83 protein-coding genes (2 of these 83 cut by a window edge) are annotated in these 115,343 nt (G+C 72.2%); 50 read left to right on the top strand and 33 right to left on the bottom strand.

Annotation, left to right across the window (positions count from 1 at the left end; genetic code table 11):
* A protein-coding gene (locus ABZ915_RS24945) for an aldo/keto reductase (protein WP_361807128.1) crosses the window boundary here: on the bottom strand, positions 1–945 show its 5' portion. Its footprint begins 45 nt before the window's first position; only the first 945 of its 990 coding nucleotides appear in the window; it begins with the start codon at positions 943–945; its stop codon lies beyond the left edge, outside the window.
* A 74-nt stretch (positions 946–1,019) separates the two neighbouring features.
* Positions 1,020–1,931 carry a LysR substrate-binding domain-containing protein gene (locus ABZ915_RS24940; RefSeq protein ID WP_361807125.1) on the bottom strand — a complete coding sequence of 304 codons (912 nt, stop codon included), beginning with the start codon at positions 1,929–1,931 and terminating at the stop codon, positions 1,020–1,022.
* Positions 1,932–2,054: 123 nt separating this feature from the next.
* On the opposite strand from ABZ915_RS24940, the gene ABZ915_RS24935 reads away from it, so the two are divergent.
* From ABZ915_RS24935 to ABZ915_RS24920, 4 genes are all read left to right on the top strand, one after another.
* Complete coding sequence (locus tag ABZ915_RS24935; protein WP_361807122.1) at positions 2,055–2,969, top strand: MBL fold metallo-hydrolase; 915 nt, start codon at positions 2,055–2,057, stop codon at positions 2,967–2,969.
* 40 nt (positions 2,970–3,009) lie between these two features.
* A complete protein-coding gene (locus ABZ915_RS24930; RefSeq protein ID WP_361807119.1) occupies positions 3,010–3,630 on the top strand; it encodes an HD domain-containing protein in 621 nt (206 codons plus the stop codon).
* A 122-nt stretch (positions 3,631–3,752) separates the two neighbouring features.
* Positions 3,753–4,694 carry an MBL fold metallo-hydrolase gene (locus tag ABZ915_RS24925; RefSeq protein WP_361807116.1) on the top strand — a complete coding sequence of 314 codons (942 nt, stop codon included), beginning with the start codon at positions 3,753–3,755 and terminating at the stop codon, positions 4,692–4,694.
* Positions 4,695–4,878: 184 nt separating this feature from the next.
* Entirely contained in the window at positions 4,879–6,417 is a 1,539-nt protein-coding gene (locus tag ABZ915_RS24920) for an MFS transporter (RefSeq protein ID WP_361807113.1), read from the top strand.
* Between the two features lie 24 nt (positions 6,418–6,441).
* Here ABZ915_RS24920 and ABZ915_RS24915 read toward each other — a convergent pair whose 3' ends face one another.
* The gene (locus tag ABZ915_RS24915) at positions 6,442–6,918 is read right to left on the bottom strand and encodes a hypothetical protein (protein ID WP_361807110.1); all 477 of its coding nucleotides are present in this window, start codon (positions 6,916–6,918) and stop codon (positions 6,442–6,444) included.
* A 208-nt stretch (positions 6,919–7,126) separates the two neighbouring features.
* Between ABZ915_RS24915 and ABZ915_RS24910 the strand changes: the two genes are divergently transcribed.
* From ABZ915_RS24910 to ABZ915_RS24900, 3 genes are all read left to right on the top strand, one after another.
* Positions 7,127–7,963 (top strand): chitosanase, encoded by an 837-nt coding sequence (locus ABZ915_RS24910; RefSeq protein WP_361807107.1) that lies wholly within the window; start codon positions 7,127–7,129, stop codon positions 7,961–7,963.
* Positions 7,964–8,095: 132 nt separating this feature from the next.
* Positions 8,096–9,097, top strand: coding sequence for an alpha/beta hydrolase (locus ABZ915_RS24905; RefSeq protein ID WP_361807104.1), 1,002 nt, complete (start codon positions 8,096–8,098; stop codon positions 9,095–9,097).
* Positions 9,098–9,207: 110 nt separating this feature from the next.
* A complete protein-coding gene (locus ABZ915_RS24900) occupies positions 9,208–12,582 on the top strand; it encodes a pyruvate carboxylase (RefSeq protein WP_361807419.1) in 3,375 nt (1,124 codons plus the stop codon).
* 89 nt (positions 12,583–12,671) lie between these two features.
* Here ABZ915_RS24900 and ABZ915_RS24895 read toward each other — a convergent pair whose 3' ends face one another.
* The 7 genes from ABZ915_RS24895 to ABZ915_RS24865 form a co-directional block, all read right to left on the bottom strand.
* Positions 12,672–13,514, bottom strand: a complete 843-nt coding sequence (locus ABZ915_RS24895; RefSeq protein WP_361807101.1) for a patatin-like phospholipase family protein — start codon at positions 13,512–13,514, stop codon at positions 12,672–12,674.
* A 133-nt stretch (positions 13,515–13,647) separates the two neighbouring features.
* On the bottom strand, positions 13,648–13,842 hold the full coding sequence (locus ABZ915_RS24890; RefSeq protein ID WP_361807098.1) for an antitoxin: 195 nt from the start codon (positions 13,840–13,842) through the stop codon (positions 13,648–13,650).
* 93 nt (positions 13,843–13,935) lie between these two features.
* Positions 13,936–15,954 (bottom strand): SpoIIE family protein phosphatase, encoded by a 2,019-nt coding sequence (locus ABZ915_RS24885; RefSeq protein WP_361807416.1) that lies wholly within the window; start codon positions 15,952–15,954, stop codon positions 13,936–13,938.
* Between the two features lie 311 nt (positions 15,955–16,265).
* Positions 16,266–17,387 carry a serine/threonine-protein kinase gene (locus tag ABZ915_RS24880; protein ID WP_361807413.1) on the bottom strand — a complete coding sequence of 374 codons (1,122 nt, stop codon included), beginning with the start codon at positions 17,385–17,387 and terminating at the stop codon, positions 16,266–16,268.
* Positions 17,388–17,605: 218 nt separating this feature from the next.
* Positions 17,606–18,277, bottom strand: coding sequence for a DUF305 domain-containing protein (locus ABZ915_RS24875; RefSeq protein ID WP_361807095.1), 672 nt, complete (start codon positions 18,275–18,277; stop codon positions 17,606–17,608).
* A gap of 93 nt (positions 18,278–18,370) precedes the next feature.
* Positions 18,371–18,763 (bottom strand): DUF6153 family protein, encoded by a 393-nt coding sequence (locus ABZ915_RS24870; protein ID WP_361807092.1) that lies wholly within the window; start codon positions 18,761–18,763, stop codon positions 18,371–18,373.
* A gap of 5 nt (positions 18,764–18,768) precedes the next feature.
* Positions 18,769–19,302 (bottom strand): hypothetical protein, encoded by a 534-nt coding sequence (locus tag ABZ915_RS24865; protein WP_361807089.1) that lies wholly within the window; start codon positions 19,300–19,302, stop codon positions 18,769–18,771.
* A 176-nt stretch (positions 19,303–19,478) separates the two neighbouring features.
* Here ABZ915_RS24865 and ABZ915_RS24860 point away from each other — a divergent pair, with 176 nt between their 5' ends.
* The 3 genes from ABZ915_RS24860 to ABZ915_RS24850 all read left to right on the top strand — a co-directional run bounded on the left by ABZ915_RS24860 (position 19,479) and on the right by ABZ915_RS24850 (position 22,166).
* A complete protein-coding gene (locus ABZ915_RS24860; protein WP_361807086.1) occupies positions 19,479–20,144 on the top strand; it encodes an SDR family NAD(P)-dependent oxidoreductase in 666 nt (221 codons plus the stop codon).
* Positions 20,145–20,238: 94 nt separating this feature from the next.
* Entirely contained in the window at positions 20,239–20,943 is a 705-nt protein-coding gene (locus tag ABZ915_RS24855) for a restriction endonuclease (RefSeq protein WP_361807083.1), read from the top strand.
* A gap of 68 nt (positions 20,944–21,011) precedes the next feature.
* Entirely contained in the window at positions 21,012–22,166 is a 1,155-nt protein-coding gene (locus ABZ915_RS24850) for an NAD(P)/FAD-dependent oxidoreductase (protein WP_361807080.1), read from the top strand.
* Between the two features lie 124 nt (positions 22,167–22,290).
* On the opposite strand, the gene ABZ915_RS24845 is transcribed toward ABZ915_RS24850, so the two are convergent.
* Positions 22,291–22,464, bottom strand: coding sequence for a CsbD family protein (locus ABZ915_RS24845; protein WP_361807077.1), 174 nt, complete (start codon positions 22,462–22,464; stop codon positions 22,291–22,293).
* A gap of 208 nt (positions 22,465–22,672) precedes the next feature.
* Here ABZ915_RS24845 and ABZ915_RS24840 point away from each other — a divergent pair, with 208 nt between their 5' ends.
* Complete coding sequence (locus tag ABZ915_RS24840; RefSeq protein ID WP_361807074.1) at positions 22,673–27,193, top strand: cation-translocating P-type ATPase; 4,521 nt, start codon at positions 22,673–22,675, stop codon at positions 27,191–27,193.
* A gap of 52 nt (positions 27,194–27,245) precedes the next feature.
* Positions 27,246–27,512 (top strand): hypothetical protein, encoded by a 267-nt coding sequence (locus tag ABZ915_RS24835; protein ID WP_361807071.1) that lies wholly within the window; start codon positions 27,246–27,248, stop codon positions 27,510–27,512.
* A 63-nt stretch (positions 27,513–27,575) separates the two neighbouring features.
* Here the strand turns inward: ABZ915_RS24835 and ABZ915_RS24830 are convergent, their stop codons facing one another.
* On the bottom strand, positions 27,576–28,229 hold the full coding sequence (locus ABZ915_RS24830; RefSeq protein ID WP_361807068.1) for an NAD(P)H-dependent oxidoreductase: 654 nt from the start codon (positions 28,227–28,229) through the stop codon (positions 27,576–27,578).
* A gap of 125 nt (positions 28,230–28,354) precedes the next feature.
* On the opposite strand from ABZ915_RS24830, the gene ABZ915_RS24825 reads away from it, so the two are divergent.
* Positions 28,355–28,714: a helix-turn-helix domain-containing protein gene (locus ABZ915_RS24825; RefSeq protein WP_361807065.1), complete on the top strand. Its 360-nt coding sequence runs from the start codon at positions 28,355–28,357 to the stop codon at positions 28,712–28,714.
* 107 nt (positions 28,715–28,821) lie between these two features.
* On the top strand, positions 28,822–29,739 hold the full coding sequence (locus ABZ915_RS24820; RefSeq protein WP_361807062.1) for an SGNH/GDSL hydrolase family protein: 918 nt from the start codon (positions 28,822–28,824) through the stop codon (positions 29,737–29,739).
* Between the two features lie 6 nt (positions 29,740–29,745).
* Here ABZ915_RS24820 and ABZ915_RS24815 read toward each other — a convergent pair whose 3' ends face one another.
* On the bottom strand, positions 29,746–30,954 hold the full coding sequence (locus tag ABZ915_RS24815) for an acyltransferase (protein WP_361807059.1): 1,209 nt from the start codon (positions 30,952–30,954) through the stop codon (positions 29,746–29,748).
* Positions 30,955–31,154: 200 nt separating this feature from the next.
* Between ABZ915_RS24815 and rpmG the strand changes: the two genes are divergently transcribed.
* Both rpmG and ABZ915_RS24805 read left to right on the top strand, forming a co-directional pair.
* On the top strand, positions 31,155–31,319 hold the full coding sequence (rpmG, locus tag ABZ915_RS24810; protein ID WP_361807056.1) for a 50S ribosomal protein L33: 165 nt from the start codon (positions 31,155–31,157) through the stop codon (positions 31,317–31,319).
* Between the two features lie 53 nt (positions 31,320–31,372).
* Entirely contained in the window at positions 31,373–32,578 is a 1,206-nt protein-coding gene (locus ABZ915_RS24805) for an MFS transporter (protein WP_361807053.1), read from the top strand.
* Positions 32,579–32,663: 85 nt separating this feature from the next.
* On the opposite strand, the gene ABZ915_RS24800 is transcribed toward ABZ915_RS24805, so the two are convergent.
* The 4 genes from ABZ915_RS24800 to ABZ915_RS24785 all read right to left on the bottom strand — a co-directional run bounded on the left by ABZ915_RS24800 (position 32,664) and on the right by ABZ915_RS24785 (position 37,397).
* Complete coding sequence (locus ABZ915_RS24800) at positions 32,664–34,547, bottom strand: hypothetical protein (RefSeq protein ID WP_361807051.1); 1,884 nt, start codon at positions 34,545–34,547, stop codon at positions 32,664–32,666.
* Between the two features lie 65 nt (positions 34,548–34,612).
* Complete coding sequence (locus ABZ915_RS24795) at positions 34,613–35,446, bottom strand: transferase (protein ID WP_361807048.1); 834 nt, start codon at positions 35,444–35,446, stop codon at positions 34,613–34,615.
* Complete coding sequence (locus ABZ915_RS24790) at positions 35,443–36,708, bottom strand: glycosyltransferase family 4 protein (protein WP_361807045.1); 1,266 nt, start codon at positions 36,706–36,708, stop codon at positions 35,443–35,445. The genes ABZ915_RS24795 and ABZ915_RS24790 overlap by 4 nt, the downstream gene beginning before the upstream one ends.
* A 113-nt stretch (positions 36,709–36,821) precedes the next feature.
* A complete protein-coding gene (locus tag ABZ915_RS24785; RefSeq protein WP_361807042.1) occupies positions 36,822–37,397 on the bottom strand; it encodes a DUF3455 domain-containing protein in 576 nt (191 codons plus the stop codon).
* A gap of 206 nt (positions 37,398–37,603) precedes the next feature.
* Here ABZ915_RS24785 and ABZ915_RS24780 point away from each other — a divergent pair, with 206 nt between their 5' ends.
* Positions 37,604–38,077, top strand: coding sequence for a carboxymuconolactone decarboxylase family protein (locus ABZ915_RS24780; protein ID WP_361807040.1), 474 nt, complete (start codon positions 37,604–37,606; stop codon positions 38,075–38,077).
* Positions 38,078–38,100: 23 nt separating this feature from the next.
* Here the strand turns inward: ABZ915_RS24780 and ABZ915_RS24775 are convergent, their stop codons facing one another.
* The 3 genes from ABZ915_RS24775 to ABZ915_RS24765 form a co-directional block, all read right to left on the bottom strand.
* On the bottom strand, positions 38,101–39,648 hold the full coding sequence (locus tag ABZ915_RS24775) for an alpha/beta hydrolase (protein ID WP_361807037.1): 1,548 nt from the start codon (positions 39,646–39,648) through the stop codon (positions 38,101–38,103).
* The gene (locus ABZ915_RS24770) at positions 39,645–40,853 is read right to left on the bottom strand and encodes a serine hydrolase domain-containing protein (protein ID WP_361807034.1); all 1,209 of its coding nucleotides are present in this window, start codon (positions 40,851–40,853) and stop codon (positions 39,645–39,647) included. The genes ABZ915_RS24775 and ABZ915_RS24770 overlap by 4 nt, the downstream gene beginning before the upstream one ends.
* 106 nt (positions 40,854–40,959) lie before the next feature.
* On the bottom strand, positions 40,960–41,268 hold the full coding sequence (locus ABZ915_RS24765; RefSeq protein WP_361807031.1) for a hypothetical protein: 309 nt from the start codon (positions 41,266–41,268) through the stop codon (positions 40,960–40,962).
* A 275-nt stretch (positions 41,269–41,543) separates the two neighbouring features.
* Between ABZ915_RS24765 and ABZ915_RS24760 the strand changes: the two genes are divergently transcribed.
* From ABZ915_RS24760 to ABZ915_RS24725, 8 genes are all read left to right on the top strand, one after another.
* Positions 41,544–42,389, top strand: a complete 846-nt coding sequence (locus ABZ915_RS24760; protein WP_361807410.1) for a GNAT family N-acetyltransferase — start codon at positions 41,544–41,546, stop codon at positions 42,387–42,389.
* Between the two features lie 109 nt (positions 42,390–42,498).
* Positions 42,499–45,507 (top strand): glycosyl hydrolase, encoded by a 3,009-nt coding sequence (locus tag ABZ915_RS24755; RefSeq protein WP_361807028.1) that lies wholly within the window; start codon positions 42,499–42,501, stop codon positions 45,505–45,507.
* Positions 45,508–45,560: 53 nt separating this feature from the next.
* A complete protein-coding gene (locus ABZ915_RS24750; protein WP_361807025.1) occupies positions 45,561–48,131 on the top strand; it encodes a beta-L-arabinofuranosidase domain-containing protein in 2,571 nt (856 codons plus the stop codon).
* Positions 48,124–51,489 (top strand): glycosylhydrolase-like jelly roll fold domain-containing protein, encoded by a 3,366-nt coding sequence (locus ABZ915_RS24745; RefSeq protein WP_361807022.1) that lies wholly within the window; start codon positions 48,124–48,126, stop codon positions 51,487–51,489. Before ABZ915_RS24750 ends, ABZ915_RS24745 begins: the two co-directional genes overlap by 8 nt.
* A gap of 26 nt (positions 51,490–51,515) precedes the next feature.
* Positions 51,516–54,779: a family 78 glycoside hydrolase catalytic domain gene (locus ABZ915_RS24740; RefSeq protein WP_361807019.1), complete on the top strand. Its 3,264-nt coding sequence runs from the start codon at positions 51,516–51,518 to the stop codon at positions 54,777–54,779.
* 118 nt (positions 54,780–54,897) lie between these two features.
* Positions 54,898–55,098, top strand: coding sequence for a DUF6229 family protein (locus ABZ915_RS24735; protein WP_361451186.1), 201 nt, complete (start codon positions 54,898–54,900; stop codon positions 55,096–55,098).
* Positions 55,099–55,198: 100 nt separating this feature from the next.
* Positions 55,199–58,045 (top strand): type 2 lanthipeptide synthetase LanM family protein, encoded by a 2,847-nt coding sequence (locus tag ABZ915_RS24730; protein ID WP_361807016.1) that lies wholly within the window; start codon positions 55,199–55,201, stop codon positions 58,043–58,045.
* 145 nt (positions 58,046–58,190) lie between these two features.
* On the top strand, positions 58,191–59,588 hold the full coding sequence (locus tag ABZ915_RS24725; protein ID WP_361807013.1) for an alpha/beta hydrolase: 1,398 nt from the start codon (positions 58,191–58,193) through the stop codon (positions 59,586–59,588).
* On the opposite strand, the gene ABZ915_RS24720 is transcribed toward ABZ915_RS24725, so the two are convergent.
* Complete coding sequence (locus ABZ915_RS24720; RefSeq protein ID WP_361807010.1) at positions 59,555–60,355, bottom strand: CAP domain-containing protein; 801 nt, start codon at positions 60,353–60,355, stop codon at positions 59,555–59,557. The two genes, ABZ915_RS24725 and ABZ915_RS24720, sit on opposite strands and share 34 nt — an antisense overlap.
* 470 nt (positions 60,356–60,825) lie before the next feature.
* Here ABZ915_RS24720 and ABZ915_RS24715 point away from each other — a divergent pair, with 470 nt between their 5' ends.
* From ABZ915_RS24715 to ABZ915_RS24705, 3 genes are all read left to right on the top strand, one after another.
* Entirely contained in the window at positions 60,826–61,284 is a 459-nt protein-coding gene (locus ABZ915_RS24715; protein WP_361807007.1) for an ATP-binding protein, read from the top strand.
* A complete protein-coding gene (locus tag ABZ915_RS24710; protein WP_361807004.1) occupies positions 61,281–61,739 on the top strand; it encodes a Fur family transcriptional regulator in 459 nt (152 codons plus the stop codon). The genes ABZ915_RS24715 and ABZ915_RS24710 overlap by 4 nt, the downstream gene beginning before the upstream one ends.
* 189 nt (positions 61,740–61,928) lie before the next feature.
* Positions 61,929–62,786: a serine hydrolase gene (locus tag ABZ915_RS24705; protein WP_361807407.1), complete on the top strand. Its 858-nt coding sequence runs from the start codon at positions 61,929–61,931 to the stop codon at positions 62,784–62,786.
* Between the two features lie 14 nt (positions 62,787–62,800).
* Here ABZ915_RS24705 and ABZ915_RS24700 read toward each other — a convergent pair whose 3' ends face one another.
* Together ABZ915_RS24700 and ABZ915_RS24695 are read right to left on the bottom strand one after the other, a co-directional pair.
* Complete coding sequence (locus ABZ915_RS24700) at positions 62,801–63,574, bottom strand: zf-HC2 domain-containing protein (protein ID WP_361807002.1); 774 nt, start codon at positions 63,572–63,574, stop codon at positions 62,801–62,803.
* Positions 63,564–64,151 carry a sigma-70 family RNA polymerase sigma factor gene (locus tag ABZ915_RS24695; protein ID WP_361806999.1) on the bottom strand — a complete coding sequence of 196 codons (588 nt, stop codon included), beginning with the start codon at positions 64,149–64,151 and terminating at the stop codon, positions 63,564–63,566. The genes ABZ915_RS24700 and ABZ915_RS24695 overlap by 11 nt, the downstream gene beginning before the upstream one ends.
* 180 nt (positions 64,152–64,331) lie before the next feature.
* Between ABZ915_RS24695 and ABZ915_RS24690 the strand changes: the two genes are divergently transcribed.
* From ABZ915_RS24690 to pstB, 5 genes are all read left to right on the top strand, one after another.
* Complete coding sequence (locus ABZ915_RS24690) at positions 64,332–65,144, top strand: maleylpyruvate isomerase family mycothiol-dependent enzyme (protein WP_361806996.1); 813 nt, start codon at positions 64,332–64,334, stop codon at positions 65,142–65,144.
* 123 nt (positions 65,145–65,267) lie between these two features.
* Complete coding sequence (locus tag ABZ915_RS24685) at positions 65,268–67,985, top strand: SpoIIE family protein phosphatase (RefSeq protein ID WP_361806993.1); 2,718 nt, start codon at positions 65,268–65,270, stop codon at positions 67,983–67,985.
* A gap of 200 nt (positions 67,986–68,185) precedes the next feature.
* Complete coding sequence (gene pstC, locus ABZ915_RS24680; RefSeq protein WP_361806990.1) at positions 68,186–69,163, top strand: phosphate ABC transporter permease subunit PstC; 978 nt, start codon at positions 68,186–68,188, stop codon at positions 69,161–69,163.
* Between the two features lies 1 nt (position 69,164).
* Positions 69,165–71,114 (top strand): phosphate ABC transporter permease PstA, encoded by a 1,950-nt coding sequence (gene pstA, locus ABZ915_RS24675; protein WP_361806987.1) that lies wholly within the window; start codon positions 69,165–69,167, stop codon positions 71,112–71,114.
* 80 nt (positions 71,115–71,194) lie between these two features.
* Entirely contained in the window at positions 71,195–71,962 is a 768-nt protein-coding gene (gene pstB, locus ABZ915_RS24670) for a phosphate ABC transporter ATP-binding protein PstB (protein WP_361807404.1), read from the top strand.
* Positions 71,963–72,028: 66 nt separating this feature from the next.
* Here pstB and ABZ915_RS24665 read toward each other — a convergent pair whose 3' ends face one another.
* Positions 72,029–72,829, bottom strand: coding sequence for a maleylpyruvate isomerase family mycothiol-dependent enzyme (locus tag ABZ915_RS24665; protein WP_361806984.1), 801 nt, complete (start codon positions 72,827–72,829; stop codon positions 72,029–72,031).
* Between the two features lie 315 nt (positions 72,830–73,144).
* Here ABZ915_RS24665 and ABZ915_RS24660 point away from each other — a divergent pair, with 315 nt between their 5' ends.
* The 10 genes from ABZ915_RS24660 to ABZ915_RS24615 all read left to right on the top strand — a co-directional run bounded on the left by ABZ915_RS24660 (position 73,145) and on the right by ABZ915_RS24615 (position 89,936).
* A complete protein-coding gene (locus ABZ915_RS24660) occupies positions 73,145–75,682 on the top strand; it encodes a Pls/PosA family non-ribosomal peptide synthetase (protein WP_361806981.1) in 2,538 nt (845 codons plus the stop codon).
* A 13-nt stretch (positions 75,683–75,695) separates the two neighbouring features.
* A complete protein-coding gene (locus ABZ915_RS24655; protein ID WP_361806978.1) occupies positions 75,696–78,965 on the top strand; it encodes an amino acid adenylation domain-containing protein in 3,270 nt (1,089 codons plus the stop codon).
* 42 nt (positions 78,966–79,007) lie between these two features.
* Entirely contained in the window at positions 79,008–80,015 is a 1,008-nt protein-coding gene (locus ABZ915_RS24650; RefSeq protein WP_361806975.1) for a TauD/TfdA family dioxygenase, read from the top strand.
* Positions 80,012–81,082, top strand: coding sequence for a 2,3-diaminopropionate biosynthesis protein SbnB (sbnB, locus tag ABZ915_RS24645; RefSeq protein ID WP_361806972.1), 1,071 nt, complete (start codon positions 80,012–80,014; stop codon positions 81,080–81,082). The genes ABZ915_RS24650 and sbnB overlap by 4 nt, the downstream gene beginning before the upstream one ends.
* Positions 81,083–81,119: 37 nt before the next feature.
* A complete protein-coding gene (gene sbnA / locus ABZ915_RS24640) occupies positions 81,120–82,157 on the top strand; it encodes a 2,3-diaminopropionate biosynthesis protein SbnA (protein ID WP_361806969.1) in 1,038 nt (345 codons plus the stop codon).
* Positions 82,158–82,301: 144 nt separating this feature from the next.
* Positions 82,302–85,160, top strand: a complete 2,859-nt coding sequence (locus ABZ915_RS24635) for a SpoIIE family protein phosphatase (RefSeq protein ID WP_361806966.1) — start codon at positions 82,302–82,304, stop codon at positions 85,158–85,160.
* Positions 85,161–85,223: 63 nt separating this feature from the next.
* Positions 85,224–86,768, top strand: coding sequence for a sugar ABC transporter ATP-binding protein (locus ABZ915_RS24630; protein ID WP_361806963.1), 1,545 nt, complete (start codon positions 85,224–85,226; stop codon positions 86,766–86,768).
* Entirely contained in the window at positions 86,765–87,856 is a 1,092-nt protein-coding gene (locus tag ABZ915_RS24625) for an ABC transporter permease (RefSeq protein ID WP_361806960.1), read from the top strand. The genes ABZ915_RS24630 and ABZ915_RS24625 overlap by 4 nt, the downstream gene beginning before the upstream one ends.
* Positions 87,857–87,923: 67 nt before the next feature.
* Positions 87,924–89,087, top strand: a complete 1,164-nt coding sequence (locus tag ABZ915_RS24620; protein WP_361806957.1) for a substrate-binding domain-containing protein — start codon at positions 87,924–87,926, stop codon at positions 89,085–89,087.
* A gap of 150 nt (positions 89,088–89,237) precedes the next feature.
* A complete protein-coding gene (locus ABZ915_RS24615; protein ID WP_361806954.1) occupies positions 89,238–89,936 on the top strand; it encodes a GAF and ANTAR domain-containing protein in 699 nt (232 codons plus the stop codon).
* Between the two features lie 70 nt (positions 89,937–90,006).
* Here ABZ915_RS24615 and ABZ915_RS24610 read toward each other — a convergent pair whose 3' ends face one another.
* From ABZ915_RS24610 to ABZ915_RS24600, 3 genes are all read right to left on the bottom strand, one after another.
* Positions 90,007–91,899, bottom strand: a complete 1,893-nt coding sequence (locus ABZ915_RS24610; protein WP_361806951.1) for an alkaline phosphatase family protein — start codon at positions 91,897–91,899, stop codon at positions 90,007–90,009.
* A gap of 142 nt (positions 91,900–92,041) precedes the next feature.
* Positions 92,042–93,262, bottom strand: a complete 1,221-nt coding sequence (gene efeB / locus ABZ915_RS24605) for an iron uptake transporter deferrochelatase/peroxidase subunit (protein ID WP_361806948.1) — start codon at positions 93,260–93,262, stop codon at positions 92,042–92,044.
* Positions 93,259–94,473, bottom strand: a complete 1,215-nt coding sequence (locus tag ABZ915_RS24600) for an EfeM/EfeO family lipoprotein (RefSeq protein WP_361806945.1) — start codon at positions 94,471–94,473, stop codon at positions 93,259–93,261. Before ABZ915_RS24600 ends, efeB begins: the two co-directional genes overlap by 4 nt.
* Positions 94,474–95,128: 655 nt before the next feature.
* On the opposite strand from ABZ915_RS24600, the gene ABZ915_RS24595 reads away from it, so the two are divergent.
* Positions 95,129–96,916: an ABC transporter ATP-binding protein gene (locus ABZ915_RS24595; RefSeq protein ID WP_361807401.1), complete on the top strand. Its 1,788-nt coding sequence runs from the start codon at positions 95,129–95,131 to the stop codon at positions 96,914–96,916.
* Between the two features lie 19 nt (positions 96,917–96,935).
* Here ABZ915_RS24595 and ABZ915_RS24590 read toward each other — a convergent pair whose 3' ends face one another.
* Positions 96,936–99,056, bottom strand: a complete 2,121-nt coding sequence (locus ABZ915_RS24590; protein WP_361806942.1) for an acyltransferase family protein — start codon at positions 99,054–99,056, stop codon at positions 96,936–96,938.
* Positions 99,057–99,284: 228 nt separating this feature from the next.
* Here ABZ915_RS24590 and ABZ915_RS24585 point away from each other — a divergent pair, with 228 nt between their 5' ends.
* The 4 genes from ABZ915_RS24585 to ABZ915_RS24570 are packed head-to-tail and all read left to right on the top strand — an operon-like array spanning position 99,285 to position 108,306.
* Positions 99,285–100,457 (top strand): hypothetical protein, encoded by a 1,173-nt coding sequence (locus ABZ915_RS24585; RefSeq protein ID WP_361806939.1) that lies wholly within the window; start codon positions 99,285–99,287, stop codon positions 100,455–100,457.
* Positions 100,445–102,760, top strand: coding sequence for a hypothetical protein (locus ABZ915_RS24580; protein WP_361806936.1), 2,316 nt, complete (start codon positions 100,445–100,447; stop codon positions 102,758–102,760). Before ABZ915_RS24585 ends, ABZ915_RS24580 begins: the two co-directional genes overlap by 13 nt.
* Positions 102,757–103,752 carry a MoxR family ATPase gene (locus tag ABZ915_RS24575; protein ID WP_361806934.1) on the top strand — a complete coding sequence of 332 codons (996 nt, stop codon included), beginning with the start codon at positions 102,757–102,759 and terminating at the stop codon, positions 103,750–103,752. The genes ABZ915_RS24580 and ABZ915_RS24575 overlap by 4 nt, the downstream gene beginning before the upstream one ends.
* Before the next feature lie 3 nt (positions 103,753–103,755).
* The gene (locus ABZ915_RS24570) at positions 103,756–108,306 is read left to right on the top strand and encodes an SAV_2336 N-terminal domain-related protein (RefSeq protein WP_361806931.1); all 4,551 of its coding nucleotides are present in this window, start codon (positions 103,756–103,758) and stop codon (positions 108,304–108,306) included.
* 8 nt (positions 108,307–108,314) lie between these two features.
* On the opposite strand, the gene ABZ915_RS24565 is transcribed toward ABZ915_RS24570, so the two are convergent.
* Positions 108,315–109,547: a SpoIIE family protein phosphatase gene (locus ABZ915_RS24565; protein ID WP_361806928.1), complete on the bottom strand. Its 1,233-nt coding sequence runs from the start codon at positions 109,545–109,547 to the stop codon at positions 108,315–108,317.
* A 229-nt stretch (positions 109,548–109,776) separates the two neighbouring features.
* Between ABZ915_RS24565 and ABZ915_RS24560 the strand changes: the two genes are divergently transcribed.
* On the top strand, positions 109,777–110,589 hold the full coding sequence (locus tag ABZ915_RS24560; RefSeq protein ID WP_361806925.1) for an SAM-dependent methyltransferase: 813 nt from the start codon (positions 109,777–109,779) through the stop codon (positions 110,587–110,589).
* Positions 110,590–110,613: 24 nt separating this feature from the next.
* Here ABZ915_RS24560 and ABZ915_RS24555 read toward each other — a convergent pair whose 3' ends face one another.
* Together ABZ915_RS24555 and ABZ915_RS24550 are read right to left on the bottom strand one after the other, a co-directional pair.
* A complete protein-coding gene (locus ABZ915_RS24555; RefSeq protein ID WP_361806922.1) occupies positions 110,614–112,356 on the bottom strand; it encodes a CATRA conflict system CASPASE/TPR repeat-associated protein in 1,743 nt (580 codons plus the stop codon).
* Positions 112,328–112,699 (bottom strand): CATRA system-associated protein, encoded by a 372-nt coding sequence (locus tag ABZ915_RS24550; protein WP_361806919.1) that lies wholly within the window; start codon positions 112,697–112,699, stop codon positions 112,328–112,330. The genes ABZ915_RS24555 and ABZ915_RS24550 overlap by 29 nt, the downstream gene beginning before the upstream one ends.
* A 236-nt stretch (positions 112,700–112,935) precedes the next feature.
* On the opposite strand from ABZ915_RS24550, the gene ABZ915_RS24545 reads away from it, so the two are divergent.
* The gene (locus ABZ915_RS24545; protein WP_361806916.1) at positions 112,936–114,444 is read left to right on the top strand and encodes a lysyl oxidase family protein; all 1,509 of its coding nucleotides are present in this window, start codon (positions 112,936–112,938) and stop codon (positions 114,442–114,444) included.
* Between the two features lie 60 nt (positions 114,445–114,504).
* On the opposite strand, the gene folE is transcribed toward ABZ915_RS24545, so the two are convergent.
* Positions 114,505–115,155 carry a GTP cyclohydrolase I FolE gene (folE, locus tag ABZ915_RS24540; RefSeq protein ID WP_361806913.1) on the bottom strand — a complete coding sequence of 217 codons (651 nt, stop codon included), beginning with the start codon at positions 115,153–115,155 and terminating at the stop codon, positions 114,505–114,507.
* Position 115,156: 1 nt separating this feature from the next.
* Positions 115,157–115,343, bottom strand: the final stretch of a protein-coding gene (locus ABZ915_RS24535; protein ID WP_361806910.1) for a hypothetical protein. Its footprint extends 272 nt past the window's final position; 187 of the gene's 459 nt are visible here — the last part of the coding sequence; the start codon falls outside the window, past its right edge — the gene reads right to left on this strand; the stop codon is at positions 115,157–115,159.

Here is a 115,343-nt window from a genome sequence, read left to right as displayed (position 1 = left end):
GGCGGCCTTGGGCAGTTCGGCGTCGATCCGGGCCAGGTCCTCCTTGGTCAGCTCGACGTCGATCGCGCCGGCGTTCTGCTCCAGGTAGCCGCGGCGCTTGGTGCCCGGGATCGGGACCAGGTCCTCGCCCTGCGCCAGCACCCAGGCGATCGCCAGCTGGGCCGGTGTCACGTCCTTCTCGGCGGCGATCTCCTTCACCTTCTCGGCGAGCCGCTGGTTCACCTCCAGGTTGCCGCCGGTGAAGCGGGGGCCGCCGCGGCGCCAGTCGTCCTTGTCGAGTTCGTCGGGCGAGGAGAACCGGCCCGCGAGGAAGCCGCGTCCCAGGGGCGAGTAGGGGACGAAGCCGATGCCGAGCTCCCGGCACGTCGGCAGGACCTCGGCCTCCGGGTCGCGCGTCCACAGCGAGTACTCGGTCTGCACGGCCGTGATCGGGTGGACGGCGTTCGCGCGGCGCAGGGTCTCCGGCCCCGCCTCGCTCAGGCCGATGTGCCGCACCTTGCCCTCGGCGACCAGCTCCGCCAGGGCGCCGACGGTCTCCTCGATGGGGACGTTCGGGTCGACGCGGTGCTGGTAGTAGAGGTCGATGTAGTCGGTGCCGAGCCGTTGCAGCGAGCCGTGCACCGAGCTGCGGACGTGCTCGGCCGAGCCGTCCTGCCGGCCCACCGTGCTCATGTCGCCGGGGACGGTGTCGTCCATGCGGTAGTTGAACTTGGTGGCGATCACGTACTCGTCGCGATGGCCCCTGACCGCCTGGCCCACGAGCGTCTCGTTCGTGAGCGGGCCGTACATCTGCGCGGTGTCGAGGAAGTCGATGCCCAGCTCGAGGGCGCGCCGGATGGTCTGGACGCCCTCGTCCTGATCGGTGGAGCCGTAGAAGGCGGACATGCCCATGCAGCCGAGGCCGATGGCTGACACCTCGAGGTCCCGCAGACTGCGCCGCTTCATATGAGTTCCAGCCTTTCCTGCGAAGTGGATCGTCTTTCTGTTCAAGGACGCTAGAACTTGAAGCGCACTCCAAGTCAAGCGCGGTGCTGACCGGCCGCTGTCACCCGTGAACGGCCGAGGAGCGCCGTGGCGATGCGTACGAAGGACCGGATGAGCGGAGTGCTCCGGTCGCTGTTCCAGGCGATGACGAGGTCGCTGGACGGCACCCCGGTCAGGGGCACCGCGGTGAGCCCCGCGGGCAGGTGAAGGGGGAGTGGCGCGAGCCCCACGGCGCCCTCCCACAGCACGGACTGCAGACACTCGTGGGCGGTGCGCACGACGGGACCGTCGCGGTCGTCCGGCTGGTCGGCCCCCGCCGTCCGGGCCCCGCACGGGTCGGTCCAGAAGGCCCGCCACACGGGATCCGTCCCCTCGGGGAACCGGAACCACCGGCGGCCGGCCAGCTCCGCCACGCCCAGCCGCTCGTTTCCGGCCAGGGGATCGTCGACGCGCAGGATCACACCGACCGGGTCCGAGCGCAGTACGCGCACGGCGATGCCGTGGTCGTCGAAGGGCGCCCGGGTGAGGGCCACGTCCACGAGGCCGGCCCGCAGCCCGGTGGTCGGGTCGGTCAGGTCGGCCTCACGGACCCGGACCCGCACGGTGGGGTGGCGCTCCCGGAAGACGGCCGACAGACGGGCGCCCGCCTGCTGCGCGCTGTCGGCGAGGGTACCGAGGGTCAGGGTGGGCGCGGCTGCGGCGACCCGGTCGCGCGCCTGGTCGGCCCGGGCCAGCAGGATGCGCGCCTCGTCGTGGAGCCGGACCCCGGCGGGAGTGAGGGTCACTCCGGCCGGTGACCTCAGCAGCAGCTCGCAGCCGAGGTCGGTCTCCAGCTGCCTGATGGCCCGGCTGAGCGGCGGCTGGGTCATGTTCAGCCGCGCGGCGGCCCGGCCGAAGTGCAGTTCCTCGGCGACGGCCACGAAGTACCGCAGGGTGCGTAGCTCCATCAACGGCCACGATACCCGCGCGGTATCGGGGGTGCCGGATCGGTCTTGGACGCCTCCGGGCGCCGCGCGGTGCACTGGGACGAGCGGCAGTTCGCCGCACGTTGCCCGTACCGAGGAGTCGCAGTGACCCAGCCCGTGACGCAGGACCCCGTCGTCGACGTGACCGGCGCCCAGGAGTTCGCCCGGGACCTCCTGGTCGTTCCCGACCGGGGTGTCGACCTGGTGCCGAACATAGGCGTCATCGGCGGACGGCACTCCGTCCTGGTCGTCGACACCGGCATGGGTCCCGAGAACGCGGAGGCGGTGCTGGACCTCGCGACCGAGTACGCCCGGGGCCGGAGGCTCTTCCTGACGACCACTCACTTCCATCCCGAGCACGCGTTCGGCGCGCAGGTCTTCAAGGAGCGTGCGACGTACGTGGTCAACGCGGCCCAGGCCGAGGACCTGAAGGTGAAGGGGCCGGGCTACCTGGGGATGTTCCGGGGGCTGGGCGAGTGCGTCGCCCAGCGGCTGCGGGGCGTGGAACTCGTGGAGCCCGACGTCGTCTACGACCGGACCTACGAACTCGACCTCGGCGAACGGGTCGTCCGGCTGGAGGCCACCGGCCGCGCACACAGCAGGGGCGACCAGGTGGTGCGGGTGCCGGACGCGGACGTCCTGTTCACCGGGGACCTCGTGGAGGCGGGGCAGTTCGCGATCTTCCCCTGGTTCCCGCCGCACGACACCGACGTGTCCGGCCTGCGCTGGCTCACGGTGATGGAGCGGCTGGCCGCCCGGCCCTCCCGTGTGGTGGTGCCCGGGCACGGGGCGACCGGCGGACCGCGCCTGCTGGCCGACGTACGCGACTACCTGCGGCTGCTGCGGGACGAGACCTGGGCGCGCCGCGACACCGCGGTGAGCGAGAGCACCATCGTCGAGGAGGTCTCGGCCCTGATGGTCGAGCGGCACCCCGAGTGGGCCGGGCGGGAGTGGATCGAGAAGGGCGTGGGGTGCCTGTGCGCGGAACATCCGCACGAGGAGCGGCCGCCCATGAGATGATCATCTCTCTGTTGCCGGACCGGCGGGCGGGGGAGCACGCATGCGCAAGGACATAGCCGGGGTCCGGGCGCCATCCGGGCCGGCCGTGGACGCGGCGCGGCTGGTGTGCGCGGAGTACGCGGACGAGGCTCTGTACCACCACTCGTCGCGGGCGTACTTCTTCGGCGCGGCCTGGGCCGAGGCCCGCGGCCTCGACTTCGACCGTGAGCTGCTGTTCGTCTCGGCGATGCTGCACGACCTGGCCCTCACCCCGCCCTTCGACAGCCATGCGCTGCCGTTCGAGGAGGCCGGCGGCCATCTGGCCCGGGTCTTCACGGCCGGCCTCGGCTGGCCGGCCGAGCGGCGCGACCGGGCGGCGGAGCTGATCGTGCTCCACATGCGGGACGACGTGGCGCCCGAAGTGGACGTGGAGAGCCGCCTGTTGCAGGTCGGCACGAGCGCCGACGTCTCCGGCACGGGATTCGACATGTTCGGCCCCGGCTTCTGCGAGGCCCTGGTCGCCGCCTACCCCCGCCGGGGCTTCGCCGCCTCCTTCGTACACCTCTTCCGCGACCAGGCCCGGCGCAAGCCCGGCTGTGTGGCGGCGGAACTGGTCGCGGGGGACTGGCCGGAGCGCACGCTGGCCCATCCGCTGGAAGCCCGTCCGCTGGAACGGGACTGACGGGGCGGCGGGTTACGGACCCGGGCGGCCGGTGAGCGGGGTACCGGCGGGCTCGGCGCGGATGCGATGATCACGGGGATGCCCGACGAACCCCCGCTCACCCACCGCGACAGGAGCCCGCAGTGAGCAGTGTCCACCACGACGTCACCCCGCTTCCCCCGGCCCGGGTCGAGGAGGTCGGCGACGGAGTCTTCGCCTACATCCAGCCGGACGGGACCTGGTGGATCAACAACACCGGCTTCCTCGTCGGCCGGCGCGGGGTGATCAGCGTCGACGCCTGCTCCACGGTACGCCGCACCCGGGCCTACCTGGACGCCATCGCCAAGGTCACGCCGCAGCCGGTACGCACGGTCGTCAACACCCACCACCACGGCGACCACACCTTCGGCAACCACCTCTTCGACGGCGCCACGATCGTCGGACACGAGGCCACCCGGGCGGGCGTCCTCGAATGGGGCGAGCCGAAGGACGCGCCGTTCTGGACGGAGGTCGACTGGGGGGAGTTCGTCCTGGAGCCGCCGTTCCTCACCTACACCGACTCGGTGACCGTGTGGGCCGACGACCTGCGCGCCGAGGTACGTCACGTGGGGGTACCTGCGCACACGACGAACGACTCGATCGTCTGGCTGCCGGAGCGCAAACTGCTGTTCAGCGGCGACCTGCTGTTCAACGGAGGCACCCCGTTCCTGCTCCAGGGGTCGGTGGCCGGTGCGATCCAGGTCCTCGAGGAGGTCGTCGGACCGCTCGGCGCGACGACCATAGTCCCCGGGCACGGCGCCATCGCGGGGCCCGAGGTCATCGATGACGTCCTCGGGTATCTGCGGTTCGTGCAGAAGACCGCCCGCGACGGCCGCGACGCCGGGCTGACCCCGCTTCAGACCGCCCGCGAACTGGATCTGGGGGAGTACGGCGAACTGCTCGACCGGGAGCGGATCGTCGGCAACCTGCACCGGGCCTACGCGGAGCTGGAGGACGGACCGCTGGGCCGGCCCATCGACGCCGTGGCCGCGCTCCGCGACATGGTCACCTACAACGGTGGCCGCCCCCTGACCTGCCTGGCCTGACCCCGCCCGGCCCGTCGGCGGAACCCATTCGTCCCCCGAGGCGCCACAGCCGGTGACCGCCGCCGGACGTTGCCGGTGTGCCTGGAGCAAAGTCGGGCAGTAGCTGTGACATGCGACGGTATGCGGCCGAGGGGTGAATCGGTCGCGTGTGCGAATTGAGGTAAGAGGAAAGAAGGGTGGCGGCATGGTCGACACCGGCACTGACGCCCAGCAGGAATTCCCGGGCGGGCCGAAGGGCACGAATCGCGTGGCGAAACTGCCGCGACAGGTGCGTGACGACCTCACCCGCAGGCTCCGCCGGAACCGGCGGGCCTTCCGCAAGGAGGACGTCCAGGTCATCGAGCCGCCACTGCTCCGGCGCGCGGTCGGGGCCTCGGCCCTCGGCAACTGCATGGAGTGGTTCGACTTCGGCGTCTACAGCTACCTGGCCGCGACCATCGGCAAGGTCTTCTTCCCGGGCGCCTCGCCCGCCGCCCAGGTGATCTCCTCCTTCGCGACCTTTGCCGCCGCGTTCGTCGTGCGCCCGCTCGGCGGTCTCGTCTTCGGCCCCCTCGGCGACCGCCTCGGCCGGCAGAAGGTGCTCGCCACCACCATGATCATGATGGCGGTCGGCACCTTCGCCATCGGACTGATCCCCGCCTACGGCACGATCGGCATCGCCGCTCCCGTGCTGCTGCTCCTCGCCCGCATGGTGCAGGGCTTCTCCACGGGCGGCGAGTACGGCGGTGCCACCACCTTCGTCGCCGAGTACTCACCGGACCGCCGGCGCGGATTCCTCTCCAGCTGGCTCGACTTCGGCACCTTTGTCGGCTACGCCCTCGGCTCCGCGCTGGTCACCCTGCTGAACCTGATGCTGACCGACGCCCAGATGCTCTCCTGGGGCTGGCGGATCCCGTTCCTGATCGCCGGGCCGCTCGGTGTGATCGGTCTCTACATGCGGCTCAAGCTGGAGGAATCGCCCGCCTTCCAGCAGCAGTTGGACGAACACGAGAAGAGCCTCGCCCAGGAGTCGGCGGGCGGCGAGCTCAAGGCGATCGTCAGGAACCACTGGCAGGCGCTGCTGATCTGCGTCGGTCTGGTGCTGCTCTACAACGTCACCAACTACATGGTCACCGGCTTCCTGCCGACGTACCAGACGGAGACGCTGAACCGCTCCAGCAGCTTCGCCGACGTCCTCGTGCTGGCCGGCATGGTGTGGATCGTCGTACTGATCACCTTCATCGGCCGGCTGAGCGACCGGGTGGGCAGGCGCCCGGTCTACGGGGTCGCCGCGGCCGCGATGGTCGTCCTGGCGGTCCCGGCCTTCCTGCTGATCAAGATGCACGGCACCTGGGGTCCGGTCCTCGGGGTGCTCCTGCTCTCCACCCTGCTGGCCTGCTTCGCCGCGCCGAGCGCGGCCACCCTGCCCGCGCTCTTCCCGACGGCCGTGCGCTACGCGGCCATGGGCATCGGCTTCAACTTCGCCGTCGCGGCCTTCGGCGGCACCACTCCGCTGGTCACGGAGGCCCTGGTGAACCTCACCGGGAACGACATGATGCCCGCCTTCTACCTCATGCTGGCCGGGGCCATCGGCCTGGTGACGGTGTGGTTCCTGCCGGAGAGTGCCCAGGTGCCGCTCAACGGCTCCCAGCCGATGGTCGGTTCGAAGGAGGAGCGGCGCGAGCTGATCACCACGTCGGAGGAACTGTACGTGGTCTCGCGGGCGCACGCCGGGCGGCGCTGACCCGCGCCGGACGCGGGGCCGGTCCTAGAGGGGGTACGTCACCACGCGGGGGAACCCCTCCGGCCTGCTGTTGCCGGTGTACGTCAGGGTCATCCGGGTGAACTGCTGAAGCTGCGGGTGCTTCTTCCAGGGCTTCGGGCGGTCGAGCCGCACGGTCACCGCGTACGCGTGGAATCTGCCCGCCGCGCAGAACGGCTTGCAGTCGTTCACCAGGTTCACGCCCGTGGCCGTCGCCGACATCGGATCCCACTGCGACCAGCGCATCTTGGCGAGGCGGCTGTTGCCGTCGCCGCAGGCCAGGATGAAGGCGGACGGGTGTACGTCCGGATTCCCGAAGCAGTCGACGAGGACGGGCCTGGAATGCCGTGCCGCCGTGCTGCTCGACGCCGTCGCCGATGCCGTCGCCGCGGCCGGCGCGGTGGCGGCGGCCGGGGGCACGGTCGCCGCGAGCAGTGCGCCCGCCCAGAGGGTGATCGCTGTCCATACAACCGGTCCGCGCATCTCGACACCGCCCGTTCGCGATCGACTCTCTATCGACGCTACGACCGTCCCGGGCGATGCACCACTCGCACGGAGGAACCACCCTCGTTGTGTGTTCCTACGAATTTGCGCGGGAAGGGTTACCGCTTGGACAGCTGATTGATAGGAAACTTTCCTATCAAGCCCTCGCGGGCCAACTCGCCACCCCCCACCCCCACTTGGAGCCTCCGTGTCGCATCCCGACCGCGAATCAGTCCCCACTCCCCTCTCCCGCAGGACGGTCGTCGCCGTGATCGGTGCCGTGGCGTCCGGGGCCCTGCTCAGTGTCCCGCGAGCCGTCGCGAAGCCGGCGGCCGCCTCCGGGCTCGACGACCCGGCGAAGAAGGAGATCGCCATGAAGCTGGTGTCGAGCGCGGAGAACTCCTCGCTCGACTGGAAGGCCCAGTACAAGTACATCGAGGACATCGGTGACGGCCGCGGCTACACCGCCGGCATCATCGGCTTCTGCTCGGGCACCGGCGACATGCTCGACCTCGTACAGCTCTACACCGACCGCAAACCCGGCAACGTCCTCGCCAAGTACCTCCCGGCCCTGCGCAGGGTCAACGGCAGCGACTCGCACGACGGCCTCGACCCGGACTTCCCCAAGGACTGGCGCAAGGCCGCCCAGGACACGGCGTTCCAGCAGGCGCAGAACGACGAGCGCGACCGCGTGTACTTCAACCCCGCCGTCAAGCAGGGCAAGGCGGACGGCCTGCGCGCGCTCGGCCAGTTCACCTACTACGACGCCATCGTCATGCACGGCGACGGCGACGACCCCACCAGCTTCCGCAACATCCGCAAGCGGGCCCTGCGCAGCGCCAAGCCGCCGGCCCAGGGCGGCGACGAGACCACGTACCTGGGCGCCTTCCTCGACGCCCGGGTGTGGGCCATGAAGCAGGAGGAGGCCCACAGCGACACCACCCGGGTCGACACCGAGCAGCGCGTCTTCCTGCGCAAGGGCAACCTCGACCTGAACCCGCCCCTGGACTGGAAGGTGTACGGCGACAGTTACCACATCGGCTGACGCGCGGCCGTACGGCTCCCGGCCGGCGCCGAACCGCACTCCCTGGACCGCTTTTGCCGAACCGGCAACAAGCCTCGCGCGGCGCGCCCGGCTCGCCGGATGATCCACGTACGAAGCGTCCAGGGAGGGCTCATGCCGCAGATGTCCACTTCGCAGACCCCCGTCGCCGATCCCATCCACAAACTGGTGTCCACCCCGGCCGGCCGAACCCACCTGGTGGAGCAGGGGAGCGGTCCGCTGGTGCTGCTCGTGCACGGCTTCCCGGAGTCCTGGTACTCGTGGCGGCACCAGCTGCCGGCGCTGGCCGCCGCCGGGTACCGCGCGGTGGCGATCGACGTGCGCGGCTACGGCCGCTCCTCCAGGCCCGCGGCCGTGGACGCGTACCGCATGCTCGAGCTGGTCGAGGACAACGTCGCCGTCGTCGAGGCCCTGGGCGAGCGGTCGGCGGCGATCGTCGGGCACGACTGGGGCGCGAACATCGCCGCCACCTCCGCCCTCGTCCGGCCCGAGGTGTTCCGCGCGGTCGGGCTGCTGAGCGTGCCGTACACCCCGCCCGGCGGCCCCCGGCCCAGTGAGGTCTTCGCCGCGATGGGCGGCCCCGACGAGTTCTACGTCTCGTACTTCCAGGAGCCCGGCCGGGCCGAGGCGGAGATCGAACCCGATGTGCGCGGCTGGCTCGCGGGCTTCTACACGGCCCTGTCCGCCGACACCATGCCCGCCCCCGGCGCCCCGGACCCGCACTTCGTCACCCGGGGCAAAACCCTGCGCGAACGCTTCCCCACCGGCCCCCTGCCGGGCTGGCTCGGCGCGCGCGACCTCGACGCCTACGCCGGGGAGTTCGAACGGACCGGACTCACCGGCGCGCTGAACCGCTACCGGAACATGGACCGGGACTGGGCCGACCTGGCCGAATTCGCGGGCGCGCCCGTCACCCAGCCCTCCCTGTTCCTCGGCGGCGGCGAGGACGCCTCCACCACATGGCTGGCCGACGCGATCGACGCCTTCCCCGCCACCCTGCCCGGCCTGCGCGCCTCGCACCTCCTCGACGGCTGCGGTCACTGGATCCAGCAGGAACGACCCGAGGAGACCACCCGGTTCCTGACCACTTGGCTGGATTCGGTCATGTCAATGTGACGTATCCCGCCTTCCAGCAGGCCCAATACCCCCTAACGTTCATCGCGTGGCACGGCAGGGGAGTGGCCGACACCATGGTGTTCGTCACCGGCAGGCTGGAGGGATCGACAATGTTCCGCAAGGTGCTGGTCGCCAACCGTGGAGAGATCGCGATTCGCGCGTTCCGCGCCGGCTACGAGCTGGGCGCGCGCACGGTCGCCGTCTTCCCGTACGAGGACCGCAATTCGCTGCACCGGCTGAAGGCCGACGAGGCCTACGAGATCGGTGAACCCGGGCACCCCGTGCGGGCGTACCTGTCGGTCGAGGAGATCGTCGCCGCCGCGACCCGCGCGGGCGCGGACGCGGTCTACCCCGGCTACGGCTTCCTGTCCGAGAACCCGGAGCTGGCCCGCGCCTGCGAAGAGGCGGGCATCACCTTCATCGGTCCGAGCGCCCACGTCCTGGAACTGACCGGCAACAAGGCGCGCGCGGTCGCCGCCGCCCGCGAGGCGGGCGTACCGGTACTCGGCTCCTCCGCCCCGTCGACCGACGTCGACGAACTGGTCCGGGCCGCCGACGAGATCGGTTTCCCCGTGTTCGTGAAGGCGGTCGCGGGCGGCGGCGGGCGCGGCATGCGGCGCGTCGAGGACCCCGTCCAGCTGCGCGAGTCCATCGAGGCGGCGGCCCGCGAGGCGGCGTCCGCTTTCGGCGACCCCACCGTGTTCCTGGAGAAGGCCGTCGTCGAGCCCCGCCACATCGAGGTGCAGATCCTCGCCGACGGCCAGGGCGACGTCATTCACCTCTTCGAGCGCGACTGCTCGCTCCAGCGCCGCCACCAGAAGGTGATCGAGCTGGCGCCCGCCCCGAACCTGGACCCGGAGCTGCGGGACCGGATCTGCGCCGACGCGGTGCGCTTCGCCCGGCAGATCGGCTACCGCAACGCCGGCACCGTGGAATTCCTGCTCGACCGGGACGGCAACCACGTCTTCATCGAGATGAACCCGCGCATCCAGGTCGAGCACACCGTGACCGAGGAGGTCACCGACGTCGACCTGGTCCAGTCCCAGATGCGTATCGCGGCCGGTGAGACGCTGGCCGACCTCGGTCTGTCCCAGGAGACGGTCACCCTGCGGGGCGCCGCCCTCCAGTGCCGTATCACCACCGAGGACCCGGCCAACGGCTTCCGCCCCGACACCGGCCGCATCAGCGCCTACCGCTCGCCGGGCGGCTCCGGCATCCGCCTGGACGGCGGCACCACCCACGCGGGCACCGAGATCAGCGCCCACTTCGACTCGATGCTGGTCAAACTGACCTGCCGGGGCCGGGACTTCAAGGCCGCGATCGGCCGGGCCCGGCGTGCCGTGGCCGAGTTCCGCATCCGCGGCGTGGCCACGAACATCCCGTTCCTCCAGGCCGTCCTGGACGACCCGGACTTCCAGGCCGGGCGGATCACCACCTCGTTCATCGAGCAGCGCCCGTACCTGCTCACCGCGCGCTCCTCTGCGGACCGCGGCACCAAGCTGCTCACCTTCCTCGCCGACGTCACCGTCAACAAGCCGCACGGCGAGCGGCCCGCGCTGATCGAGCCGACCACCAAGCTGCCCCCGCTGCCCACCAGTGAGCCGCCCGCGGGCTCCCGGCAGCGGCTCGTCCAGCTCGGCCCGGAGGGCTTCGCCCGCTGGCTGCGCGAGTCGCCGACCATCGGCGTCACCGACACCACGTTCCGCGACGCCCACCAGTCGCTGCTCGCCACCCGCGTGCGCACCAAGGACCTCCTCGCCGTGGCCCCGGCGGTCGCCCGGACCCTGCCCGAGCTGCTGTCCCTGGAATGCTGGGGCGGCGCCACCTACGACGTCGCCCTGCGCTTCCTCGCCGAGGACCCCTGGGAGCGCCTCGCGGCCCTGCGCGAGGCCGTGCCCAACATCTGCCTCCAGATGCTGCTGCGCGGCCGCAACACCGTGGGCTACACGCCGTACCCGACCGAGGTGACCGACGCCTTCGTGCAGGAGGCCGCCGCCACCGGCATCGACATCTTCCGGATCTTCGACGCGCTCAACGACGTCGGCCAGATGCGGCCCGCCATCGACGCCGTACGGGAGACCGGTACGGCGATCGCCGAGGTCGCCCTGTGCTACACCGCCGACCTGTCCGACCCCGGCGAGCGCCTGTACACCCTCGACTACTACCTCGGCCTTGCCGAGCAGATCGTCGAGGCGGGCGCGCACGTCCTGGCCATCAAGGACATGGCGGGCCTGCTGCGCGCCCCGGCCGCCGCGAAGCTCGTCTCGGCCCTGCGCCGGGAGTTCGACCTGCCGGTGCACCTGCACACGCACGACACCGCGGGCGGCCAGCTGGCCACCTACCTCGCCGCGATCCAGGCCGGCGCGGACGCGGTGGACGGCGCGGTGGCCTCCATGGCGGGTACGACCTCCCAGCCGTCGCTGTCGGCGATCGTGGCCGCGACCGACCACTCGGACCGGCCCACCGGCCTCGACCTCCAGGCCGTCGGCGACCTGGAGCCGTACTGGGAGAGCGTCCGCCGCATCTACGCGCCCTTCGAGGCGGGCCTGGCCTCACCCACCGGACGCGTCTACCACCACGAGATCCCCGGCGGCCAGCTGTCCAACCTGCGCACCCAGGCGGTGGCGCTCGGCCTCGGCGACCGCTTCGAGGACATCGAGGCGATGTACGCCGCCGCCGACCGCATGCTGGGCCACCTGGTCAAGGTCACCCCGTCCTCCAAGGTGGTCGGCGACCTCGCCCTGCACCTGGTCGGCGCCGGGGTGGACCCGGCGGACTTCGAGGCGGAGCCGAACCGCTACGACATCCCCGACTCCGTCATCGGCTTCCTGCACGGCGAACTGGGCACCCCGCCCGGCGGCTGGCCCGAGCCGTTCCGCAGCAAGGCCCTGCGGGGCCGCGCCGAGGCCAAGCCGGTGCGGCAGCTGACCGCCGAGGACCGCGAGGGCCTGGAGAAGTCCCGGCGCGCGACCCTGAACCGGCTGCTGTTCCCCGGCCCCACGCGCGAGTTCGACACCCACCGCCAGGCCTTCGGCGACACCAGCGTCCTGGACAGCAAGGCCTTCTTCTACGGGCTGCGGCCTGCCAAGGAGTACGCCGTCGACCTGGAGCCCGGCGTGCGGCTCCTGATCGAGCTCCAGGCCGTCGGTGACGCCGACGAACGCGGCATGCGCGCCGTGATGGCCACGCTGAACGGTCAGCTCCGGCCGATCCAGGTACGGGACAAGGCGGCCGCCTCCGACGTCCCGGCCACCGAGAAGGCCGACCGGACCAACCCCGGCCACGTCGCCGCGCCGTTCGCCGGAGTGGTGACGCTCGCGGTCACGGAGGGCACCGAGGTGGAGGCCGGGGCGACGGTGGCGACCATCGAGGCGATGAAGATGGAGGCCACCATCACCGCGCCCAAGGCGGGCCGCGTGTCCCGGCTGGCCATCAACCGGATCCAGCAGGTCGAGGGCGGCGACCTGCTCGTCGAGCTCGCCTGAACCGGCCGGACCCCCTCAGGCGTTCCCGGCCCGCCGACGGCACCGCACCGAGCCGTCGGCGGGCCGCTGGGCCCTGTAGGAGGCCCGGCTCAGACGCGGCTCCACTCGAGTCGCAGCGCGCGTCCCTGCGCGCGGCCCGCCTCGGCGGCCGGGCCGCGGGTCGCCGGGTCGAGGGGGTTGGGGCCGATCCCGGCCAGGGAGGCCTCGTCGGGCTCCACCAGCAGCACCTGGGCGCCCTGGGCGCGCAGCTCCGCCACCGCCTGTTCCAGCGGCGCGTCACTCGGGAACGGCTCGGTGACCCCCATCGGCACCACCACCAGCACCCGCGAAGCGCCCGAGGCGTAGTCGGCGTTGGCGATGGAACGCACACCGCCGTCGACGTACCGGCGCCCGTCGATCGTCACGGGCGGCCACACACCCGGCACCGCGCAGCTCGCCGCGACCGCGTCCACCAGGTTCACCCCGGAGGCGCTGTCGAACACCCGCGGTTCCCCGGTCTCGGCGTCCACCGCGACGATCCTGAGCGCCCGCGCGGGCCACAGGTGCACCGGCAGCCGCGACTCGATCACCGCCCGGCGCTCGGGCTCCGGCACGGTCGTCGCGCCCAGCGCCACCCTGCCGACCGCGCGCCGCATGTCCGCCACGGTCGCGGCATCGCCCATCGCGGCGGCGATGTCCGCGGCGAACCCCTCCAGATCCATCTCCGCCATGATCTCGGCGGCCTGTGACGCGGGGTCGACCTGCCGGGCGTACAGCTCCGCCAACGCGAGCCCACTGCCCAGCTGCGCCGCGACGGCCGACCCGGCCGAGGTCCCGACGATCACGTCGGCCCCCGTCACGTCCTGCCCGCTGTCGGCCAGCCCCGTCAGCAGTCCGGTGATCCAGGCGATACCGCCGACCCCGCCGCCGCCCAGCACCAACGCCTCAGTCATGCCCACCCTCTTGCTCGTCGTGTCCATGCAAGGACAAGTATGAGTGAGGGAGGCCGTACGGATGGGGTGTGCCGTCGCCCCCGGGCGTGCGGCGCGGCGCGCCCGGGGGCGACGGATCGCGGAGGGTGGCGGATCAGGTCCGGGGCGGGTTGTCCCGGCCCTGCTCGCGGCCCAGCTGGTCCTTCATCTGCTCCTGGGCCGTGTCGACCTGGCGGCTGTACTTGCCCTGGGTCTTGTCGTCGACGTAGTCACCGGCCTTGTCGACGCCCTTGGACGCCTGGCTCTCATGGCCCTTCAGCATGCTCTTGAGCTTGTCCATCATGGACATGATGTGTGCCTCCTCGGCGGAACGGGCCCCGGCGGAACGGGCCCCGTTACCAGGGTCGGCACAGGCCCGGTGATCCGCATCTCGGGCGGCCGGTCAGGCCTCCGTCGTGAAGGGGCGGACCCGGGCGATGAGCAGGGCGACGTCGTCGTGGTTCGCGGGATGCCTCAAGTCGTGCAGAAGCCGGTCGCAGGTCTCCTCCAAGGAGGAGTCCGGCTTGTCGAGGAGGTGCAGCAGGATCTCGAGGCGCTCGTCGATGGAGTCCTCGCGCGTCTCCACCAGTCCGTCGGTGTACAGGACCAGCTGGTCGCCGGGGGCGAGCGTGACCGTGGCGGTCTCGAAGGGCACACCGCCGACGCCGAGCGGTGCGCCGGTCGGCAGGTCCAGCAGTCGGGGGTGCTCGCCGCGGCGGACCAGGGCGGGCGGGAGATGGCCGGCGGTGGCGAGGTGGCACTCGGCGCTCCGGGCGTCGTAGACGGCGTACACGCAGGTGGCGATGTACTGCTCCAGCCGTGAGGTGAGCGCGTCGAGGTGGTGGAGCACCTGGGCGGGGTCGAGATCGAGGTCGGCGTAGGCGGTGGTGGCGGTGCGCAGCCGGCCCATGGTGGCGGCGGCGTCGATGCCGCTGCCCATGACGTCGCCCACGACGAGGGCCGTGCGGGCGCCGTCGAGCGGGACGACGTCGTACCAGTCGCCGCCGACCTCGTAGGCGGCCTGCGCGGGCTGGTACCGGGAGGCCACCCGCAGCCCGGGCAGGCGCGGCGGGTGATCGGGCAGCAGACTGCGCTGGAGGGCCTCGGCCGCGTTGCGCACGCTCTGGTGGGCGCGGGCGTTGTCGATGCACACCGCGGCCCGGGAGGCCAGCTCGACCGCGATGGCCATGTCGTCCTCGTCGAAGGGCCGCGGATCGCGGGCGCGGGACAGCCCGAGGAAGCCGATCGTGGTGCCGCGGGCGGCGAGGGGCACGGCGAGGTAGGAGTGCACTCCGGCACGGGCCAGCAGGGTGGCCGAGTGTTCGTCCCGGGCGATGCGCGACAGGTCGTTGCCGTCGGCGTGCCGGACGAGGAAGGGGCGGCCGGTGCGCACGCACCGGGCGGCCAGGCGGTCGGCGGGGTAGCTGGTGATCCCGCCGGGCGGGTCGGCGGCCCGGAGGGCGTCGGTGGGGTAGGCGGCCTTCACCGCGAGGGCGCGGAAGAACGCGGGAGAGCCTTCGGGGGAGGCGGGCCGGTGCTCGTCGAGGATGGAGTCGAGCACGTCGACGGCGGCGATGTCGGCGAAGGCGGGGACGGTGACCTCGGTCAGTTCCCTGGCCGTCTCCTCGACCTCCAGGCTGGTGCCGATGCGGGCCGAGCCGTCGGCGATCAGGGTCAGGCGCCGCCGCGTCTCGCTGGCCTCCTTGGCCGCCTCGTACCGCTCGGTGACGTCCACCACGAGCTCGGCCAGGCCGAGGATCCGGCCCTGGGTGTCCTCCAGCCGGAAGAGCGAGATCGTCCAGGCGTGCTGGTGCCCGGGGTCGGCCTTGGTGTGGCCCACCAGCGGCGCCTGCTCGACCATCGGCTTCCCGGTGCGCAGGACCTCCCGCATCGCGGCCTCGGCCGTGTCGAACTCCGCGTCGCGCGCGATCTCCCGGTAATGGCGGCCGAGGTGGTCCTTCGCGGAGACGGCGTGGATGCGTTCCAGGGCGGGGTTGACGGCCACGTACCGCAGATCGCTGTCGAAGATCGCGATCCCGATGGGGGACTGGGAGATCAGCCGGGTGGACAGGGCGACGTCGCGCTCCAGCTCGTGCAGCGTCGGTGAGTCGGTGCCCAGGCCGAGGGCGTAGAAATCGCCGTGGTCGTCCAGCAGCCGCATGTTGCGCAGCTCCACCTGCCGTGTGCTGCCGTCCTTGCGGCGGATGGGAAAGGTGCCGGCCCAGCTCTGGCCGGTCTCCATGACGTCGATGAAGGTCTTGACCACCCAGTCCCAGTGCTCCGCGTGGACCAGCAGCCGCGCCGCGTACTCGCCCAGCGCCTCCTCGGAGGTGTAACCGTACAATTGTTCGGCTTCTGGGCTCCACAGAGCGACCCGCCCGTCCGAGTCCAGCAGCACCGCTGCGACGGCGAGCACGTCCATCAGCCCGCTGGGCTGTGACGAGTGGTCCTCCGGTCGCCCGGTTCCGGTCCGGCCGAGGATCGCCGGAGCCCAATCGGCCTGGCTCATCGCAGGCACTCCTTCCGCCGGCGGAGCGGACCGTCCGTCGGTCCGGAGAGTGGCCCGCCTGCGCCGGAAGACGCCTTGCCTTCCATGGTCCCCCCGATGCGCCGGTCGACACACCCCGTCTTCCGAGCGGCTCTGTGCCGGACGCCCAGGCCGCGCGAGCACAGCCGAGCGTGGGGGAGTGCGTGCCAGGCCTCGCGACGCCGGGATGATCCGGACGACAGGGCCTAGGACCAGGTCATGCCGGCGAGCAGGGCCGCGACGAACAGGGCGGCGCAGCCCAGCAGGACGAGCACACGGGAGCGGCTCAGGAAGGACGGGCGGGAGCGCTGCGCGGCGGCCCGGTGCACCGACGTACGCCACTCCGTGTCCGGCGCCGGGACGGGACGGTCCGCGCCGGAGGCGGCGGGCATACGCGTGCCGGCACCCCGCGCGGCCGGTGCGGCGGCCCGCCCGGTGGGGACCCGCGGCCCGTACGGGCTCCCGGCGGTCGCCCCGAGGTGCTGGCCGGGCAGTTCCTGCGGCAGGGGCTGCGCCGTCCCGCGCCAGGCGCCGCGCCCGAACCAGTCCGCCACCTGCTCGGCCGAGGGCCGGTCCTCGGGCCGCTTGGCGAGAAGCCCGAGCAGGTAGTTCTCGAAGGCGGGCGGCAGTTCGACGCCGAGCCCGCGGGGCGGCACCGGAGCGGCGTCCAGGTGCTGGTGCAGGATCATCAGGGGGCTGTCCCCCTGGAAGGGCGGACGGCCGGTGAGGAGCTGGTAGAGCACACAGCCCAGGGAGTACACGTCGGAGGCCGGGCCGGCGGGTTTGCCCAGCGCACGCTCCGGTGCGAGGTAGAGGCTGGTGCCGACGATCTGCCCGGTGGCGGTGAGGGCGGCACCGGGGTCGTCGAAGAAGCGGGCGATGCCGAAGTCGCCGATCTTCAGCGTGCCGTCGGCGTCCAGCAGGAGGTTGGCGGGCTTGATGTCGCGGTGCACGATGCCCTGCCGGTGGGCGGCGGCGAGCCCGGCGGCCGCCTCGGCGGCCATCCGGGCGACGCGCGCCGCGGGCAGGGGGCCGGAGCCGGCGAGCAGCCGGGCGAGGCTGTCGCCCTCGACCAGTTCCATCACCAGGAACAGACCGCGCTCGTGCTCACCGAAGTCGAGTACGCCGACCACGTTCGGGTGGTTGAGGGAGCCGGCGGTCTGTGCCTCGAGATGGAACCGGGAGGTGGCGGTGGGGTCGGAGCTCTGGGGCAGCAGCAGCTTCACCGCCACGGGTCTGCCGAGTATCTCGTCGAAGGCCCGCCAGACCTCCCCCATGGCGCCCCGCCCGATCGCGTCCTGCAACCGGTATCGGCCCGCTGCCAGCACCTGTGGTCCCACCCTCTTGCCGTATGACATCTCGACCGCCGCTCGCGTCGACTCACCACGTGAACAGTCAACTCACCCGTGAACAAAGGGTGTAGGCGCTGCGGCGACCCAAGCGTAGCGGCTCCGGGAGGACCGGTTCCCCGATCCGCCCAGGTGGGGGCACGGGAGCCGTGACGGAGGGGAGCGGCGCGGCCGCCGGTCCCCTCCGCCGGGGAGCGTCAGCCCTTGCCGAGGAGCTTGTTCATCTCGGTGATCTCGGCGGTCTGCCCGGTGACGATGTCGTCGGCCATGGCCGTGGCGGGACCGTAACGGCCCTTGGTCTTCTCGGCCGTGGCCATCTCGACGGCGCCTCGGTGGTGCTCGACCATCATGGTCAGGAACATGGTGTCGAAGCCGTTGCCGGACGCCTTCGCCAGCTTCTTCATCTCCTCGTCGTCCATCATCCCGGACATGCCGGAACCGGTGGAGTGGGCGGAGTGGTCCATGCCCGGCATCGAGTCCATCGAGTTCATCGAGCCGCCGGACGCCGGCACCTTCTCGTTCCAGGCCTTCAGCCAGCCGCTCATGGTGCTGATCTCCGGGTCCTGGGCCTTCTCGATGCGCGCGGCGAGGTCCTTCACCTTGGCGGAGGACGCCCGGTCGGCGGCGAGCCGGGCCATCTCCAGGGCCTGCCGGTGGTGGGGGATCATGCCCTGGGCGAAGGAGACGTCCTGGGCGTTGTGGGCGCCCGACGCGGCGGTGGCGCTCGACGACGTCGGGGTGGAGCCGTGGCCCTGGTGGCCGCTGCCGGTGGTGCCGTCGTCGTTGCCGCAGGCGGCGAGGACGAGGGCGGCGGTGACGGCGGTGGCCGCCAGGGCGGCGCGCCGGGTGCGGGTACGGGTGTTGCGCATGGGGGAACTCCTGTGGTGCGTAAGGGATCTGGGCATGCCGGGGCGCGCCGCGCCCGGTGCCTCGTCGGGCGGTCGGCGCGGTGCGGGCGGTGTCTAGATCCGCAGGAGTTGCAGTTCGGCCAGGGAGGGTGGCGCGCGGGCGCCGTCGGGAGTCCGGGCCGCGTGCGAGCGCATGGCTTCGGCGCGGCCGGGGACGGTCACCGGGTCGGGTACGAGGGCGGGCAGCGCCGGTCCGCCGCTCACCGTCGCCGCCTTGCAGACGGAGTCGGCGTGCTGGAGGTGGCCCCCGCCGCAGTCGTCGCCGGCACAGCCGTCGTGCGGTGTCACCGCGACCGACGTGGGCCGCATCCGGGCGTGGTCGTCGTGGAGGCCGCCGCCGGGGGCCAGGGCGTGCATCGCCATGAGGCCGGCCAGCACCGCGAGTACGAGCAGCGCCCAGGACCGCCGCACGGGCGGTCGCTCGGAAGGCTGCTCCGGACTCGTCATCGGGATCATCCTAGGTGATCGTGCTCGCCCTGATCGGACACACCGCGCCGTCGGCCGATGCCCCGGCCCCACAGCCACGCCCAGGTCCGGGTCAGCCCCGCGATGTCCGAGCTGTGCACGGCGGCCACCGCCGCCATCACCGGCCACGCCAGGAAGGTCACCGCGGTCTCCGCGAAGCCCCCGTCCGTGCCCACGGCGACGACCGCGAACTCGGCGACGAAGGCGAGGCCGCCGAGCAGCGCGCCCACCAGGGCCAGCGGCCAGGGCCGGACGACGACGCGGGACGCGAGGGCCAGCCCCCCACCGAGGACCGAGCCCATGAACACACCGGCCACCACACTGCCCGCGACGAGCAGCCCGCAGTACCGGAGATCACGCATGGCGAACTCGGTGTCCCCACCGGTCGCGAGTTCCACCACCGCCACCATCAAGGCGAGCACCGCCCACGGAAGGCCCGGCGCGCCCGCCATCACCATGCCGACGCGCATCCCACGCCCCAGCGCACCCCGCCCGCGCATACGGCCCCCCTGGTCGATCACCTGTACCAGGCGGCAGACTACTCAGCGCACTTCACGGATGCCGAGGGGCCTTCCGCGAGCTTACGGTGGGCGCAGCGGGCCCGCGCACGGCCGGGCCCCTCGGCAGCGGCCGAATCGGGATCGGGAGGCGAACCGGTGACTGTGACTCCCCGTCGTACCACCCCGGCGGCCGCCTCATGACCGCGGTCGCCGTCGTCGGAGCCGGCCCGGGCCTGGGCGCGGCCGTCGCGCGCCGGTTCGGGCGGGAGGGGTACGACATCGCTCTGGTCGCCCGTGACCGGGGCCGCCTGGACGCCCTGGCCGGCGACCTCGCCGCCGACGGGGTCGGCGCGCGCGGCTTCGCCGCCGACGTACGCGACCCGCAGGCCCTCACAGCTGCTCTGGGGGCGGCTGCCGAGGCCGTCGGACCGATCGAGATCCTTCAGTACAGCCCCGTCCCGCACCGCGACTTCATGCGTCCCGTGCTGGCGACCACGCACACCGATCTGATCGGCCCGGTCGAGTTCTCGGTCTACGGTCCGGTCGCCGCCGTCCAGCAGGTGCTGCCCGGCATGCGTGCCCTGGGCCGCGGCACGATCCTGTTCGTCAACGGCGGCACCGCCGTCGTCCCGCACCCCGAACGGGCGGGCACGTCGATCGCGTTCGCCGCCGAGAGCGCGTACGGCCATCTGCTGCACGACAGACTCGCCGCCGAGGGCGTTCACGTGGCACAGCTGATCATCCCCGGTGAGATCATTCCCGGTCACCGCCGCAAGGACCCGGGCGTGCTCGCGGACGTGCTGTGGTCCCTGCACCAGGACCGGCACGGGTTCCGGCACTTCGCCGACGACCTGAACTCCTGAACCCGGCGAACGGCGCGGTCCCGCTGAACGGCGCGATCTTGGGCAGACGGTAGAGGTGATCTTCACATCCGTCAGAGGGGGGAGCCTCACCGCCGTGACCACGCCCGGACGCCGCCTGACCCGCGACAGCCGCCGACGCCCCTTCGACCTGCGCGCGACGGCGCTGTACTTCGGCCTTCTCGCCCTGCTCCTGTGCGTCCTCGGCCTCACCGCCCGCGCGGTGGCCGCCGCCTTCGAACGCCGTCCGGCCTGGATCGCCGTCCTGTGCCTCCTGGCCGCGGCCTGTGCCCTGGCACTGCGACGCGGGCGGCGCCGGTGGACCGCCCGGCGGGCCGCGCACCGGGCCGCCGCCGCCCTCGACGCGGCGACACGCACGGCCGCGGAGGCGCTGGAGCCGCCGCGGGACGAAGGCGACGCCGTGGACTACGACGCACTGGACGCCGACGAGTTCGAACAGGCGATAGCCGTCCTGTGCGCACGGGACGGCTGCTCACCGGTGGACGTCGTCGGCGGAGCCGGAGACCTCGGTGCCGACATCCTGGCCGTGACCCCGGACGGCCGGCGCGCCGTCATCCAGTGCAAGCGGTACGGCGACACCCGCCGGGTCGGTTCGGAGGAACTCCAGCGCTTCGGCGGCACCTGTTTCACCGTCCACGAGGCCGACATCGCGATCGTCGTCACCACCGGCGACTTCACCGCGCCGGCGGCCGAGTACGCCGGGCTGTGCGGGATCGTCTGCGTGGACGGCCGGGCCCTGCGGGACTGGCACGGCACCACGGGACCGCCGCCCTGGACATAGGCGTGCGGTGGCGCACCACGCGCGCCGCACGGGAAACTGAACAGCAGGTATATGACAGGGAGTTGGACATGACACGCGTCCTGGTCATCGGCGGCGGGATCGCGGGCACCGCGGTCGCGCTGGCCCTGCACAAGGCGGGACTGGAAGTCGCCGTGTACGAGGCACACCCCGACACGGCCGAGGACATCGGGGCGTTCCTGACCTTGGCGAGCAACGGCATGCGCGCGCTGGCTCAGCTCGACGCCACGGACGCCGTCACGGCGATCGGGTTTCCGTTGACCTCGTTGCGCTTACTGGACAGCCAGGGCACCGAGTTGGCGCACGCGCCCATGGGCGAGGCCGACGACCCGGCCCTGCGCTACCGGTGCCTGCGCCGCGGCGAACTGAACGCCGCCCTCCAGGCCGAAGCCGTACGCCGGGGCATCGGCCTGAGCCACGGCACCCGGCTGCTGTCCGTGGACGACGGCCGGGACCACGTCACCGCGCGCTTCGCCGACGGCAGTACGGCGACGGGCGACCTGCTCATCGGCGCGGACGGGCTGAACTCGACCGTCCGCCGGCTGATCGCCCCCGGTGTGCGGCCCGGGTACGCGGGCCAGCGCGTCTTCTACGGCTACACCGACGGCGCGCCGCCGCCCGGCGGCACCGGCCACATCACGATGGTGCGGGGCACCGAGGCCGCCTTCGGCTACGCGGTCTCGCCCGAGGGGGAGACGTACTGGTTCGCCCGTGTCACCGGCGAACCGCTGCCCGCCGACGAACTCACCCTGGCCACACCGGCCGCCTGGCGTGACCTGCTCGTCCCGCTGCTGCGCAAGGACGCCACGCCCGCCGCGGACATCGTCGCGGCCTCCAGCGGTCGCGTCATGGTCACCAACGCCACCGAGATGCCGCTCGGCACCGCCTGGCACTCCGGGCGGTCCCTGATCATCGGCGACGCCGCGCACGCCGCCTCCCCGGCCACGGGGCAGGGGGCCTCGATGGCCCTGGAGGACGCCGTCGTCCTCGCCAAGTCCCTGCGGGACATCGCCGATACCCGGACCGCGTTCTCCGTCTACGAGGCATGCCGCCGCCCGCGCGTGGAGCACAACATCACCGTCAGCGGACAGATGTCCCGCGGCACCCACGCCCCCTCCGGCACCGGCCGGCCCCGTCCCGGGGACGACGAGCCGGCCCGGCTGCTCGACTGGGACACCGACATCCGCACGTCTGCCGGCCGATGACCCGAGACCGTCCCCCTCGGCGAGCCGCGGAGCCCTGAAGATCTCGTCAGCCATACGGCGGACGCTACAAGTACGGCGAGGTCCCCGTTCCCGGAACGGGGACCTCGACGGGGCGTAGCGCCGCTCAGCGCCGGAAGGCGTCCTTGGTCTTCTCCTTCGCCTGACGCAGGTCGCCCTTCGACTTCTTGGTCCGGCCCTCGGCCGCCAGCCCCTCGTCGCCCGTGGCCCGGCCGACGGCTTCCTTCGTCTTGCCCTTGGCCTGTTCCATCTTGGCCTTGGCCTTCTGGTCTCCAGCCACCTTGTTCACTCCCAGTCGCATTCGACATCGGGGTTACCACGCCGGGTGACCGCCCGCGGGGGACGTAAACGTCGACCAGGCACCGCGGGGACTCGGGAGTCAGAATTGGTGGGGGAGGCGAGACGGGATGGCTGAGCGGCGGCCGGCCCTGGCCCGGCCGCCGCGGACCGGCCGCGACTGAGGGAGCGAGATGGGGCTTGCGGGAGTGATGCGTCCCTCGAAGGCGGCCGGGCTCGCCGCGGCCGGTTCCCGGCTGCTGGCGAGCGGGGCCGCGCCCGCGCTCGGCCTGGTCGCCGGGGCCGCCACCGCGACCGCGCGGGCGGGTGTGCGCGGCGCCGACACCACGGTGCGGGTCGCACGGGTCGTACGCAACGCCCTGCCGGGCAGGACCGGCCAGTGGCGGTCGGGCGCGCGGGCCCACCTCGCGCTGCGGCCGGCCGACCCCGAGCGGCTCCGGTCGGCGGGCGATGCCCGGGCGGTGGTCCGAGCGTGCGAGAGGGTGGCCGAGGTACTGGCCGAACACCCCGACGTGGTACTCGCGTACTGGGACGGCGGGCTGGGACGGCTGGTCGTCACAGCGAGCGAGGAGGCGCTCATCGACGTGGTGGTCGAACACGCCGAGGGGCTCGCCGAACGCCATGGCCTGGTCTTCGTGGAGGACGAGCCGGAGGAGTACTCCCACCCCGGTGACCCGAACGGCGTACGGCTCGCGGCGGCGACCCTGGCGGTCGACGTCGTCGGCGCCGTCGTCGGGTTCACCGCGTCCGCGCTGCCGCTGCCCCGCTCGGCCCGTGAGGTGACCGCCGGGGTCACGCTGCTGCGCGAGAACCCGCGCTTCCGCGCCTGGCTGGCGGGCCGTGTCGGTCTCGCCCGGATGGACCTGGTGCTCGCCGCCGCCAACGCGGCCACCCACGCCGCCGACCGCTCGCCTACCGCGCTGGTGCTCGACGGGGCGCTGCGCTCCTGCCAGCTCGCGGAACGCGTGGCGCGCGCGGCGGTGTTCGACGCCGATCACGACCTGCTGTCCGGGCCCGGCCGGGTGAGCGTGCCCGCCGGTCACTGCCCGCGCCCACCGCTGCGGACCGCCCCGTACCAGGAGTACGCCGCCCACGCCTCGATCGGCAGCGTCCTCGGAGCCGTGGTGACCGAACTGGTCAAACACGATGTCAACGAGGCGGCCGAGGCGGTACTGGCCGGCTCGCCCAAGGCCGCCCGCTACGGCCCCGGCGCCTTCCACGCCGTGCTCAGCGGCACCCTGGCCCGGCGGGGCGTGCTGGTGCGGGAGACCGCGCGGCTGCGGGAGCTGGAGACCGCGGACACCCTCGTGCTGCACGCCGGGGCACTGCGCGCACCGGACGGCGGCCCGGACCCCTGGTGCGAGGCCGTGCTCGACGCGGCGCGGCACGCCCGGCTGAACGTGGTGATGACCGAGGACCCGGCCCTGAGCGACCTCGGCGGACTCGCCGACCGGGTGGTCGAGGGCGGCAGGCCGTGGGACGAGGTGGTGCGCGAGCTGCGCGAGCGGGGCGACACCGTCATCACGGTCGCCCGGCCCACCTCGGTCCACGAGGCCGACGTGCTCGCCGGACTGCTCGGCGGCGACGTGGCCGTCGCCCTCACCGACCGCGACGGGGCCGTCGTCTGGGGCGCGGACGTGCTCGCCGCGCACGGTCTGACCGATGTCTGGCGGCTGCTGACCGCCGTCCCGGCCGCACGGGCGGTGGGCCGCAGATCGCAGACCCTGGCCCGCTCCGGAGCCGTCCTGTCCGGTCTGCTGGTGGCCGTCAGCGAGTCCCGCAAGCCCAAGGGCTCACCGCTGCCCGGCCTGCGGCACGCGCCGGTCGACGTGGGCGCCGCCGCGGCGCTGCTGAGCGGAGCGCGCGCGGCCCTCCGGGTGGGCACGGCCCCGCCTCCGCATCCCCGCCCGCGCATCGCGTGGCACGCCCTGGAGGTCGAGGAGGTCCACGAACGGCTGGCGCGGGAGACCGCGGCGCAGCCCACCGCCGTCGAGCGGACGACCGGCCGGGTGCGCGGTCTCGCGGAAGCCGCCAGAAAACACCCCGTGGTCGGCCCCGCGTCCGCCCCGGCACGCTGGGCGGTGCAGCTCGGCCGGGCCGTGAAGGGTGAACTCGACGACCCGCTCACCCCGGTGCTCGCGGTCGGGTCCGCCGCCTCGGCGATCCTCGGCTCCGCCGTGGACGCCCTGCTGGTCGTCGGGGCGCTCGACCTGAACGCCACGATCGGCGGCGTCCAACGGCTGCGGGCGGAGCGTGCCCTGTCCGGACTGCTGGCCGAACAGCAGCAGAAGGCGCGCCTCAGCCGCCCCGCCGAGCGGCCCCCGGAAGAGCCTCGGGAAGAGCCCAGGGAAGAGCCCCGGGAAGAGCCTCACGAACAGCTCCGGGAAGAGGCGGAGGCCCGGCCGTCGGAGCCGTCCGACGAGGCGCGGACCGTGGACGCCGCCGAACTGCGCCCCGGCGACGTCATCGAACTCACCGCCGACGACGTCGTACCCGCCGACGCCCGTCTGGTGTGGGAGGACGGGCTGGAGGTGGACGAGTCCGCGCTGACCGGCGAGTCCCTGCCGGTCGACAAACACACCGAACCCACACCGCGCGCCGCCGTCGCCGACCGCCGGTCCATGGTCTTCGAAGGCACGACCGTGGTCGCCGGACACGCCCAGGCGATCGTGGTCCACACCGGTGACCGCACCGAGGCGGCCCGGGCCGTCCACCTCGCGGCCCGCAAACCACCGGCCGGCGGCGTCCAGGCCAGGCTCCAGGAGATCACCCGCAAGGCGCTGCCCCTGACGCTCGCGGGCGGGGCCGCGGTGACGGGGCTGTCCCTGCTGCGCGGCGCCCCGGTCCGCCGGGCGGTCAGCGGCGGGGTCGCGGTGGCCGTCGCCGCCGTCCCCGAGGGGCTGCCGCTGGTGGCCACGGTGGCCCAGCTCGCCGCCGCCCGGCGGCTCAGCAGGCGGGGCGTCCTGGTCCGCACCCCGCGCACGCTGGAGGCGCTGGGCCGCATGGACACGCTCTGCTTCGACAAGACCGGGACGCTCACCGAGAACCGGCTGCGCCTGGTGCGGGTGGCCGACGCCCGGGGCACGGTCCGTACGGTCACGAGCCCAAAGTCCGCCGAGACCGTACGGGTCGCCGCGCGGGCCTGCCCCCGTGTGGACGGGGACGGAGAGGACAAGCCCGCCCACGCCACCGACGAGGCGGTGCTGGACGCGGCCGGGCCCGACCCGGACTGGGTGCAGACCGAGGGCCGCCCCTTCGAAACCGGTCGCGGTTACGCCGCGGCCGTGGGCCACTCCGCGGACGGACTCCGGATGCTCGTGGTCAAGGGCGCGCCGGAGACCGTGCTTCCGGCCTGCGCCGACCTCCCCTCCGAGGCCTCGGCGGCGGCCCACGCGCTGACCGGCGAGGCGCTGCGGGTCCTGGCGGTGGGGCACCGCCGGCTGGCGGCGGACGAGGACGACGCCGACGCCCTCGACCAGGCGCTGGAGGGGCTCCGCTTCACGGGTCTGCTGGCGCTGTCCGACGTGCCCAGGGAGAACTCCCGCGCCCTGGTCCAGGAACTGCGGCAGAGCGGCGTCCGGCCGGTGATGCTCACCGGCGACCACCCGCAGACCGCCCGGGCGATCGCGATCGAGCTGGGCTGGCCCGCGGACACCGAGGTCGTCACCGGCGACGAGCTGGCCGAGGCCGACCGTTCGCGGCGGGCCCGGATCCTGCGCGACGCGGATGTCGTCGCCCGGGTCGCGCCCGAGCAGAAGCTCCTGGTCATCGAGGCGCTGCGGGACGCCGGCCGGGTGGTCGGCATGGTCGGCGACGGCGCCAACGACGCCGCGGCGATCCGCGCCGCCGACATCGGGGTCGGCATCAAGGCCCGCGGCTCGGCCGCGGCACGCAACGCTGCCGACATCGTCCTGACCTACGGCGATCTGGCCGTGCTGACCGATGCGGTGGCCGAGGGCCGGGCGCTGTGGCGCTGCGTCGCCGACGCCATCGCCATCCTGATCGGCGGCAACGCGGGCGAGGTGAGCTTCGGCATCCTGGGCAGCCTGCTGGCCGGCGCGGCCCCGCTCTCCACCCGCCAGATGCTGCTGGTGAACCTCTTCACCGACCTGTTCCCCGCGATGGCCGTGGCGGTCACCCCGCACGAGGAGGACCGGGAAGAGGATCCGACGGCGGCATCCGACGAACAGCTCGTCACGTCGCTGCTCGGCAGACCGCTGATGCGACAGATCCGGCACCGTGCCCTGACCACCTGCCTGGGCGCGACCACCGCCTGGCTGATCGGCCGCTTCACCGCGGGCACGGCCCGTCGCTCCACCACCATGGCCCTGTGCGCCGTGGTCGGCACCCAGCTGGCCCAGACCCTCGCCGACCGCCGGGACAGCCCGCTGGTCCGGTTCACGGCGCTGGGCTCCGCCGCGGCCCTGGTGGCGTTGGTCCAGACCCCCGGTGTCAGCCACCTCTTCGGCTGTACCCCGCTCGGCCCGTTCAGCTGGGCGGGTGTGGTCGGGGCCATCGCGCTCGCGGTGACCGGTCAGCGGGCGCTGCCGCAGGCGGAACGGGCCGTGCTGGGGTGGTGGCGGTCGTCCGGTGGGCCCGGGGAACCCGTCGAGGGAGCGCCGCAGCGGGTGGTGGACCTGGCGCGACGGGCCTGGGAGGCGCTCGACAAGGCCGTCTCCGGCCCGGCGCCCGCGGCCGCCCCGGCGAGGTAGCACCGCCCCGTCCGCCGGGTGGTTGTCAGTGGCGGATGCGAGGCTGCCCGGCATGGATGAGCAGGAGTTCATGCGCGGCCGGGTGTACGGGGCGGACCACGACGACGCCGGTCCCCGGCCCGACCACGCCTACGCCCAACTCGTCGGCGGGCCGCTGGACGGGCTGCTGCTCGACGTCACCGACGGCCCCGGCCGGGCACCGGGCGAGCCGGTGGCGCTCATGACGGAAATAGGCCGCTACGGTCCGGGCGGCCGCACTCTGTACGCCCCCCGGCCGCACGACGGCACCCGTTACGACTGGCACGGCGACCTGCCCTGAGGGCGGAGCCGGTGACCGGGTGGCGGCCGGACGAGGAGCCGCCGGCCACCCGGCCCGTGCGTGTCAGGCGGCTGCCTTCAGCGCGGCCGCCTTGCCCTTGGTGACGGCGTCCTCGTGCGCCTGGGCCTTGGAGGCCTCGGCGAGCGGGATCAGTTCCGCCATCGCGGGGTTGGAGTGCGCCAGGGTGAGCTCGGGAACGATGAAGTCGACCTCCATCCCCATCATGTCGACGAGGACCGCCCGCAGCAGGTTCTGGACGTACTCGAAGCCCTCGCGCGGGGTGCCGGGAGCGTAGGAACCGCCGCGGCTGGCCACGACGTACACCGGGGTGCCCTTGAGCGGGGACTCCTCGGCCATCGCCGTACGGCCCACGAGGATCACCTGGTCGAGCCACGCCTTCAGCGTCGACGGGATCGTGAAGTTGTACATCGGGGCGCCGATGACGACGGCGTCCGCGTTCTCCAGCTCCTCGATCAGCTTCAGTCGCTCGGCGAAGGCCGCCGCCTGCTCAGGGGTGTGATCGGCCGGATCGGCGAAACCGGCGGAAGCGCTCAGGGTGTCGAGATGCGGAACCGGGTGGGTGCTCAGGTCGCGGTGGATCACGGTCCCGTCGGGGTGCTGCTCCTCCCAGGCCTGGCGGAAGGCGGCCGTGACCGAGCGGGAGGCGGAAGCGGCCTCGGGCCAGAGGGACGAGTCCAGTTGCAGCAGCGTTGCCATGGTGATCTCCAAAAAGGCGTGCCGAATGGAACGAGACCGGGGTCGGCCGTTCCGTGCGTAACTAGTAATAACACAGGGGCTTACTTTTTCTCAGCTCCGGTGAAGGTCATAGTAGACTGGGGATCATGAGGGATCACGCCGCAGAGCCCTGCAAGAAGGTCGACAGCGCGATCACGCGTGTGTTCTCACTGCTCGGCAAGCGCTGGACCGGCATGATCGTCGCGGTGCTGATGGAGCACCCGGTGCACTTCTCCGACCTGCGCCGCGCCATCCCCGGCCTCAGCGAGCGCATGCTCTCCGACCGGCTGACCGAACTCGGCGCCGCCGGACTCGTCGTGCGCGAGGTGGACGAGGGCCCGCCGCTGCGGGTCTCGTACCGGCTGACCGAGGCCGGCTCGGCCCTCGAGCCGGCCTTGAAGGAGCTGGCCGTCTGGTCGGAGAAGCACCTGCGCGACACGGGTTGCTCCGAGCCCTGCCCCGACTGATTCCCTGACCAGAACTCAATAGTCGGTTCCCGCCCCTGGCTTCACCGACGTACCGGACGGTATACAAGCCCCGTCGAAGGTGCGAAGGCATCAGGGGGAGGAATCCGATGGCGGACGGCACGTATCCGGGCGGAGCGGCGCGACGGCGGCGGGCGGTGGCGCTGGGGGCGGCGCTCGGCGGGTGTGCTCTGGTGGCCGCCTCCACGACGCCCGCGGCGGCGAACGGAGCCGGCGGGCACGGCCACGGCACGCGGTACGTGTCGCTCGGCGACTCCTACACCTCGGGTCCTTTCATTCCACAGCAGGTGGACGCGAACTGCGCGCGCTCCGACCACAATTACCCCTCCCTCGTGGCGGCGGAGCGACGCGTGACGGCGTTCAAGGACGTCAGCTGCAGCGGGGCGACGACCGAGGAGATGTGGAAGCCGCAGGGCTCCAACGCCCCGCAGCTGAACGCGCTGCAACGGGACACCGACCTGGTGACGGTCCAGATCGGCGGCAACGACATCGGCTTCGGCTCGATCATCCAGACCTGCGCCCGCCTCGGCTCCCAGGACCCGACGGGGAACCCGTGCGAGCGCTACTACGGCTCCTCGGGGGTCGACCAGCTGGCGGTGACCATCGTGCGGACCGCCCCGAAGATCGACCGTGTGCTGCGGGCCGTGCGCGCCAGGGCCCCGCACGCGCGGGTGCTCGTCGTCGGCTACCCGGATCTCCTCCCCGACGACGGCAGCGGCTGCTTCCCCTCCGTCCCGTTCGGGGCGAAGGACTTCCCCTATCTGCGGGACACCGGCAAACGGCTGAACCTGATGCTGCGCATGGTGGCCGCGTGGAACCACGCCGAGTACGTCGACACCTACGGCCCCACGCGCGGCCACGACATGTGCAAGGCGCCCGAGGACCGCTGGATCGAGCCGCTCCAGCCGGCCTCGCCCGCCGCCCCCGCGCATCCGAACGCCAAGGGTGAGGAAGCCATGGCCGGCGCCGTGCTGGCACGTCTGGGCCAGGGGCACGGACGCCGTTGAGTGGTCCTACCGGGTGACCCGGTCGGTCGCCGCGGCCGGCGCGGACGGTGACGGGGTGTCCGGCACCGGCTTCCGGGCCGCGGCGGAACGGGACTTGCGCAGGAGCAGCCGTCGCGCGGGGCGTTCCACCGCCTCGTACAGGACCCAGGACAGTCCGAGGGACACGGTGAACGCGACGGCGGTCACGGTCAGGGCCGTCGGCAGGCCGAACCGCGGGGACTTGCCGAGGAGTGTGGTGCCGGTCCGGATCACCAGGAGATGGACCATGTAGAAGGCGAACGACAGTTCCCCCAGCCGCACCAGCCGTCGGTGCCGCCACAGCGACGGCAGGTCGTGCACATCGGCCACGGCCGCCGCCGGGATGAGCAGGGCGAAGCCGATGACGGTGCAGGTGGTGGCCGGGTATCCGGCGGTGACCTGCGGGACGAAGAAGTAGCCGATGACCGCCAGCGCGAGCGAGCCCTCCAGGCCGGGTCCGCGCCACCGGCCGAGCAGCACCAGGCGGGCGGTCGCGGCGCCGAGGACGAACTCGGGCAGCCGGGCGGCGGGGAAGGCGCTGATCGGCTGGCTGAACCAGTGGTGTGTCTCGGTGTGGGCGAGCGCCAGTACCGCCAGTACCGATGCCCCGGCGAGGGCCGCCGATCCCCGGGCGCCGAGACGGCGCAGCAGAAGGGCCAGCAGCGGGAAGGCGGCGTAGAAGAAGGCTTCGCAGGCGAGGGACCAGCTGACCGGGTTCAGGGTCTGCCACCAGGGGCGCCACCACGAGTGCACCAGCAGCACGTCGGCCAGTCCCTGGCGCAGGGTCGGCCTCGCCTGATGGACCGGCGCGCAGGTCATCAGCAGCGCGATCACGACGGTGACCAGGTGCACCGGGTAGATGCGGGCGATGCGCCGCCACCAGAAGCCGAGCGCCCGGTCGTTCGGGCGTGCGGACCATGTCAGTACGAATCCGGACAGCACGAAGAAGAAGGACACTCCGCTGGCCCCGGCCCCGAACGCCCAGGTCACGACGTGGCCGCCGGTGCCGCCGAAGTAGCCGAAGTTGTGCACGTGCAGTCCGAAGACCAGCAGCGCCGCCACCCAGCGCAGTCCGGTGAGGGAGGGGAGTGTGGTCGTCGAGGCGGATGCGGCGGACAGTGGGATCTTCGTACCGGGGCTGGTGGTCGTGGCGGCGGTGGCGGACGGCGTCCGGGGCGTCGTGGTCGCCGTCGTCATGGAGTCACCTGTCGGTGGATGTTCACGCGGGGCATGAAAGGGAACGTTGCCCATTCGGAACTGTTCATTCCGCTCTCGTGCGAAACATCACACCGCTGCCGAATCAGAAGGCGGGAATTCCACCCGGGAGCCCGTGGTTGAGGTCTATTGCTGACATGCTCGGATCAAGATCGAGTGTGTGGTGAACGAAGGAGGACCTCATGGCCCGCAACACCGCGCGCCCCGTCGTCCGGCTGAAGTCGACGGCCGGAACCGGCGTCACCTACGTGACCCGCAAGAACCGCCTCAACGACCCCGACCGGCTCGTCCTGCGCAAGTACGACCCCACGGCCGGGAAGCACGTCCTGTTCCGCGAGGAACGCTGAACCACGGGCGAGCCGCCACATCGCGCCGGACGACCGGATGCCTATGGTGAGGTGTGGCCAGAAGTGACGCCGAGCGTCATCGCCGAGGGCGTCGGCCGGGATACAAGTCCGCGGCCGGCGTCTTCGCCGTCGGCATGCTGGGCACCACCCTGCCCACACCGCTCTACGGGCTGTACCGGGAGCGGATCGGGTTCTCCGAACTGATCGTGACGGTGGTGTTCGCCGTCTACGCGGTGGGCGTCATCACCGCACTGCTGATCGCCGGCGGTTTCTCCGACGTGCTGGGGCGGCGCCCCGTGCTGATGTCCGCGCTCGGGCTGTCCGCACTCAGCGCGCTCTGCTTCCTGTTCGAGGGCGGGCTGCCACTGCTGTACACGGGCCGGGTGCTGTCCGGCTTCTCCGCGGGGCTGTTGAGCGGCACGGCCACCGCGACCGTCCTCGACCTGGCACCGCCGGGACTGCGCGCACGGGCCGGCCTCGCGGCGACCGCGGCCAACATGGGCGGCCTCGGCCTCGGCCCCCTGCTCTCCGGTTTCCTGGCCCAGTACGCGCCCTGGCCGCTCGAACTGCCCTTCCTCGTCCATCTCGCGCTGCTGGCGGTCGCCATGGCGGTCACCTGCCTGCTGCCCGAGACCGTGCGCCACGTCGGCCCCCGGCCTTCGCTGCGGCCGCAGGGCATGACGGTGCCACCCGAGGTGCGGGGCGTCTTCCCGTCCAGTGCTCTCGCCGCCTTCGCGGGTTTCTCCCTGCTCGGCCTGTTCACGGCCGTGGCCCCCGCCTTCCTCGCCCAGACGCTGGGTGAGCGCAATCTGGCGGTGGCCGGTGCCGTCGTCTTCTGCGTGTTCTGCGCCTCCACCTGCGGACAACTCCTCATGGGACGCATCGGTGCCCGCGGAGCCCTGACATGGGGCTGCCTGGTACTCGTCGTCGGCCTCCTCCTCATCGGCGCCTCGCTGTTCCTGACGTCCCTGCCGGTACTGCTGGTCGGGGCTGCGACGGGCGGTGTGGGGCAGGGCATGTCCTTCCGCGCCGGTCTGACCGCGGTGAGCTCCGCGGCCCCCCAGGAGCACCGGGGCGCCACCATCTCCGCGTTCTTCGTCGTCGCCTATGTGGGGATCTCGCTGCCGGTCGTCGGGGTGGGCGCCCTCGCGGTGACCCTGGGCGTACGCGACGCCGGGATGGTGTTCGCGTGCTGCGCGGTCCTGCTCGTCGCGGCCGTGGGCATCCGCGTGCGGCGACGCCCCCCACGGGAACTGTGACGCGCCGACCGGTCACCGGCGACCGGACGGCTCCGCCGGGATCGCCGGGATCGCCGGGATCGCCGGGATCGCCGGGTGAACAGGGTCAGCTCCTGCGCAGAACCCTGTTCGCGCCTGCCGCGGCGGTGGTGGCGAGGAGCCAGCCCGCGCTGACGAGCACCACGGCCGCCCATTGCGCGGCGCCGCCGGCCGTGAACGCCGGCTGCTGCCCGAAGTCGACGACGGGCAGCAGCAGATCCAGGGTGTATATGGCGGGCTGGAAGTCGGGCCGTGCGCCGTCGCCGGTGAACTGCGGCGGCCAGGTGGCGAAGACGGCGGTGCCGGCCGCGAACAGCGCCGCCAGGAGCCACACCGCGCGGGCCGGCCGGTAGCCGTAGCCGACGGTGAGGTCCTGGAGGACGCTCCAGACGCGGGCGGGCCAGGTGAGCGTGGTGCGGATACGGCGCTGCTCGGCCAGCAGCACGGTGCGGGCGTCGGCGTCCCGGCCGTGCTGCCGGTAGGTGGCCGCGAGCTGCTCGTACGGTTGCAGGGCGAAGCCGGTGGGGTCCCGGTCCAGCCAGGGCAGCCGGTCGCCGCCGGGCAGTGTGGGATGGACGCTGTCGTACACCAGGCCTTCGAGGAGCAGCGCCCGCGGCCAGCTCGCCGGGGCGTCCCGCACCACGCCGACCCGGGTGTGCCTGAGATCGATGGTGCCAACGGGGGCCTCGCGGGGCTGGAGCGCGAGTTCGGAGGCCGTGGAGCGGCGGCAGGTCAGCGCGGTCCGGCCGCTCGGAACGTCGAACAGGGCGTCCTTGAAGCAGAGTTTGGCGCGTACGGTGATGCTGCTGAGCGAGATCCGGCCGTGTGCGGTCAACCCGTCGCAGCAGTTGAACTCGGCCCCCACCTCTATGCCGTTGGCGCGCAACGCCGGTCCCGCGAGGCCGGTCAGATCCGCGCCCTCGAAGAGGACCGAGCCGCCGATCCGGGCGTCGCAGAGGTCCACGGTGCCCCGCGCGACGAAGCCGCCGCGGCAGTTGAGGGTGCCGCCGACGTGCAGGCGCTCGGCCGTGAGCGCCGTGCCGTCCGGGTGGTGCAGCCGGGCCCTCTTCAGCACGACGCTGCCGCGCACCGTGGTGTCCCGCAGGTCGACGCACCCGTGCACCACGAGCCCGCGGCCCGCCTGGATGTCACCGCCGACCGTGGCGCACAGCAACTGGAGTGCGGGCTCCTCGCGCCCCTCGCCCGTGCCGGTCAGGGTGCTCTCCTCCAGGTGCAGCGTGCCGCCGATCGAGGCGCCGTAGAGGTTGATGCCGCCCTCGCTGGTGAAACCGCGGTCGAGGTGGAGCCCGCCGCCCACACTGAGTTCGGCTGCCTGGAGGCAGACGTCGGCGCCCCGGATCCGCGCGCCGCACAGAGTGAGCGCGTCCCGGATCTGGGCGCTGGTGAGCCGGACCTGTCCGGCGCATTCCAGGCCGGCCGCCGAGAAGCCCTCGTCGACGGAGAGTGACTCGGCGTCGATCGCGGGCCGCTCCCGCGCAGCCACCGTCCGCGAGCGGTTCAGTGACAGACGTGTGCCCACGCTGAGGGACCGCAGATCGAGCGTGCCGTCGATCGCGCAGTCCGCGAGCACGCATTCCTGATCGATCCGGGTGCCCACCGCCGTGAGTCCGGGCAGCGCGCAGTCCCTTATCTCCAGGGCGTTGAAGTGCCCGCCGTCGAAGCAGGGCGCCTCGTCCAGCCGGCAGGACCGCAGGCGTATCGCGCACCGGACGTCCGCCTCGGCGAGATCGAGCCTGCCGGTGATGCGCGTTCCCCGTAGGCGCAGGCGGGCGAGGCTCCCCGGCACCGGCCGGGGCGCGGCGACGAGCAGCCACCGCACGACCTCGGCACGTACTTCCGGCACGTCGTCGCACCACTCGCCCCGCCGGTACGCCTCCCACAGACGGCGCTCGTGCGGCTCCCAGGCATCCGGCGGCCCCTCGTCCGACACCGCGCGTCTCCCCCTTCGGCCCAGCGGCAGTGAAGCACCGCATGGCTACCCGACCCGGGTCGATCTCACGCCTGCGCCGCCGGGCGCCCGGTCTTCGACACCTTCACGGAGAAGTCGTTGTCGACCGTGTAGTAGGGAGACACCACCGCGTTCCCGGCCGTGGTCGCCGGGTAGACGAACACCTCCTTGCGGTCCGCCACGTCGTCGAGCAGTCGGGCCAACCGGATGAGGGGTGCCTCTGCCGCGGGGCGGACGAAGACGTCCCAGACGCCGCTGCCGGTGCTCGTGCCGGCGGCGAGCTCCTCGTGGTCGAGGACGAAGGAGAGGCTTCGGCCGTCGTCTCCCGGCTGTGGCGGAAGAGTGCGTACGGTGCCGTCGTCGCGCAGGCGCAGGTGGACCACCGCCCCCTCCGGGAGGTCGGCGCCGTGCAGGCGTGCGGCGACCGTCGTCGACCCGTCCGTGACGTCGACGCGGCCGGCCTCGGCGTGGGCGGGGCGCAGCCAGGCGCGCACGGCGAGATATCCGTCCTTGGTGACGTAGGGGATCCGGACGGCGAGCGGTGACGGCCGGTCACGCAGGTGGCCGTCGACGAGGGCCCGCAGGTCGCGCAGGCCGGGCCGCAGCCGGACCCGCGGGGACTCCGGGTCCGGCAGCAGGTACACGTCCCAGCGGCCCTCCGCGAGCGCGGTCCGCGGTTCCAGTGAGGCGCGCAGGCCGTGGCCGGCGGGCTCGAGGCCGAGGACGTGGCGGGTCGTCTCGGGCTGCCCCTTCTTGGGGCGCAGCCGCAGGAGGAGTCGCTGTCCCTCGGCCGGCGGCAGCGGCAGGTCGAAGGTGATCCGGCCGTCCGCGTCGGCCGTACAGGCGACGCGCGGCTGTGCGTCGTGTTCCGTGTTGCTCATCGTCCTGCCCTCCGGACCCTGCGCAGTACGCCGTTGGCCGCGACCGACGCGGCGTCACGGGCGGCGAAGCCCCGGCTGGTCAGTACCCGGCGCAGGGGAGCGTGTTCCCGGGCGACCGGATGTCCCGCCCGCCGGGCCGAGACCGCCTCGGTCAACAGGCGCTCGGCCTGTTCGAGCACGGGGCCGGGAGCGTACCGCCGCGCGTTCTCCACGGCCGCCCGGCCCGCCCGGCGCCGCCGCTCGTCGTCCCGCACCAGTTCCAGCAGGGCGGTGCCCAGGGCGGCACGGTCCCCGACCGGCACCAGCCGGCCGTCGACGCCGTCCTCGATGATCTCACCGGGCCCGTAGGGGCAGTCGGTGCTCACCACCGGCAGACCGCAGCGCATCGCCTCGACGATGGTCATGCCGAACGGCTCGAAGTCGGAGGCGGCCGCGCCGATCGACCCCTTGACCCACTCCGCCTCCATGGGGGCGGCCGCACCCATCAGGTGGACGTTGTTCCACAGCCCCAGCTCCACGATGAGCCGGCGCAGCCGATCGCGCTGCTCACCCTTGCCGTAGATGCGCAGCTGCCAGTCGGGGTGCTCGGCGGCGACCGCCGCGAAGGCCTCGATGAGGAGGTCGTAGCGCTTCACCGGGACCAGCCGGCCGGCCGCGACGACCACCTTGGCACTGCCGTCCGCGGTCGGGAGGGTGGGATCCGGCACGCTGTTGGGGAGGTTCTCCACGTGCACGCCGGGCAGTCTCATCTTCCGCCGGTACGCGGCGGCGTCCGCCTCGGACACGGTGGTGAGCACGTCCAGCCGGGGGTAGGCCCGGCGCAGCGCGGTGCGCAGCTGCGGCGAGTGGTTGTCCAGGGTCAGGTGCTCCTGGCCCACGCGTGCCACGTGGCCGGGCGCCTGGAGCGCGAGATGCACGTTGAGGCCCGGCCGGGTGCCGATCACCACGTCGGCGTCGGTCGCGGCGAGAAACGCGCCGATGCGCTCGTCCGTCAACTCGCTGTACTGCTTGTACCGGTACTCGGCGCGGGGAAAGACGCGCGCCGGTCTCAGCTGCTGGGGATGCTCCTTCTCCTGCCGGAGGTCGACCAGCGGCCGCAGCGCCACCCTCGGGTCCAGGGCGGAGTGCGGCCGCTCCAGGTGCCGGAGCACGGAGACGATCTCCACGTCGTGCCGGTCCGCCAGCGCCTGCGCCAGGTTGAAGGTGGTGGTGATCGTGCCTCCGATCCCGTAGGCGTTGTGCAGCAGGAAAGAGATCTTCATGGCGGCCTAGACCATGCCAACTTCTTTAGGGTTGCGCCTTGTTACCGCTTCGTGATGCCGGTGTCGTGCTGCGTACCCGTACGCGGGGTAGAGGAAGTGGCCCGGCTCGGCGGTCATGGGCGCGAGGGCGCGTAGAAGAGGTACGTGGCCGAGTAGGGGACGCCGACCTGGCTGTCGCCCGTGCAGGATCCCGTCGGCGCGAGGCCCCCCTCGGTGTGGAGGCGCTGGATGTAGGAGACGGCGCCGAACATGCCGTCGCCGCGGGTGGCCGTGGCCTTGAGCAGCAGTTCCGGTACCGCGTCGGCGTGCGGAACGCTTGCCCCGGGGACGGCGGCGGCGTTGACCGCGCTGCCGTCGACGGTGGAGATCCACACCGGGCCCTTGCTGTGCAGGGCGACGGGCCGGTGCCGCGGGTCGTGCTGCTTCCAGAGGCCGGCGGCGGGCTCCAGGAAGGTCCAGGAGCCGTTGACGCAGGTGTAGGTCTGCACGCCCTGCGCATCGAGCGCGGCGACCCGCTCGTTGCCGTCGGGCACGCGCAGCTGCGGGGGGATCGCTGTTCTGTGGGCGTCGACGGAGGCGCGGGCCGGCGCGTGGTCGGCCGCGTGACCGACCGTGGCGGCCCCCAGGACCGCCGCGGCTGCTGTGGCGAGGCTTCCGGCCATGAGTGCGGCGCGCTTGGTGAGCGTCATGCGGGATTCAACTCCGGGCATCGTGGCTGCTGGGCGTGGCTGACGTGCTGGCTGACGCGTGCACAGGACGGTACGGACCGGACGCGCAGCGTGTTCAGCGACGCACGCGAGATGGATGTGGCTCACGTCACATCCATGGCTGTCACATCCTGCCGGGCCGACCAGTCAGAGAGGTGTACGCATCAGCAACCGCACAGGAGTCCGTCATGGAAGCTCGCCTGAACCACTTCGGCAACCCGGTCGCAGCCAAGTTCCTCAAGTACATCAACTCGGCGGGCAAAGCGGTGTCGGAGTCGACGCTGCCGGCCGCGACGCAGGAACTGGTCAAGATCCGCGCCAGCCAGATCAACGGCTGCGGCTTCTGCACCGACATGCACACCAAGGACGCCGCCCACGCCGGGGAGACCTCGCTGCGCCTGAACCTGATCGCGGCCTGGCGGGAGGCCAAGGTGTTCACCGACGCCGAGCGCGCCGCGCTGGAGCTGACGGAGCAGGGCACCCGCATCGCCGACGCCGCCGGCGGTGTCTCGGACGAGGCCTGGGCGAACGCCGCCAAGCACTACGACGAGGACCAGCTCGCCGCCCTCGTCTCCCTCATCGCCCTCATCAACGCCTACAACCGCCTGAACGTCATCGTCCAGCAGCCCGCGGGCGACTACCAGCCCGGCCAGTTCGGATAGATTTCGGATAAACAAGGAGGAGCTCATCCGGCGGTCCGGTCGCAGGTGACGTCCCCGGCGGGCAGGTGCCCGCCGGCGAGGTAGGCGTTGACCGTCCTGTCGACGCAGGAACTGCCGAAGACGCCGTACACCGCGTGCTGGTCCGCGCCCCGGAGGGTGACGAGGCGGGAGGCGGGCCACATGCGGCGTACCTCGAGCGCACCCTGGTAGGTGGTGCGCGGATCCCCGGCCGCGTTGACGAGCAGGGCCGGAAGGTCGGCCCGGATCGTGGTCGGGCGCTCGCGCGGCCGGTCCCAGAACGCGCACGGTCCGATGTTGTTCGTCACCGGCCCGAACAACGGGTCCCGCGCGCGGGAGCGCTGGACGTCCCGCCAATAGGTCTCCGGGTCGCGTGGCGCGGCCACGTCGCCGCAGAGGATCGCCGACTGCACGCTGCCGTAGGGGGAATCCGCTCCGGTCAGCAGGAAGTCGAGCGTGTCGGCCAGCCACGGGGTTGGGGTGACGACGGCGCCGCCGGTGGCGCGGCGCAGGTCCCGCACGGCCCGCGCGAGTGCGTCGTACGCCGTGTCGTTGTCCTGCGACAGGCCGTTGAAGACGACCACCGGCACCACCTGGTCGTCCACGCGGTGGCCGCCGATTCGCAGAGGCGTGCGTCCCGCGGCCGCCTGAACGCGGTCGACGGCCGCCAGCACCGCGCCGCGGGTGCGGCCCAGTCCGTACGTCCCGTCGCGCGCGGCGGTCCAGGCGGCCCAGCCCCGCAGGGCGTGCCGGTTGGCCTCCTCCGTGCCGCGCAGCAGCCGGGGGCTGTAGCGATCGGGAGCGAGCACCCCGTCGAGGACGACCCGGTCGGTGCGGCCGGGGAACATCGTGGCGTAGACCTGGCCGAGGTAACTGCCGTACGAGTAACCCAGGTAGGAGATCCTGCGCTCGCCGAGCGCGGCGCGGACGACGTCCATGTCGCGAGCGGTGTTCCGGGTGCCGGCGTACGGCAGTACGTCTCCCGCGTACGTGCGGCAGCGGCGGGCGAGTTCCTCGGCGAGGGCTACCGAGCGGTCGAACCCGGCACGGTCGCCGCCCGCACCCCGGATGAAGGAACCGGTGTGCCAGTGGCAGTCGAGTGGCGTGCTGCGGCCGACGAAACGGGGGTCCACGCCCACCACGTCGTAGCGCTCGCCCACGTCCTTCATCGCCTTGCGCACCCACGGCGGGTCGCCGAGCGTCTGCCCGCCGGGGCCACCGCCGTTGAGCAGGACCGCACCGATGCGGTGGGCGGTGTCGGTGGCCCGGATGCGGGAGATGGCGACGGTGATCGTACGGCCGTGCGGGTCGGCGTAGTCCAACGGCACGGTGACGTCCGCACACTGGGCGCCTGCCTGCTGGAGTTCCTTGCCGGTGTCGTCGTCGGGACCGAGCACGCAGCTCTTCCAGGTGAGGTGCTGCCGGTGGTAGGGGGCCAGGGGGTCATGGGCCGCACCGGCCGGGGCCGCGGTGGCCGGTGACGCGGTGAGGGCGAAGACCGCGGCGAGGCACAGGGCGGCCGTCTTCGCGATGCGCGTGGTGGAGCCGGTCATGCGGATGTCCTTTCTGAAGTCCTGCCCGTGCAGAGGGACTTGTCGACGAGGTCGAGGAAGTCCTGTTCGGCCGGAAGTGTGGCCGGTACCTGGTTCAGTGCGACGGCGACGCTCCGGCCGCCGGGCCCGACGGCGGTCAGCGCGCGGTGGCCGCCGGGCACGGTCCCCGCATGCCCCCACCACAGGCCGCCGCAGGACAGCGGAGAGGCGATCAGCCCCAGCCCGTAGCGGGCGCCGGGCCACAGGCGGTCCGGGTCGGCGGGCACCGTCCGCCGCATCTCGGCGAGTTGGGCCGGCGGCAGCAGGTGGCCGCCGAGCAGTGCGGTGACGAACCGCGTCAGGTCGGCGGGCGTGGAGACCAGGCCGCCGCCGACGCCCGCGAAGGTCATGTTCCAGGCGGTGCCGTCCACGAGGTGGCCGTCGTCCGTGGTGAAGTAGCTGTGGGAGTGCGGTCCTTGGATGCGCGTGCCGTCACCGGGCCAGTACGTGTCGCGCAGCTTCAGGGGATCGATGACGCGGCGGGTGATCTCCGCCTCCGGGCTGCGGCCGGTGACCTCGTGGACGATCACGCCGAGAACGAGGTAGTTGGTGGTGGCGTAGTGCCAGCCGCCCTGTGGGCGTGGCAGCTCGAGGGCTCGCGCGACCAGCTCACGCGGCTCGAAGTGGCGGTACCGCAGCCGTTCGGGGTGCTCCCACTCGGGGGCGTCGAGGTAGTCGGGCAGCCCGCTGGTGTGCTGGAGGAGTTGCCGTACGGTGATGCGGCGGCCGTCGTGTCCGTGTCCCCGGATCAGCCCGGGCAGATAGTGGTCGACGGAGGCGTCGAGCGAGAGACGGTGTTCGGCGGCGAGTTGCAGGACAACCGCCGCGGTGAACGTCTTGGTGACGCTGCCGACGCGCAGCCGGTCCGTGGCGTTCATGGGGCGTCCGGTGCGCGGATCGGCCGTGCCGGCGGTCTCGGTCCAGCGTCGGCAGGGCGCGCTCGGAGTGCCGTCGGTGACCAGGACGGCGGCCCCCGCGATCCGGTCGCGGGCGGTGAGGGTGTGCAGCGCGCGACGGACCTCGTCGTGCGGACCGCAATGGCCGAGCGTGTGCGCGGCGGCCGGCCGCGCGGTCGCCACCGGAGCCGCGGCCAGCACGACGGCCGTCACCAAGGCCGCGAGACCACGGCGACGGCCGGGCGCGGAGCTGGGTAAGTAGGTTGCCATGCGCCCTCACGCTAGGCACCGGCCGTTCCTCGATCACTCCGGCTGACAGCCGCATCGGAGGTGGGGACAACCCCCGCCGAGAAACGGTGGAACACCCCACCGAGGGCTACGCGAGCCAGAGCGAGCCGCGCCGGTGACGGGCCGGCGGCACATCCACCGCGTCCGCGGCGTCGAGGGCCAGTTCATCGGCGGTGGAGTTCACCAGCCGCAGAAGAGTCCCCACTTGGGCCCGCAGCCGCTGTCGCGCCCGGCGTTCCTCCGTCGCCGACCACCACGCGACGGAACGGTCGTGACCGTGCCGGGCGAACGAGTAGAAGTCCACCTCGCGGCGGACCGCACACGGATGGGGCCTCCTGGACTCCCGTGCCGCATCGGTGAGGCTGCGGGCGCTGTACCTGAGGTCGCGCAGAACCACGGAACGCCAAGGGCTCCCTGGGCGGTGGTCGGCTGCGTTCCGGCTGTGTGCGGCGGGAACGTGGTGGGCGGTGCGTGCCACGGGGACTCCGTCGGTAGTCACCGCCAGGTATCTCCTGGCGGCTACCGGAAGCCCGCCGGTCCCTTCGCGCGCGAGTCGTCCATGCCCGCAACGATATCCCGCGGCATGGGTGAACGGGCCTGGCGCGCGGGGGGTTTCAGGGGCGAGGGATTTCCGGATGCGGCGCGCCGCGTCACCGTGGTGGGATGCGCCGTATGAGCGACGCGCTGCGCGACCGTATCGAGCGGTACTACGCGACCGTGCCCCTGCTGTTCGCCGACGCCGAGGACTTCGGCCCGCTGCGGCTGTTCGTACGCAAGGCACCGGGAGCCCCGTACTACGGCGGCCCGGGCCACGCTCGACCCACCGCGGAGGGAGCCGCGGCGGTGACGGGCGCGGACATCGCCCGGGTGCGCGCCCGGCAGCGGGAACTGGGCGTGCCGGAGGCCTTCGAGTGGCTCGCCGAGGCGGCACCGGCGTTGCGCTCCCGTATCGAGGACGCGGGTCTGCCGGTGGCGGAACGCCCGCTGATGGCCCTCGACCCGCGCCGTGCGATACCGCCGCAGCCCCTGCCGGAGGGCGTCCGGCTCCATGTGCTGTCGGCCGACGACCCGGCCCTGCCCATGACCCTCGCACTGCCCCGACTGGCCTTCGCCCGTGCGGGCACGGCCCCCGGCTCGGCGGGCAGGGCGGAACTGTCCGCGCTGGCCGGCGAACTGACCGCGGACGGCACGGTCGACACGATCCGCCCTTCGCTCCTTGCCGGGCACAAGACACTCGTCGCCGCCCTCGGCCCCGACGGCACCCCGCTCGCCGCCGGCCACTACCACCCGGCGAACGGCACCACCGAGATCGGCGGCATCGGCACCCTGCCCAGCGCCCGCCGCCAGGGGCTGGCCGCCGCCGTCGCCGCGGCTCTGGCCACCCACGCCCGCGACCGCGGAGTGCGCACCGTCTTCCTCGCCCACGCCGGCGACACCGCCGCCCGCATCTACGCCCGCCTGGGCTTCCGCCCCGCCGGCAGCACTCTCCTGATCGCCGATCAACCCGCACGGTCGTAGCCGCGTTGGGCACGTAGACCGTCGCCGACATCTTGACCCCGCCGGAACCAGCGGCTTAACGTTCCGGCGTTCGGAATGATTGAAACGATTCAATTCCTGGGGTGCGCTGATGCAGGAACACCTCCCGCGGCGTGGCGGGATCCCACGCCGTTCGGTGCTGGCCGTCGGCCTTGCGGCCGGTACCGCCGCGGCGTTCGGTGCCGCGCCGCCCGCCGCGGTCGCGCTCGACGCGGACGGCGGGAGCGGGCCGGGCCGCGACTGGTTCGCCGACCCGCCGACACCGGTGCGCCCCAGGTTCCGGTGGTGGTGGCCGGACGGCCTGGTGGACCCGGACGAGATCGCCCGCGAGATCGACCAGATCGCGGAAGCGGGCTTCGGCGGGGTCGAGATCGCCGCCGTCCACCACAGCATCCGGGACAAGTCCGTCCTCGACACCGCACACCACGGGTGGGGGAGTGAACCCTGGCGTGACGGCGTCGAGGCGGCACTGCGGCGGGCCGCCCGCCGCGGCCTCACCGTCGACCTCACCCTCGGCCCTAGCTGGCCCGTCGCCGTGCCCGGCCTCACGCCCGACGACGAAGCGGCGGCCCAGGAACTCGTCCACGGGCGCGTCTCGTTGGCCGGCGGAGCCACCTACCAGGGGCCCGTGCCGCCACCCGTGCGCGAAGCGGCCACCGGCGTCACGAAGCAGCGGCTGCTCGCCGTGCAGTCCGCCCGTGTCGAACCCGCGAACTCCACGCGCAAGGAGACCGGGCTCGACCCGACGAGCGTCCTCGACCTGACCGACACCGTCACCGACTCCACGCTGACCTGGACGGCGCCCGACGACGGGGACTGGGTGCTGATCTCCTACTGGCGGCGCGGCTCGGGACAGCAGCCCGAGTCCGGCCCCCACTCCTCTCCCGCCGCCTACGCCGTGGACCACTTCAGCGCCGAGGGCACCGCCGCGGTCACCGGCCACTGGGACAAACGGCTGCTGACGTCCGCCATGAGACGGCTGCTGAAGGCCGCGGGCGGCGCCTTCTTCGAGGACTCCGTGGAACTGGAGACCGACGGGCTGGTCTGGACACCGCGACTGCCCGAGGCCTTCGAGAAGCACACCGGGCGGACGCTGCGGCCGTACCTGCCGGTGCTCGTCCTCGACAGGAGCAACCAGGTCTTCGCCTTCGAGGCCCAACTGACCCGGCAGATCAGACACGACTTCTGGGAGACCGTGTCCGGCCTGTTCAACCGCCACCACCTGCGAGCCCTGCGCGGCTGGGCGCACTCCGTGGGCATGGACCTGCGCGCCCAGCCCTACGGCCTGCAGACCGACGCCATCGCGTCGGCGGCGATCCTCGACACCCCCGAGGGCGAGTCCCTCGGCTTCAAGAACCTGGACGACTTCCGCTGCCTGGCCGGCGGCCGGGACATGGCCGGGCGCACGGTGCTGTCCTGCGAGGCGGGCGCGTACAACGGCTCGGCGTACAGCACGACATGGGACCGTTTCCTGCGCACCATGGGCGGCGCCTACGCGGCGGGCGTCAACCAGACGGTCGTGCACGGCTTCTCCTACGCCACCGCGCCGCAGGTGAGCTGGCCCGGCTTCGCGGCCTTCAGCCCCTACAACGGCGCCCCCGGCTACGGCGAATCCTGGGGACCCCGGCAGCCCACCTGGCAGCACCTCACCGACGTCTCCGGCTACCTCGGCCGCGTCCACCGGGTCCTCCAGTCGGGCACCGCGAGGGCGGACGTCGCCGTGTTCCGGCAGACCGGCTACACCGCCACCGGCATCGGAGCCTCCTGGTTCACCGCGACCGGTGTCCCGCTCGGCTGGACCCACCAGTTCCTCAGCGGTCCGCTGCTCGACCTGCCCGGAGCCACCGTGTCCGACGGCCGGCTCGCGCCGGACGGCCCCGCCTACAAGGCGCTCTTCGTCGAGGGTGACTTCTTCTACGGCTCCACGCCCACGCTCTCCGTGACCGACGCCCGCAAGGTGCTCCAGCTGTCCCGGGCCGGACTTCCGGTCGTCCTGTTCGGCGCCTTCGACCAGGCACTGACCCCGGGAGTACCCGCCGAGGGCGAGACGGACGAACTGCGCGAGATCCTCGCCCGCCTGCTCGCCCTGCCGGGCGTGGTCCGCGTCACCGACAAGACGGCGATCGGCGACGCCCTCACCCGGCTCGGCGTGACCCCCGACGCCCGCTACGCCACCTCCTCCACACTCCTCAACGCCCACCGGGTCACCGCGGAAGCCGACTTCTACTACCTGTGCAACGGCAAGCACGCCGAGACCGTCAAACCGCCCGTGGCGGCGATCGACCACGAGGTGACACTGCGCCGCAGCCGGGACGGCGCCACCGTGCCGTACCTGCTCGACCCCTGGACGGGCAAGGCCGTACGGATCGCCCGATACGCCCAGGACGGGCGTGACTTCACGCTGCGCGTCACGCTCCAGCCGGGCCAGGTGATGATCGTCGCGCTGGGGCGCCCCGGACTGTTCGGCGACCGCGACGGAAACCGCCCGCACGCCCTGGCCACGGACGCCGACGCGGTGCTCTACACACGGCGGGGCCTGACCGTGCGTGCCACCGGCGCGGGCACCTACACCACACACCTGTCCGGAGGCCGTACGGTCACCACGGCCGTCCCGTCCGTGCCCGCACCGGTCACACCCGCCCGCTGGCGGCTGGAAGTCGAGGACTTCCAGCCCGGATCCGACGCGACCCGGACCGATCGGGTGCGCCGGTCGCTGACGCTCGACACCCTCCTGCCCTGGTCGCGGATCCCCGAGCTGACCGACTCCGCGGGAATCGGCCGGTACCGCACGACGGTCACCCTGCCCGCCGGATGGGACTCGTCCCACGGCGCGTTCCTCGAACTCGGGCAGGTCAGCGACACGTTCCGGGTCACCGTCAACGGCACGCGACTGCCCCCGGCCGACCGCCTGAGCCCCGTCGTCGACCTGGGCGCCCTGCTGCGGCCCGGTGACAACACGCTCGAGATCGAGGTCGCGACACCGCTCATCAACCGCCTGCGGGTCGTCCAGCCGGCCGTGTTCGGCACGGCCGCCCGCCAGGACCACGGACTCGTCGGTCCGGTACGCCTGGTGCCGTACGTGCAGGCGGCCGTGGACTGACGCCCCAGGATTGAACGTTTCAATCTCCGTCGCTCCGAAGGGACCCCGGCACCGTGCCCGCACAGCACTCCAGATCCGCCCCCTCCCGCCGCCAGATCCTGTCCGCCGCCTCGGCCACGGCGGCCGTCGCCGCGTTGTCGCCCACCGCCGCCTGGGCCGCCCCCGCGTTCTCGGAGGGTTCATCCGGCCCCGAGGGCGCGCTCGTCCCCTTCCCGCTCAGCGCCGTCCGGCTCCTGGAGAGCCCCTTCCTGGCCAACATGCGCCGCACCTGCGCGTACCTGCTCTTCGTCGACATCGACCGGCTGCTGCACACCTTCCGCCTGAACGTGGGACTGCCGTCCACGGCGCAGTCCTGCGGCGGATGGGAAGCCCCCGGCATTCAGCTGCGCGGTCACACCACGGGCCATCTGCTCAGCGCCCTGGCCCAGGCCCACGCCAACACCGGGGACAGCGCCTACGCGGAGAAGGCCGGCTCCCTGGTGGCCGTGCTGGCGGAGTGTCAGAAGGCCGCCCCCGCCGCCGGATTCCACCGCGGCTACCTCTCCGCCTTCCCGGAGTCGGTCTTCGACCAGCTGGAGGCGGGCGGCAGGCCGTGGGCGCCGTACTACACCCTGCACAAGATCATGGCCGGACTGCTCGACCAGTACCAACTCAGCGGCAGCCGACAGGCGTTCGACGTCCTGCTGGAGATGGCGGCCTGGGTCGACGCGCGCACCGCACCGCTGTCCCGGGAGCGGATGCAGACGGTGCTGAAGGTCGAGTTCGGCGGCATGAACGACGTACTCGCCCGGCTGCACCTGGTCACCGGTGACCCCGCACACCTGCGTACCGCGCGACGCTTCGACCACGAGGAGCTGTACGAGCCGCTGGCCGCGGGCCGGGACGAGCTCGCCGGACGGCACGCCAACACCGAGATCGCCAAGGTGGTCGGCGCGGTGCCGGGCTTCGAGGCCACGGGGGACACCCGTTACCTGGACATCGCCGACACCTTCTGGACGGCGGTCGTACGCCACCACTCGTACGCCATCGGAGGCAACTCCAACCAGGAACTCTTCGGCCCGCCGGACGAGATCGTCAGCCGGCTCTCCGAGGTCACCTGCGAGAACTGCAACAGCTACAACATGCTCAAGCTGGGCCGGCAGCTGTTCTGCCACCGGCCGTCCCGCGCCGCGTACATGGACCACTACGAGTGGACGCTCCACAACCAGATGCTCGGTGAGCAGGACCCCGGCTCCGAGCACGGCTTCGTCACCTACTACACCGGGCTGTGGGCCGGCTCCCGGCGGCAGCCCAAGGGCGGACTCGGGGCGGCCGACGGAAGCTACAGCGGGGACTACGACAACTTCTCCTGCGACCACGGCACGGGCCTGGAGACGCACACCAAGTTCGCCGACAGCATCTACTTCCGCTCCCGGGACGCCCACGCCGCCGAGTTGTACGTCAACCTGTTCATCCCGTCCGAAGTGCACTGGCGGGAGCAGAGAGTGACGTTACGTCAGGAGACCCGGTATCCGACCACGGACCGCACGCGGCTCACCGTCACCGCGGGGGACGCACGCTTCGCGCTGAAGATCCGTATACCCGCCTGGGTGGCCGACTCCGGCCGGCCGGCCGTGCTCAAGGTCAACCACCGGCAGGCCGCCCTCCGGCCGAGACCCGGTACGTACGCCACCGTCGACCGGCACTGGCGCACCGGGGACAGCGTCGAACTCGTCCTGCCGCGCGAGCCCGTCTGGCGGCCGGCCCCCGACAATCCGCAGGTGAAGGCGCTGTCGTACGGGCCGCTTGTCCTGGCGGGGGAGTACGGTGACATCCCCCTCGCGACCCTGCCCACCATCCGCCCGGACAGCCTGCGCCCCGCACCCGGCGCCCCCACGGCGTTCACCGCCGTCGCCGACGGCCGTACCGTGTCACTGCGGCCGTTCCACGAGGTGCACCACCAGCGGTACAACGTCTACTGGGCGGTGACACCGCGACCCGGCCGCGAACGGGACGTCGTCCGTTACCCGTTCGACGAGGCGAGCGGCACCTCGGCCGCCGACCGCACCGGCACCTTCGCCGACGCCGCCCTGGCCGGGGGCGCCACCTGGATCCGGGACGATTCCGCGGACGCCGTGTCCCTGGACGGGGTGAGCGGCCATGTCGCCCTACCGGCAGGGCTGTTGAGCGGACTGGACGAACTGACCGTCAGCGTGCGGGTACGTGTCGACACTCTCGCCGCCTCGGCCCGCGTGTTCGACCTCGGGTACCACAAGGAGACCTATCTGTTCCTCGCCGCGACCACCGGTGCCGGGCGGGCCCGTGCCGCGTTGAAGATCGCCGGCATGGAGGCGGAGGACTTCATCGACGCGGCCGGCCCGCTGCCCGTGGGCCGGTGGACGCACGTGGTCCTCACGCTGGCCGGCGGCACGGGCGTGCTCTACCTCGACGGCCGCGAATCGGGCCGCAACCCGGCGATGGTGTCCGGCCCGCTGCTGCTCGGCGCGACCAGCCGCAACTACCTGGGCCGCTCCCAGAACAGCACCCACCCGTACCTGCACGGCGCCGTGCGCGACTTCAGGCTGCACAACCGGGCCCTGACCGCCACCGAGGTGGCGCGACTGGGGGAGGGCACCCTTGTCTGAGAACGACCTGTCCAGACGTCACTTCGTGGCCGTCGCCGGAGCCGGTACCGCATTCGCGGTCGGGGTCCCCGGCCTCGCAGACGCCGCGCACGCCGGTCAACCAGCCTACTCGGCACGGCACTTCGCCGACCCGCCCAAGGACAGCCGCCCTACCGTCTACTGGTACTGGAACGGATCCGTCACCCCCGACCTGGTCGACACCCAACTCGCCGACCTGCGCTCCAAGGGCATGTACGAGGTCGTCCTGTTCCCCTTCGACAACGCCGAGATGCAGCCCGCGTTCTTCACCGAGGAATGGTTCGGCATCGTCGGACACGTCCTGCGCACCGCGGAACGCACCGGCATGCGGGTGTGGTTGTTCAACGACGACCACTTCCCCAGCGGCCGCGCGGGCGAGTACGTCGTCAAGGGCGGCACGGTCGGCTCCCGCACCTACGCACCGCGCCCGGACCTGCGTCTGAAGGCGCTGTGGCGGTCGACCACCGTCGTGGACGGGCCCGGCACGGTCGACCTGCGCCGCACCACCGGCGTCGGGGTGGAGTCGGGAGCCCTGGCCGTCGACGGCGCGGTCCTCGACGGCGCCGCCGTGCTGCGCGACAGCGAGCGGTGGACCGACTACACCGTCACCGGCAGCGCCAAGGCCGACCGCACGGCCGCCGGACTCGTCGTACGGGCCTCCCCGGACGGCCTCGACGGGTACGCGGTCGAGTTCGACCAGACCGGCGTCGTCACCGTACTGCTCCTCGCCCGCGGCACGGAGCCGGCCGAACTGCTGCGCAGCGGCCGGACCGACGGCTTCAACAAGACCAAGTTCCACACCCTGGCCGTCACCGTCCGCGGCGGCGGCCTGACCGTCACCCTGGACGGCAAGGACAAGGGCACCGTCCACGACGACCACTTCACGGCGGGCGGCGCGGGCGTGCGGGCGGTGACCGGCCGACGCGGCCTGTGGGACAGCCTCGCCGTCACGGCGGACGACGGTACGACGCTGTACACCTCGGCCTTCGACGACCCGGCCGCGGCGGGCGACTTCCCCGACCGCGACTCCCTCGGGGCGCAGGCCGTCGCCGCCGCGGCCCGGCCCGCCGGATCCGCCGACGCCGCCGAGGCGCTCGACCTGACGGCACGGCTCGCGGACGGCCACACCTGGCAGGTGCCGGCCGGCCGCTGGCAGATCGACCTGTTCGGCGGCGTCCCCCTCGTCGACGACAGCCAGGGCTACAGCCGCAGCTACCTCGACCTGCTCGACGACGAACCCGTGGAACTGTTCCTGGACATCGTGCCGGGCGAGTACCACCGGCGCTTCGGCCGCTACTTCGGCACCGTCGTCCCCGGCTTCTGGGACGACGAGCCGTTCTTCGCCTCCGCGGAGGCCCACTTCAAGCGGCTGCCGTGGTCACCCACGCTCGACGAGGCCCTGCGGGCCGTCGGCGCCGAACCCGGCGTCGCGTACGCCAGTGCCTTCGACGACCTGGGCCGCCGGGGCAGGATCACCCGTGGCCGCTACTGGCGGGCCGTGTCCAACCGCTTCGCCCAGTACTTCCGCAAGCAGGCACGCTGGTACGAGCGGCAGGGCGTCGCCCTGATCACCAATCCGCTGTACGACGAGACGGCCCCCGCCAAACGGATCCCCTCCACCGGCGACCTGCACAAGGTCAACCAGTGGGCCCACGTGCCCGGCGGTGACATCATCACCGCCGAGTACGTCGCAGGCGAGCCCACCATGATCCCCCGCAACCCGGTCTCGGTCGCCCACCAGGCGGGCCGCGAGCGGGCGTTGCTGGAGATGTTCGGCAACATGGGCTGGCAGGTCACCCCCGGATTCGTGCACGCGACCGTCGGCGCCCAGGCCGCCCGGGGCATCAACCTGACGGTCCTGCACGCCCTGTGGACCGACGAACGCGTCGTGTACTTCCCGCCGCCGTTCGGACCGCGCGCGCCCTGGTGGTGGGCGATGCGGCCCCTCGCGGAGTGGATCGGCCGGGTCATGGAGGCGGGCCGTGGCACGTCCGCCGCCCGCACCGCCCTGCTGCAACCGCAGCGCGCCGCCGAGCAGTGGACCGGCACCGGCCGGCAGGGCGACGTCGACACGGCGCTCGCCGACGCCGCCTACGCGCTGGAGCGGGCCCAGGTCGACTTCGACCTGCTGCACGAGGGCGCACTGTCCGGGGACCCGGACCTGAGGTACCGGGCGGACGTGCGCGACGGGCGCCTCGCCGTGGGCGCGGCACGCTACGAACTCGTGGTGCTCCCGGTGGTGCCGACGCTCGACGCGGCCTGCGTCCGTGTGCTGCGCGAGTTCGTACGTTCCGGCGGGACGGTCGTCGGCGTGGGCTCCCTTCCCTCGGACGAGGCGGACGGCAACGACCGCACACTCGCCCGTGCCCTGTCCGACCTGTTCGGCGAGGAGACGCAGGGCAGTCGCACCCTTGGCGCCGGGCGCGCGCTCCGGGTCGCCGACACCTCCGGACTACGGGCCGCCACGCACGAGGCCGGGGCCGCCGCCGCGGTCCTCGAACCCCCGCGGGACGCCGTACGGGTACTGCGCGTGAACCGGGGCGGGGACACCGCCTTCCTCCTCAACAACGAGAGCGGCGCCCCCGTCGAAACCGTCGCCACCCTCCCGGCCACCGGCGCGCCGGAACTGTGGGACCCGGCGACGGGCGGCACGGAACCCGCCCCGGTCCACCGCGGCACCCGGCGCGGCGTCCGCCTGCCGCTCGCCTTCGAGCCGTACCAGACCCGGATCGTCGTGGTCCGCCGCGACGAACCCACCCCGCCGCACCTGACCGCCGCCCCGCTGCCCGTCATCGGCGTCGAGCGGGACGGACACCTCCTGCGCGCGACCGTCGAAGCCGCCGCCCCCGGCGACCACCGGCTCACCGGCACCGACGGCACCCACACCTACCGCGGCACGGTTCGTATCGACGACCCGCTGGAACCGCTCGCCGTGGACGGCGACTGGACGCTCACCCTGGAACGCGACGGATCCACACCCACCACCGGCCCACTGGGCAGCTGGACGGCCCACGACCCCCTGTTCTCCGGCAGCGGCACCTACACCACCACGACCGACGTGGCACGGTCCCTGCTCGACGGCCGCCGGGTCCTGCTCGACCTCGGTGACGTGCGCGACGTGGCCGCCGTGACCGTCAACGGCCGCGAGCTCCCGCCCCTGTTGTGGGCGCCGTTCGTCGTCGACGTCACCGGTCTGATCGTCCCGGGACGCAACCGTCTCGGCGTGCGCGTCGCCAACACGCTCTCCAACGAGCGCAACAAGCCGCTGCCGTCCGGGCTGCTCGGCCCCGTGACCCTGCGCTTCCGGCGCCGCGTCACCGCCCGCCTCACCCGCGTCTGACGCACCCCCTCGACCCCCGGAGCATCATGCTTTTCTCTCGCCTCCCCGGCAGAAAGCGGCGCCGGTTCCTCCTCCCCGCCGCGCTGACCGCCTTCGTGACCGTACTGGCGGGCGCCGCGAGCGCCGACGCCACGACCACCGGCACCATCTCCCCGGCCGGCCTGCGCACCCAGCACCTCACCCACGCCCTCGGCATCGACGACACCACCCCCGCCCTCAGCTGGCGGACCACCGCCCGCGCCGCGAACGTCCTCCAGGGCGCCTACCGCGTCCAGGCCGCCACCTCCCCGGAGCGGCTCCGCGCCGGCCGTCCCGACCTGTGGGACTCCGGCACGGTCCGCTCGACCGTCCCCGAGACGACGTACGCGGGCAGGGCACTGGGCTCGCGCACGCGCGTCTACTGGCGGGTCATGCTCTGGTCGCGGCGCACGGACCAGGCCTCCGGCTGGAGCGACACCGCCGACTTCGAGACCGGCCTGACCGAGCGGTCGGACTGGAACGCGGACTGGATCACCCACCCCGCCTGGCAGTTGAGCAAGCGCACCGTCCAGCCGGTCGTCGTCGAAGTGCCCCGCACCACGGCCCGTTACCTGCGCCTGGACGTGACGAAACTCGGTCTGCCGCTGGCCGAGGACTTCCCCACCCGCACCTGGCGCGTGGAGCTCGGCGAGATCGACGTCCGCGACTCGGTCACCTCCACCACGGGCCTCGCCCGGGGCGCCGCGGTCACCGCCTCGGAGACCAGGACGATCCGCAAGACCTGGGAACCCGCCCTCGCCGTCGACGGCCTGCCCAACAGCGCGCTCCAGACCGCGGCCGGATACTCCGGTGCCGCGCACTCCGGCCCCGACGCCGGCGACACCCCGGTCACGCTCACCCTCGACCTCAGGACACCGAAGACCTTCGACCAGGTGGCGCTGTACCCGCGCGCCGACGTCCTCACCGACGACGGCCGCGTGCCCGACTTCCCCGTCGACTACACCCTGTCGAGCGCGGACGGCGCCACGGGGCCGTTCACCTCGCTCACCCACGTCACCGGCCAGGCGCCCCCCGAGCCGTACCTGCCGGCCGGACTGCCGCTGCTCGCCGACGACTTCACCCTGCCCCGCGCGGTCCGCAGCGCCCGGCTGTACATCGCCGGCCTCGGTGTCTACGACGCCACCCTCAACGGCCGCCCGGTCGGCGACGCCGTGCTGGAACCCGCCAACACCGACTACGCCGAACGCGTCCAGTACGCCACCTACGACGTGACCGACCGGCTGCGGACGGGCGCCAACACCATCGGCGTCGCCCTGGGCAACGGCATGTCCGATGTCGTCAGCACCGCCGACCGCTACCGCAAGCTGTACGGCAACCTCAGCGATCCCAAGCTGATCGCCCGGCTCGAGGTCACCCTGGCCGACGGCAGCGTCCGCACCGTCACCAGCGGCGCGGACTGGCGGGTGACCCTCGGACCCACCACCTCCTCCAACTGGTACGGCGGAGAGGACTACGACGCGCGCCGGGAACTCCCGCACTGGGACGAGCCGCGCGGTGACCGGCACGGCTGGGAGCGGGCGGTCGCGGTACCCGGACCGGGCACCGAACAGCGACCGGCGGTGCTCAGCGCCCGCGAGACCGAGCCGATCCGGGTCGTCGGGACCCTCACCGGCAAGGAGGTCGACGGCGCCGACGGAAGCCGAGTCTTCGACCTCGGCCGCAACATCGCCGGCTGGCCCGAGATCACCGCCGGCGCCCCCGCCGGGACCGAGATCCGCGCCTACCCGGCGGAGAGCCTCAAGGACGGCCACGCCTTCCAGTCCATCAGCAACGTCGGCGCCCCGCTGTGGGACGCCTACACCACCCGCGGCGCCCGCACCGAGACCTGGCACCCCCGGTTCAGCTACCACGGCTTCCGCTACCTGGAGTTGAAAGGTGTCCCCGACGGCGCCACCGTCTCCGTACGCGGCCGGGTCCTGCACACGGACAACACCTCGGCCGGTGACTTCACCAGCTCCGACCCGCTCGTCGACGGCATCCACTCGCTGATCCGGCGGGCGATCGAGGGCAACATGATGAGTGTCCTGACCGACTGCCCCAGCCGGGAGAAACTGGGCTGGCTGGAACAGGACCAGCTGGTCTTCCCCGCACTCGCCGGCAACTACGACATACAGGCCCAACTGCGCAAGATCGTCGGGGACATGGCCGACGCGCAGACCGAGGACGGGCTGATCCCCAGCACCGTCCCGGAGTACACCAGCCTGCCCGGTGCCTACCGCGACGACGCCAACTGGGGCGGCGCGTTCGTGCTCGTGCCCTGGCAGCTGTACACCACCTACGGCGACCGCGACACGCTGCGCACCTACTACCCGCGCATGCGGCAGTACGCCGCCTACCTGGAGCGCCAGGTGAGCGGCGGCATCCTGGACCAGGGCCTGGGCGACTGGTTCACGCCCGACCGCACCTTCCCACGGGCGGTGGCCGGCACCTACGGCTACTGGCGGGTCGTCGACGGTCTCAGCCGGATCGCCGGCGTCCTCGGCGACCGGCCGGCGGCCGACGAGTACCGGGCGAAGGCCGACGCGAGCGCCGGGGCCCTCGCCGCGAAGTACTACGACGCCACGACCGGTACCTTCGGCGGCGGCGGCCAGGGCGCCGAGGCGCTGGCCCTCGACATGGGCGCCTACCCGGCGGGGGAGAGGGACCGGCTGCTCGCCCACTTCACCACCGCCGTCGAGGCCGCCGGCCACCACCTGCTGCTGGGCGAGATCTCCCTGCCCGCCGCCCTCCGGGTGCTGTCCGCCGCCGACCGCGACGACATCGTCCACGAGATCGCCACGCAGACGACCAGTCCGAGCTACGGCTACCAGGTGCGGGCGGGCAACACCACGCTCGGCGAGTCCTGGGACGGCGGACCGGGCCAGTCGCAGAACCACTTCATGCTCGGCGCCATCGACTCCTGGTTCACCGGCCGCGTCGCCGGTCTCGCGCAGACGGCCGACTCGGTCGGGTACGCCGAACTCCTCGTCGATCCCGCGGTGGAAGGCGACATGACCTCGGCAGCCGGCTCCTACCGCACCCCGTACGGCATCGCACGCACCGCCTGGACACGCCATGCCGACCGGTTCCGGCTGACCGTGGACGTGCCCGCCGGGAGCACGGCGGAGGTTCACGTCCCCGCCTCCGACGGCCGTGCCGAGGCGCCGGCGGGCGCGCGGCTCCTGCGCAGCGGTGACACGGAAGCCGTGTACGAGGTGGGCTCCGGCCACTGGAGGTTCCACTCGACGATGCCGCAGGCCTCCCACGGGTAGCCGTACGCCGCACCAGCACCGCCCGACTGTGGCCGGATTGTTCGTCTGACGAGCGTTCGAATCCGGCGATACTCAGGGCTGGGCAATCCGTCCCAATCCCCTCGTTTGGAGGCCATCCATGCCCCAGACCAGAGTTTCCACCGCCGCCGTGCTCGACGCCTGGCTGTCCGGCGCCGAGAGCGCGTACGGGCAGGCCAACCCGGCCGGGCCCCTCTACGTCGGCGGCACCGCGGCCGAGGCCGCACTCACCGACCCGAGCGACTCCCTCTACGGCTTCTGTTCCAGCCCGAGCGGCTCCCACGGCAGCTGGTGCTGCTGATCACCTGAGGCACCTTCAGAAGAGCACAGGCGCGGGGGACCGCGTGCCGAACCACGGCGCGGTTCCCCGTGCTCCTTTTTTGGCATCGGGAGGGTGGACGGTGAGCGGATCGGTACCAGTGGAGCCGGGCAGGGGCGACGAGGAGCAGTGGTTCTCCCGGCCCGTACGAGCCATCGCCCGCCCGTGGCGGGAGGAGCTGGCCCGGCGGCTGGCCGCCGTGGACGCCCTGGGCCGGGCGGAGCGGGAGGCGGTGCTGGAGGGCGGCCACAGTGCCCTGCTCAGGTCGCTGCACGCCAAACTGTCCCGTCTGTTCCTGATCGAACTGCGCGCGCTGCACATGGCGGCGGGCGGCGGGCGGGCCGCCGAAGGCGCGGACGCCGTGGCCGACACGGAGACGTGGGCCGAGTTCATCGAGCAGGCCGCCGAGGAGGGCTACCTCGACCGGCTGGCCGGCCGGTACCCGACCGTGGCCACGCGGATCGCGTCGGTGGCACGGCTGTCGGTGGCGGCGACGGCCGGTTTCGCACAACGGCTCGCCGCGGACCGTGAGCTGCTGCGGCCGCTGCTGGACGGGCCCGCGGGGCAGCTGTGTGCCGTCGCGTTCGGAGCGGGCGACACCCACCGCGGCGGACTGACGGTCAGCCGGGCCGACTTCGCCGGCGGAAGCGTCATGTACAAGCCCCGGCCGTCCGACACGGATGTGGCCCTGGGCGCACTGCTGGACGAGCTGTACGCCGGCTTCCCCGGCGCCCCGGCGCCCGACGAACGCATCCGGGTGCCGCGGACGCTGCCGCGCGAGGGCTACGGCTGGGCCGAGTTCGTCCGCCACCGCCACTGCGCCGATGACGCCGAACTCGCCTCCTTCTACCGCAACATGGGGCACTGGCTGGCCGTGCTCCGCTTCACCGGCGGCACCGACATGCACGCCGAGAACATGATCGCCGCGGGCCCGGTGCCGGTGATCGTGGACGCCGAGACGCTCTTCGACGCCCCCGCGCCCTTCCCGCCCAGCGGCCGGGGCGACGCGGTGGACGTGGCGGCGGCGGCCATCCGCCGCACGGTGCTGCGCACCGGACTACTGCCCGTGCGCGGCACCGGATTCGCGCTCGGCGGGGTGGACATCTCCGGTGTCGGGGCGCTGCCCGGCCAGCAGCCCCTGATCCCGAACCCGGTGATCGCGGACGCCGGTACCGCGGCGGCCCGCTTCCAGGTGGACCTGGTGGCGATGCCGCCCACGGACAACCACCCCAGCCCCACCCCGGTGCTGAGCGTGTACTGGGACCGGATCCTGGCCGGGTTCCGCGAGATGACCGCGCATCTGCACCGGCCCGGGACGGATCCGTACCGGCTGCTGCGGCGCTTCGAGGGTGCCCGGGCGCGGCGGATCCTGCGGCCGACGCAGGCGTACGTCGACATCGGCCGGATGCTGTGGCACCCGGCGTCGTTGCACGACGAGGCGGCCGCCGTCGAGCGGGCCCGGGACATCCTGCGCCGCAACGCCGAGGTGCTGCCCGGCGCTCCGACCGACCGTGCGGCCATCGACGGCGAGATCGCGGACCTGCTGATCGGTGACATACCGATGTTCACCTTCACCGTGGACGCGGCCGCCGTACGGTCCACCGTCGAGGACTGGCGCACCGCCGACCTGGCGCTGGAGGAGTCGGTGATCCAGGACGCGCTGGTGGGCGCGTACCTCAACGAGCGTTCGCTGCCCCAGCGGGTGCAGGCCGCCGCCCGCGAACCGCACGCCCGTGACCGGGAGCGGCGGCGCCGCGACCTGGCCGCCCAGATGGTGCGGCGGCTGTGCGACGGGGCCGTGCGCGGCGAGGACGGCACGGTCACCTGGATCAGCCCCGTGTTCACGCCTGCGGGGTGGTCCATCAGGGTGCTGCCCGCCGACCTCTACACCGGCCAGGGCGGGGTGGCGCTGACCCTCGCGGAGTACGTGACCGAGGTGCGGGCGGGACGCGCGGACGACGTGCCCGGAGTCGCCGAGACCTTCGAGGGCGCGCTGCGGGTGCTGGTCTCCACCGAGGACCGGACGCCGACACCGTCGGCCGGGGCGTTCAGCGGTGCCGCCTCCCAGGTGTGGACGTGGCTGGCGCTGCACCGGGTGCTCGGCGAGGACTGGCTGCTGGAACGGGCCGCCGACCGGGCCCTGCTGCTCGCGGAGGGCGGCCGGCTGGTCGAGGACGACATCGAGGTGGACCTCCTCAACGGGGCGGCCGGCGGCATCGTCCCCCTACTGGACCTGGCCGCGGCGACCGGACACGACCGGTGGCTCGGCACCGCCGCGCACATCGGCCGCCGGCTCACCGGGCTGGCCACCGTCGACGCGAGCGGCGCCCGCTGGACGACCCGGCTCAACCCCGAGGGCATCGGCGGCTTCGCCCACGGCGCCACCGGCATCGGCTGGGCGCTGACCCGGCTCGCCCTCGGCGACGCGGGCTCCCCGGCCGAACGGCGCGACTGGACGCACCTCGGCGAGCGGGCCTTCGCCTACCAGGAGTCGCTCTACCGACCCGGGCACGGCAACTGGCTCGACGTCCGCGTCGGCGCCGAGGAGGACTTCTTCACCAGCTGGTGCCACGGCAGCGCGGGGGTCGGCATCGGCATGCTCGACCTCCACCGGCGCACGGGCGATCCGGCCCACCTCGACATGGCCCACCGCGCCGCACGCGCCTGCGCCGCCGAGGGCTTCGGCTGGAGCCACACCCTGTGCCACGGCGACCTCGGCCTCTGGGAGTTCCTCACGTCCATGGAGTTCGGCGACCCGTCGGCGCTCGACGGCGAGATCCTCACCGGCCTCGAACAACGCGGTCCCGTCGGCGGCCTCGCCCGCGAAGCCTTCTCCCCGAGCCTCATGTCCGGCCTGGCGGGAGTCCTCCACACCCTGCTGCGCATGCATCCCGGAGCCACGCTGCCCAATCCCCTCGTGCTCGACTGACCAATACTGTGCACATGATTGACGGCTGCAAGAAAACTGCCCTAGATTCCGTGGCGTTCAGTGCACTGAGCATCTGCCACCGAGCAACTGCCACAGGGCATCGGTACGACACGCTCCCGCCCCCACTCCCACAGGAGCCGCCGTCATGCGCACCCGCCTGCGTCTCTCCCTCGTCGCCCTCGCCACAGCCGCGGTCACCGCCCTGACAGCCGGCTCCGCCCCGGCGGCGGTGCAGGCCCGGACCGCGGCCTCCGGCCATCTCACCGGCACCCTCGCCGACGGAGGCACCTGGATCGCGGACGTCCCCGCCGGCTGGAACGGCACCCTGCTGCTGTTCAGCCACGGCTTCGGCCCGCTCGTCGCCCGCGACGCGCCCACCGACGCCGTACGCGACGAACTCCTCGCCCAGGGATACGCACTGGCCGGCTCCTCCTACGACCCGAACGGCTCGATGTGGGCCCTGGCCAGTGCGGAACGGGACCAGTTCGCCACCCTCGACGCGGTCACCGCGCGGATCGGCACACCGAGCCGCACCCTGTCCGTCGGCACCTCCATGGGCGGGCTGGTCAACGCCCGGATCGCCCGCGACGGCGCCGGCCGCGTCGACGGCGCGCTGGGCCTGTGCGGGCTGGTGGCCGGCGGCACCGACCTGGACAACTACCAACTCGACGCCGAGTACACCCTCGCCCGGCTGCTCCTGCCCGAACAGGACGTCAAGCTCGTCCGGTTCGGCTCCGCCGACGAGGCCGCCGCCACCGCCCAGCAGCTCACCGCGGCCGTCACCGCCGCACAGGCCACACCGCGGGGCCGCGCCCGCATCGCGCTGGCCGCCGCTTTCCTCAACCTGCCGGCGTGGGCCCCGGGCCGGACCGCCCCCGCGCCGACCGACTGGGCGGGCCAGCAGGAGCAGCAGTACGCCTGGTTCGCGAGCGGCATCCTGTCCTTCGTCGAGGGCGGCCGGTACGCGGTCGAGCAGTCGGTCGGCGGCGACAACTCCTGGAACCGGGGTGTCGACTACGCCCGCCTCCTCGCCGGATCCGTCCACGCCCCGCAGGTCCGTGCCCTGTACCGGGCGGCCGGACTCGACCTGCGCGCCGACCTGAAGGCCCTGACCTCGGGCGCCCGCATCACCGCCGACCCGGACGCCGTCCGCACCGCCGAGCGCACCTCATCCGCGGGGCAGGGACTCGCCGTACCCCTGCTGGACGTGCACACCACCGCCGACAACCTCGTCCCGGTCGAGCAGGAGCGCCGGTTCGCCGACCGCGTCCACGCGGCCGGCCGGGGCGCGCTGCTGCGCCAGGCCTACGTCGAGCGCCAGGGCCACTGCACCTTCACCACCGCCGAGACGGTCGCCGCCCTCCACGCCCTCGAACACCGCGTCGCCTCGGGCAGCTGGGCCGCCGCCGGCCCGGCCGCCCTCCAGCGGTCGGCCACCGCGCTCGGCCTGGACGGAGCGGCCTACGTCCCCTACCGGCCGGCGACCCTGACCGTCACCGGGTCCCAGCCCTACCGGGGCGTGCCGAAGTCCTGGGTCCAGTAGGAGCCGGGCTGTGCGAGACCCACGCCGATCTGCTTGAAGGAACAGTTGAGGATGTTCGCCCGGTGGCCGGGGCTGGACATCCAGCCCGCCATGACCTGCTCGGGGGTGGAGTAGCCGTAGGCGACGTTCTCGCCGTAGGCGCTCCAGCTGTAGCCGGCCCTGGTGATCCGGTCGCCCGGGGACGATCCGTCGGACCCGGTGTGCGACATGTTCTGGTGGGCCGCCATGTCCGCGCTGTGCGCCTGGGCGGCCTTGGCCAGGGTCGCGTTCGAGGTGAGGGCCGAGCACCCCACCTTGGCGCGCTCCGCGTTGACGAGCTGGATGACGCGGGCGGCGACCCCGGAGGCCGTGGCCGTCGGCTTCGGGATGCTCGGCGCCGAGGGGGTCTTGGCGGCGGGGGCGGTGGCCCTGGGGCTGGGGGTGGTGGTCTTCGGCGTGCCGGGTGCGGTGCCGGTCCGGTGCTTCGGCGCGGTGGTCCGCGCAGTGCTCGGGGCGGCGGTCGGGGCCTTCGACGCCGGTGACGCGGTGGGAGCGCTGTCCGTGGCGCCGTCCCAGCGGTGCCTCCAGTGGCGGTACCACTGGAGGTCCCGGTCGGTGTTGCCCCGCCACTCCGCGGCCGTGTTCGTCGCGGTGCCGTGGGCCTGATCTCCGCCGCCGGCTCCCCAGTCGGCACAGGCCATGGCGACGGACGGCACGCCCACGGCTCCCACGACGGCGGCGGCGACGGCTATCCGGCGGTAGTACTGCTTCTTGCTGTGCTTTCCCATTGCGTGACCTGCCCTGAACTGCGACGACGTCCTGCGGGTCGTCATTCTTGGGAGGGCCGCACAGAGAGCGCAAAGGGCTCTTGGTACTACCCGGCTTCGTAGGCTTTCGCGGCCCTTGCCAGGGGAGTGGGGGCGTGCTGGTCGTGCCGCCGCGGTGACGGGGAGCGCTGATGCTCCGTCAGCAGCCTTTGAGTGTCGCGAACGGGCGAGAACCCCTGAACGGGCGGAATGCCTTCGAGCCGCACGCGAGACGTGTCCGCACCAAGACGGACAAGTCTCCTATGTCACCGGAGCGGCTGCTACTAACCGGCACGGCGAGGTCGTGGGCCCGGCGTGACGGTTGTCACGGAACCGCGTGTTCCGAACATGTATGGATCCAGAAAGATGATGCAATCCACACACTTGACCGACTCCAGAAGAGGCGTACGGTTTCAAGTGAGATTGCACCCGTCCCGCGAAGGCACCACCCCATGGACCGCACTGTCCCCCGAGACCCCCACCAGAGCGTGACGCTCGGTGCGCCGCTGTCCGGGAGCGGCCTGGAATCGTTCGTCGGCGGACCATGGACCCTGCCGTGGTCGCCGACCGCGTGCGCTCGAGCCAGGGCCGCCGTCCGCGACGTACTGTCCCGATGGGGTCTCACCGGCCTCGTCCCGACCGCCGAGCTGCTGGTCAGCGAGCTGGTGGGCAATGCGCTGCGGCATGCCGACGGCCCGATGAGCCTCACTCTCGAGTGGGTGGCCGATGTGCGCTGTCTGGTGAGTGACGGCTCCTCGGTGCCGCCCCGTCCGCGCGAGGCGGACCTCGAGGACGAGTCCGGCCGCGGACTCGCGCTGGTCGACGCACTGGCCGTGCGATGGGGCTGGACGTACGGGCCCGTGGGCAAGAGCGTGTGGTTCGAGCTGTCCGCGGATCTGGCGGCGGCATGACGGCCACCTCCACCGCCGACGAGCCCATGGCACTGGCCGCCGCACGGCTGCGCACGGCGGGCATGCGGGTCACCGCCCCGCGCATGGCCATGCTGACCGCCGTCCACGAATCGCCCGGCCACCTCGACGCCGACACTCTGCGTGAACGTGCCCGGCGGATCACCGGCCGTCTGTCGCTCCAGGCCGCCTACAACGTGCTGCGCGCGCTCACGGACGCCGGTCTGGTCCGGTGCACTCAGATCCCGGGTCACCCGGCCCGTTACGAGATCGAGCGCCACGACAATCACCACCACTTCGTGTGCCGCGCCTGCGGCGCCATCCGTGACGTGGAGTGCACGGTGGGTGCGGCTCCCTGCATGGAGCCGCTGCTGCCGGACGAGTACGACACCCAGGAGGCCGCCGTGACGTTCTGGGGCCTGTGTCCCGACTGCCGGGGCGCGACCACGGCCCCCTGATCGACTCCCCTCGGCCGAGCTGTGAAACCCTTCACAGTTCGCTGCAAAACGGGCTTTTCGTGGCGACGGTCACGTCGCGCGGCAGGCAATTTGTTTAGGTTTCGCGGGTCTGTGCCGCTGTCCCGCGAACTTGCCGAGGTCCTGCCGATGCCGTACCGCCCCTGCCTCCTGCCGCACAGGCGTGCCGCGATGTGGGCCGGCGCCGTCGCGACCTCGGTGGCGGGGCTCCTGGCGGCCGGGGCGGTGGACCCGGTACCGGCAGCGGCCGCCCCGGCGGCCGCGCGGCCCGGCGCCGCCACCGCGGGGTCGGACGCGGCGACGGCCGCGTTCCTCGATCGGGTGCGGCCGCAGGGGAAGGAACGGGTGTCGGCCGCGGCTCTCGACCTCGACGACTCCGGCCGCGAGCCCGCCGTGTACGGCGACGACACCCCTTTCGACACCGCCAGCATCGTGAAGGTCGACATCCTTGCCGCGGCGCTGCTCCAGGCCCAGGACGCCGGCCGTAGTCTCACCGCGCAGGACCGCGCCCGTGCGGAAGTGATGATCGAGCACAGCGACAACGACGCGGCGAGCGCGCTGTGGCGGCGCATCGGCCTGGCGCCCGGTCTGGACGCCGCGAACAAGCGGCTGGGACTGACCTCGACGAAGGGCGGTTCCGGCACCGACTGGGGGCTGACCCGGACGACCGCGAGCGACCAGATACGGCTGCTGGGCGACATCTTCGACGCCGGCCCCCGCGCAGGCGGCGCTTCCCCGGCGCTGGACGCGGCGTCCCGCGCCTGCATCCGCACGCTGATGACTCGTATCGCCGGCGAGCAGGCCTGGGGCGTCTCGGCTGCCGCCGACTCCGGATGGGCGCTGAAGAACGGCTGGCTGAAGCGCACCGCCACCAAGCGGTGGGACGTCAACAGCGTCGGAGAGATCACCGCGGGCGGGCACCACTACCTCGTCGCGGTCCTCTCGGACGGGAGCACGACGATGGGGGGCGGTGTCTCCCTGGTGGAACGCGCGGCCAGGGCGGCCGTCTCCTCGGCAGCCGCCCGCTAGTCCGCGTCGCGCACCTACGTCAACCACGCCGGAGCGGCCTGGCCGGACGCGCCCAGGTGGGCCGTGGCGAGCACGGTGCCGTCGGACGCCGTCACCCGCGCGCCGGTGAGTGCCTTGGGATCGACGGAGGCGGGGCTGCCCCAGGAGCCCTTTCCTCCGCGCAGGGTCATGGCGCCTACGGGAACCGTGCTGCCGTCGCTGTGGACCAGCAGGCAGAAGACCTTGCCGCTGTAGGGCTTCCCGGCACCGGCGAGGTCGATGGTCATGTAGATCCAGCCTTGCGGATCGGCGTGCGCATAGACCTCACCGACCGGTTTCCGGCCGGCGGTCGAGGTGAGGTCTCCGGACAGCATCTCCGTGCCGCTGCCGGGGGAGGTGGCGGACGGGCCGGCCGCGACGTCCTCGATCGCCGTACCGACCGCCCAGCCGCCGAACCCTATGGCGACGACGAGCGCGGCGGTGGCGGAGGCGATCCGCAGCCGTACCCCGCCGCGTCGGCGCTGGGGTGGCACGGAGGGCTCGCGGGCGTGCGAACGCCCTTCCCGACCCGGCGCCCCCTGCGTGAGGGCCTGCGCCACCCTGGTCTCGAACCCGACCGGCGGCTCGTTGCCGGGCAGCAGTCCGATCAGCCCGTCACCCACGAGGGTCAGCTGCTCGATGTACTCCCGGCACTCCGCGCACTCGTCCAGATGGGCGACCGCGCCGGCCCGTTCCCGGCCGGGCAGCACGCCGAGCGCCAGTTCGGCGCCGATCTCCCGCAGTTTTTCGCAGGTCACGTCACTCGACATGGTCGCCTCGTTTCGGAGCCGCGAGTGTGGTCCGCAGCTTGCCCATCGCCGACCTGATGCGCGTCTTGGCGGTGCCCAGCGGGATCTTCTCCGAGTCGGCGACCTGCTGGGCGGTCATGCCGTAGATGCCCGCCATCACCAGGGCTCGCCCCTGTTCGGGCGGCAGCTCCGCCACGGCGGCCCGCAGCAGGGAGGACGCCTCGTCGGCCAGCGCGTGCCGCTCGGGTGTCTCGCTGACGACCCCGAGGACCGCCTCGAGGTCCTCGGGCGCCACCGGCTCCGGCCGCCGCGAGCGTACGGCGTCGATGGCCAGGTTGTGGGCGATGGCCGTCAGCCAGGTCCGCACCGAACCGCGACGCGCGTCGTAGATCTGCGCATGGCGCCACGCCCGCTCGAACGTCTGCTGGGCGACGTCCTCGGCGAGCTGCGGATCCCCGACGACGGCGATGGCGACACCGAAGACCGTGTGCTGGAACCGGCGCACGAACGTGACGGCGAGCTCCGGATCGCCCGTGGCCAGCCCGGACAGCAGAGCCTCGTCCGGGAGGCGGCTCACGGGGAACCGAAATCTCGACATATCAGTATGTACGGTCCATCCGAGCCCTGGGATTGCCCGGCCGTCACGGAATCGGAAGGGCATATTCCGATTCTCCCTCGGTCAGGCTCGCAGGCACCCGGCGGATTTGCCTTGGAGTGCGCTCCAGCCGCCACACTGATCGCGACGGATTTCGTACCGGGGACCGAAGGGCGGCAGCACATGGAGACGACGGGCCGGGCGGGACACCCGCTGCCGTACGACATCTATCCGCAGGCGATCGAACGGGAGACGCTGCGTTTCGCCGAGGTGGCCAGGGGCGCGGACCCCGCGACCGCCGTGCCGTCCTGCCCCGACTGGACGCTGGCCGAGCTCTCGCGGCATGTGGGATCGCTCCAGCGCTGGTTCTCCGCGCTGCTGACCCGGCTGGTGCAGGAGCCCCCGCGCAGCCGGGACGTGGAGCTGGGGCTGCCCGAGCGCGCGCAGGAGTATGCCGACTGGGTGGCGGCGGGCGTACCCCAGGTGGCGGCCGTACTGCGGGCGACGGACCCCGAGGCGGCCATGTGGGCGTGGGGCGAGGACCAGCATGCCCGGTTCTGGGCCCGGCGGATGCTGTTCGAGACGCTGGTGCACCGGGTGGACGCCGAGCGTGCCGTCGGCCGTGAGCCGGACATCGATCCCGTCCTGGCGGCGGACGGGGTGGACGAGTTCCTCGTCAACCTGCCCTACGCGGGCCTCTTCGCCCCCGACGTGGCGAAACTGCGCGGCAACGGCGAGATCATCGCCTTCCGGACCACGGATTCCGTCGACGGGGCCGGTGAGGAGTGGCGGGTGCGGCTGGATCCGGACGGATTCCGCCTGCTGCCGCGCGTGGAAGGCGGCACCACGGAATCCGCGCCGAACGTGACGGTGGGCGGGCCGGCCGCCCTCCTCCTGCTGCTGCTCTACGGGCGCCGGTCGTACCGGGAGGCGGTCTTCGAGGTCTCGGGAGAGGTCGCGGCACTCGATTCGTGGTTCGCGCACACGGCCTTCTGACCGCGCCCGCGGACAGTGGTCCGCCGTGACTGATGTGACCCATGTGACAGCAGAGACAGTGGTGACCAGCGCTCTTTGGGCAGGGTGGTGACGATTCGGGACAAGCAGTGCTAGAAAGGCCGAATGCGAGACCGATTTGCCCGGCTTAGGCGAATATCGCTGCGACCACTGTCGGGAAAGAGCCCGCGGAGCGTCGCGGGGCAGGTGTTCATCCTGCAGGTGGCACTGGTGGTGCTGCTCGTGGTCTTCGCTGTCTTCTCTCTTTTCCTGCAGTCGCGACGGGACACCAACGCCGAAGCCAAGCGCCGTTCCATAGCCGTCGCGCAGACCTTCGCCCACTCCCCGGGCATCCTGACCGCGCTGCGCACCCCCGCTCCGTCGAAGGTGCTCCAGCCGCTGACCGAGGCGGGGCGCAGGTCCGCGGGCGTCGACTTCGTCGTCGTCATGGACACCCACGGCATCCGCTACACCCACCCCATGCCGAGCAAGATCGGTAAACGGTTCGTGGGCACCATCGGGCCGTCGCTGGCCGGGAAGGTCTACACGGAGAGCGTCCACGGCCCGCTGGGGCATGAGGTGCAGGCCACCGTTCCCATCAAGGACACCCGCGGCAAAGTGGTGGCCCTCGTCTCCGCCGGGCTGAAGGTCAAGAACGTCACCAACCAGGTGGACCGGCAGATACCGATCATCCTGGCCGCCGGAGGAGGCGCGCTCGGAGCGGCGACTTGCGTGACGGCTCTGGCAGGCAGGCGGCTGCGCCGCCAGACCCACAGCCTGGCCCCGAACGAGATGACCCGCATGTACGAGCACCACGACGCCGTGCTGCACTCCGTCCGCGAAGGCGTGCTGATCATCGATGGCAACGGGGTGCTGCTGCTCGCGAACGACGAGGCCAGACGCCTTCTGGCACTGCCCGTGGACGCCGAGGGCAAGCGGGTGGCCGAGCTGTCGAGCCTGGAAGCCGAAATGGTCCTGCTCCTCGTCTCGGGCCGCGAGGCCACCGACGAGGTCCACTTCGCCGGGCCCCGGCTGCTGGCGGTCAACCAGCGGCCCACGGACCGCGGCGGAGGCCCCAAGGGAACCGTGGTCACCCTGCGCGACTCCACCGAGTTGCAGGCCGTGTCCGGCAGGGCCCAGGTCGCCCGGGACCGGCTCAAGCTGCTGTACGACGCCGGACTGGGCATCGGCACCACCCTGGACGTGGTCCGGACGGCCGACGAACTCGCCCGGGTCGCCGTCCCGCGCTTCGCCGACTTCGTCACCGTGGACGTGGCCGACGCCGTGCTGCACGGGGAGGAGCCCGCCACCACGGCGACCGGCATGCGACGTATCGCCGTGTCCGGCATCCGGGACGACCACCCCCTCTACGAGAAGGACCGGCTGATCGACTTCCTGCCCTCCACGCCGCAGGCCCGCGGCTACGGCACCGGCCGCTCCGAACTGGTCACCGACCTGTCCACCGCCACCGGCTGGCGCGCGCAGGACCCGGAGCGGGCCGAGGGCATCGTGGACTACGGCATCCACTCCCTCATCGCGGCCCCCATCCGAGCTCGTGGCATCGTGCTGGGCGTGGCCAATTTCTGGCGGTCCAAGGAGCACGGTCCCTTCGACGAGGAGGAGCTGTCGCTGGCGGAGGAACTGGTCGCCCGTGCCGCCATCAGCATCGACAACGCCCGCCGCTACTCACGTGAGCACGCTTTGGCCGTCACCCTCCAGCGGAGCCTGCTGCCGCGGGCCCTGCCCGAGCAGAGCGCCCTCGAGGTCGGCTACCGCTACCTCCCCGCCCAGTCGGGCGTGAGCGGCGACTGGTTCGACGTGATACCCCTGCCCGGCAGCCGCGTGGCCTTGGTGGTCGGTGACGTCGTCGGCCACGGCCTGCACGCCGCCGCCACGATGGGACGACTGCGCACCGCGGTGCACAACTTCTCCACGCTCGACCTGCCGCCCGACGAGCTGCTGGGCCATCTGGACGACCTCGTCGGCCGTATCGACCAGAACGAGACCTGCCCCGAGACTCCCGCGGCCGTCGTGGGCGCGACCTGCCTGTACGCGATCTACGACCCGGTGACGCGCCGCTGCGCCATGGCCCGAGCCGGGCACCTGGCACCCGTGCTGGTCCTCCCGGACGGCAGCGCCGCCTTCCCCGACCTGCCGGCCGGACCGCCGCTCGGCCTGGGCGGCATGCCGTTCCAGACGGCGGAGTTCGACCTCCCCGAGGGCTCCCAGCTCGTGCTCTACACCGACGGCCTCATCGAGGACCGCACCCGCGATCTGGACGTGGGCATGGAACTGCTGCGCGAGTCCCTGGCGGGCCACCCCGACCGGCCGCCGGACGAGAGCTGCCAGGCCGTGCTGGACGAGCTGCTGCCCGACCGGCCCCAGGACGACGTCGCCCTCCTCATCGCCCGCACCCGGGCGCTGTCGCCCGACCGGATCGCCGGCTGGGACGTGCCGCCCGATCCGGCCGCCGTCGCCAAGGTGCGCCTCGCGGCCGCCGACAAGCTCGACGAGTGGGGCCTGTCCGAGCTCGGCTTCGGCATGGAACTCGTCCTGAGCGAGCTCGTCACCAACGCCATCCGCTACGGCAGCGAACCCATCCACGTCCGGCTGATCCACGACCGCACCCTGACCTGTGAGGTGGCCGACGCCAGCAGCACCTCACCGCATCTGCGGTACGCCGCGACGACCGACGAAGGCGGCCGCGGCCTCTTCCTGGTCTCCCAGCTCACCGAACGCTGGGGCACCCGGTACACCCCCCAGGGCAAGGTGATCTGGGCGGAACAGGCACTGCCGAAGACCGAGGACGGCGGCGGGCCGTGTGGCCTGAACAAGGCGCCGTGACCCCACATCTACCCCACCGAAATGGCATGAGCCGTTCATTCTTCATCCATATGTGACGCGTGGAGCCGAAAAGATTCGGCCATTGACTCTCCCCGCACGGCGCCCGGTCGGGCCCGTGCGGGGAGAGTCATTTCCTTATTGGGGGGACGCACGTGGTGTCCGCGCTCGAGGGGTCCGCAGGACCGGATCCCGAAAGACCCGTGCTCCGCAGGCCGTACGCGGCCCCAGGGGCGGGCGACCGCATCTTCCGGTTCCAGTTGACGGCCACGGGTGTCGCGGTCCTCGCGATCATGGCGGCCGTCGGGCTGTTCCTGCTGCTGAGGGCCGGTCAGGCGCTCAAGGTCAGGGGCTTCGCGTTCCTCACCACGGCCGAATGGCAGCCGGACGTACACCGGTTCGGCATCGCCGCCGTGCTCACCGGCACTCTGCTGATCGCCGCCGTGGCGGTGACGATCTCCGTGCCACTGGCCGTGGGAACCGCGCTGTTCATCACCGACGTGGCGCCACGCCCGCTGCGCCGCACCCTCGTGACGATGGTCGACCTGATGGCGGCCGTGCCGTCGGTGGTCTACGGGCTGTGGGGGCTGTTCTTCCTCCAGCAGCACGTGATCGGACTGTCGCGCTGGCTGTCCGACTGGTTCGGCTGGATCCCGTTGCTGAAGGTGGACGGGACGCAGCCCGGGGAGCCGCTGGCCTCCGACAGCGTCTACACCGCCTCGACCTTCGTCGCCGGCATCGTCGTCGCCCTCATGGTCGCGCCGATCCAGTGCTCGGTGATGCGCGAGGTGTTCGCCCAGGCACCGGCCGGTGAACGCGAGGGCGCGTACGCGCTCGGCGCCACCCGCTGGGGCATGATCCGGGCGGTCGTACTGCCGTACGGCAAGGGCGGCATCATCGGCGGCACGATGCTGGGCCTGGGCCTGGGCCGGGCGCTCGGCGAGACCATCGCGGTCTACCTGATCATCTCGCCGGTCTTCGTCATCCAGCCGCACATCCTGCAGACCGGCTCCAACTCCGTCTCCTCCCTGATCGCCCTGCACTACGGAGACGCCTCCAGCTTCGGGATGTCGGCACTGATGGCGGCCGGCCTGGCGCTGTTCCTGCTCACCCTGGCGGTCAACTTCACCGCCTCGTCCATCGTGGCCCGTTCCCGGTCCGGCGCGCAGAGCGAGGCATGAGATGACCGTCGTGGAAGACACCGCTCCGCTGCCCGTGCCGGCCGGGCCGGACCCGGCGCCCGCACCGACCGCGTCCGCCGACCCGCCCGACGCGCCGCGCCGCATCGGCGGGCCCACCCGCTCCGGAGTGCTCTCCCTGTGCGGCGCGGCGGCCTCCGGCTTGTGCGCGGCGGTGCTGCTGTTCGGTGAACTCGCCCCGTTCTCCGGCCCGTTGGGCTTCTTCGTCACGGCCTATCTCGCCTTCCTCGGCATCTACGCGGTGCTGACCGGGCTGGAGGGGAACGGGCAGGCCGTACGGGACCGGGTGATGACCGTCGTGCTGTGGACGGCGGCCGCGCTGCTGTTCTGCGCGCTCGCGCTGGTCGTCGGCTTCACCGCCTGGCGGGGACGCGAGGCGCTGCCGCACGGCAACTTCTTCACCCAGGACATGCAGGCGGCCGGCCCGCTCGACCCGCTCACCCACGGGGGCATCGCCCACGCGATGCTCGGCACCCTCGTCATGATCTCCATCGCGCTGGCGATCACGGTCCCGCTGGGGCTCGCCTGCGCGGTGTACCTCAACCAGATCCCGGGCCGCTTCTCCCGGTTCGTACGGACGATCGTCGAGGCGATGACCGCGCTGCCGTCGATCGTGGCCGGCCTGATGGTGTACGCCACCTGGATCCTGGGCCTCGGCATGCAGAAGTCCGGCCTCGCGGCGGGCTTCGCGATCAGCGTGATGATGCTGCCGATCGTGATCCGCGCGGCGGACGTCGTGCTGCGGCTGGTGCCCGGCACGCTGACCGAGGCGGCGGAGGCGCTGGGCGCGCCGCGCTGGCGGACCGTGTGGCACGTGGTCCTGCCCACCGCGCGTTCCGGGCTCGCCACCGCGGTCATCCTCGGCACCGCGCGCGGCATCGGCGAGACCTCGCCCGTGCTGCTCACCGCGGGTTACACGGCGGCGCTCAACGCCGACCCGACGAGCGGACTGATGGTGTCGTTGCCGCTCGCCGTCTTCAACTTCGTCAAGTCGCCCGAGCCCGCGATGATCGCCCGCGGCTTCGGCGCGGCGGCCGTGCTGATGGCCCTGGTGCTGGTGCTCTTCGCCATCGCCCGCGGAGCGTCACCGCCGTCCGCCACCTCGCCCCGCGGCGGCCTGCTCAGCCTCGCCGCCCTGCTGCTCGGCATCACCGCCCAGCTGCTGGTGTTCAGCGGCGTCCAGCAGCACAACGCGCAGCACGCCGCGTTCGACGACCTGCGCAACCGGCTCGCCCTGGGCACGGCCCCGGTGTCCCAGACCGACCAGCAGGGCAGACTGCTGGCGCCCGGCACCCCGGTCGCGCTGCTCGGCATACCCGAACTGGGCCTGAGCCAGGTCGTGTTCGAGGGCACCGACTCAACCGTCCTGACCGACGGTCCCGGTCACGGCCGGGACACCCCGATGCCCGGACAGGCCGGCACCAGCGTGCTGATGGGCCGCGCGGCCGCGTACGGCGGCCCGTTCGGTCATCTGGCCGATCTCGCCGAGGGCGACACCTTCACGGTGATCACCGGCCAGGGCAAGGCCGAGTACCAGGTCCTCGACGTACGACGGGCCGGTGACCCGGCGCCCGCGACCCTGGCCCCGGGCAAGGGCCGCCTGGTGCTGGTCACCGCCGCGGGCCCGCGTTTCGCACCGGCCGGCGTCCTGCGCGTCGACGCCGATCTGGTCTCCGCGGCCTTCCGGACCCCGGCGGCCGTCATCCGCTCCGGCACGCTGCCGGAGGCCGAACAGCCCATGGCCCGCCCCTCCGGGATGCCCTGGCCGCTGGTGATGTGGCTTCAGGCGCTGCTGCTCGCGGCCGTGGCCGCCGTGTGGACCTGGCACCGCTGGGGCCGCCACCAGACATGGATCGTCTTCGCCCCGGTCGTCGCGGTGCTGGGCCTCCAGGTCGCCACCCGCACCACCGAACTGCTGCCCAACCTGCTGTGACCGACCCCGACCAGAGGTGGCCCACCATGACCGACACCGCCGTACTCCCCGTAGCCGCACCCTCGGACGCCGCCCCCGCCATGCTGGAGGCGCGCGCGGTCTCGGCCTGGTTCGGCAGCCACCAGGTGCTCAGCCGGGTCTCGCTGACGATGCCCGCGGGCCAGGTGACGGCGCTCATCGGCCCCTCCGGCTGCGGCAAGTCCACCTTCCTGCGCACCCTGAACCGCATGCACGAGCTCATTCCCGGTGCGGCCTTCGGCGGCGAGGTCCTCTTCGAGGGCGAGGACGTCTACGCCCCCGAGCGGCGCCTGACGGACGCCCGCCGCAGCATCGGCATGGTGTTCCAGAAGCCCAACCCGTTCCCCGCGATGTCGATCTACGACAACGTGGTGGCGGGCCTGAAGCTGACGGGCGTCCGCGCCGGCCGCCGCGAGAAGGACGAACTGGTGGAGGAGTCACTGAGCCGCGCCGGCCTGTGGAAGGAGGTCCGCGACCGGCTCCGCCAACCGGGCGGCGCGCTCTCCGGCGGCCAGCAGCAGCGCCTGTGCATCGCCCGCGCGCTGGCCGTACGCCCCCGCGTCCTGCTCATGGACGAGCCGTGCTCCGCGCTCGACCCGACCTCCACCCGCCGCGTCGAGGAGACGATCCATGAACTCGCCGGCGAGGTGACCATCGTGATCGTCACCCACAACATGCAGCAGGCCGCCCGCGTCTCCCGGCAGTGCGCCTTCTTCCTCGCCGAACAGGGCACCCCCGGCGGCATCGTCGAGCACGGCGCCACCGAGGACGTCTTCGACTCCCCGAAGGACCAGCGGACCGCGGACTACGTGGCGGGCCGCTTCGGCTGACGCCACCTGACGGCGGAGGCCTCGGCGCGGCCCTGCCACGTGGCGGCGCCTGCCCCGCGGTGCGTGTCAGGGTGCGGTGAACAGGGTCGGGAAGCGCGGCGCGAGCCATGGTCTGCGGCCCCAGGCGACGACCTGTCCCCGCGCGATGGCCCGCCACGGGTTGCGGCGGCCCAAGGCGATCAGGAGGAAGGTGACGGGCTCGAGCAGGATGGTGCAGTCCGGACGGTCCGGTGGCCCCGGGGTCACGTTCACGGCGCCGTCGGCCAGGACGACGCCGAACGCCGCGCCGTTCCGTAGCCGGATGGCGTACCGGGCCGTGAGGCCGGCGGTGGCCGCCGGGTCGGCGACGCGCGGCATGACCGAGAGCATGAACGGCATGCAGAGCATCACGCGGTCGCGGTCGAGCATGTGCCTGCGGTGCGCTGCCCGAGCGAGGTCGTAACCGTGGCCCAGCATGTGCGTCAGCAGGTATGACCCGAGTACCGCCGGGTCCATGGGGCCGAGTGGGGTGAGGGGTGTCGGGTTCTCGGCCGGCCCGTGGGACGCGGCCTGCCCCACGGCCTCCAGGAACAGGCCGGCCTGCTCGCTGATCATCGTCGCCAGCGGCTCCGCCCGGCGCTCCCCGAACCCGGCCAGCGCACGCGCGTTGGCCGCGGCCAGACTCCCGGGTGTGCCGTCGCCGTACGGGCGTTCCCGTCCGGACGCGAGGTCGGCCATCAGCTCGTTGGCCAGCGCCAGATGGGCGGCCGCCTCGCCGACCGACCACCGCGATCCGGGTACGGGAGCCGAAGTGTCGGGCACCGCGCGCAGCAGAGCGGCTATGTCACCGGCGGTCTCGACGATCGCCTGCCCGAGCCCTTCGGGCAAAGGCCCTCTCCTGTCCTGCCGAGCCGTCGTACGCACACCGCGCCCCTTCCGCCTGGCGCGTCTCTCGCGCACGTGACGTCGCACCCAACCAGACCCGGGCATGCCCGACAAGCCCTCACGGGTGTCGTACCTCCAGGGGGTCCACGGCCGGACTCCGGCCATTCGGGTGATCTCCTTCTCAGGCCGAATGGCGCGGGAAACCAAGGCGGACAGGCCCGTCGAACGCTCGTCGCCGCCACGGCGATCCATGCGGAGTGGCAGCCCGACGCGGGCCGACACAAACTGAGATCCACGGTTCGCGATCCAGGAGGTCGAATGGTGGAGCAGTCCTCCGAGGTTCCCATATCCGGACCAGCGACCGAAACGGAAAGAAGACTCGCGGAGGTACTCGCCGACGTCGCGTCCCTCGAGCGCATTCCGGTCGACAGTCACTTCTTCACCGACCTCGGCGCCAACTCCCTGGTCATGGCCCAGTTCTGCGCAAGGATCAGGAAAATACCGGACCTGCCGTCCGCGTCGATGAAGGACATATACCGGCATCCCACGATCCGCAGCCTGTCGGTGGCTCTCGCGGCGGTGCCTCCCGCACCCGCCGAAGCGCCGGTGACGCCGACGGGCGGCCCGACGAGCCGGCCGACGAGCCGGCTGCACCATTTCCTCTGTGGCACCTGCCAATTGCTGGCCTTCCTGGCCTACTCCTTTGTGGCGGGCCTGGTCACCTCCCGGGGATACGAGTGGATCGCCACCGGATCAGGTCTGGCAGTGATTTACCTGAGGTCGCTTCTCTTCGGGGGCGCAGTCTTCGTGGCCATGTGCCTTTTCCCGGTCATCGCCAAATGGCTGCTCGTCGGCCGCTGGAAACCCGGCGAGTTCCCCGTCTGGGGTCTCTCCTATCTACGGTTCTGGCTCGTAAAAGTGCTCCTCCATGCCAATCCGATGGTCTTCTTCGTCGGAAATCCGCTGTACGTTCTCTACCTCCGGGCACTCGGCGCGCGCATCGGCAAGGGGGTCACGATCCTCTCCCGCTCCGTACCGGTCTGCACCGACCTGCTGACGATCGGGTCCGGAACGGTGATCCGCAAGGACGCGTTCCTGCTCTGCTACCGGGCACACGCGGGCCGCATCCAGACCGGACGGATCACGCTCGGCCGCGACGTGTTCGTCGGCGAGAAGACCGTCATCGACATCGACACGTCGATGGGCGACGGAGCGCAGATCGGTCACTCCTCGGCCCTGTACCGCGGCCAGTCGGTCCCGGACGGCGAGCACCGGCACGGCACCCCGGCACAGCCCACCCGGACCGACTATGTGCGGGTCGCGCCGGCGAGGTGCGGCACCCCGCGCCGGGCCTGGTTCGGACTCCTGACCCTGCTCCAGTTGTTCTTCCTGTACCTGCCGCTGGCCTTCGGCGGGGTGTACATGCTGTTCACCGGGGTTCCGGCGATCGGCAGACGACTGGCTCCGGACATGGACGGCCTCGCGCCGTCGGCCCTGATCACCGACGCGCTGCTGCTGTCCCTCGCGCTGTTCCTCGGCTTCGTCGTCGTGGGTCTCGTCGTGCTGTACACCGTGCCGCGGCTGCTGAGCCTGGCCGTCAGACCCGACCGGGTCTATCCGCTCTACGGATTCCACTACGCGGCGCACCGGGCGACGGCCCGCATGACCAACGTCAAGTTCTTCGCCTGGCTCTTCGGCGACAGCTCCTACATCGTCCACTACCTGCGCGGCCTCGGATACGACCTGTCCCGCGTCGAGCAGACCGGGTCCAACTTCGGCACCGAGGTGCAGCACGAGAGCCCCTTCCTGGTCTCCGTCGGCAGCGGCACGATGGTGGCCGACGGGCTCTCGATCCTCAACGCCGACTTCTCCAGCACGTCCTTCCGGGTGTCCCGGGCGTCGATCGGGGCACACAACTTCCTCGGCAACAACATCGCCTACCCCGCGGGCAGCAGGACGGGCGACAACTGCCTCCTCGCCACGAAGGTGATGGTGCCCCTCGACGGAGAGATCCGCGAAGGGGTGGGACTCCTGGGTTCCCCCTGCTTCGAGATCCCCCGGTCGGTGGAGCGCGACGCGCGGTTCGACCACCTGCGGACCGGGGACACACTGCGCCGGTGCCTCGCCGCGAAGAACCGCTACAACCTGCGCTCGATGGCCGTCATGCTGTTCGCGCGGTGGCTGCACACCTTCCTGCTCACGCTTCTCGCGCTCGCCTCCGTCGGCCTGTACGGCGTGCTCGGGCATGTGGTGATCGCCGGATATCTGGCACTCACGCTCGCGTCGACCACCCTCTACTACATCCTCGTGGAGCGCTGCATCACCTCGTTCCGCGCGCTGCGGCCCCAGTTGTTCTCCATCTACGACCCGCGTTTCTGGCGGCACGAGCGCCTGTGGAAGGTCCCGGACGAGCACCTGAACATCTTCAACGGGACGCCGTTCAAGCCGCTGGTCTGGCGGCTGCTGGGGGTGCGCATCGGCAGCAGGGTGTTCGACGACGGCTGCTACCTGACGGAGCGGACGCTCAGCACCATCGGCGACGACTGCACCCTCAACGCCGGTAGCAAGATCCAGTGCCACTCGCAGGAGGACGGCACCTTCAAGTCCGACGGCACCACCCTCGGCGCCGGCTGCACGCTCGGCGTCGGCGCCCATGTGCACTACGGCGTGACGATGGGCGACGGCGCCGTGCTGGCGACCGACTCCTTCCTGATGAAGGGCGAGGAAGTCCCCCCGAACGCCCAGTGGGGCGGCAACCCCGCCGCGGACCTGCCGGATGCCTCCGGCCAGTTCCGCGGCAGCGGCTCGGAAACAGCAATGTCTACGGCGGGCGGCGCTGCGGCGACGCTGAGTTGAGGAAGGCCATGCGATGGGAGCGCGCGTAGAGGCGGACCGGGAGTACTGGAGCCGTGTGCTGACCGCCGGAGGTGTCACCCCGGTGCCACGCTGGGCTCCGGAGCCGGTCGCGGGAGTCGCCGAGTACGAGGCGACCGTGCCGGACGCCGTGGCGGCAGCGGTGCGTGAGCTGGCGCGGCGGTCGGCGGTGCCGGTGAGCGCGGTGCTGCTGGCAGCGCACACCAAGGTGCTGGCCGCCGTGTCCGGTGAGCGGGAGGTCGTGACGGGTTACGTCGCGGGGGAGCGGGGCGGACCGCTGCCGTGCCGGCTGACCGTTCCCGACGGGACCTGGCGCTCGCTCGTGTCCGAGGCGCACCGGGTCCAGGCCGAGTTGCTGACACACCGGCACTTCCCGGTGGAGGAGCTGCGGCAGGAACTGACGGTGGCGGGCCCGTCGTACGAGGTCGTGTTCGACCCGGCGGGGGCGGAGGGCGGGCTCGTCGACGACGCCGCGCTGGGTGTGGGCTGGTGGGACCGGGACGGGCGGCTGTCGGTGCGGCTGCGGTACCGCACGCAGGTGCTGGACACCGACTGCGCCGCCCGGGTCGGGGGCTATCACCTGGCCGCGCTGCGGTTGATCGCGGCGGACCCGGACGCCGATCACACCCGGCAGAGCCTGCTGTCCGCCGACGAGGTGCACGAGCAGATCGAGGGACTGGCCGGGCCCCGCCGCGAACTGCCGTCGGCGCGGGTGCACGAACTGTTCGAGCAGCGGGTGCGCGCGCATCCGGATCTGGTGGCGGCGGTGCACGGCGAGCGGGAGTGGACGTACGGCGAGCTGAACGCCCGCGCCAACCGCCTGGCACGGGCCCTCCTGGAGCGAGGCCTCGACCGCGAGGACGTGGTCGCGGTGGTCACCGAACGCCATCTCGACTGGCTGGCGGCGACCTTGGCGGTGTTCAAGGCGGGCGGCGTCTACCTGCCGATCGAACCCCACTTCCCCGCCGGACGGATCACGGCGACCCTGTCACGAGCCGGGTGCCGGCTGGTGCTGACCGAATCCGGTGGCACCGACACCCTCGACCGGGCCCTGACCACCCTGCCGGGCGTCGAGAAGCTGCCGATCGAGACGGCGTACCGGGAGCAGCACGACGGCGGAGACGTCGGCGTGAAGGTCGCCGCCGGCCAACTCGCCTACATCTACTTCACCTCCGGCTCCACCGGTGAGCCCAAGGGCGCGATGTGCGAACACGCGGGCCTGCTCAACCACCTCCACGCCAAGATCGACGACCTGGAGATCGCCGAGGGATCGGTGGTGGCGCAGACGGCCCCGCAGTGCTTCGACATCTCGCTGTGGCAACTGGTGTCCGCGCTGCTCGTCGGCGGGCGGACCCTGCTGGTCGGGCAGGAGGCGATCCTGGACGTCGAGCGGTTCCTCGACACCGTCGTCGGCGGCCGGGTCGCCGTGGCGCAGGTCGTGCCCTCCTACCTGGAAGTGGTCGTCTCGTACCTGGAACGGCAGCCCCGCGCGCTGCCGGACCTGCGGTGTGTCTCGGTGACCGGCGAGGCGCTCAAACGGGAGCTGATCCAGCGCTGGTTCGCGATCCAGCCCGGGATCAAGCTGGTCAACGCCTATGGCCTGACGGAGACGTCGGACGACACCAACCACGAGGTCATGGCCGGCGTCCCCGAGCGTGTGCTGCTCGGGCGTGCGGTCAACAACGTCCACGTCTACGTCGTCGACGAGCACCTGTCCCTGGTGCCCCTGGGCGCGCCGGGACTGATCGCCTTCTCCGGCGTCTGTGTCGGGCGGGGCTACGTCAACGACCCCGAGCGGACCCGTGAGGCCTACCGGGAGGACCCGTACCGGCCGGGGGAGCGGCTGTACCTCGGCGGTGACTGGGGCCGCTGGCAGCCCGGCGGCAGACTGGAGTTCCTCGGCCGCCGGGACAACCAGGTCAAGATCCGTGGCTTCCGCATCGAGATCGGTGAGATCGAGAACACCCTGCTGCGGGTGCCCGGAGTACGCGACGGCGCGGTGGTCGTCGCCGAACGGGGCGACCACAGCAAGCACCTGAACGCCTTCTACACCGGCCGGCACCTCCAGCCGGACGCGCTGCGCGAAGCCCTGGGTGCCGAACTGCCCGCCTACATGATCCCCTCCGCCTTCCACTGGCAACCCGCCCTGCCGCTGACCGCCAACGGAAAGACCGACCGGAAGGCCCTCACCGCGCAGGCCGAGCGGACGGCTGCCGTACAGCCCGTACAGAGCGACGGCACGGGTGCGCGCGACGACGGCCCCCTCACCCCGACCGAGCGGAAGCTGGCCGCCGCGTGGGCGGAGCTGCTGGGCGTCCCCGAGCACCGGATCGGCCGCACGGACCACTTCTTCGACTCCGGCGGCACCTCACTGTCGGCGGTGAAACTCACCATCGCCCTGGACCGTGCCGTGTCCCTCAAGGACATCACCCGGCACCCGGTACTGTCCGACCTCGCCGCCCTCCTCGACGGCACCTCCCGGCAGCGCCCGGAACTGCTCCAGTCGCTGTCGGAAGGGGGCGGTGCGCCGGACTGCGTACTGGTGTGCTTCCCCTACGCGGGCGGCAACGCGGTCAACTACCGGCCGATGGCGGGCGCCCTGGCGGCCGGCGGGGTCGCGGTGCACGCCGTCGACCTGCCCGGTCACGACCTGGCCGCCCACCCCGAGCCGTTCGCGCCGATCGAGCAGGTGGCGGACCGGGTCGCCGCCGAGATCACCGCCCGCGGCCTGACCAGGGTCATGCTGTGGGGCCACTCTTCCGGCGCCGCGATGGCGGTGGCGACGGCGAGGAAGCTCCAGGAGCACGGCGTCGACGTCACCCGGGTGTTCCTCGCCGCCCAGCTGCTCGGCACCGCCTCCGGCCGGCGTGCCGCCATCGCCGAACTGACGGGTCTGAGCGACGCCCGCATCGCCGCGGGACTGACCGCCGACAGCGGCTACACCGAACTGCGGGAGCTGAACGCCGAGCACGCCGAGCACGTCGGTGCCGCCTACCGGCACGACTGCGTGTCCGCCCACCGCTACTTCGCCGCCGCCCTGGCGGCCCCACCCGCGGTGAAGCTGACCGCGCCGGTCACCGTGGTCGTCGCCGCCGACGACCCCAGCACCGCCGGGTACGCCGACCGCGGGCACGACTGGCGGCTCCTGGCCGAACGCGTGGAGCTGCACGAACTCGCCGACGGCGGTCACTACTTCCTGCGCACCCGCCCGGCCGAGGCCGCCCGGGCCGTCCTGGGCGCCGTCGAACCCCTGGCCTCCTCCTGAACCTCCCGTCGCCTCCCACGGGGCAACCGAAAGGAGACAGCGATGTCTTCCTCACCACCCCTGGCCGCACCGCTCGACGTACCGCCGCAGCCGGACAGACCTCCGATCCTGCGGGTCGAGTCCCCCGGGGACGCGGCGAGCTGGGCGGCCGAGCACCGCGAAGCGCTGCGGGCCCAGGTCACCGAGCACGGTGCGCTGCTCGTCCGGGGCCTGGGGCTGCGGGACGCGGCCGGGGCCGGCGCCGTGTTCAGGGCACTGACCGGCGGCCTGATGACCGAGCAGGAGGCCTTCGCCCCCCGCGACTCCCACGGCCCGGGGGTGTACTCCTCCACGACCTGGCCGGCGAACCAGCCGATGTGCATGCACCACGAACTGAGCTACGCGCTGGAGGTGCCCGGCCTGATGCTGTTCGCGTGTCTGACCGCGCCCGGCCAGGGCGGGGCGACGGCGGTGGCCGACGCGGAGGAGATGCTCCGGGCGCTGCCCACCGAGGTGACCGAACGCTTCGAACACGAGGGCTGGCTGCTGACCCGCGCCTACAACGAGGAGATCGGGGCGTCCCTGACGGAATCCTTCGGCACCGACGACCGCGCCGCCGTCGAGGAGTACTGCCGCGCCCACGCCATCGACTTCACCTGGCAGCCCGACGGGTCCCTGCACACCCGGCAGCGGCGCAGCGCCGTGGTACGGCACCCGCTCACCGGCAGGCGGTGCTGGTTCAACCAGATCGCCTTCCTCAACGAGTGGACGCTCGCCCCGGAGGTGCGCGAGTACCTGGTCGACGTCTACGGCGCGGACGCACTGCCGTTCAACACCCGCTTCGGAGACGGCACCCCGATCGGCGAGGACATCGTCCGGCTGCTCAACACCGCCTACGAGGAGCACACCCGGCGCGAGCCCTGGCAGGACGGTGACCTCATGCTCGTCGACAACATCCGTACCGCGCACAGCAGAGAGGCCTTCACCGGAGAGCGCCGGGTACTGGTCGGCATGGCCGAGCCCCGGCGGTTGCCCGATGGCTGCCCGACCCCGGAGGCGAGCCGGCGATGACCAACCTGTTGTCACCCACCACCCAGCGGTCCGGCTCCGGCCCGGCCCCGGCGCCGACCTTCGCGGTGATCCCCGGCGCCCAGGTCCAGCGGGCTCTGAGCGGGCGCGAGAAGCAGATCGTGGAACTCGTCGAGGCCACCTACCGGCTGCACGGCGCCGGCCGGTCCGTGAACCCCCCGTCGTACTTCCTGCGCTTCCCGGACCGCCCCGCGGACCGGATCATCGCGCTGCCGGCCTCCATCGGCGGGTCGGTCCACGTCGACGGCCTGAAATGGATCTCCAGCTTCCCGGCCAACGTCGACGCGGGCCTGCCCCGGGCCTCCGCGGTCCTCATCCTCAACGACCACGACACGGGCTACCCCTTCGCCTGCCTGGAGAGCTCCATCATCAGCGCGACCAGAACCGCGGCCTCCGCCGCACTGGCCGCCGACCTGCTCAGCCGCACCCGGCCCCGCCCCGCACGCGTCGGCTTCTTCGGCACGGGCCTGATCGCCCGCTACATCCACACCTTCCTGACGGGCACCGACCGGGACTTCGACAAGATCGGCGTGTACGACGTCTCCGCCGACAGCGCGGCCGGTTTCCGCGGCTACCTGGAGCAGACCGGCGCCCCCGGCCAGATCACGGTCCATGACAGTGCCGAGGAACTGATCCGCTCCAGCGACCTCGTGGTCTTCGCCACCATCGCGGGCGCACCCCACGTCAGCGACCCGGCCTGGTTCACCCACAACCCCCTGGTCCTGCACATCTCCCTGCGCGATCTCGCCCCGGAGATCCTGCTGTCCTCGGCCAACATCGTCGACGACATCGAGCACTGTCTGAAGGCCGACACCTCTCCGCACCTGGCCGAACAGCTCACGGGCAACCGTGACTTCCTGGACGGCACCCTCGACGACGTCATGAGCGGCCGGCTCACCCCGCCGTCCGACCGGCCGGTGATCTTCTCACCGTTCGGACTCGGTGTCCTCGACCTCGCCGTCGGCAAGTACGTCTACGACGAAGTGGCCCGGGCGGGTCAGCTCCGCCTCATCGACGACTTCTTCCACGACCTGCGCCGGTACGGCTGAGGCGAATCCGCTCGGCGCCGGCATCCGGAGGCCCACCGTGCCTGTCATATCCGCTCCCCATGCCTTCAACGAAGGCCAGCTGTTCGTCGACCTCGAGCCGGTCCTCGGGTGCCGTCTCCACCTGAAGTGCGAAGGCTTCAATTTCGCCGGCTCCGTCAAGTTGAAGGCCGCGAACGAGATGGTGGAGGCAGCAGAGCGAGACGGCCTGCTCACCGAGGACTCGATCGTGGTCGAGTCCTCCTCCGGGAACCTGGGCGTGGCGCTCAGCATGATCGCCGCCAGCAAGGGCTACCGGTTCCTGTGCGTGACGGACTCCCGTTGCAACCTGTCGACCAGACTCCTGATGGAGGCGCTGGGCAGCGAGGTGCACATCGTGGCCGACCTGGACGCCAACGGTGGCTTCCTCGGCAAGCGGATCGAGTACGTCCGCGCGCTGTGCGCGTCCGACGACCGCTATGTGTGGCTCAGCCAGTACACCAACGCGGGCAACTGGCGGGCGCACTACCGCACCACGGGACCGGAGATCGCCGGCCACTTCCCGCGGCTCGACGTGCTGTTCGTCGGGGCGGGCACGACCGGGACCCTGATGGGCTGCGCGCGCTACTTCCGGCAGTGGCACCGGCCGGTGCGGATCGTCGCCGTGGACTGCGTGGGCTCGGTCTCCTTCGGCGGCGAGCCGGGCCGCCGGATGATCCCCGGCCTGGGCATGAGCATGCGTCCGCCGCTGCTCGACGAGTCCTACGTCGACGACGTCGTCCGGGTCGAGGAGGTGGACACCATTCGCACCTGCCACCGACTGGCCCGCCGTGGATTCCTGTTCGGCGGCTCCACCGGGACCGTGGTCAGCGGCGCGACGGACTGGCTCGCCCGGCACGACACGGGAGGCCTGACCGCGGTGGCCATCGCTCCCGATCTCGGCGAGCGCTACCTCGACACCATCTACCAGGCCAACTGGCTCCAGGACCTGTACGGCGACGAGATCTTCGACCCCGAAGAGGTGCCCGCGACCTCCCCGAGGGGCAAGCCGACGGAGCGGCGCCGCGCCGTCGGCGGCGACCGTGGAGGGCAGCACTGAAGGGGCCGGAACGGCGGGGGCCCTCACCCCGGCCGCGATCCTGCGACCGTGACTCATGCCCCTGATGCCCGTATCCTCGTCAATGCCAGACTTTTCCGTAAAGGTACGAAAAGTGGATTGTCTCGGGTGTGAGTGGGGCGAAGCGTGGTTCGGTCCGGCGGAGAACCGAAACCGGCGGGGCGTGCGACAGGCGGCACAGGGCCCGCCCGTTTCCGCGAGCGGTTTCTGCAGGGTGAGCCGGTCGAGACGGGCGTACGCATCTCGATCCTGAACTCCTGGCAGCGCTGCCGCTCCCTGGGACTCTCGCCCGACCAGCGCGACCTTCCCTTCCGGGAGGACTTCGATCCCGCCGGACGGATCGTGCGCGCGGCCGTGCCGGTGCTCGACCGGCTCCAGGTGAAGTTCTCCGGCAGCGAGATGAACATCTCCGTCGCCGATGGGAACGGAACGGTCCTCTTGCGCCGGTTCGGGCGGGCGTCGCTGGTCAGAAGCCTCCCGGCGTTCCAGAAGGTCCCGGGCTTCGTGTTCGCCGAGCCGGTCGCCGGCACCAACGGGATCGGGCTGGCCCTGGCGGAGCGGCAACTCATCCGGGTCTACGGAGCCGAGCACTTCGCCGAGCGCTCCCAGGGCAGCGCCTGCCTCGCGCTGCCCGTCCGTGACCCGCTCAACGGGCGCATCGAGGGCGTGCTGTGCATGGGCTATCCGCGCAGCGACGAGACCCCGGGCCTGGGCGCGGTGATACGCAAGGCGGCCGCGGCCATCGAGCGGAGGCTGCTGGGACAGAGCTCCGAACGCGAGCGCGCGCTGCTGACGGCGTACCTCGCGGCGGAGGCCGAAGCGGTGGCGGACCCGCACCACAGCGTCGCCGTGGACGAACTGGCCCCCGAGCTGCGCCCACGTGACCAGGCCATGCTCCTGGAGAAGGCCACCGAGCTGATCTCCCGCGCGCAGCGGGCCGCCGTGGAGGTGTCCCTGCTCGACGGACGGCGGGTGACACTCCTGAGCCGTCCGATGACGAGTGCCTCCGGGACGGAAGGCATCGCCGTCGAGGTCGTCCTCGTCGGGGCCTCGCCGGCGGGTTCCCTCGTCGTCCCGCACCAGTTCGACTCGCCGTCGGGCTTCCCCGTCCAGCCTGCCCTCGTCTGTGCCGTCCCCTCGCTCGCGCGCCTGTCCGCCACTCCGCCGTCGGGGCACCCTCTCGCCGACGCCGCGCCCGGCCTGGTCGCCGTGGGCGGGACGGCACTGACCAACGGGGCCGACGGCACGGCGGACGACCACCCCGGCCGGCCGTCCGAGGCCAGGGGGCTGGTGATGGTGGGGGAGCCGCGCGTGGCGACGTACGCCCTGGCCGCGCGCCGCCGGCTGGAGCTGCTGTCCGAGGCCAGTGCGCGCGTGGGTACCACCCTGGATGTGCGCCGTACCGCCGAGGAGCTCACCGAGACGGCCGTCCCGCGACTGGCCGACTACGTCACCATCGACCTCGTCGAGGCCGTGGTGCGCGGTGAGGAGTCCGCGGACCCCCTCGGCGACCTGCGCCGCGCCGTGGTCCACGGCATCCGCGACGACCTTCCCTTCATCCCGGTGGGCAAGCGGCCCGACTTCGGCCCGACCGCGCCCCAGCTGCGCTGTCTGACCAGCGGACAGGCGGTGCTGGAACCGGACCTGAAGGTCGCCGCCGGCTGGCTCGCCCTCGACCCCGAGCACACCGACGCGCTGCTGGTCCACGTCCACTCCCTCATCGCGGTACCCCTGGTCGCCCGCGGTGTCGTGCTCGGCGTCGCCGGCTTCTACCGCGCCCAGGACCCGGCCCCCTACGGGGATGACGACGTCTCGCTGGCCCAGGAACTCGCCAGCCGTGCCGCCCTGTCCATCGACAACGCCCGGCGCTACACGCACGAGCGCACCATGGTCCTGGCCCTCCAGCGCAGACTGCTTCCGCACGGCCTGCCCGACCAGAACGCCGTCGAGGTCGCCCACCGCTACCTGCCCGCCGAAGCCGACGTGGGCGGGGACTGGTACGACGTCATCCCCCTCTCCGGCAGCCGCGTCGGCCTCCTGGTGGGCGACGTCGTCGGCCACGGCATGCTCTCGGCCGCCACCATGGGCCGGCTGCGCACCGCCGCACGCAGCTACGCCGAGCTCGACTTCTCCCCGGACGAGGTCCTCATCCACCTCGACAACCTCGTGGGGCGCCTGGACCGGGAGGACCCCGACGGCGAGGGCACCGGGATCATCGGCGCGACCTGCCTGTACGCCATCTACGATCCGACCACGCAGCGGTGCGTCATGGCCCGCGCCGGTCACCCGCCGCCCGCCCTGGTCCGCCCCGACGGCACCGTCACCTACCCCGACCTGCCGGCCGGACCCCCGCTCGGCCTCGGCGGGCTGCCCTTCGACGCCGTCGAGATCGACCTGCCCGAGGACAGTCAGCTGGTCCTCTACACGGACGGACTCATCGAGGACCGGAACCGCGACGTCGACGCGGTCCTCGAGCAGTTGCGCGGAGCCCTGGCGCACGCGAACCGCACACCCGACGAGACCTGTGAGGCGATCCTGGACGCGGTGGCACCCAGCCACCCGTGCGACGACATCGCGCTGCTCGTCGCCCGCGCCCACGCCGTGGACGCCCGGCGGATCGCCACCTGGGACCTGGCCGCCGACCCCGCCCTGGTCAGCGAGGTCCGTGCGTCCGCGAACCGGCAACTGGCCGACTGGGGCGTCGACGAGGCGGCGTTCGCCGCGGAACTGATACTGAGCGAGCTGATCACCAACGCCATCCGCCACGGGGCCGGCCCCATCCGGGTGAGGCTGCTGCACGACCGGGCCCTGATCTGCGAGGTCTCCGACACCAGCAACACCGCCCCCCACCTCCGTCGGGCGGCCAGCACCGACGAGGGGGGCCGCGGCCTGTTCCTCGTCGCGCAGTTGTCCCGGAGCTGGGGCACGCGCTATCTGTCGCAGGGCAAGGTCATCTGGGCCGAGTGCGGGCTCGACGCCGCGTGAGAGGGGTGCGGCACGCCCGGGTATGCCCGAAATAGAATGTTTTATTCGGCTAGTATCCCGCTTGTGCACGACGCTCCAGACCCGTCTGCGAAGGCGCCGGCGCCCTTCGGGACACCACCCCTGGTCCGCATCCGCGGGCTCGGCAAGCGGTTCGGCGGCACCGTCGCGCTGGCCGGGGTCGACCTCGACGTCCACGCCGGAAGCGTCCTCGCCCTCCTCGGGCCCAACGGCGCGGGAAAGTCCACGCTCATCAAAGTGCTCGCCGGCGTCCATCACGCCGACGCCGGGCGGATCACGGTGGACGGGCACCCGCTCGGCAGCGCCGCCGCCTCCCGGCGCATGTCCTTCATCCACCAGGACCTCGGTCTCGTGGAATGGATGACGGTCGCCGAGAACGTCGCCCTGACCACCGGGTATCCGCGACGCGCCGGGCTGATCTCCTGGCGGCGCACCCGCGAGCGCGGCGCCGACGCCCTGGGGATCGTCGCCGGACATCTCGACCCCGACGCGCCGATCGCCCGGCTCGGCCCGGCCGAGCGGTCACTGGTCGCCATCGCCAGAGCCCTGGCGGCGCGCGCGAAGCTCATCGTCCTCGACGAGCCGACCGCCCGTCTCCCGGCCCCGGACTGCGCCCGGCTCTTCCGCGTCCTGCACACCCTGCGCGACCAGGGACACGCCATCCTCTACGTGAGCCACCGCCTCGACGAGGTGTACCAGGTCGCCGACACCTTCGCCGTCCTGCGCGACGGCCGCCTCGTCAGCCACGGCCCGCTGGAGGGCCACAGCCCCGGCCGCCTGGTGCACGACATCGTCGGCGAGGAACCGGCCGACTACCGGCCCGCCACGGCTCCGGCCGAAGGGCCGCCCGTACTCACTCTCGACGGCGTACGGACCGCCGGCGCCGGACCGGTCAGCCTGGAGCTCAGGGCCGGGGAGGTCCTGGGACTGGTCGGTCTCACCGGCGCCGGACACCTGGACCTGGGCCGGGCCCTCGCCGGCTCCCACCCCCTCCTCGACGGGCGGACCCTGCTCGGCGGCCTGCCCTATCACCCCCGCACGGTCGCCGGCGCCGTCCGGCTCGGTGTCGGCTTCGTGCCGGGCGACCGACTGCGGGAAGGGTGCGCCGCCGACCTGACCGTACGGGAGAACCTCCTGGCCAATCCGCGCGCGGGAGGCACGGCGCCGATCTGGATCGGCCCTCGCCGCGAACGGGCCGAGGCCGTGACCCTGATGGAACGGTTCTCGGTGCGCCCCCGTGACAGCGAGGCGCCCCTCGCCACCCTGTCCGGCGGAAACCAGCAGAAAGTCATGATCGGCCGATGGCTGCGGGCAGGCCCGCGCCTGCTGATCCTCGAGGAGCCGACCGCGAGCGTGGACCTCGGAGCCAGGGCCACGATCTACCGCCTGCTCGACGAGGCGCTGGCCGCGGGCCTCGCGGTCCTGCTCGTCTCCACCGACTTCGAGGAGGTCGCGCGCGTGTGCCGGCGGGCCGTGGTCCTCGTCCGCGGGGCCGTGACGGCCGAACTGAGCGGCCCGGCCCTCACGGTCGCCGGGCTCACCCGGGCGGCCTCGGCCCTGCCTCGTTCCGGAACCGCGACGAACCCATGACGGCTCCGCCCTCGCCCTCCTCGCCCCGGCCGCGACCGCACCGACCGGGCGGGCACCTCATCGGCGCCTACGGCCTCCTGGTCCTCACGGCCCTGCTCGTCCTGATCTTCTCCCTCGCCCTGCCGCGCACCTTTCCCACCCTCGACACCCTCGACTCGATCCTGTCCAACCAGTCGATCCCGGCCGTCCTCGCGCTCGCCGCCATGGTCCCCATCGTGACCGGCGCGTTCGACCTCTCCCTCGGCTACGGCCTCGGCCTGGCGCACGTCATGGTGATGCGGCTCCTCGTCCACGACGGGTGGCCCTGGCCGCTCGCCTGTCTCGTGGTGATCGCCGGCGGGGCGGTCGTCGGCGTCCTCAACGGTGTGATCGTCGAGTTCGGCCGGATCGACTCCTTCATCGCCACCCTCGGGACCGGCAGCATGATGTACGCCGTCACCGGCTGGATCACCGACGGCGGCCGGATCGTCCCCGGCCCGCGAGGCCTCCCGGCCGGCTTCACCGACCTCTACGACGCCACGTTCCTCGGCCTTCCGGTCCCCGCCTTCTACGTCCTCGCCCTCGCGCTGGTCCTCTGGCTGCTCCTGGAGCGGCTGCCGCTCGGCCGCTACCTGTACGTCGTCGGCTCGAACCCGCGCGCCGCCGACCTCGTCGGCATCCCGGTCCGCACGTACACCGTGTACGCGTTCGCCGGATCGGGGCTGCTCGTCGGCATCGCCGGTGTGCTGCTCGCGGCCGAGCAGCAGATCGGCAATCCGAGCGTCGGTCTCGACTATCTGCTGCCCGCCTTCACCGGCGCCCTCCTCGGCTCCACGGCGATCAAACCGGGCCGCCCCAACGCCCTCGGCACCGTGGTCGCCGTCGCCGTCCTCGCCGTCGGCCTCACCGGCATCGCCCAGCTGGGCGCCGACTTCTGGACGGTCCCGCTGTTCTACGGCGGCACCCTGCTCATCGCCGTCGGCCTGGCCGGCTACGCCGCCCGCCGCCGGCTGCGCACCGGCGCCGCCGCGGCCCGCGACACGCCGGCCGAACCGCCGCCACCGTCCACCCCGACACAGGAGGGCGGCACCACCGGTCCCGCTCCCTGACCCGGCCCCGGGCACGGTGTCCCCGCCCCCGCCGCAATCTCCGCTCAGCCCTCCGCGAGGAGCTCCCGTGCACGGCACCCGCAAAGCCACCCCCGGCGCCCGCCAGGTCCGGCTCGCCTCGTGCGCCCTGCTGGCCGCGGCGATCGCCCTCGCCGGCTGCGAACGCGGCTCGACGGACGGCACGGGGGAGTCCACGACCGGCCCGAACGGCTGCCCCGCCGTCCACACCAGGGCACAGGCCGCCGTCGACCGGGCGGAGCGGACCGACGTCCCGTGGGACGGGCCGACCACCGGCCCCCCGGCGGTGCCCCGCAAGACCATCGTGTTCGTCGCCCAGACCATGACCAACCCCGGGGTCGCAGGTGCCGCGAACGGGGTGCGCGAGGCCGCGCGGGTGATCGGCTGGAACGTCCGGGTGATCGACGGCCAGGGCACCCCCACCGGAATCCGGGCGGCGATGAGCGAGGCGGTGACCCTCAAGCCCTCGGGCATCGTCATCGGCGGATTCGACCCCGGCTCGACGGCCCCGCAGACCGCACGGGCCGACGCCGAGCACATCCCGCTCGTCGGCTGGCACGCCCTCGCCGCTCCCGGCCCCAGCCGGCGGCCCGAGCTCTTCACCAACGTCACCACCCGCGTCGAGGACGTGGCCGGCATCAGCGCCCAGTGGGTCATCGCGGAGTCCCGCGGCCGCGCCGGGGTCGTGCTCATCACCGACGCCTCGATCCCCTTCGCGAAGGACAAGTCCGACCTGATCAGGAAGAAGCTCGCCACCTGCCGGGGCGTGAAGCTGCTGGCGTACGAGAACATCCCGATCCCCGACGCGAGCAGCCGCACCCCGCGGGAGATCTCCTCCCTGCTGTCCCGGTTCGGGAACGAGTGGACCCACTCCGTGGCCATCAACGACCTCTACTTCGCCGACGCGGCCCCCGCCTTCCGCGCGGCGGGCCGCAAAGGCGCCGGCCCGCCGTTCAACATCGGCGCCGGCGACGGCGACCCCTCCGCCTTCCAGCGCATCAACAGCGGGCAGTACCAGGCCGCCACCGTCCCGGAACCGCTGTCCCTCCAGGGCTGGCAGATCATCGACGAGTTCAACCGCGCCTTCTCCGGCCGCCCCGCCAGCGGATACGTGGCCTCCGTCCACATCACCACGGCCGGCAACAGCGGCGGTGCCACGTCCTGGGACCCGTCCGGCTACCGGGAGGCGTACCGGAAGATCTGGGGCGGGTAGCGGACCGCGCACGCGAGTGGCCCACCGCCGCCGCGCCCGGGGCCCGGCGGCACGGGCTACGTCCACCACGGCTTCGCCGAGGCCGCGTCCGCCGTGCGGTGTCGACGGGGCGTACTGTGGCCGCAAAGGTGACCGAGGCGGTGGTGGCGGATGGAGTGGCGCGAGTTCGCCGAGCGGATGGCCCTGCTCGCGCGGGATCTGCTCCGGCAGGACTCTGTCCAGGCGACCCTGGACGAGATCACCGCGTCGGCGGTGAAGCTGGTCGAGGGCTGTGACGCGGCGGGGATCCTCGCGGTGCGCAAAGGCAAGGCCGTGACCTTGTCCGCCTGCGGGGACATAGTCACCGAGTGCGACCGGCTCCAGGGGGAGGTGGGGGAGGGGCCGTGCTTCGATCTGGCCCGCGGCGCGGACAACGGCGGCGAGCGCGCCTTCCGTATCGCGGACATGACCCAGCCCCCGGGATCCTGGCCCCGCTTCGCCGCCGGCGCCCGCGAACTCGGCATCGGAAGCATGACGGGCGTCCTGCTCTACACCCACAACGAGGACTTCGGCGCGCTGAACCTCTACGCGCGCCGCCCCGGGGCCTTCGACAAGGACATCGAAACCGCCGGCTGGCTGCTGGCCTCGCACGCGGCCGTCGCCCTGGCCGACGCCCGCGCCATCGACCAGCTCGAGCACGCCCTGGAGACCCGGCACGCCATCGGCGAAGCCATGGGCATCCTCAGGGAACGCCACGGCCTGAGCGAGGAGGAGGCCTTCAACGTGCTGCGCCGCCTGTCCCAGCACCACAACATCAAGCTGCGGGACATCGCCCAGCGGGTGAGGGACGAAGGCACCGCACCGGCCTGACACCGAGGTGGGGTGCCCGGCCGTACGACCGGGCACCCCACTTCCGCGCGGCCTGGCGACTACCGGCGGCCTACGCGGCCGCGGTACCGCCCTTGGCGCGCTTGCGGCGACGCAGGGCGAACCCCGTGGTCACCGCGCCGGCGGTGAGCAGGCCGGCGGTGAGAGCGAGCGGCGGGGCCGGGGAGGCGGAGGTGCTCGCGGCGGCGTTCTGCGCCTTGAGGTCCTCGACGTACGGCGGGTACGCGGCGTGCGTGGAGGCGGCCGTCGAGGTCTGGCTGTAGTGCGGGATCCGCTGGACCGACTTGACCGAGCCGTCCGGGTTCAGCAGCACCTGCTTGTCGTTGGGGTGCCGGAAGTCGAACATGTGGGTGAGCGTGCCGGAGCGCTGGTCGAAGGAGGCGTCACCGATGCGGCCGGTGTGCCAGTTGTCCTCGATGAACTTGGGGATCGACGCCTGCTCGGTGGCGGTGTGGTCCACCGAATTCACCTTGCTGTAGGGGGAGATGACCAGCAGCGGCTGCCGGGTGCCGGGGCCGCAGCGGTCCGCGTAGCCGCCCGCGGCGGCGGGGCCGGCCTGGCAGGCGGGGCTGTCGAGGGCCTTGCCGTTGGAGCCGGCGGTGGAGTCCTTCGAGCCGTTGAGCACATCGGCGCTGACGTGGTCGTACCAGCCGTCGGAGTCGTCGTAGGCGACCACGACCGCGGTGGACTTCCACTGCGGGGACCGCTGAAGCGCGTTGATCTCCTGGACCAGGAAGTGCTGCTCGTCGATCGGGTCGGAGTAACCGGCGTGGCCGTCCTGGTACTCGGCGGCCTTCAGGAAGCTCACCGCGGGGAGGTTTCCGGCCTTGAGGGCGGCATCGAAGTCGGTCAGGTCGTAGTTGTGGTTCGCCCGGCCGCCGTGTCCGATCTCGGCGACGTCCTTGGGAGCAAGGTGGTGCGGGTTGGACGTCGACTTGTAGTACTGGAACGGGGAGTGGTGCGGGCTGTAGTCCTCCGCGGCCGCCCCGCCGATGTTGGTGTGGGTGGCGCCGCCGCACTTGGCGTAGTCGCCCTGCTTGCCGTCCCAGGCGGTGCTGGGGCGGAAGCCGCCCTGGAACCAGCCCCAGCTCACACCCTTGGAGTTGAGCAGGTCACCGATGTTCTTGCCCTGCATCGCCGCCAGTGCGCTGGTGCTGGAGTGGTCCTTGTCCGAGCAGTCGTCGTAGGCCGGGTCCGGGTCGTTGATGACCGTGCCGACGCCCTGGGCGTTCGGGGAGAGGACCGCGTACGGGTCGGGGGTCTTGGTCTGCTTCGGGTTCTCCGTGCCGGAGGCCGGGTCGACCGAGATGACGCCGTGGGTCTGACCGGAGATCAGATTGAGCGCGCCCGGTGTGGACGGGCCGTAGACCGAGCTGAAGGAGCGGTCGTTCAGGGCGTACCGCTGCGCGTAGTTCCACAGGCCGGTGACGGTGTTGCCGTCGTAGTAGTCCATTACCAGGCCGGGCTCGCCGAAGAGGCCCGAGCACTTGCTGACTTCGGTGTTCTCGACGTACTTGTCGGCCTTGCCGCCGTCCGCCGCGTACTGCTCGGGGCCGTAGGAATGGTTCTGGTCGCAGGTCATGGCCTGCGAACTGGCCAGCCGCTTGGGCGCGTACAGGTTCGGGTTCTTCGTCAGCAGCCCGGCGTTGAGCAGGTTGTCGGCCTTCGGGGTGTGCTTGCCGGCCTTGAACGTGGTGCCGTCGGTGTTGGCGGCCTTGGGGTAGGTGGCGAAGTAGTGGTCGAACGAGATGTTCTCGTCGTAGATCACCACCACGTGCTTGATCGGAGTCGCGGTACGCGTGCCGGGGTGGCCGTGGCCGCCGTGTGCCGAAGCCGCCGACGCGGGGACGACGCCGCCGGCGGTCGCCAGGGCCGCCGCGCCGAGCAGGGCGCCCACACGGCTCAGCCGGCGCCGCGCACTTGAGGTTCTTCCTGTGCCGATCATGCTGTCTCGCCTTTCCGAGAGCACTGATTTCCGCTGCCAGGACATCGAAGGCCCTGGCATCCACGGCGGGATCCTCGGCAATGCCGGCGGCGGTGCGGGGGTGCGGCCGTGACAGGTGAGCGAATGTTCGGTCAGGAAACCCTCAAGCCAGGAGAGTGCGTCCCAGCCAGTCGGAGCTGTCCCGTACTCCGGGCAGGGCGAAGAAGTAGCCGCCGCCGAACGGGCTGATGTAGTCGACCAGGGGTTCGCCCGCCAGCCGCTTCTGTACGGTCTCGAACTGGCGGGTGAGGTCCTGCTGGTAGCAGCAGAACAGCAGGCCCATGTCGAGGTTGCCGTTGGAGTCCATGCCCCGGTCGTAGTTGTAGCCGCGGCGCAGGATGCGCTGTCCGGCGCTGGCGGCGGTGCGTGGATCGGCCCGCCGGATGTGGCTGTCCAGCGGGATCACATCACCCTTCGGGTCCTGCGCGTAGTCGGGGACATCGGTCTCGTGGCGCCCGTCCAGGGGCGCGCCGGTGTCCCGGGCGCGCCCGAACATCCGCTCCTGCTCGGTGAGGGAGACCCGGTCCCAGAACTCCACCAGCATCCGGATCAGCCGTACGACCTGGTAGCTGCCGCCGGCCGCCCAGTCCGGCTCGCCGCTGCCGCTGCCCACCCAGACCAGGCGGTCCATCTCGCGGGTGTCGCGCACGTCCGGGTTGGCGATGCCGTCCTTGAAGCCCATGTGGTTGCGCGGAGCACCGGAGGGGCGCGGCGGGCCGACGAAACCGTCCATCCGCCAGCGCACCTGCATGCCGCCCCTGGTGTGCCGGGCGAGGTCGCGCAGGGCGTGCAGCACCGTGTCCGGGCTGCCGGCGCAGAACTGGACGCTCAGGTCGCCGTGGCACCAGTCGGCGTCCAGGTCGTCGTCGGGGAACGACGGCATGGCGGTGAGCCGGCGGGGCCTGCGGTCCGCGAGACCGTAGCGGTCGTCGAAGAGGGAGGCGCCGACACCGACCGTGACGGTCAGCCGGTCGGCCGGGACGGTGGGGCCGAGGGTGCCGGAGTCGGCGGGCGGGGCGGTGATGCCCGGTTCCTCCGGGCTGCCGCCGGAGGTGAGGAACCGGGCCCGGTCGGTGAGTGTGCGCAGCAGGTCGGCGAGTTCGCCGCGGTTCGCCGCGGTGGCGTCGAAGGCCACGAGTGCCGTGGAGCGCTGCGCCGGCGTCACGATCCCGGCCTGGTGCGGGCCGTGGAAGGGGACGGTTCCGCTCTCCCGGGACGGCGCGGCGGAGGCCGAGTCGTGGTCGGCGGCCACCAGTCCGGCCCCGGCCACGGCTGCCGCGCTCGCCAGGAAACTCCGGCGGCCGACCTTGTCCGGGGCGTTCACGCGGTCCTCCGTACGTCGGTGAGGGTGGCCACGTCGGCGAGCCTCTCCACCAGTTCGCCCAGGTCCGCGTCGGCCCTCTCCCGCTGCCCGCGGGTGAGTTCGGACAGGGGTGTCCACGTCCCGCCGCGCCGGAAGGAGTCGAGGGTGTGCTGGGTGCGGTCCAGCCAGGAGTCGAGCGCGGTGAGGCCGGTGTCGCGGGTCCGCAGCAGCGGGCGCAGATACCCGAGCAGTACCCGGGTGCCGTCGAGGTTGGCGCGGGCGGTGGCCAGGTTACTGCCGCTGCCGTAGTCGGTGCGGCCGGTCAGCTCGAACTGCACGGTGTTCTCCAGGATTTCGTGCGCCCGCAGGCCTACGTCCGCCGGATCCATCCGCTGCCCCGGCCAGCCGTCGCGCAGTGCGTGCACGGCCTTCGCGAGCCGGTCGGCCGGGCCGCGCAGGCCGGCCGCCGACTCGCCGTGCCACAGCCCGTACTCGAGGCGGTGGAAGCCGGCGAAGTCCGGGTCGTGGACGCCGCCGGACAGCCCGCCCGTGGTGCCGTCGATCTCCGCGTCCGCGTCGCCGAAGGTGCCGTAGGCGGCGCCCATCCGCTCGTACACCAGGTGCGCGGGCAGCCAGGCGGCACGGGCCGCCGCCAGATCTCCGCGGCGGACGGCGTCACGCAGCGCGTCGGTCCTCTTCGCCAGCTCGACGGTGCGGGCCTGGATCCACTTCTGGTAGGCGAGCGTGGGCGGGATGAGGTCCTGCTGGCTCACCGGCACGGCGGCCGGGCCGCTCTTCACGGAGCCACCGGTGACGCGCACGGTGGGGCCGGTGACGGCGTCCGCGTCGTCGGGCAGACACCTGAAGGCGTACGAGCCGTCGCCGAGCGTCACCCGCAGCGGGCGGACGGTGCCCGGCGCGAGCCCTTCGACCTCGCCGTAGACGGCGCTCGTCGCCGGGTCGGTCAGGTACACCTCGGCCGCCGCGCCGGAAGTGTTGTGCAACTCGAAGACCTGGCGGCCGGGTTCGGGGTGCGTCCAGCCGCGACCGCAGCCGGTGGCGGCGATCTGGACGGTGGTGTGCCGCAGACCGTCGGCCGCCGCCCGGTGTCCGCTCCCGCCGGAGCCTCCCACCGACAGCACACCGGCGGTCACCGCGGTCGCTGCCGCCAGCGCGCCGACCGCGAGCAGCGCGGTGCGCCGCCGGGCGGGACTGGATTCGGCTTCAGGCACGCCGGGCCTCCTGAAGGTCGTACGGACGAGGCGCCATGATCCTAGGCAGGTCGCGGAGCCGCGGCCGCCTCCCTGACCAGCTGCTGACCAGAGCAAAAGCGAGAATTCGTCCGCGGTTCACCCGCTCGTTCGATCGGCGGCGCCGAGTGAGGCGCGTCACACTCGCGTCGGCTCGTGTCTTCAGGAAATGCACAGGATTCTCAGGGGGATTTCCTATCGCTGCCCGTCAAAGGCATATGTGGAATTCCTGTGACCTCGGTGATGTGGCATTGCGGGCGGGGTTCGCCGTCTTCTCGTGACACGTTTTCCCGACCCGTTGAACACGCTCTTCGGGTGCCGCGTATGAATGCGTGAGACCGACGGTCGAGTTCACGGTGAATTCCACGGTCCGACTCCCGATCGATTTAAGGAGCTCGCATGCAGAATGTCAGGATGCGCGTACCCGTACCGCGGCCGCAGCGCCCCCAGGGTCCCCCACCCCCGCCCCCGCCGGGCCGGCGCCCCCCACGGCCGGGCCGACCGGAACCGCGCCGCTGACCCAAGTGGACGCGTGAGTTGAGGCTGCCGTTCACCCCGTGCGTCTCCAGCAGGGCGCGCGGGGCGAACGCGTCCTCGGGAAGGTGGAGAGGACGGTCCGGTGGCGGGCAGACAGAGGATGCGGACAGGTGTTCCGGCGGCGTTGGGATTCAGACGGCACGCGCGGATTTCACCGGTCACCACATTCCGCCGCTTCTGGCCGCTGATCCGTCCCGAGCTGTTCCTGCTCGTCGGGGCGGCGCTGTGCCAAACCGTATCCGTGGCCTGTGACACGGTGGCGATCCAGGTTTTCTCCTATCTGACGGACTCGGTTCTCACGTCCGGCGATCCGTCGAAATTCTGGCTGCCCGCCGGAATATGGCTCGCGGTGGCCTTGGTGGGCGCGGCGGCCACCTTCGGCGCCCACCAGTTGACGACCCGCGCCGGCGAGACGTTCCGGCTGCACTGCCGCGACGCGCTGTTCCGGCACGCACAGCTGCTGCCGCCCGACTTCTACGACCGACACCACCAGGGCGATCTGCTCGCCCGGCTCACCGGTGACGTGGACGAGGCGGAGCACGTGGTGGCGTCGGGCCCGGTCCAGTTGCTGAACACCGTGGTCAGCGTGCTGTTCTTCGCGGGCGCCGCGCTCCTCCTGCGCTGGGAGCTCGCGCTGCTGACGTTCGCCGTGGCTCCCGTCTTCGGGCTGGCGGCACGCCGCCTGTCCCGGCCGATCCGGGCGCTGTCGCGCGCCGAGCGGGACAACAGCGGCGCCCTGGTGCAGGCGCTGGACGAGAGCATCGCCAACATGCCCGTGGTGCAGGCCTACAACCGGCAGGACACCGAGCGGCGGCGCGTGCACCGCGAGGGCCTCGCCTGGCTGCGCAGCAGCCTGGCCCGGGCCCGGCCGGCCAATGCCTACCAGCCGCTCGCCGACGTCGTCGAGTCCGTCTCCGTCCTGGCCGTGGTCGGAGCGGGCGCGTGGGAGATCAGCGCCGGACGGCTGACCGTGGGCGGTCTGCTGGCGTTCGCCGCCTACCTCGGCTATCTGTACCCGCAGGTGCAGGCCCTCGGCGGTCTGGCGGTGAGCCTCTCCTCGGCGACGGCGGCCGGCGAGCGGATCTTCGAGGTGCTGGACGCGCGTCCCGCCGTACGCGACGCCGTCGCACCCGCCGACGGCTCTTCCCCCAGCGCCCACGAGGACCGTCGGCCGGGCGGCGGCACGGCCACCGGCGTGGTGTCGTTCGACAACGTCGGCTTCGGCTACCCGGGGGGCGACCGGCGCGTCGTCGACGGCCTCACCTTCACCGCCCGGCCCGGTCAGCTCGTGCTGATCGCGGGTGCGAGCGGCGCGGGCAAGTCCACGCTGGCCAAGCTGCTGCTGCGGTTCTACGACGCCACCGAGGGCCGCATCCTGATCGACGGGCGGGACATCACCGGCATGCCGCTGCACGCGCTGCGCGAGCTGGTCACACTGCTGCCGCAGGAACCGATGCTCTTCGACGGCACCGTCCGCGAGAACATCGCCTTCGGCTGCCCCGACGCCGACGAGGACCGCATCCTGCGCGCGGCCGCGGCGGCGGACGTCGACAGCTTTGTACGGAACATGCCGGGCGGCTACGACGCGCCCGTGGGACAGGGCGGGCGCAGGCTCTCCGGTGGCCAGCGGCAGCGGCTGGCCATCGCCCGGGCCCTGGTCCGCGACACACCCGTGCTGGTGCTGGACGAGCCGACCACCGGGCTGGACGGCGAGGCGGCCGCGCGCGTGCTCGAACCCCTGCGCCGCCTGATGGCGACCCGCACGGCGTTCCTCATCACCCACGACCCGTGGCTGGCCGCGCAGGCCGACGCGGTGGTGGACGTCACCCCCGGCGCCACGCACCCGCCGTACGAGACCGCCGACGCCCTGGGAAGCAGCCCGGTGTAGAAGGGGCAGCACCCGACGGTCACCCAGCGGCTTCTGCCGGGTCGCCGAGCAGCGCCGGCTCGCGCAACTCCCGGCGCAACTCCTGGCGCAGCACCGGAGTCAGCGCCTCGGCACAGGACTCCGCGACATGGCTCTCGTCCCGGTAGACGAACGTGTCGCCCACGACCACGGGACACTTGCCCGAGCGCGGGCACAGCCAGGGCTTCGGGTCGAGGACGGCGGCGCCGGCCCGCCGGGCGGCCTTCCGGCCGGCCTCCCTGAGCACCGGGTCCCTGACCGCGTCGCGCTGGTCCGGCTCGCAGTTCTCCAGCCACAGGGGATAGCTGGACGCGCACTCGACGGCATCGCCCTTGGGCCACGGATTGTCGAGCAGTACGGCAACGTGGTCCGCGGCGCGGACCAGCGTCCGGTAGACGCGTTCGTAGCCCGCCTCCCAGTCCCGCCGGGGGTCCGCCATCCGCCGCACCGGCGTGGCCGCCTCGGAGGAGGAGGCGACCACCAGCGTCGGACGCAGCCGCGCGATCCGCTCCAGCGTCTTCTCCCGCCACGTGTCGCACGCCTCGTACGGCCGGTGCTTGTTGACGGTCGTGATGTCGGCGGTCTTGCAGGACGCCTTCGTCAGCGACACCAGCTTCCACCCGTACTGCCGGCTCAGCTTCTCCAGCGCCGGGAACCACTGCGCGGCATGGGAGTCCCCGTAGAGGACGACGACCCGGTCGGAGGTCCGCTCCCCGTACGCGCAGGCGGGTGACTCGGTGGCGGCGTAGTCGACGTGACAGCTGTCGCGGTAGACGGCCGACCGCTGCTTCTTGATGTCGGGGAGCCACGGTGACATGTTGCGCGGCAGGCCGGTCGCGGGTGCGGCGACGAGGCCGGCGAGCCGGGTCCGCGGGTCCTGGGCCGTGGTGAGGGCCTCGTCGAGCCTGGCGGCACGGACGCCGGAACCGATCGACGGCGGGAAGTGCGCCGCGACGAGGGCGCCGGACACGACAGCCGCCGACAGGCCGAGGCCGAACGACACGGCCGCGGTGGGCCTGCCGCGCAGCGGGCCGTGGAACCGGACGGGGTTCTCCACGAGGTGCAGGCTCACCCAGGCCAGCAGCAGGGCGGCCGCGCACAGGGCGAGGTTCAGCAGGGGCTCGGCCGCCCGGCGCAGGGCCACGGGGCCGATCATCAGCAGTGGCCAGTGCCACAGGTACCAGCCGTACGAGAGGTCGCCCAGCCAGGTCGCGGGGCGCAGCCCGAGCGACCGGGAGGCGAAGGACGGGGCGGCATGGCACCCGCCCGCGATCACCAGCGCGGCACCCAGCACGGGCAGCAGCGCGAAGTGGCCGGGAAACGCCGTGGCGTCGTCGTACAGCACCGCCGACGCGACGACGCAGGCGAGCCCCAGCCACGTACCCGTGGCGGACAGCGGACGCGGAACGCGCGCCGCCGCCCCGGCGCAGAAGGCCAGCAGACTCCCGGCGCCCAGTTCCCACAGCCGTGTGTGCGGACCGAAGTAGGCCCAGGAGGGCGAGGTCTCGGCCGCCCGGACGCCCAGGACGTACGACACCAGGCACAGTACGGCCAGCGGCAGGGCCCGCGGCCACGGACGCCTGAGGAGTTTCCAGCTGACGAGGAGGAGCACGGGCCACAGGAGGTAGAACTGCTCCTCCACGGACAGCGACCAGAAGTGCTGGAACGGCGAGGGAGTACTGCCCTCGCGCAGGTAGTCGGTGCCGGAGGCCGCCAGGTCGATGTTCATGAAGTACGACGCACTGGCCACCGCGTCGTGCAGGAACTCGGTGTAGCGGATCTTCGAGGCGAAGAGCCGGCAGCCCGCGATGGTGGCCAGCGAGACCAGGGTCGCGAGGGGGAGGATGCGCACCGCGCGCCGGGCGTAGAAGCGCCGCAGCGACAGCGATCCGGACCGGTCGGCCTCCCGGAGCAGGCCCGAGGTGATGAGGAACCCGGAGATCACGAAGAAGACATCGACCCCGACATAGCCGCCCGCCAGGAACGGGACTCCCGCGTGCGCGAGCACGACGAGCGTGACGGCGAGCCCGCGCAGTCCCTGGATGTCGCCCCGCGAGGGAGGTTTCGACGAACGGGGAGGAACGATTCGCTCGGGGCGGGAGGCCGTGGGAGTGTGCGTCATGCCCTTCAACTGTCCGCGGATCAGGGGAAGTTCCGGTGATGTGCAGGAGCGCCGAAGGCCGACGGTATACCGAGGCGGGATTTCCGCCAAGGCGCCAGGTGGGCGGGCACCTTGGCGAACGTCGGCGAACTTCGCACACCCACGGCCCGCCACTGGCTACCATCGTTGGCCGAGCCGCGGGCAGCTGACGGGACGAATCGCTGCCGCGGAGGAACACGGGGGTGGACCGTGAAACGGTCAGTGGTGTTCGTGCACGGCACCGGGGTGCGCGAGGAGTCGTACGACGCGACCTTCTCGACGATTCGCGGGGAGCTCGGCAGGATCCGGCCCGGATGGGAGGTGCGCGGCTGCCTCTGGGGCCCCGCCGAAGGAGCACGGTTCGTGCACAACGGCGCCTCGATCCCGGGCTACCCCGACTCCGGCGGCGGCAGGGAGCAGGACGCCTCCAACGCCCAGTGGCGGGTGCTCTACCAGGACCCCGGCTACGAACTCCGCCTCCTCGGCCTGCGCACACCGCCCAGGACGGGCATGGCTCCCGGGCTCCCGCCCGCCGAGCGCTTCCGCACCGCCGTCCGGGACTACGCGCCGTCCGACGATCTGCTGGCCCGCTTCGAACGGTACGGCCTGCGCGGGGACTTCGAGGCCGCGCTGCGCACCGTACGGGAGTCGGAGGAGTTACGGGACGCCGCCGCCACCGTCGACCAGAACGGCTTCGAGCACCGGCACGCCGTGGCGAAGGCCGTGGTCGCGGCCACCCTCGACGCGGCCGAACAGCGCGGCGCGGACGCCCTCACCGGCCCCGCCCGTGACGCCCTCCTCGCGGCGCTCAGCACCGAACTGTCCGGGGAGAGCCGCGCGTTGACCGGCAAGTTCGCGCAGGCGGTGAAGACCTCCGCCCTGCGCGCGGCGACACGGCGCGTCGTGGACCGGCGCGGCACGCTGAGCGACAGCATGCTCCCGATGATCGGTGACATCCTCCGGTACCAGGCCCGGGGCGACGGCGTACGGCGGCTGATCCGGCGGACCGTCGAGAACACGCCCGGCGACCGGATCACGCTCCTGGCCCACAGTCTGGGCGGCGTCGCCTGCGTCGATCTGCTGGCTCTGGAGCGACTGGACCGGGTCGATCAGCTGATCACCGTCGGGTCCCAGGCCGGGTTCTTCTACGAATGCGGCGCGCTCGTCTCCGGCGAGCACCCACACGGGCCGCCACCGGACGTCCTCACGGCCTGGCTGAACATCTACGACCCCTGGGACCTGCTGGCGTACGGCACGGCCAAGGTGTTCGACGGGCGCCCCCACGACCTGGAGGTGTCCAACGGACAGCCCTTCCCGCAGGCACACAGCGCGTACTGGCACAACCCCCGGGTATGGGACGCCGTCGACGCATGGCTGAGCTGAACCAGGTCGATCCCGCCGACGTCAGGGCCGTCGTCGTGGGACTGGAGAACTATCCCGGCGCCCCCGAGATGAGCCTGCCCGGAGCGGCGGACAACGCCCTGCGCTTCGCGCGCTGGCTGCGTCGGGGCGACGTGCCGAAAGACAACATCACGGTGCTGCTCTCCCCACTGGACGACGCCATCGGATCGCTCACCGCCACGGCCGCGGAGGCCGACATCCGCTGGCGACGCGTCGCGAAGACCGACGACATCCGCGACGTCTTCGTCCAGGAACTGAGGAACACGCCGGGTGAACTCCTGTACGTGTACTGGGGCGGCCACGGAGTCCTGGGCAAGGACGGGGGCCGGCTGCTGTTCACCCCCGACGCGACCGCCGCAGACCTGCGCTGCATCGGCGTGGAGGAGTTACGCGTCCACCTGACCGGCGTGGACCTGCACGGTTTCGCCCAGCAGGTCCTCTTCTTCGACGCATGCGCCACGTTCGTGGAGAGCCACCAACTGGACCACGGCCCGGCTCCGGTGCCCTTTCCCGGCTGCGACCGCCGCACCGTCGACCAGTTCCTGCTGCACGCGGCCCGCGACGGCCAGGCCGCGGTGCACGACATGGCCGAGGGCACGGGCGTGTTCTCCCGCATGCTGCTGGACTGGCTGGAGGAGCACGCCCCGGACCCGCTGCCCGGCCTCGCGGCACTGGAGGACGCCGTACGGACCTGGTTCGACGAGCGGTACGCCGTCGGAGCCCCGCCCCAGACACCGACCACCTGCCGGCACCGGTCCCTCGACGGCAGGCGGGACACGACCACCGGCTACGCCCGGCCGGTGAACCTGGAAGCCCGGCTCGAGGTCGCCGGCGCCGTCCGGGAGCAGCTCGGCAGCGACAAGGGCGGATGCCTCATGTGGGCCGGCAAGGTCGCCAGACTCTGCGGGTCGTCCTGCTTCGCCGACGGCTACTCGGTCGAGCGGTTCGCCGAGCTGCTCCTCGGCACCCCGAGGGCCATGGCGACCCTCGTCGAGGAACTGACCCGCAAGGACAAGCGCGAGGCCGCCCGGGAACTCCTCGACCTCTCCCTCGCCCTCCAGGCACCCGGACTGCTCTCCGTCCAGGAGTACGCCGACCTCCGCTCCCTGCTCGCGCGGTGGCCCGCCCTCTCTCCGGCCACGGTCAACGCGATCACGCAGGAGGCCGTCCCCGGGAGCAGCGTCAGGGCCGACAGCGGCGAGCCGTTGGCCACGGCCCGGCTCATGACCCACGTGGCCGGACTCGAGGCCTCTCCCGGCCGCCGCAGCCAGGCTCCGCCGTACGCGCTCAGGGTCCCCGCTGTCGTGCGTTTCCTGCACTACCTCGCGCTCTGCTCCGAACCCGTGGCGGCCGACTACCTGCTGCGCAAGGCGCTGGACGACTGGACCGAGAGAGTCGTACGACGGCTCGGCATCGAGGGCGCACTTCAGTCCGTACGGGAAAGGGCCGTGCGGTGGAACAAGACGTTCGCGGTGACACGCACCCTGCCCCGCGTCGTGGTGCAGATCTATCCCGACGAGCCACGCAAGCTCTTCACCTGCGTGGTGTGGGTGGATCCGGGAACAGGTGAACTCTCCCGCTTCACGCACCCGGACAACGGAAGTCCCATCACCCCGGCACAGGCCGTGCTGCTCATCGAACGGGCCGTCTGGTCCGTCACCGCCGACGACGCCTCTCCCGTGGTGGAGATCGTCCTCCAGCACGACGATCTGTTCGACCTCCGCGTCCACACCTGGGACGGCTCCGACGGCGACGAGACGCTGCCACAGGCCGTCCTCGCCGTCGACCACCGGATCACCCTGCGCTGTGCGCCGATGGCGTCCACCCTCTGGGAGGAACGCAGACAGGCCGCCCTCAGGAGACGGTGGGCCCGTCGCGCGGCCGGGACGGTCGTGTATCTCGACGACCGGCACGCGCAGGCACCCGGACAGCACGCCTACGGAAGGCTGCAACGGGACCTCGACGCCGCACGCGTGGTGGTGCGCACCGCCCGGACCACGGGTGCGCTGCTGGTCCGGGCCGCCCTGGTGCTGGGCTATCCCGTCGTCATCTGGGACGTCTCCGACTCGCAGCAGGTCACCGACACGCACTTCGCGTCCCTGGCGCCCGAACGCGATCTGCACGAACTGCCCGGTCACCTGCGTGACCACTGGGCGCTGAACAAAGAGGACTCCGCGAGTCACCCCCTACAGCCGGCCCTCCTCCTCGAGGACCACGACCGACGGCTTCCCCCGGTGCTGCCGCTGACCCAACCCTCCGGTCCAGAAGAAGCGAGTTACCGATGACCAGTGTCCCCGATGCCGGTGCCGAGCACTCCGGATGGGAGCTCTTCCGGGGCGACGGGCACCAGCGCACCGTGGGCCTCCCCGAGGCCCCGCCGTGGCGCCGCTTCGACGGCGATACGGACACCGCGGAGGATGACGACGGCACCGCCCCGGAAGCCCGCAGGCCGCACTACGTGATCGGTCGCGACGAGGTCGAGGTGATCAACGCCGCCCTCCATCTGCGCCGCCCCCTGCTGGTCACCGGCCACCCCGGGGTCGGCAAGACCTCGCTGGCCGAGGCCATCGCCCATGAGCTGGACCTCGGCCCCGTCCTCCGCTGGCCCGTCAACAGCCGTTCCACCCTGCACGACGCGCTCTACCGGTACGACGCGATCGGCCGTCTCCAGGAGAGCGGCCTGCGGACCGACAAGGGGCAGGCCGCGCCGAACATCGGCAACTACGTCCGCCTGGGAGCCCTCGGCACGGCACTCGTCCCCACCGACAGGCCCCGGGTGCTCCTCGTCGACGAACTGGACAAGGGGGACGTCGACCTGCCCAACGACCTCCTCACCGTGTTCGAGGAGGGCAGCTTCGAGATCCCCGAGCTCTCCCGGCTGCCCGAAACACAGCGGCAGGTAGACGTGTTCACCGCGGACCGCGACCGCCGGGTGACGGTGAGCCGCGGGTTCGTGCGCTGCACCGAGTTCCCCGTCGTGGTGATCACCAGCAACGGCGAGCGCGACTTCCCGCCGGCCTTCCGGCGCCGCTGCCTGCCGCTGTACCTGGCCGACCCCAGGGAGGGACAACTCAGGGAAATCATCGCCGGCCACCTCGGCCCTGAGGCACTGGCGGACGCCGAGGGACTCATCCAGACCTTCCTGGAGCAGCGCGACCTGAAGGAACTCGCCACCGACCAGTTGCTCAACGCCGTGTTCCTGCGCCGGGGCGGCGCCCCCCTCGCCCCCGACGGGCTGTTGCAGACGGTACTGCATCAGCTGAATCCCGGCGGCTGAGCCGTGTACGGGGAAGTACGCAAGGTCCTGGAGGGTGCCGGGCTCGACGTCGACGACGTCGAACTCCTCGATGCCCTGTGGCTCGCCGGACGCCTGCCCGACGGCCCCGACGCGCCGCTCTCCGCCCGGCTGCGAAGCGGCCCCGAAGCGACGACCGACGTGTCACGGCGCGACACGACGCCCGGGACGACGGCGACCGGTCCTCATACGTCCGGTTCGGAGCCCTCCGACGTCCCGGATCCCGATGCCGGCACCGGGGCCGGCAGCGACGCCGCCGACGACACCGAGCCGGACCCCACCGGACAGGAGGACCTCGCGCCGGTCACGGGCGCCCCTGCGGCGGACGGTCCGTCCGGCGTGTTGCGGCTGCTTCCGGGAGGCAGGGTCCTGGGCAACGACCTCGTCCTCGGCCGCGCCCTGCGTCCGCTCAAGCGCCGCGTGCCCAGCGCCTTCCGTACCGAACTCGACGAAGACGCCACCGTCGCCGCACAGGCCGACACCGGCGTGCCGAACGTGGTCCTGCGCCCACTGCCCGAGCGCTGGCTGCGGCTCGCCCTGGTCATCGACAGCGAAGTGTCCATGGTGCTGTGGGAACACCACTGCGGCGAGCTGCACGCGGCCTTCGAACGCAGCGGCGCCTTCCGGCAGATCGAGATCCACCAGCTGCGCCGCGACCCACCGTCGCCGTCCGGCAGGCGTGGGTCCGGCATGTCCCTGGTGCACCCGTGGCGGGACGGCAGGACATCGGCGCTGCCCACCGCCGGGCTGAACGACCCGTCCGGACGCACCCTGGTCCTGGTGATCACGGACGGCACCGCTCCCGGCTGGCGGAACGGCCTGATGCGTCCCGTACTGGAGCGATGGGCCAGGGCCGGGCCGACAGCGGTGCTCCACGTGCTGCCCCGCCACCTGTGGGCCGGTACGGGAGTCACCGGCGACACCTGGCACGTCACGGTCCCACGTCCCGGAGCGCCCAACTCCACCTGGCAGGTGGCCGATCCCGTGCTGCCGTCGTCCATCGCGCCCTTCGACGGGCCCCGCGTACCGGTCGTGGAGCTGACGCCGACCGGACTCCGGGCCTGGGCCAGGGCGATCACCACCGTCGGGCAGCCCGTCCCGATGCGCCTGTGGGAACCCCGGTCGGCGGCTCCCGCGGTCCGGGCCACCACCGTCGGCGCCCACGCCGATGCCCATGCCGACGTCCGCGCCTTCACGCGCTTGGCGTCGCCCAGGGCCGTACGACTCGCCGCGCATCTCGCGGCGGTGTCCCCCGCGACGGTGCCCGTCATGCAGCTGGTGCAGTCCTGTCTGTCCGACCGGTCCGAGGAGTCCGAGCAGTCCGAGCACTCCGAGCACTCCGACACGACCGCTCTCGCCGAAGTGTTCCTCGGCGGCCTGTTGAAACAAGTGCGCGGCTCAGGACCGGGCCTTTCCCAGGCGCCCGCGAAGCACCGCCTGTTCGACTTCACCGCCGAGGCGAAGGACCTGCTCCTCGACACCGTTCCCCTGGCCGACCTGATGGCTTCCAGCCTGCGGGTCGGCGAACGCATGGCACGACTGGTCGGCCGGTCCCCCGATTTTCCCGCCTGGCTGCTGCCGTTCCGCGGCACCACCTGGGAAGCGGCCGAAGGGCAGCCGCAGCCGTTCGCGCGCATCGGGGGCTCGTGGCTCGCGCGGCTGGGGCTGGACGGGGGTGTGGATCGGTTGGGGGACGAGGAGGCCGCCCGTGAGGTGCCTCCCGACGAATTGGTGCTTGTCCTCACCGACCTTCCATTCCAACACGTCCAGCTGCTGGAGTACTTGACAGACGTCGAGGAGTTGGTGAACCGCGGCGGCGATCGAGCTGCCCTGGGCAGGCTCCCCGGGACCGCCTGGCGCGTCGCCCTGGTGGATGCGAGCTCCCGAGCGGGCTCGGCCGCCGCGCTCATCGATCGGGTCGGGCTATGGCTCGGACCGCGAAGGATCTTCTTCGTCGGCCAGGCGACGGGACTGAAGGCCGCCCTCCGCATCGGCGACGTGGTGGTCGCGACCGAGGCGTATTCCATCCGGCGGACCAGGAGAAGGTTCCCGGGCTTCCTGGTGAGTCCGGAAACCCTCGGGACGCCGCACCAGGTCCGACAGGCGGCACGCAGGGCGCTGGACGACCGGCCCGACGTCGTCTTCCAACCGGTCGCCGTGGGCAACGCCGCCCTGGCCGATTTCGCCGCGCCGATCGCCGCTCAGCTGCGGGAGCACGACCGGGACGCGGTAGCCCTGGAGCTCGGCGGCGTGGGAGCCACCCTGCTCGACGGCGCGTACGAGGCTTTGATCGTCCTTGGGGTCAGCGACCATGCCGATACGGAGTCCCGCGTGGAAGCCGAGGCCCCGGGGAGCTACGCCGCGTCGAAGGCTGCTGAAGCGGCCCTCGACGTGCTGCGCACGCTGGAACCGGAGACGGACGCGGTCCCCGTGTCCGGCGCGGACCACTTCGACTTCCGGGATTCGACGTTCACCGGGCCCGCGGTCGGCACGGCTCTGACCGGGCTGCCTCCGCGCGTGTCCGGCGTCACCGGCCGGGACCAGGAACTCGCCTATCTTCTCGAGTTGTTGAGCCCCACCGGGAGGGAGGGTGCGGAGTCGGTCCACTCCCTGGTCGTCTCCGGCCTCGCCGGGATCGGGAAGACCGCTTTGGCGGTGGAGGCAGCGCATGTCGCCCACCTGCGAGGCTGGTTCCCGGGTGGGGTGCTCTTCCTGGATCTGCGTGGGTACGACAACGACGCAGTCAGCGAGGAGCAGGCGTTGGAGACGATGCTCAGGGCCTTGGGCGTCAGACCGGAGCACGTTCCGCCGCAGCCTGACGAGCGTGCCATGCTCTACCGCTCGATTCTGACGGAACGTCTTCGCGTGCAAGGTCCCGTGCTGGTGCTGCTCGACAACGCGGTCTCGTCGCAGCAGGTACGGCCACTGATCCCGGGTGGCCCCCAACACCGACTCCTCGTCACCTCACGCCACAGGCTGGTCCAACTCGAATCACGGTGCATGGATTTGGACGTTTTCACGCCCGGCGAGGCGCACGGTTTCCTCGACCGTGCCCTGCGGGTCGCCGACCCGGCGGACACCCGGGTGGCCGACGAGGCCGAGGCGGCCGCGGAGATCGCCAGGCTCTGCGGGCATCTGCCGCTTGCCCTGCAGATCGCGGCGAGCCTGCTGACGGCGGACAGGGAGAGATCCGTCGCCGAACTCGCCGACGAACTGGCCGGGTCCGCCAATCGTCTCGCCGTTCTGGACGACGGTGAGTACAGCATCCGCGCCGCCTTCGACCTGTCGTACCGACGGCTGTCGGCCGACGAGGCCCGCCTGCTCCGGCTGTTCGCCGCCGCTCCGGGCCCTGACGCGGGTGCCGAGGTTCTCGAGGCCCTGAACGGAACGGGGACGGTGGGCACGGCGCCGACTCGTGTGCTCAGTGCCCTGGCCCGCGCACATCTGGTGCAGCGACGGAGCATGCCGGGACGGTGGCGGTTGCACAGCCTGGTGAAGGCGTACGCGAACAGTCTGACGGTGGGCGATCCGGTGCTGTCGGAGGAGGCCGACGCGGGCCGTGAGCGGGTGCTGCGGTACTTCCTGCGCACGGCCGACGCGGCCGACGACCGCCTCCGGTGGCTGCCGGGCCAGTTCGAACCCGCGCTGTTCGCCACCCAGGAGGAGGCACTGGTGTGGCTGGACTCCGAGCGACTCGGACTGCTGGCGGCCGTCCAGTGGGCCGATGAGGAGCGGTTCGCTCCCGAGGCGGTGCGGCTGGCCATCTGCCTGGCGGGTTATCTGAAGCGACGCAGGTACACCGGAGACTCCATCGCCGTCTACCGGATCGCCCAGCGGGCCGCCCGGCGCACCGGGGACCGGCTCAGTGAGGCCAACGCGTGGGACAACCTCGGCAACGCCCTGCGGCGGGCGGGCCGGGTCGAGGAGGCGATCGAAGCCCATGTGCTCGCCCGAGATCTGTGCCGGGAGATCGGGGAGCGCAACAGCGAGGCCATCACGTGGACCAGCCTCGGCAACGCCCTGCGGTGGGTGGGCCGGGTCGAGGAGGCGATCGACGCCCATACCGTCGCCGTCGAGCTCTGCGAGGAGACCGGAAACCTCAGCGGCGTGGCCCGCGCGTGGGACTGCCTCGGCAAGGATCTGCTACAGGCCCACCGGGTGGACGAGGCGATCGTCGCCCACGAACGCGCTCGCGATGTGTACCTGCGGATCAGGGACATCGAGGGCCAGGCCTACGCTTGGCGCCACATGGGTGACTGCCTGCGCCAGGTGGACCGATTGGAAGAGGCGACCGAGGCGTACACCCGGTCGCTCGACATCCTCCGCGCGTTCCAGGACCGGTACCAGGCCGGTGCGGTTCTCGCACGCCTGGCCACCGTGCACGAGGCCGCCGGCCGAGGATACGAGGCAGTGGCCGCCTACCAGGAGGCCGCGGAGGCCTACACGAGCGCCGACGCCCCCGATGAGGCCGCCCGCGCATCGGCCCGTGCCGTCGAGGTCATGTCCGCCATGGAGGGGGGCGACCACATCGCCTGACGCGGACGTCATCGAGGCGGCCCCGGCGTCAGCGCGGCGATCAGCAGTGTCCGGTCGTCCCTTCCGGCCGGGGCGTTCGGGGTGTGCAGCAGTCGTCGGCACAGCGCGTGCAGCGTGTCCTGGCTGTGTGTGACGGTGGTGGCCGACTCCAGGGCGCGTCCGAGCCGGGTGATGCCCTGGTCGATGTCCGTCTGACGGGACTCGACCAGGCCGTCGCTGTAGAGGACGAGCAGGGCGGGCTCCGGGACGTCCAGCACCGTGGCCTCGTAGGTGCCCGTCCCGAGTCCCAGGGGCAGGCCGGGGCTGGTGAGCGTGACCGGCACGGCGCGTCCGTCCGGGCCGCGGATCAGTGGGGGAGGGTGGCCGGCGCCGACGAGGACGCACGTGTGCCGCTCCGCGTCCCACTCGGCGTAGACGCAGGTCGCGAAGGAGGCACCCGGGGTGTCGCAGGCGAGCGCGTCGAGCCGGTGCATGAGATCGGCCGGTGGGAGGTCGAGTCCCGCCAGGGCGCGGACGGCGGTGCGCAGCTGGATCATCGCGACGGCCGCCTCGGGGCCGTGGCCCATCGCGTCTCCGACGATGAGGCCGATCCGCCCGCCCGGCCGGGGCAGGACGTCGAACCAGTCACCGCCGATGATGTCGCCGTCACCGGCCGGCAGGCAGCCGTGGGCGATGCGGCACCCGGGGAAGTCCGCGTCGGCGGCGGGCAGCAGGCTGCTGCGGATGGCCAGCGCAGTGCGGCGCTCCCGCTCGTACCGGCGCGCGTTGTCCAGGGCCACGCAGGCCCGCGTCGCCAGCCGCTCCACGGCCACGGCGTCGGCGGCCTCGAACGGCGCCCGCTCGGGTCCTCGGGTGCAGGCGATGAATCCGACGGGCACGTCCCGCAGATGCAGGGGCACGACCAGGAAGGACGCCGTTTTCAGCAGGTCCTCGATGCGGGAACTGTCGTCCGCGAGCGAACCGAGCCGCTCGGAGGTGTGGGTGTCCATGCCGTCGAGCAGGTGGGTGCGCCGGGTGGCGAGGGCGCGTGCGTAGGGCGTCTCACGGGGGAAGACGATCACTTCCCCGAGGGGGAGCAGCGGTTCCCAGTCCTCGGCGGTGTCCGAACCCACGCGCACGGCGAGGCGGCGGCCTTCGATCTGCGGCGGGTCGGCGGAGGCACCGCTGTTCTCCTCCTGCAGCCAGCGCTCCAGCAGATAGACCGACGCCGCGTCGCAGAGCTCGGATGTCAGCGCGTGCACGACTTGGTTGCCGGTCAGCCGCAGGTCGAGTTCGGAGCCGATGACGTCGGCCGCGGGGGAGAGGGAGGGCCGTGCTTCGTTCCGCAGGGTCGTGCCTTTCCGGGTGGGGCCGGGGCGTCGCGCAGGGCAGGGAAAAGAGCGGAGGCAGAGGGTCCGCCACGCTGTGAGGTCACTATATGATGATGCGTCAAGATCATTGATTAGTAGGGGTGTTGGGAGGGGTGATGTGATGTCCGCTGGTGAGGGTCTGCCGGAGGGAATCGATCCGGACAAGGCGAGCGTTGCCCGTATGTACGACGCCATGTTGGGCGGGCACCACAACTTCGCCATGGACCGTGAGGCACTTGCCGCGTTCACGGCCATCGATCCCCAGGTCCGGACGCTCGCCCGGGCCAACCGTGCCTTTCTGGGCCGGGCCGTCCGCTTCCTCGTCGACGCCGGGGTGCGCCAGTTCATCGACCTGGGCTCCGGCATTCCCACTCAGGGAAACGTCCACGAGGTGGCGCAGTCGGTCAGCCCGGGGACCCGGGTCGTCTACGTCGACAACGACCCCGTGGCCGTGGCGCACAGCGCGGCCCTGCTGGCCGACAACCCGGACGCGGACATCGTGAACGCCGACATCCGCCGGCCGGCCGGCATCCTGTCCGCCCCGCAGGTGGGGAAGCTGATCGACTTCGACCAGCCCGTGGCCGTGCTGATGATCACGATCCTGCACTTCATCTCGCCGGAGGAGAACCCGGCCGGCATCGTGACCGCCTTCCGCGACGCACTGCCCGGCGAGAGCTGGCTGGCGATGACCCATGCCACGAACCAGGACCGCCCGGAAACAGCCGCGGCCGTGGGGCAGTTGTACCGTTCGCGGGCCAGTTCTCCGGTGACGGCACGTTCCCGCGAGGAGATCCTCGGCCTGTTCGACGGCTTCGACCTCGTCGAGCCGGGCCTGACCTACGTACCCCTGTGGCGCCCGGACCCGGACGACGAGATCCCGGACGACCCGTCCGAGTACTGGGTCTACGCGGGCGTCGGACGCAAGACGCCATAGGGCGGGCCGCCACCGATCGGTTCGTCAGTCCGGGATCCACAGCCAGGCGTGCCTGCGGTACTCCTTGACCTTGACCAGTCTCCGGTCGAACCGCTGGACGTCCGGTCCCGGACAGCCCCCGGCGACGACGTACTCGTACAGCTGGTCGGAGACCAGCACGGCGAAGTCGGCGTCGGGATGCTCTTCCAGGGCGTTGCGCAGCACCGCGCTGTTGAGCAGCCGGCCGGCCTCCACGATCGTGGACCCGGAGAAGCCGAGCGCGGCCATCCCGACCGGGCCCACGACCGTGGACAGGCGCAGCCGCATACGGTCGCGGAAGCGGGCGTTGTCGGCGGCGAGGCGGTCCTGCCACGAGCGGATCATCCGGGGGAGTGCCCGGTGCGGCTCCGTGTCGGCGGGGAGGAACACGTTCATCCCGTCCCCGGTGCCCTGGTGGTCGGTCTCCTCGAGGCGGTGGCCCAGATCGCCGAGGACCTCCCGGACCAGCGCGGCCAGCCGCTGCTGCACGCTCTCCTTCGCGGGCGAGGAGCGGCTGCCGTACCGCTCGACGTCGACGGCGAAGCCCACGCGCGGGCTGGTGCGCCGCGGTCCCTGGTGGCTTCCGGTGGGTGGTGGCTCGGGTGCGCGCACCCCGTCCCCGTCCGGTGGCAGGACAGGGGCCGGCGTCGTACGGTCGTCGTCGGCCGGTCCCAGGTGTCGCGCCAGTTGGCCGATCTGCCGGGCTTTCTCGGCCGCGGCCGCCAAGTACTCCGCGTCGTCGTCGAGTTGGCGGGCCAGCCACTCGGCGAGCCGCCGGTCGGTGCGGAACGGCTCGGCGAGCGCCGCCGTCATGTTGGCCGCGGTGATCTCCACGGTACGGCGCATGGTGCGCACGTCGGTCGCGGCGAGCGTGAGGTCGGCCTCGGCGAGCCGCAGCCGGGCGAGGGCCCGGACGTCGCCCGTCGGCGTCTCCAGCGCGCTTCGCACCCGCCCGACGAGGTCGTTCACCTGGTCGACAAGGCACTTGAGCTGCTCGCCGTCGCCCCGCACCCGGGCCTGGTAGCGGAGTTTCGCCGCGTGCATGAGGTAGCGGGCCAGCGGGGGCATGTCGGGATCGCCCTGGCTCCAGGTCCAGGCGCTGAGTTCGGCGTCCTGTTCCTCGGGCGCGAGGACGACGACGCGCCGGGCCGCCTGTTCGTCGTCCCCGGACGCCTCCCACACGGCGAACCCGTCCTCGGTGGTCCAGCCCCGCTGCGTCCAGTACGCAATGTGGTCGGCGCCGGGCAGCACGGCCCGCACGGCGTGCGCGCTCGCGTCGAGCGACGGGGCCGGCCGGTCGGCGAACTTCGCCTGGCAGACGCGTACGACGCCGAGCAGCGCGTCCGTACCGAGCGCGGCCAGTTCGTCCCACCACCGGTCGAACTCGATCCAGCCGGGCGGTGACGCCGACCCGATGCGCAGCCGGCGCGACGGTGTGTCGAACACGGCGCCGAAGACCATCGACAGGTTCACCACGTCGTGCTCCCGCCGCACGATGGCCTGGTATTCGCCCGTCCGGTCCTCGATCGCCGCCGCGGGCCGTCCCGCGGGCAATGTCCCGGCGGCGGTCGGCAGGACGGTCGGCAGGCCGGTTTCCGGGATCTGGTTGATCATGGCCAGCCCGTCCCGGCACCTTTGCCAGATGGCGTGGAGCTGCTGGTAGGCCTGGTCGGCGTGCGGGCCCTGGGCCGGGGCGAAGACGTGGACGACGAGCTCCTGGTCAGCCGGTGGACGTGCGGGCTGCGTCACCGTCACCTCCCGCGTCGTCCGCGGGGGCGCCGGGCGGGACCTCCGGCGGCCGGCCGCCGAGCGAGTGCACCAGCTGGTCGGCCCGGTCCCGGGTCTTCTCCGGCACCGGGATCAGCGACTTGGCGCCGATCCTGGTGGCGCGCACGGGACCGGCCAGTTCCAGTTCGGCCGTGGCATCGCGCAGCGCGTCACCGTCGCCCGCGGCCAGGGCCTCGGCGAGCGAACCGACGATCGCCTCGACGCGCTCCCAGCGTTTTGGGGCCAGATGCCATGCGAGCATGTCGCCGAGGACATCGACGGCGTCGTCACGCGCCTCGCCGTCGATCGGAGCCGCACCGGACATGTGATCCCCCTCAGCCGCGTGTGTCGGCGTTCGCTCACTGTAGCCAACCGCCCTGCTGAACGGCCTGTGACCGGCCTGTCGAGGCCTCACCGCACGTGCCGGCCCAGAATTCGGGCCACTTCGATCCGGCAGGCAACCCTGATCGGCTTTTCGCCCTGTTCACAGATGACGCACATGTGTCACCCATGCCGCCACATGGTGCCTACCACTTCGGACCGACGCAGAGCGAGGAACCGATGACCAGACAACAGCCCAGTGCATTAACCCGTTCGGCGTTCATCGCGGCCGCGGCCTTGGCTCTCGGCGCCGCCGGGACCGTCACGGCGCCCGGCGCGACCGCGGCCACCCAGCCGGGGACGCCGAAACTCGAACTCATCGCCGCCACCCCCGCGGTGACCCTCGACCGCTGGGAGGGCGAACCCGGCGTCTCCCTCGACCTCGGCACCTATGTCACGGTCGACGGGGGACCGCTCGAATTCCGTGTGACGCGCAAGTCCTACCACGATCCCGTGGTCGCCTCGCAGATCATCCACTCCGGTGGCAGGACCGTCACCAAGACCCTGCCCAAGGACCTGGTGAAGGACTTCTCGGGCCTGCCGGGCTTCCTCCAGATCAGTGTCACCGATCAGTCCGGCAGGAAGGTGGCCGCCACCACGCAGACGTTCTGCCCGAACACCAGGGCCGGCCGGATCCGCCCGGACGCACCCGGCACCTCGAAGTATCCCGGGGGCTGCTCCGACAACCCGTTCACACTCGGCGGGGTCTGGGGTGTCGAGAAGGGCTGGGCCGCGGCCACGACACCGGGTTTTGACTCCGGCAGCACGGTCGACCTCCAGCCGGGTGTCTACTCGGCCAAGGTCTCGGTGGCGAAGAAGTACCGCGACCTGTTCGGGATGTCGGCCAAGTCGCAGACGATCAAGGTGACGGTCCGTCAGGGTTCCGACGGCGGCAAGGGCTTGGCTTCCGGACGGCGCCCGGCCGGGGACGCGCCGAAGAGCCCCAGGCCCGCCTCGAAACGCCCGACCGGCTCGGCGGGCGTGCCCGCGGGCGTGCCGAAGCCGGACCTGCGCGCCCTGCCGGCGTACGGCATCGCCATCACCGACGGCGAGGACGGTGACGTCCCCGGCAAGGACTACCTGGCCTTCAGCGCCACCGTGTGGAACGGCGGCCCCTCGCCGCTGGTCGTCGACGGCTTCCGCAGTCCCGGCAAGGACAAGATGGACGCCTACCAGTACTTCTACGACAGCAAGGGCAGGCAGGTCGGGTACACGCCCACGGGCACCATGGAATGGGACCCCCGGGAGGGCCACCAGCACTGGCACTTCAGCGACTTCGCCAGCTACCGACTGCTCGGCGCGGACAAGAAGGAGATCGTCCGCAGCGGCAAGGAGGCGTTCTGCCTGGCCAACACCGACGCCATCGACTACACGGTGAAGAACGCCAACTGGCACCCGTACAACACCGACCTGGCCACCGCCTGCGGTGAGGAGACCTCCGTGTCGGTGCGCGAGGTGCTCGACGTCGGCAACGGCGACACCTACAGCCAGTACCGGCCCGGACAGTCCTTCGACGTCACGAACCTGCCGAACGGCACCTACTACATCCAGGTCATCGCCAACCCCGACAACCGGCTCAAGGAGCAGAGCACGACCAACAACATCACCTACCGCAAGGTCGTCCTGGGCGGTACCGCCGGTGCCCGTACGGTGACCGTGCCCAAGTACGGCCGCGTGGACGCCCCCTGACACCTGCCGGGCGGAGCCTCACGGGGCTCCGCCCGGCTCACCGCCGGCTCGAGGCGGCCGTCACGACGTGGCGCCGGTCAGGGCGAGGAACTCGCTGCGGGAGCGGGCGTCGGTGCGCAGCAGGCCGAGCATGGTGGAGGTCATGGTGCTGGATCCGCCTGCCTGGACGCCGCGCAGGGTCATGCAGGTGTGTTCGGCCTCGATCACCACGCCGACGCCCTTCGGCTCCAGCTGGGTCTGGAGCCAGTCGGCGACCTGCTTGGTCAGGCGTTCCTGGACCTGCGGGCGGCAGGCGAAGTGCTCGACGACACGGGCCAGTTTCGACAGGCCGAGAATCCGGCCGCCGGGCAGATAGCCGACATGGGCGGTGCCGACGAACGGCAGCAGATGGTGTTCGCACACCGACCGGACCGGGATCCGGCGCGCCAGGACGAGTTCGTCGTAGCCCTCGTCGTTGGGGAAGGTGGTCAGGTCGAAGGGGCGGGGACTGAACAGTTCGGCGTAGGCGCGGGCCATCCGCCCCGGTGTGCCGCGCAGGCTCTCCGAGTCGGTGGAGATGCCGAGGGACCTGAGGAACCGGCTGGCCGCGTCCTCCGCGGCGGCCAGGTCGATGCCGCCCGGTTCGTGGATCACCCGCAGGGCGGGCACCGCGGGTGCCGGTCCGTCCGGGGCCGGAATGCGAGCGGTGGCGTGGGCTGAGAGCTCGGTCATGTCAGCTGCCGCCGATACCGAGGGCGACGAGCAGCACCAGGACGAGGGTGACCACGGCGAACAGTCCGTGTGCCAGCACCACCGGCAGCGGGAAGTGGCGTTCGGCGGGTACGGCTCCTTCGGTCACCGGCGCGGCCGCGCCGCCCGGCGTCGCCGCGGCCGTGGCACGGTCCCGGTACACGGGGAGC

It is taken from the genome of Streptomyces sp. NPDC046915 (genome assembly GCF_040644935.1).
GTDB lineage: Bacteria > Actinomycetota > Actinomycetes > Streptomycetales > Streptomycetaceae > Streptomyces.
This window is presented reverse-complemented; position numbering and strand designations above follow the sequence as displayed.

Bases quoted from the DNA above. Each gene is read 5' to 3' on its own strand.
- ABZ915_RS24940 (WP_361807125.1), bottom strand. From the start codon at position 1,931: ATGGAGCTACGCACCCTGCGGTACTTCGTGGCCGTCGCCGAGGAACTG.
- ABZ915_RS24930 (WP_361807119.1), top strand. From the start codon at position 3,010: ATGCGCAAGGACATAGCCGGGGTCCGGGCGCCATCCGGGCCGGCCGTG.
- ABZ915_RS24920 (WP_361807113.1), top strand. From the start codon at position 4,879: ATGGTCGACACCGGCACTGACGCCCAGCAGGAATTCCCGGGCGGGCCG.
- ABZ915_RS24915 (WP_361807110.1), bottom strand. From the start codon at position 6,918: ATGCGCGGACCGGTTGTATGGACAGCGATCACCCTCTGGGCGGGCGCA.
- ABZ915_RS24905 (WP_361807104.1), top strand. From the start codon at position 8,096: ATGCCGCAGATGTCCACTTCGCAGACCCCCGTCGCCGATCCCATCCAC.
- ABZ915_RS24900 (WP_361807419.1), top strand. From the start codon at position 9,208: ATGTTCCGCAAGGTGCTGGTCGCCAACCGTGGAGAGATCGCGATTCGC.
- ABZ915_RS24895 (WP_361807101.1), bottom strand. From the start codon at position 13,514: ATGACTGAGGCGTTGGTGCTGGGCGGCGGCGGGGTCGGCGGTATCGCC.
- ABZ915_RS24890 (WP_361807098.1), bottom strand. From the start codon at position 13,842: ATGTCCATGATGGACAAGCTCAAGAGCATGCTGAAGGGCCATGAGAGC.
- ABZ915_RS24885 (WP_361807416.1), bottom strand. From the start codon at position 15,954: ATGGACGTGCTCGCCGTCGCAGCGGTGCTGCTGGACTCGGACGGGCGG.
- ABZ915_RS24875 (WP_361807095.1), bottom strand. From the start codon at position 18,277: ATGCGCAACACCCGTACCCGCACCCGGCGCGCCGCCCTGGCGGCCACC.
- ABZ915_RS24870 (WP_361807092.1), bottom strand. From the start codon at position 18,763: ATGACGAGTCCGGAGCAGCCTTCCGAGCGACCGCCCGTGCGGCGGTCC.
- ABZ915_RS24860 (WP_361807086.1), top strand. From the start codon at position 19,479: ATGACCGCGGTCGCCGTCGTCGGAGCCGGCCCGGGCCTGGGCGCGGCC.
- ABZ915_RS24850 (WP_361807080.1), top strand. From the start codon at position 21,012: ATGACACGCGTCCTGGTCATCGGCGGCGGGATCGCGGGCACCGCGGTC.
- ABZ915_RS24840 (WP_361807074.1), top strand. From the start codon at position 22,673: ATGCGTCCCTCGAAGGCGGCCGGGCTCGCCGCGGCCGGTTCCCGGCTG.
- ABZ915_RS24835 (WP_361807071.1), top strand. From the start codon at position 27,246: ATGGATGAGCAGGAGTTCATGCGCGGCCGGGTGTACGGGGCGGACCAC.
- ABZ915_RS24830 (WP_361807068.1), bottom strand. From the start codon at position 28,229: ATGGCAACGCTGCTGCAACTGGACTCGTCCCTCTGGCCCGAGGCCGCT.
- ABZ915_RS24825 (WP_361807065.1), top strand. From the start codon at position 28,355: ATGAGGGATCACGCCGCAGAGCCCTGCAAGAAGGTCGACAGCGCGATC.
- ABZ915_RS24820 (WP_361807062.1), top strand. From the start codon at position 28,822: ATGGCGGACGGCACGTATCCGGGCGGAGCGGCGCGACGGCGGCGGGCG.
- ABZ915_RS24815 (WP_361807059.1), bottom strand. From the start codon at position 30,954: ATGACGACGGCGACCACGACGCCCCGGACGCCGTCCGCCACCGCCGCC.
- rpmG (WP_361807056.1), top strand. From the start codon at position 31,155: ATGGCCCGCAACACCGCGCGCCCCGTCGTCCGGCTGAAGTCGACGGCC.
- ABZ915_RS24795 (WP_361807048.1), bottom strand. From the start codon at position 35,446: ATGAGCAACACGGAACACGACGCACAGCCGCGCGTCGCCTGTACGGCC.
- ABZ915_RS24790 (WP_361807045.1), bottom strand. From the start codon at position 36,708: ATGAAGATCTCTTTCCTGCTGCACAACGCCTACGGGATCGGAGGCACG.
- ABZ915_RS24785 (WP_361807042.1), bottom strand. From the start codon at position 37,397: ATGACGCTCACCAAGCGCGCCGCACTCATGGCCGGAAGCCTCGCCACA.
- ABZ915_RS24780 (WP_361807040.1), top strand. From the start codon at position 37,604: ATGGAAGCTCGCCTGAACCACTTCGGCAACCCGGTCGCAGCCAAGTTC.
- ABZ915_RS24775 (WP_361807037.1), bottom strand. From the start codon at position 39,648: ATGACCGGCTCCACCACGCGCATCGCGAAGACGGCCGCCCTGTGCCTC.
- ABZ915_RS24770 (WP_361807034.1), bottom strand. From the start codon at position 40,853: ATGGCAACCTACTTACCCAGCTCCGCGCCCGGCCGTCGCCGTGGTCTC.
- ABZ915_RS24760 (WP_361807410.1), top strand. From the start codon at position 41,544: ATGAGCGACGCGCTGCGCGACCGTATCGAGCGGTACTACGCGACCGTG.
- ABZ915_RS24755 (WP_361807028.1), top strand. From the start codon at position 42,499: ATGCAGGAACACCTCCCGCGGCGTGGCGGGATCCCACGCCGTTCGGTG.
- ABZ915_RS24740 (WP_361807019.1), top strand. From the start codon at position 51,516: ATGCTTTTCTCTCGCCTCCCCGGCAGAAAGCGGCGCCGGTTCCTCCTC.
- ABZ915_RS24735 (WP_361451186.1), top strand. From the start codon at position 54,898: ATGCCCCAGACCAGAGTTTCCACCGCCGCCGTGCTCGACGCCTGGCTG.
- ABZ915_RS24725 (WP_361807013.1), top strand. From the start codon at position 58,191: ATGCGCACCCGCCTGCGTCTCTCCCTCGTCGCCCTCGCCACAGCCGCG.
- ABZ915_RS24720 (WP_361807010.1), bottom strand. From the start codon at position 60,355: ATGGGAAAGCACAGCAAGAAGCAGTACTACCGCCGGATAGCCGTCGCC.
- ABZ915_RS24715 (WP_361807007.1), top strand. From the start codon at position 60,826: ATGGACCGCACTGTCCCCCGAGACCCCCACCAGAGCGTGACGCTCGGT.
- ABZ915_RS24710 (WP_361807004.1), top strand. From the start codon at position 61,281: ATGACGGCCACCTCCACCGCCGACGAGCCCATGGCACTGGCCGCCGCA.
- ABZ915_RS24705 (WP_361807407.1), top strand. From the start codon at position 61,929: ATGTGGGCCGGCGCCGTCGCGACCTCGGTGGCGGGGCTCCTGGCGGCC.
- ABZ915_RS24700 (WP_361807002.1), bottom strand. From the start codon at position 63,574: ATGTCGAGTGACGTGACCTGCGAAAAACTGCGGGAGATCGGCGCCGAA.
- ABZ915_RS24695 (WP_361806999.1), bottom strand. From the start codon at position 64,151: ATGTCGAGATTTCGGTTCCCCGTGAGCCGCCTCCCGGACGAGGCTCTG.
- ABZ915_RS24690 (WP_361806996.1), top strand. From the start codon at position 64,332: ATGGAGACGACGGGCCGGGCGGGACACCCGCTGCCGTACGACATCTAT.
- ABZ915_RS24685 (WP_361806993.1), top strand. From the start codon at position 65,268: ATGCGAGACCGATTTGCCCGGCTTAGGCGAATATCGCTGCGACCACTG.
- pstA (WP_361806987.1), top strand. From the start codon at position 69,165: ATGACCGTCGTGGAAGACACCGCTCCGCTGCCCGTGCCGGCCGGGCCG.
- pstB (WP_361807404.1), top strand. From the start codon at position 71,195: ATGCTGGAGGCGCGCGCGGTCTCGGCCTGGTTCGGCAGCCACCAGGTG.
- ABZ915_RS24660 (WP_361806981.1), top strand. From the start codon at position 73,145: ATGGTGGAGCAGTCCTCCGAGGTTCCCATATCCGGACCAGCGACCGAA.
- ABZ915_RS24655 (WP_361806978.1), top strand. From the start codon at position 75,696: ATGGGAGCGCGCGTAGAGGCGGACCGGGAGTACTGGAGCCGTGTGCTG.
- ABZ915_RS24650 (WP_361806975.1), top strand. From the start codon at position 79,008: ATGTCTTCCTCACCACCCCTGGCCGCACCGCTCGACGTACCGCCGCAG.
- sbnB (WP_361806972.1), top strand. From the start codon at position 80,012: ATGACCAACCTGTTGTCACCCACCACCCAGCGGTCCGGCTCCGGCCCG.
- ABZ915_RS24625 (WP_361806960.1), top strand. From the start codon at position 86,765: ATGACGGCTCCGCCCTCGCCCTCCTCGCCCCGGCCGCGACCGCACCGA.
- ABZ915_RS24615 (WP_361806954.1), top strand. From the start codon at position 89,238: ATGGAGTGGCGCGAGTTCGCCGAGCGGATGGCCCTGCTCGCGCGGGAT.
- ABZ915_RS24610 (WP_361806951.1), bottom strand. From the start codon at position 91,899: ATGATCGGCACAGGAAGAACCTCAAGTGCGCGGCGCCGGCTGAGCCGT.
- ABZ915_RS24595 (WP_361807401.1), top strand. From the start codon at position 95,129: ATGCGGACAGGTGTTCCGGCGGCGTTGGGATTCAGACGGCACGCGCGG.
- ABZ915_RS24590 (WP_361806942.1), bottom strand. From the start codon at position 99,056: ATGACGCACACTCCCACGGCCTCCCGCCCCGAGCGAATCGTTCCTCCC.
- ABZ915_RS24580 (WP_361806936.1), top strand. From the start codon at position 100,445: ATGGCTGAGCTGAACCAGGTCGATCCCGCCGACGTCAGGGCCGTCGTC.
- ABZ915_RS24575 (WP_361806934.1), top strand. From the start codon at position 102,757: ATGACCAGTGTCCCCGATGCCGGTGCCGAGCACTCCGGATGGGAGCTC.
- ABZ915_RS24560 (WP_361806925.1), top strand. From the start codon at position 109,777: ATGTCCGCTGGTGAGGGTCTGCCGGAGGGAATCGATCCGGACAAGGCG.
- ABZ915_RS24550 (WP_361806919.1), bottom strand. From the start codon at position 112,699: ATGTCCGGTGCGGCTCCGATCGACGGCGAGGCGCGTGACGACGCCGTC.
- ABZ915_RS24545 (WP_361806916.1), top strand. From the start codon at position 112,936: ATGACCAGACAACAGCCCAGTGCATTAACCCGTTCGGCGTTCATCGCG.
- folE (WP_361806913.1), bottom strand. From the start codon at position 115,155: ATGACCGAGCTCTCAGCCCACGCCACCGCTCGCATTCCGGCCCCGGAC.